Below are 101,333 nucleotides of genomic sequence, written 5' to 3' on the forward strand. Positions count from 1 at the left end.
GCGCGACCACCGCGACGGGGACCTCGCCCCACGTGTCGTCCTTGCGGCCGATCACCGCGACCTCACGGATCCGCGGGTGGCCGGCGATCACGTTCTCGACCTCGGCGCAGTAGATGTTCTCGCCGCCGGAGATGATCATGTCCTTCTTGCGGTCCACGACGTAGACGAAACCCTCGTCGTCCATCCGGACCAGGTCACCGGAGTGGAACCAGCCGCCGTCGAAGGCTTCCGCGGTCTCGGCGGGTTTGTTCCAGTACCCGGACATGGTGGTGGGTCCGCGGTAGACGATCTCGCCCACCTCGCCGGGGCCGACCGGCTCCCCGAACGCGTCGACCACACGGGCCTGCAGGGTGGGGATGACCTTGCCGACCGAACCGAGCTTGCGGATCGCGTCGTCGCCGTCGAGCGCGCAGGTGATGGGACTCATCTCGGTCTGGCCGAACACGGCGCAGTTGAGGGCATCCGGGAACGTCTCGGCCATGGCGCGCAGGATCGTGTCCGTCGACGGGGCCGCACCCCACGAGATGTTGCGCAGCACCAGCGTCCGCGGGCGGGCCTTCTGCTCGGCGCAGACGGCCTGCCACTGCACGGGCACGAGGAAGACGCTGGTGATCTGCTCCGCCTCGAGGGTGTCGAGGAGGGCGGACGGGTCGAAGGCCTGCAGCGGATGGACCACCGTGACGCCGCCGAGCTGGAGACTCGGGGCGATCGAACCGAGCGCCGCGATGTGGAACATCGGGGCCGCGCACAGTGCGCGCCCCTCCTCGTCGAAGAGCCGGAAGACCCGGATGCAGGTCAGGGACTGGGCGGTGAGGTTCTCGTAGGAGAGCATCGCGCCCTTGGGCCGACCCGTGGTGCCCGAGGTGTACATGATGAGGGCGGTGGAGTCCTCGGGGACGTCGACCGGTGGATGTGTCTCACCCTCCTCTGCGAGCGCGTCGGCGTAGGTGGTCTGGTCTGCTGTGCCGGATTCGCCGCCGATGACGATGTGGTCGCCCGGCTCCTCACCCTGGGCACGGATCGCCCCGACCAGCGGGGCGAGCAGCGCATCGGTGATGACGACCTTCGGCGCGCAGTCGCTCACAAGGTAGGCCAGCTCGGCCGGGGTGAGGCGGAAGTTCACCGGCACCGCGATGGCACCAAGCTCGTTGATGCCGAGCACCGCCTCGACGAACTCGGGGTTGTTGAGGGTGATGAGCATGACGCGGTCGCCGCTGGCGACCCCGCGACGGGCCAGCGCGTCGGCGAAGAGCCCGCTGCGCTCGTGCAGCTGCGACCAGGTGGTGGTCTGGCCCAGGTAGCGCAGCGCCTCGCCGTCGGGGTTCATCTCGGCGTGGGTGGCCACCCACGTGTTCCAGTGGTTGCGGCGGGCGGCGTGGAGATCGGCGACTGGGTCCATGGTGGCGGTGGTCATGATTCGGCCTTTCGTGTGGAGCGGTGAGGGAGAACCAGGTCAGGAGAAGTCGGGGCGTCTCTTCTCGAGGATCGAGGCGACCCCCTCGGCGAAGTCGTCGGACACCAGGAGTTCGCACTGCCCCTCGTGCTCGCGGGCCAGCGCCGCGTCCAGCTCGGCGAGCGTGGCGCCGGTGACGGCCCGCTTGGTCAGTTCCAGTGCGCGGCGCGGGCCCCTGGCCAGACGGCGGGCCAGCTTGCCCGCGGCGGCACGCAGGTCCGCGGAGGGCAGGACCTCGAGGGCCAACCCCACATCCCGGGCCTCCTCGGCCGAGACGGCGTCCCCGCGCAGCAGCATCCGGGAGGCGACCGACCGGCCGACCGCCGCGGGGAGGAGCACACTGGCCCCACCGTCCGGCATGAGACCGATGTTGGTGAACGCGAAGAGCAGATAGGCGTCGTCGGACATGAGCATCAGATCGGAGGCCAGAGCCAGCGAGACCCCCACCCCGGCCGCAGGCCCGTTGACCGCGGCGATCACCGGGACCGGGGCGGTCAGCACGGCCCGGACCAGTTCGGCGGCACTGGTCATCGTGACCTCGGGGCTGGGCGCCTCGTCCGAACCGGCCCCGTCCCTGATCGCCTGCAGGTCCGCCCCGGTGGTGAACGCCCCACCCTCGCCGGCGAGGACGATGACCCTCGTGTCGGGGTCCAGGCTCTGCTCGGTGATGATCTCCACCAGTGCACACACGGTCGAGTGGTCCAGAGCGTTCATCCGGTCGGGCCGGTTGATGATGATCGTCGCGACTCCCAGGTCGTCGCGGTCGACCATGACCGCGTCCCGGCCCGTGGCGGTCATCGGACCGCCTCCGAGGCCGCGAGCATGCCGGCGAGCCGGACGGAGATGATCGACTCGGCCTCCGCCATCATGCGGTCGACCAATTCGGCCGCGGTGGGCACGTCGTCGATCAGTCCCTGGCACTGACCCGCCGACCAGATGCCGGCGTCCAGGTCGCCGTCCTCGAAGACCTTGCGGCCCCGGGCTCCGGCGACGAGGTGCTGGATGTCGGAGAACTCGCAGCCCTCCGCCTCCTTGGCCACCACTTCCGCCGAGACGGCGTTCGCCGCGACCCGCGCGGTGTTGTGCAGCGTGCGGAAGATCAACGTCGTATCGAGCTCCGAGTTGGCCACGATCTGCTGCTTGACCGCCTCGTCGACCGGGGACTCGGCGGTGCACATGAAGCGGGTGCCCATGTTGGCCCCGTCGGCGCCCAGCGCCAGCGCGGCCACCAGACCGCGGGCGTCCGCGATGCCGCCGGAGGCCAGGATCGGGATGGACAGCTTTGCGGCCGCGGCGGGGATGAGCACCAGTCCCGGCACGTCGTCCTCACCCGGGTGCCCGGCACACTCGAAGCCGTCGATCGACACGGCGTCCACGCCGAGCTTCTCGGCCTTGATCGCGTGGCGCACCGATGTGCACTTGTGGATCACCTTGACGCCGGCGGCGTGGAACACCGGCAGGTGGTCCTTGGGGTTGGACCCGGCGGTCTCGACGATCTTCACGCCTGACTCGACGATCGCCTGCCGGTACTCCGCGTACGGCGGCGGGGTGATGGCGGGCAGGATCGTGAGGTTGACCCCGAACGGCTGGTCGGTGAGTTCCCGGCACCGGGCGATCTCCTTGACCAGGTCCTCGGGGGTGGGCTGGGTGAGCCCGGTGATGATGCCCAGTGCCCCGGCCTCCGACACGGCGGCCGCGAGCTCGGCACGCCCGACCCACATCATGCCGCCCTGGACGATGGGGTGGCGTACCCCGAACTCCTCGGTGAACCTGGTACGGATCATGGCTGGACCTCCTCGTAGGTGCCCCCGGCCGCCGCCTTCTCACGAAGCGAGGCGGGTGGGGTGAAGCGTTCTCCGTAGTTGGCCGCCAGCTCGTCGGCGCGGGCGACGAAGCCCGTCAGCCCGCCCGGGTACTGGTCCATGTAGCGGGCGACACCACCGGTCCACCCCGGGAAACCGATGCCGAGGATCGACCCGACGTTGGCGTCGGTGGTGGTCTCCAGGACACCCTCGTCGAGGCACTTGACGGTCTCGAGCGCCTCGGCGAAGAGCATGCGGTCGATCGCGTCCTGCAGCGGGATCTCGGTGGTGCCGCCGAAGGCCTCCGCCAGTCCCGGCCACAGGCCGACACGCTTCCCGGCGGCGTCGTACTCGTAGAAGCCGGCGCCGGTGGAGCGGCCCTTGCGGTCGTACTGGTCGATCATCGTGTCGAGCACGGCGTTGCCCGGGTGATCGGGCAGGTCGCGGCCCTCCGCCCTGGCTGCCTCGCGCGTCTCGTCGCGGATCTTGCGGGGCAGGGTCAGCGTGAGCTCGTCCATGAGCGCGAGCACCGACGCCGGGTAGCCCGCCTGCGCCGAGGCCTGCTCGACGGTGGGCGCGGGGACGCCCTCGGCGAGCAGCGCCATCCCCTCACTGGTGAAGGTGCCGATGACCCGGGAGGTGAAGAACCCGCGGGAGTCGTTGACGACGATGGGGGTCTTGCCGATCTGAGCGACCAGGGCCAGGGCCCGCCCGAGGGCGTCCTCCGAGGTGCTGGCGCCCTTGATGATCTCGACCAGCGGCATCTTGTCGACGGGCGAGAAGAAGTGCAGGCCGATGAAGTCGGCCGGCCGGTCCACGCCCTCGGCGAGCATGGTGATGGGCAGGGTCGAGGTGTTGGAGCACAGCAGCGCGTCCGGGGCGATGTGCGGCGCGATCTCCGCGAACACCGTCTCCTTGACCTTGGGGTCCTCGAACACGGCCTCGATCACGGCCTGCGCGCCGGAGGCAGCCGAGGCGTCGGTGGTGGGGGTGATGCGCGACAGGAGGGCATCCCCTTTGGCCTGCGCCCTGTCCCGGGCCTCGCCCTCGGCCGCACGGGAGACGGTCTTGGCGACCAGCTTCTCCGAGTACCCCTTCCCGCGCTCGGCGGCGGCCTGGTCGATGTCCTTGAGGACCACCTCCATACCGGCCTTGGCGCACACGTAGGCGATCGCCGCGCCCATCATGCCGGCGCCCAGGACCACGACCTTCGCGATGGGCTCGCGGTCGGCCGAACCGTGGGCCCTGGCCAGACCGTTGGCCTTCTGCAGGTCAAAGAAGAACGCGCGGATCATGTTCTTGGCGGTCTGACCGGTGGCCAGCCCTGCGAAGTAGCGGGCCTCGACCTTCTCGGCAGCGGCGAAGTCCAGGCCCGCGCCCTCCACGGCCGCGGACATGATCGCGACGGGGGCCGGGTATGGCGCGCCCTTGAGCTGCTTGCGCAGCATGGCGGGGAAGGCCGGGAGGGTGGCGCCGAGCGCCGGGCTCTGCGGGGTACCGCCGGGCATGCGGTAGCCCTTCCGGTCCCACGGCTGGGTCGCCGCCTCCGGGTTGTCCGCGTTGGCCGCGATCCACGCCTTCGCGGCGGGCAGCAGATCATCCGGACCCGCGACAAGCTCGTCGACGAGTCCGAGCTCGAGCGCCTTGCCGGGTCGCAGCCGCTTGCCCTCGAGCAGCACCTCCGTGAGCGCGGTGGCGACCCCGAGCATGCGCACGGTGCGGACCACCCCGCCGCCGCCGGGGAGCAGGCCGAGGCTGACCTCGGGCAGTCCGAGCTGGACAGCGGGTGAGTCCACCACGATGCGGTGGTGGGTGGCCAGGGCGATCTCGAGTCCGCCGCCCAGCGCGGCGCCGCCGATCGCCGCGACCACCGGCGTGCCCAGCGTCTCGAGCCGCCGCAGCGTCCCCTTCACGCGCTCGACGGTCTCGACGGCCAGGTCCGCGCCGTCGGAGGGGATGGAGAGGATGTCGCCGAGGTCGCCGCCGGCGAAGAAGGTCTTCTTGGCGGACATGAGGACGACGCCGGTGATGTCGTTCTTTTCCTTCTCGAGCCGGTCGACGGCTCGCTCCATGGATGCGAGGTAGTCGGCGTTCATGGTGTTGGCGCTCTGGTTGGGGTCGTCCATGGTCAGGACGACGACGCCGTCGGCATCGCTCTCGTAGGTGATGGTGTTGGTGAATTCGCTGCTCATTGGTGGTCTTCTCGTCTTTCGCAGGGTCCGGCCGGGCGCTCTACAGGCGTTCGATGATGGTGGCGATGCCCATGCCGGCACCCACGCAGAGGGTCGCGAGGGCGTAGCGGGCGTCGCCGCGTTCCAGCTCGTCCAGGGCGGTGCCGAGGATCATGGCGCCGGTGGCGCCAAGCGGATGGCCCATGGCGATCGCGCCGCCGTTGACGTTGATCTTCTCCATGGGGACCCCGAGGTCCTTGGCGAACTTCATCGGGACGGCGGCGAACGCCTCGTTCACCTCGAACAGGTCGATGTCGTCGATCGTGAGCCCGGCCTTCGCCAACGCCTTTCGGGCGGCCGGGGTGGGACCGGTGAGCATGATCGTGGGTTCCGAACCGACGACGGCCGCGGAGACGATGCGGGCGCGGGCCTTCAGACCGTTGCGCTCACCGGCCTCGGCGTTGCCGACGAGCATCGCGGTGGCCCCGTCGACGATCCCGGAGGAGTTCCCGGCGTGGTGGACGTGGTCGATCTTCTCCACGGAGTGGTACTTCTGCAGCGCAACGGCGTCGAATCCGGCCTGGTCGCCGAGCGCCGCGAAGGACGGGCGCAGGGCCGCGAGGTCGTCGGCGGAGGTACCCCGCCGGATGTGCTCGTCATGGTCGAGTACGACCCGACCGGCGGAGTCGACCACCGGGATGACCGAGCCCGCGAAACGACCGTCGTCCCAGGACGCGGAGGCGAGTTCCTGCGACCGTGCGGCGAACTCGTCGACGTCCCCGCGGGAGAATCCCTCCATCGTGGCGATGAGGTCCGCGCCGATGCCCTGGGGCACGAACGAGGTCGTGTAGTTCACGCGCGGGTTCTGCGCCCATGCGCCGCCGTCGGAGCCCATCGGCACGCGCGACATCGACTCGACGCCTCCGGCGACGACGAGGTCCTCCCAGCCCGCGCGGACCTTCTGCGCGGCGAGGTTGACGGCCTCGAGCCCGGAGGCACAGAAGCGGTTCTGCTGCACCCCGGCCACCGTCTCGGGCAGACCCGCGGCGATGGCCGCGATGCGGGGCAGCACGGCCCCCTGCTCGCCGACGGGGCCGACGATGCCCATGACGACGTCCTCGATCTGTGCGGGATCGAGGCTGTTATTGCGCTCGACCAGCGCGCGGAGGACGCCGACGGCGAGGTCGATCGGGGCGACGCTGTACAGCGATCCGCTGGACTTCCCCTTACCGCGGGGCGTGCGCACCGCGTCGTAGATATAGGCCTCGGGCACTGACATGGGTGGGTTGTCCCTTCCGTCCCGGGCCGGTCCGTGACGACGGACTCGAGACGCTCACGTGGATTCGATCACATATATCTGTGAATTCGGGTTTACTATGGCCACTGTATCCGCTGTTGTCAAGATCACACCCCGATCCGCCCTCACGAGATCCGAGAAGTCATGACGTCGTCGCCAGCACTCCCCACGTGGTTCCCGGACGCCCCTCCCCCGGGGTCACGACGTGCGGAGATCGCGCTGGTCGCGGCCGAGGAGTTCACGCGGCGCGGCTACCACGCGACCCGTGTGGAGCACATCGCGGACCGACTCGCCGTGACCCCCGGTGCGCTGTACCGGTACGTCCCGGGCAAGTACGCGATGTTCCGCGACGCGGTCGCCACGCTCGTCGCGGAACTCGACGCCGCCACGTCCGGTTCCGACGACCTCGACCACCTGGTCGCGTCGGCCACCCGGGCGACGCTGACCCACCGTTCCCGCGCTGCGCTGTACCGCTGGCAGATCCGCTATCTCACACCGGAGGACCGGGCGGCGGTCGTGGCGGCCGACATCCGGATCCGACAGCGGTTCTCCGACGCGATTCGCGGCGACGGCTCGCCGTCGATATCCGGGTCCGGTACCGCAGCCGGAGCCGGTTCCGGAGCCCGGGCCGGGGCCGGGTCCGATTCCGGAGCCCGGGCCGGGACCCGAGGCGCGGCGGGCGCCATCCTCGCCAGCATCGCCTCGCTCGGCCACCACCGCATCGAGGTCACCGACGAGGGGGCGGTGGCCCTGATGCGGTCGATCGCGGCGGACCTGGCCGCATGCACCCCGGGGGTCCGGTCGATACCGCCTCCCCAGGCGGAGGACCCGTCATCACCCGGCTCCACCGCGTCCGACTCCACTGCGCCGAGCTCACCCGCGCCGGGCTCTACCGCACCCGGGTCCGCCGCGCCGGGCTCACCCGGGTCCAGTGCGCCGGGCTCCACCGCGCCCGGCCGGCTCCGTGGCGGGGCCGCCACCCGGGAGGGTGCGATCACCGCCGCGATAGCCCGCTTCCACTCCTCCGGCTACGACGAGGTGACGATGGAGGCGATCGGCGCCGATGTGGGCGTCGCCGCGTCCGCGTTGTACCGGCACTTCCCCGGGAAGTCCGCGTTGCTCACCGCTGCCGTCGATCGGACCGCGACCCTGGTCTCCGAGCTGCTCGACCGCCACGCCGCCCTCCACGGCTCCGAGGACGACCCCGCCGAGGCGCTGGTCGACCTGCTCGACCAGTACGTCTCCATCTCCTTCTCCCACGGACCCGAGCTCATGCTCTACCACTCGGAACTCGGCACCCTGGGCCCCGACGACAGACGGCGGATCCGCCGGTCTCAACTGCGGCAGCTCGAGCGGTGGGCCGGACTGGTCCGCGCGGCGTCGCCGGCGGGGACGGCCGTGGACGACGCGACGGCTCGGATCCGGGTCCACGCCGCGCTCGCGGTGGTGCTGGACGGCGGGCAGGGCTCCGCCTTCCACCCCTCGGCGGCGGCGAGGTTCGGCGACCTCGCCCGGACGGTGCTCCTGCCCCCGGATCGCCTGACCGCCCTCCCGGGTCGGTCCAGCTAGGCCAGGGGTTCGACGGCTCCACGCGAGTAGCGGGCGATCTGCCGACGGATCCGTCGGTAGCCGCGGCGTTCGAGCGCGCTGCGCACCGTCGGGGACACCGCGGCCGCTGAATGGGTCACGAGGTTCACCGGGATCAGCAGTGCGGGGTACCACGGCAGCGCGGGCCGTTGACCGAGCTCGCGCATCCCCGCCGGGCCGTTGAGGTAGGTCGCGATGCTGCGGTGCCTGGCCACGTCGAATCGGCGGCGCGCCGTGGCCAACCGTGGGAAGTCGGTCAGACCGTAGGACTCCAGAAGGGCCTGCGCCAGCACCGCCGAATTGGCGTCGGGGGGTGGGGAGGTGCGTAGGAAGTGGTACATGTCGCGCAGGGCCCGCCTCGGGTGGTCGTGGAGGAAGTCGCCGTCCACCCCCATCACGTGGCCCATCCACCGCCACAGGTACATGACGGCCCGCCCGTCCGCGGGCGGGTGCGGGATCCCCAGCACCGAGGTGCCCAGGAGGAACGTCGCCGAGAACAACCCGTTGGTGGCCGCCATGTCCGCCTGGTTGATCGGTAGTCCCTTCGCCCGGACGTCCCAGCCCCCGGCGAGCATCGCCCGGTTGACCCGCGCGTGCATGAGCCGCACATGGACGGTCATCTCCCAGCCCGCGCTACCCGGTCGCCAGCCGCCGGGGGCGGCGACCGCGTGCCACCAGGCCATGGTCTCGGCGACGCGGGTGGACGTCCCCTCCCCGGTCAGACGGCCGGTCGAGGTGAGGACCTCTGTGGTGGCCGCGGGCCGGTAGCCGCCGAGCAGAGCGAGATCGCCGAGCACGTCCTGCCCGGTGAGCCCGGCACGAAGGCACACCCGAGCGCCGTGGTCGGCGAGGTCGGGGTCCACCCACTCGGGGATCTCGGCGACGGACCGGACGAAGTCGACCACCTCGGCCGGCTCCCCAGGGGGCGGGGGCTCACCTGCCACCGCCGCCCCCAGCGCCTCCCGGACCCGCGCCATCGAGGTCCCGCCCCTCTCGATCGCCCCCAGCACCGCGTCGGCAGGAGGGTCGCCGGACATCAACGCCTCGGAGATGCGCACGCGCTCGGCGGGCGTGGGGCCCGAGCGCACGTCCGCGAACGGCCGCAGCAGGCGTGCCGCCCGTCGCCCCCACCTCTCGTCGGCCGCGAAGCGGGCGGGCGCACCCGGAGGTCGGGGCGGGGCGGCGGCGGTCATGCCAGGGCCTCTCCTCGATCCGCTGCGTCAGCCGAAACCGATACAGCGGCCTCTCCCGATCCCTCCGCGCCCTGATGCGTCACCGGGCAGCCACCCAGCCGGTCGCGCGGCTGGATGGGGCAGGCCCCCAGGTCGGCGGGACGGTACCCGGTCGGGTAACCCGGGTAGGTCCGGTTCTCGGTTGCACTGGACCCGAGTGCCCGTCGACGAACCGGGAGCCACCGTACGACGGCGGACCTGGCCCGCAATGCCGCGTGCGCGGCCTTGCGCCTCGACGACGGCTGCCACGGGAAGCCGAAGGCCCGGGTCATGTCGTCGTCCACGAGCGACAGGACCACCTTGCGGACCGCGGGGCGGACCGCCTCCGGATACCAGGAACACATGAGATCGAGCGTGTACGTGCCGATGAGCTCGTTGTTCCGGTCGTAGCGGAAGGTGCGGGCCTCGTAGTCGTCACGCCACCTGCGGAACTCCCCGATGTCCTCCGGGATGCCGGTGATCTTCATCCGCTGCCCCACCCCGCGGTAGAAGTGGAACGCAGCCAGTCGCTCGTTGGGGTGCAGTCGCCGCCACCCGATCGCGTCGATCCACTCGAGCGGCTCATAGATGAACGTCGACAAGACGTACAGCATGTCGTCGTTGGTGATGTCGTACCGCGCGTGCTGGCGGTTGATCACCCGCAGCGCCTCCTTGCCCCGCGGCGAGTCGTACCCGTGCTCGACCAGTTCCACCATCAGCAGCGCGGTGTCGTCGTACCGCTTCTGGGGGGCGTCGCGGAACTGCCCGGCCTCCGCCAGGACCGCCGACACAGACGGGACACAGTACGTGCGGTACAGCGCCAGCTCGAGTGCCCGCTGGTAGTCCCACGGGAACTCGTAGGAGGTGGTGATGCGGTGGATCTCCTCCGCGTCGGCCACCGGGTCGAGGGTGGAGATGAGGTCCCGCCAGTACCACCGCCCGGGCTTGAGCGGGAGCGTGGCCGTGAGCGGGTGGTCGACGGCGGCGTCCGCCACCAGCTCGGACGGGATCGGTCCAAAGACCCCGGGTACGGTGTGCTGCCCGGCGGCCGCGGACCTCGTCGTCGTCGTGTCCCGGATCTCTTCCGGCGTACTCCTCCTTGAGGCGGTGGCGGTCATCTCAGCTCACAGCTTTCCCTGGACGTTGGCCAGCATCCACTTGACCACCTTGATGTCCCTCGGCTTGCGGGTCATGGTCATGAGGTTGAGCGGGGCGGTGAACTTCTGGGCCGTGATGGCCTTGGGCCGGGCGAACTCGCGGAGCCCGTCGGCACCGTGGATGCGGCCGAAGCCGGAGTCGCCCGAACCACCGAACGGGAGCGACGGGATCCCGGCGAAGGCGAGGAACGCGTTGACCGACACCATGCCCACGTCGAGCTTCTCCGCGAGCTCAAGACCCCGCTTGCGGTTCTTGGTGAAGATCGCCCCACCGAGGCCGTAGCGGCTGGCGTTGGCCTTCTCGACCGCCTCCTCCAGGTCCACGACGGAGTTGATGACCACGGTCGGTCCGAAGGTCTCCTCGGTGATCGCCGTGGAGTCCTCGGGGACATCGACCAGGACGACGGGCTCGACGATCCTGTCCCCCACCGATCCCTCGCCCCCGATGACGGCCTTGCCGCCCCGGGCCAGCGCGTCCTGCACGTGCCGGCGGACGATGTCGATCTGGGCCGGCAGCGTCATGGGTCCGTAGCTGGAGGTCACGGCGGTGCCCGGGGTCAGCGCCCGGACCTTGGCCGTGAACTTGTGGACGAAGGCGTCCCGGACGTCCTGGTGGACGTAGATCCGTTCGACGCCCGCACAGGTCTGGCCCGCGTTGCCCATGGCGCCGAAGACCGCCTGGTCGGCCGCCGCGTCGAGGTCGGCGTCGGCGTCCACCAGGAACGCGTCCTTGCCGCCGCCCTCGATGACGACGGGGGTCAGCGTCTCCGCGCAGGCGGCCATGACCTTGCGTCCCGTGGCGGCCGAACCGGTGAAGGCCAGCTTGTCGACGCCGGCCTTGCACAGCGCGGCGCCGGTCGAACCGTCACCTGTGATGGTCTGGAAGAGCGGATGCGAGGCTCCGAGGGAATCCCACACCTCGGCGAGCCAGACGCCGACACCGGGCGTGAGCTCACTGGGCTTGAAGACGACCGCGTTGCCGGCGGCCATGGCGTAGGAGAGGGTGCCCATCGGCGTGAAGGCCGGGTAGTTCCAGGGCCCGATCGCGCCGACGACGCCGTACGGCTGGTACTCGACGTAGGCCGCCTGGTTGCTCATCAGCAGTCCGGCGGACACGGAGCGGCGGCGCAGCACCTTGTCCGCGTTCTTGGCGGCCCACTCCAGGTGGCTCACCGTGAGCATGACCTCGAGGGTCGCGTCCTCGTCCGGCTTCCCGGTCTCCGCCGAGATGAGGGAGGCCAGCTCCTCGGCGCGGGAGGCGATGGCCCGCTTGTACTCGAGCAGCCACTCCCGGCGGCCGCGTGGTCCCTGGTTGGACCACCAGCGGGCGGCGGCCCGGGCACGTTCGACCGCGAGCGCCACCTCCTCGGGACCGGCGATCGGGTACTCCGCCAGGACGGTGCCGTCGCGGGGGTCCAGGCTCGCGAGGGTGGGGCCGGTCTTTCTGGGCTCGGTCGTCGTCATCCGGAGTCCTTCCGTTTTAGATCACATATATTTGATGTACCGTACGGTGATACGGGCCACAGTAGTCCACCCTGCCCGCTACCGTCACCCCCTGACAGAAAACCGAGGCCAGACGTGTTCGACATCCTCACCGAAGAGCAGCGAGACTTCGCCAAATCCATCGATGATTTCTGCGCGCGCGAGGTCGGCAGCGTCGAGAAGAGAAGTGAACTCACCACCGAGGGGGGCACCCACTCTCCCGAGATCTACTCCAAGATGGCCGAGCTCGGCTGGCTGGGCCTGACCATCCCCGAGGAGTACGGCGGCGCCGACGCCGGCGCCGTGGAGCTCTGCCTCCTGCTCGAGCACTCCCTGCGCGGCCTCGCCCCGATCGGCGGCATCGGCCCCACCCTCATCACCGCCGCGGCCTACCAGAAGTTCGGCACCGAGGAGCAGCGCAAGCGAGCCCTCGAGCTGGTCGTGGCCGGCGGCACGCTGTCCATCTCCATGTCCGAACCCGGCGCCGGGTCCGACGTCGCGGCGCTGCGCTGCAAGGCCGTCCGCGACGGCGACGACTGGGTGATCACCGGCCAGAAGACCTGGTGCTCCAACGCCCACTTCGCCGACCGCATCCTGCTGGTGGCGCGGACCGACTCCTCGGGCGCCAAGCACGAGGGCATCACGATGTTCGACGTGCCCGCCGACGCCCCGGGCCTGCAGATGCGCGGCATCGAGACCATGGGTGGCAAGGAGGTCAACGACCTCTACTTCACCGACGTGCGCCTGCCCGCGGAGTCCGTGATCGGCGAGGTCGGTGGTGGCTGGAAGCAGCTCATGACCGGGCTCAACATCGAGCGGCTCATCCTGGCCGCCATGCAGCTCGGCGTGGCCCAGCGGGCCTTCGACGACTGCCTGACGTTCGTCCGCGAGCGCGAGCAGTTCGGCCGGCCCGTCGGCTCCTTCCAGGTGATCCGCCACCGCATGGCCGACCTGGCCACCGAGATCGAGGCCACCCGCCTGCTGGTCTACGCCGTGGCCAAGAAGGTCGACGAGTCCGATCCGGCGGCCCTGTTCCCGCGCGAGGCCTCCATGGCCAAGCTCAAGGCCAGCGAGCTGAGCAAGCGCGTCACGCTCGAATGCATGCAGTCGATGGGCGGCTACGGCTACGCCACCGAGTACGGGATGGAGCGCCTGGTCCGCCAGGCCGTGGTGTCCACCATCTACGGCGGCACCAACGAGATCCAGCGCGACATCATCGGGAAGACGTACGGGCTGTGAGCGCCGCAGGCCCGGCCGACGCTCCGAGCCCCGCCGCCGTCACCGAGCTCGAGGCACTGCGCGCGCTCGACACGGTGCCGTCCGAGCGGGTGTCGGCGCTCTGGGATTCGCTGGAACCCGCCCGCGTCGACGACATCGCCGGAACCCGCTGGCGCGGAACCGGACTGGACACCGGGCACCCGATGTTCGGAATGCTCGGGCAGATGCGCTGGTGGGGGAAGGACTTCACCAACCCCCGCAAGGTGGACCCGATCCTGGTCACCGACGACTCGGGGGCGGTCGTACCGGACACCTCCGCCACCGGCGGAGGCGGGGCATCGCTCTGGGAGGTCTCGTTCCGCGGCCGCCCGTGCGCGTCCATGGTCTACGACCGGCTGCCGGTGATCGACCACTTCGCCGTCGTCGACCCCGACACCCTCCTGGCCGTGATGAACGGTCGCGGCACCGTCCAGGAGGGCGAGCACTTCTGGTTTGTCCTCGAACGAGAGCGGTAGCGGGAGCCGGGGCGCGCCCGGGCACGAGGGACGGGCATTGCGCCCGGGTATGCGACCTGGGCGCGCCCGGGAGCGCGACCCGGGTGCGCGGGACGGCGATACGGACAACACTGGACGCATGACCCAGAACACCGAACGCCCGGTCCGCATCGCCGTCCAACTCCAGCCCCAGCACGCACCCGACTACGGCCTCCTGCGCGACGCCGTCCGGCGGTCCGAGGACGCGGGCGTGGACGTGGTCTTCAACTGGGACCACTTCTTCCCGCTGTACGGCGACCCCGACGGCGCCCACTTCGAGTGTTGGACCATGCTCGCGGCCTGGGCCGAGCAGACCGAGCGCGTGGAGATCGGCGCCCTGGTCACCTGCAACACCTACCGCAACCCCGACCTGTTGGCCGACATGGCCCGCACCGTCGACCACATCTCGGGCGGCCGCCTGATCCTGGGCCTGGGCAGCGGCTGGTTCGAGCGGGACTACGTCGAGTACGGATACGACTTTGGCACCAAGGGCTCGCGACTCGACGACCTCGGGGACTCCCTCGAGCGGATCGAGCAACGATTCGCCAAGCTCACCCCGCCCCCGACGCGGGACATCCCCGTGTTGCTGGGCGGCGGTGGCGAGAAGAAGACCCTGCGCCACGTGGCCCGCCACGCGGACATCTGGCACTCGTTCGTGGACGTGGAGACCTACCGCCACAAGTCCGCGGTGCTGGCGCGGCACTGCGCTGATGTGGGGCGCGATCCCGCCCAGATCGAGCGCTCCACCGAGATCGGCGGCGCCAGCTCGCCCGAGGAAGCGAAGCGACTCGCGGAGGACCTGCACGCCGAGGGCGTCACGTTGTTCACGGTGGGCCTCAACGGCCCGGACTACCCCCTGGACCTGGTGGAGTCGCTGGTGGCCTGGCGCGACGGGCGCTGACGGCCCGGCGCCGTGGTCAGCCGCGGTTGACGGCGCGGTCGGCCCGGCGCCACACGCGGAAGGTGTATCCGGACGCCGCGAGCATCAACACCAGCACCAACGAGGCGAGGATCGACGGCCGCCCGGCGACGATCAGCCCCACGGCGTTGACCAGCGCGAGCACGGTGAAGAATCCGACGAACCCGCCGAGGACCTCCAGGCGCTGCCGGGTCCCGAGCGCGTCCCCGCCGCGTTGAGCCACGTCCGGGTCAGCTCTTCAGGCCGCCGGCGGTGAGGCCGGAGATGATCCGCCGCTGGAAGATCAGCACCATGATCACGAGCGGGACGGTGACGAGCGCACCCGCCGCCATGATCGCCGCGTGCGGTGGGATGTAGGGGTTGACCCCCGAGAACCGGGCGATCGCCACGGTGACCGGCTCGGTCGAGGAGTTGGACAGCTGCTGCGACAGCAGGAATTCGTTCCACGTGATGATGAACGCCAGGATCGCGGTGGTGAACAACGCCGGGGCGGCGAGCGGCAGGATGATCTTGATGAACGCCTGACCGCGGGTGGCGCCGTCGACGCGCGCGGCCTCCTCCAACTCCCACGGTAGGTCGTTGAAGAACGAGGTCAGGGTGTAGATGGTCAGCGGCAGCGCGAACGAGATGTTGGGGATGATGAGCGCCTGATAGGTGCCGATCCAGCCGATGTCGGTGAACAACTGGAACAGTGGCGTGACCAGGGCGACGCCGGGGAACATCGACGCGGCCAGGATGACGCCGGTGACGAGGAACTTCCCGCGGAAGTCCACCCTGGCGAGCGCGTAGGCGGTGAACACGCCGAAGAGCAGCGCCAGCCCGGTGGTGATCGAACTGATGATCACCGAGTTGATGATCGCACCGAAGAAGTTGTTGCCCGCGTCCGTCGCCAACGCCTCACGGAAGTTGTCGAGGGTGAGGTGCGAGGGCACGGGACTGGAAGAGAACACGAACCGGTTGTCGCGGAACGCGGTGACGAGCATCCAGTAGAACGGTGCGAGCCCCCAGATCAGGATGAGCACGGCACCGATGTAGGTGCCGATCCTCGGGCCGAGCGGTGGGCGGGGCGGACGGAGATCGTCGTTGTTGTCCGGATCGTGCGAACCGGGGCGCGACGACGACGAGGTGGTCAGCGGCGTGGTGGTGGGCCGCGTGGTGGTGGGCCGCGTGGTGGTGGGCCGCGTGGTGGTGGGCCGCGTGGTGCTCGACCGCTTCTTGGGCGAGCTGGACGGTTCAGGCGCTCGGTGACTCACCGGATCTCCTCCTTCTTCCCGGTGCGGTCATCGACGACGTTGGCGCCGAGGAACTTCACCATGACAAACGCGACGGCGAAGATCAGCAGGAACACCAGTGTCGATATGGCGGACGCACTGTTGAAATTGCCCATCCGCATCTCGTTGACCACCAGCATCGACACGGTCGCGGTGGGCGAACCGGAGTTGGCGGAGACGAGGATCACGGGCAGGTCGTACATGCGCAGCGCGTCGAGGGTCCGGAACAGGATCGCCACCATCAACGCGGGCCGGACCAGCGGCAGGGTGATCCTGGTGAACTGTTGCCACCGTGAGGCACCGTCGACTCGCGCCGCCTCGTAGACGTCGCCGGGGATCATCTGCAGCCCGGCCAGGATGAGCAGCGCCATGAAGGGCGCGGTCTTCCACACGTCCGCCACGATGATGGCCATACGGGCGTAGAAGGGGTCGGTGGTCCAGGCGATGTCGGTGCCCAGCATGGTGTTGGCGATCCCGTTGGGGGCGAAGATGAACGCCCACAACTTGGCGGTGACCGCGGTGGGGATCGCCCACGGGACGAGGACCGCCGCCCGCAGGAGTGAGCGTCCCCAGATGCTCTTGCCCATCACCACGGCCATGGCAAAGCCGAGCACGGTTTCGAGCGAGACGGTGGTGACGGTGAAGAACAGGGTGTTTCCCATGGCGGGCCAGAAGTCCACCGCCGAGACACCGGGCGGGCAGGGAATGGTGCCGTCGCCGCCCCTCGCCGGGCACGCCTGGGTGAGCCAGTAGAGGTAGTGCTGGAAGCCGGCGAAGCCGCCTTCGGAGAACATGCCGGTGGCCGGGTCGAGGCCGCGGTCGGCCCTGAAGGACAGGTACACCGCGCGGACGACCGGATAGCCGATCACCACCGCGAGGATGACGAGCGCGGGGCCCACCATCCACGCCGGACGCCAGTCGAACCTCTTCTCGACCAATGGCGCCGGGGACTTCTCACTCGTCGTCATCGCTGCAGCTCCCCATCGGATCGCACCTGCCCTCACCACGACGGCCGACGGGCCCCGGGAATGCTACCCGGGGCCCATTAGCGCGGTGTCTTCAAACCTGCTGTCCAGGCTCTGGCGTCACTGAGCCGCCTGGTCGATCGCGGCGCTCATGTCGGTGAGAGCCTGCTCGACATTCTTCTCACCACGCAGCGCGGCGAACGTGTTGTCCTGGATCGCCTTGGACACGGCCGGGTAGTACGGCGTGACCGGGCGCGGCTCGGCGTTCTCGAGCGCCGCCTTGAGCGCCGGCATGTACGGGAACTCCTGCTGCAGCGCCTCGTCGTCGTAGATCGAGGACAGTACGGGCGGGAACGACTGCTCGGCGAAGCCCATCTGGACGTCCTCGGAGATGACGAACTCGAGGAACGCCTGGGCCGTCGCCTTGTTCTCGGAGAACACGTTGATCGCGTTGTTGTAGCCGCCGAGCGTGGACCGTCCGGCGCCGTCCTGGCCGACGATCGGTGCGACCTCGAAACGACCCTGCACCTGGGAGGTGGGATCGGACTGGCCCGACTCGTACATGTACGGCCAGTTGTAGGAGTACATGGTCTCACCGGCGAGGAAGGCCTGCGCGGTCTCCTCCTCCGTGAAGGCGTCGGTCTGCGGCGGGATCACGCCGTTCTGATAGGCGTCGACCAGGGCGGTGAGGCCCGCGCGCGCCTGATCCGTGTCGAGCTCGGGCGTCTGGCCGTCCTCACCCACGACCTGACCGCCCCAGCTGTGGATGAACTGGGTGGCGGCGACGGTGAGGCCTTCGTACAGGCTGAGCTGCGTCTGCAGGCAGTCCACGTCGGCTCCCTCGGCCGCCTCGCAGGAGCCGACCAGTGCCTCCCAGTTGGCGGGCGCCTCCGGCTGGAGATCCGTGCGGTAGTACAGCAGCTGGGCGTTGGTGTTCTGCGGGATCCCGTAGAGCGTGCCGTTATAGGTCGCCGAGTCGACCGCGGCCTCGATCAGGCCGGAGGTGTCGACCTCGGTATCGCCCTCGATCGGCTGCAGCCAACCATTGGCCGCGAAGTACGCGGTGTCCGTCACGTCGAGCGCGAACACGTCGTACTCGCCGCTCTCGGTCTGGAGGGACTGCGTGAGCGTGTCCCGCTGTCCGTCCTGCTCGGCGGGGAGCTCGCGGAGGGTGACCTCCTGGTCGGGGTTCTCCGCGTTCCACTGGTCGATGACGGGACGGAGCTTGTCCGTGTCGTTGCTGCCCATCGCGAACGTGATCGGACCGACGCCCGAGGCGCCGGCATCCGCCTGCTCGTCGGATTCGTCACCGCCACCACTGGTACAGCCCGCGGATACCACCGCGACGATGGATGCGGCCGCCGCCGCCTTGAGGAACCTGCCGTGAACGGCCATGCGCTCTCTCCTACTGTCGTGTCTCGCCTACCGCCGACGTGTGCCGACGATCGGATGATCCCGGGTTACTGTGACGCGGGTCTCTCTGAGGTCCCGCTGAGCGTAACCCACACCGGGCCTGTGGCGTCGCACCACGAATGGTCTGATCGCCCACTCCCGGCCGTCCCGCCGCCAGTTCAGGCCGCGAGACTTGGATCACACGCGACACTCTAGCAACAACAGTTGTTGCGGCAGTCCGCCGCGCCCGTCGGCCGTCCTCCTCACCGCAGTCGCAGACCGGACTCCACGTCGAAGAAGCGGACCTCACCGTCGAGCGCGGCCAGGAACATGGTCTCGCCCTTGCGCGGGTGGTCACCCGACTCGGCGCGATAGACCACTGGGTCTCCGTCTCCGGTGGAGCAGTGGAGGTAGCTGTCGGCCCCCAGCTCCTCGACGAGGTCCACGGTCACCTGCAGCCCGTGACCGTCCTCGGCGATCCGTAGGTGTTCCGGCCGCACGCCCACCGTGACCATCGCCCCGGTGCCGGGGGGGACCTCCTCACCGAACCCCTCCAGGTCGACCCTGCCGTCGGCCACGGGCGCGTCGAACAGGTTCATCGAGGGCGACCCGATGAAACCGGCGACGAAGGCGTTGACCGGGTTGTGATAGAGCTCGCGCGGGGTGTCGACCTGCTGCAGGATGCCGTCCTTGAGCACCGCCACCCGGTCTCCCATGGTCATGGCCTCCACCTGGTCGTGGGTCACGTAGATCATGGTGGTGCGCAGGTCACGCTGCAATTTGGCGATCTGGGCGCGGGTGGCCACCCGGAGCTTGGCGTCCAGGTTCGACAGCGGTTCGTCCATCAGGAACACCTGGGGACTGCGCACGATCGCCCGGCCCATGGCGACCCGCTGGCGCTGACCACCGGAGAGCTCCTTGGGCTTGCGGTCGAGGTAGTCCGAGAGGTCGAGCATCTCCGCCGCGCGGTCCACCCGCTCCGCGATCTCCTTCTTGGACGCCTTGGCCAGCTTGAGCGCGAAGCCCATGTTCTCGCGCACCGTGTAGTGCGGGTAGAGAGCGTAGTTCTGGAACACCATCGCGATGTCCCGGTCCTTGGGCTCGGTCGCGGTGACGTCCTTGTCGCCGATGAGGATGCGCCCGGCCGACACGTCCTCCAGTCCCGCGAGCGCGCGGAGAGTGGTGGACTTGCCGCAGCCCGACGGCCCGACCAGGACGAGGAACTCGCCGTCGGCGATCTCCAGATCGAGTCGGTCCACGCTGCGCCGTGCGGCACCCGGGTAGATGATGGACACGTTCTCGAAGGTCACCGAAGCCATGCGAGATCTTTCCCTTCACCGGCAGGAACGTGCCGGACGATCCGAGATAGAGGGCGAACACGACGACTGTAGCGCCACCGCGCCGGAGTTCACCGGCACTGTGCCCACAGTTCATCCGCGCGTGTCCTCACCACGCCCGTGTCGTAGTCCGCGCTCCCTAGGGTCACAGCGTCCTCGTGCGCCCGTGCGGGGCGCACACGTCTTCAGGGAGAACCGTTGTCAGTCCGTCGTCTGCTTCCGATCGCCACCCCCGGCATCTCCAACCGTCAGCATCTGACATGTCTGTACAAGTGCGGTGACCAGTGCGCGGCACCGGTCCCCAACGGCAGCGGCAATCCGTACTTCGGGGACGTCGCCACCGAGATCAGCCGCCGCGGAGCGCTCAAGGCCGCCGGTGTGGTCGCCCTCGCCGTGGGGGCCACCCAGGTCCTGCCCGCGACCGTCGCCGCGCAGGGGTCGCTCGGCGCCGGCGCTCTCGGATCGACGGGCGGGGGGACGCTCGACACCGGCTTCATCCCGGTCGCGCCCAACACCGCTGACGCCGTGGTCGTTCCGGCCGGGTACTCGAGCCACGTGGTGATCCGCTGGGGCGACCCGGTGATCCCCGGCGCACCCGCCTTCGACTTCGAGAACCAGACCGCCGCCGCGCAGTCCCTGCAGTACGGCTACAACTGCGACCTCGCGGTGTTGTACCCCATGGACGACCGGGACAACCGGTTCCTCCTGATCGTCAACCACGAGTACACCACCGAGCCCACGATGTTCCGCGGGTACGACTCCGCCGCTCCCACCCGCGAGCAGGTGGAGACCGCGTGGGCCGCTCACGGGATGACCGTGGTCGAGCTCACCAGCCGCGCAGGCGACGGTGGTCTCGATCCCGTGATGGGCTCCTACAACCGCCGCATCACCGCGACGACGCCGTTCGAGCTCCGTGGCCCAGCCGTCGGCCCGCTCACCCGCACCACCGCCGACCCGACCGGGACCCGCGTGCTGGGAACGCTCAACAACTGCGCCGGCGGCCACACCCCCTGGGGGACCGTGCTCTCCGGCGAGGAGAACTTCAACCAGTACTTCGGCACCACCGGCTCCGTCACCGACCCGGCCCGGGTGGAGGCCCTCCGTCGCTACGGCGTGTCGGTCCGGGAGTCCGGACGCAAGTGGGAGCGCTTCGACTCCCGCTTCGACCTGGCCGCCGAGCCCAACGAGGTCAACCGCTTCGGCTACATCGTCGAGGTCGACCCCTGGAACCCGGACTCCACGCCGGTCAAGCACTCGGCGCTCGGCCGGTTCAAGCACGAGGGCGGTACCGTCCACGTGACCGCCGACGGAACCGTCGTCATCTATTCGGGCGACGACGAGCGGTTCGACTACATGTACAAGTTCGTCTCCAGCCGGAAGATGGTGCCCGGTCGGGACGCGGCGGCACGCGCCCAGAACATGAGGATCCTCGACGAGGGCACCCTCTACGTGGCCACCTTCACCGGCAACTCCCCCGAGTCCGAGATCGACGGGACGGGCACGCTGCCCTCGGACGGCGCATTCGACGGAACCGGCGGCTGGATCCCGCTCATGACCGTCGACTCCGCCGGCAACGCCGTCTCCCACGTCACCGGCATGACCGCGGAGCAGGTCGCCGTGTACACCCGCATGGCAGGCGACGCGGTCGGGGCCACCAAGATGGACCGCCCGGAGGACGTCGAGCCCAGCCCCACGACCGGCAAGGTCTACATGGCGCTGACCAACAACACCGCCCGCACCGTCGGTCAGGTCGACGAGGCCAACCCCAGGCACAACAACAAGCACGGGCAGGTCGTGGAGATCACCGACGACCACGCCGGCACGACCTTCGGCTGGAACCTGCTCCTGGTGTGCGGGGACCCGGCCGCCGCCGACACCTACTTCGGCGGCTTCGACAAGTCCAAGGTCAGCCCCATCTCGTGCCCGGACAACGTGGCCTTCGACCCCGCCGGCGGGCTGTGGGTGTCCACCGACGGCAACGCGCTCGGGTTCAACGACGGTCTGTACTCGGTGGCCACCGAGGGCCCGAACCGGGGTGAGACCAAGCTCTTCCTCACCGTGCCTATCGGTGCCGAGACGTGTGGCCCGCTCCTCTTCGCCGACCGCGCCATCGTGAACGTCCAGCACCCGGGCGAGAAGGACGGCGCGTCCATCGAGAACCCCGCCTCCCACTGGCCGGACGGCGGGACGTCGCAGCCGCGTCCGTCGACGGTGGTGGCGTGGCGGGACGGGTTCACCGGCGGGACCGGGTCGCTGTCCGGGGGTTCGCTCCCGATGGGGTCCCTGGGTTCCTGACCGTTCGTGTGCGGGGCCGGGGATCCGTCCGGGCCGTCAGACCCGGATCCCCTGCCCCGCATACGCCAACCCGCGCTCGACGGTCGCGGCGATCGAGGCGGCGACGCCTTCCGGATCGTCCGACATCGGGACATGCCCGTCGGCCGTGATCTCCACCCGGGCCTGCGGGAAGAGCCTCGAGGCCAGCTTGACCTGACGGACCGGCAGCACCAGGTCGAACCGACCCCACCGGATGGTGATCGGCAGTTCCTCGTCGACCGGGGCGGAGAAGAGGAAGGTGCCGCGGTCCGCCCGGTCCAGCACCGTGTTGCTGACGATCGCCTCACCGTCGATCGCCGCCGCCTCGGCCGGGTACCGCCACGGCCGCGCGCAGAACACGCCCATCATCACCGCGCGGCCCGCCGCCCTCTCCGTCAGCACGGGGATGTGCCGGCCCAGCTTGCCGGCCACGCGACGGAGACCGTGGAACACGGTCATGGTGTAGCGCCACTCGGCGTACGAACGGAAGAACCCGGCCGGCGAGAGCGCGGTGACACTGGCCGCCAGTCCGCGGGCCCCCAACTCCAGCGCCAGGAAACCGCCGAGCGAGTTCCCGACGATATGGGCCCGCTCCCCGTCCGGCACGACCGCCTCGAGGAGGTCGACCAGCTGGCCGACCATGTAGTCCAGCACATCGCCGGCGTCGGGGAGATCCGCCGACTCCCCGTGCCCGGGCAGGTCCACCACCACCACGCGGAACCGGTCCGCGAGCAGTGGTACGACCGCGTCCCATGCGTGGGCTCGGTGACAGACGCCGTGGAGGAGGACGACGGTGGGGCCGGAACCGGTGATCTGGTGATACAAATCCATGCCGAGAGTATCCCCCACGGCCCGGGATGACGCCCCACGACCGTCAAAGAACGTGCTTACATCTCCCATGCGACTGTGGGGGCCGCACTGTTCAGGGGGGCATGGGATGGACACTGTGGGGAGCGGGCTGGCGACGAGCGGGCTGGCGACGGAGTTCCGTCCCATCCTGCTCCGGCTGGACCTGCTGGTCCGGCGACAGAACACCCAGTACGCCCTCAGCCGCGCGCAGACCTCGATCCTCTACACCCTCGCCTGCCACGGGCGGTTGCGGATGAGCGACCTGGCCCGGTTGGAGAACGTCCGGGTCCCCACGACGAGCAATTCGGTGACAGTCGTGGAGAGCATGGGTTACGTGGAACGCGTGCGGGACGAATCCGATGGCAGGGGTGTCTGCGTGGAACTCACCGACCTCGGGCGGGCGCGGATCGACCAGGTGCTCGAGGAGCGCGACCAGGACTTCGCCGACCACCTGTCGCGCCTGTCCCCGGAACACCGGGAGTCGCTGTCGGCCGCGGTCCCCGCCCTCAACGCGCTGCTGGACGCCTTCGACGGGCCCGGCGTCCAGCCTCAACGGACATGAGCCTCCCGCTGAACCGGCCCGGCGTCTAGCCTCAGCGGGCATGAGCACAGTCATGATCACCGGCGCCTCCCGCGGAATCGGCGCGGCCACGGCCCGGACACTCGAGGCGGGTCACGATCTGATCCTGGTGGGTCGCGACGCCGACGCGCTGGCGTCCGTGGCCCGTTCCTGCGGGTCCGCCCGGGTCGTGACCGCGGATCTGACGACGGCAGACGGGGTCTCGCTGGTCGCCGACGGGATCGCCACCCTCGACGGGCTCATCCACTGTGCCGGGGTCGCCGAGCTCGGCCGGATCGACGAGTCGGAGGCCTCCGAGTGGCGCCGCGCGTTCGAGATCAACCTGCTCGCGGTGGTCGAGCTCACCCGGGTGTTGCTCCCGGCGCTCCGCGCGGCCCGCGGCCACCTCGTCGTCATCAACTCCGGCGCGGGGACCACCGCCAAGCCGGGCTGGGGTTCCTACAGTGCCTCCAAGTTCGCGCTCCGCGCCGTGACCGACACGCTCCGTGGCGAGGAACCGGCGCTGCGCGTCACCTCGATCCATCCGGGCCGGGTGGACACCGACATGCAGCGGGCGATCGTCGCCGCCGAGGGCGGGACCTACGACCCGTCGGCCCACCTCAGCCCGGATTCCGTGGCCACCGCGGTGCGTCACGCGCTCGACTCGACCCCCGACGCACACCCGACCGAGGTGGTTCTGAGACCTCGGCGCCATTGAGATCCCCTCGACCCGGTGGGCACCTGCGCGATCCCACCGCCGGACCGGTGCGCATGTCGTAACGTCCAGCACCATGACCGGCCCGGACACACCAATTCGCATCACCGTGATCGGTGCGGGCGTGGTCGGGTGCTACCTGGGCGGACGGCTCGCCCGGCATGCCGACGTGACCCTGGTCGGGCGTCCTCACGTACTCGACCCGATCCGCGCGGTCGGGCTCACCGTGGAGTCCGGGCAGGGTGTGGAGGACCGCCTCCACGTGCCGGCCGACGCGCTCACCCTGGCCGGGTCACCGGAGTCCGTCCGACGCTCGGACGTGGTCCTGGTGTGTACGAAGGCGGGCTCCACGGCCGCGGCCACCGCCGAGTTCGTCCCGTTCCTGCGGCCCGGATCCCTGGTGGTGGGCCTGCAGAACGGACTGCACTCGGCCGACCTGATCCGCGAGGGTGTGGACCACACACCGGTGATCGCCGGGGTCATCCCCTTCAACGTCGCCCGGACCGGCCCCGCCACCTACCGCCGGACCAGCACCGGCGAGATCCGGATCGCGGAACATCCCCTGGCCGGCCCCCTTGTCCGTGTGATGGAGGAGGCCGACCTCCCGGTGCGTGCGACTGACGACATCCAGGCGGTGCTGCACGGCAAGGTCCTGCTGAACCTCAACAACGCCGTCCAGGCACTGTCCGGTCTGCCGCTGCGCTCCGAACTCCTCGACCGGGACCTGAGGAGATGCGTCGCGCTCTGCCAGGCCGAGGGCAACCGGGTCTTCACCGCCGCCGGAGTTGTCTCACGGGTGCCCATCGCGGTGCCCGCAGGCCTGCTGCCGTACGTCATGCGGCTACCCACGCCGGTGTTCCGCAGGCTCGCCAGGGCGGTCATGCGGGTGGACGCCGACGGGACGTCGTCGATGAACGACGACCTGGTCCGCGGTCGGCCGACCGAGATCGACGTCCTCCAGGGTGAGGTGGTGCGGATGGGCCGGTATCTCGGAGTCGAGACGCCGGCCTGCGCGCACATGGTCGAGTTGGTGCACGAAGCCGAACGGGCCGGGCCCGACCGCCGCCAGTGGACCGGCAGGGCACTGCTCGCTGAACTGCAGAGAGCGCGGGGGCGGGCACGAAGGCTCGCTAGGCGGCAGGCTTGAGAGTGTGGTCGGCCCCGGACCGGCAGCGCTAGGGAGTGTTGTGGGCCCCCGGACCGGCAGCGCTAGGGAGTGTGGTCGGCCCCTGAAGCGGCACCGATAGGAACTGCGGCCGGCCCCGCGGGGCGGCACGTCAGGATGACGTGCGCCGCACAAGCTCGGCGTGGCGATCCGCCGGAGTGCGGCGCGGACAGCTGACGCACTTGTCCCCGTCGGTCGCCACGTAGATCAGACAGCAGGAACCACGGCGCACGAACCGCCGGGTGAGCCCGGACGCTGTCACATCGGAGTAGCGCACCGGCAGCAGCGGGGGACGGGAGACGGCCCGGGCCAGGTCGCAGCCCCGCCCGGGGTCCCCGACAGCGCGGCCCGCCTCCAGCGCCCGGTTGGCGATCGAGTCGGAGGCGATCGCCCACAGCGCGCGCGGTGCCGCGCCCGAGACCTCCGCGAGTGAGGCGATCACCGCCTCGTGGGCCTCACGCAGTTCCTCCGAGAACGCGGTCGCCGACGTCGACAACCGGTCCGAACGCGCGGCCCGGAGATACCCGTTGGCCTGCAGGGACACGGTGAGCCGCTCCGGCCGGGGATCGGGTGCGACGCCCGCGGAGAGCAGCATCGTCAGTGGCGCGGCGACCAGGGTGGAGCTGGCCGAGTACCACCAGAGCGTGGCGTTGACCCGCGGATCATCGTGTGACCAGCGGCGGCCGGTGTCGGCGACGCGCGCCGCGAGCCACCGGGGATCGGTGAGCAGGGTCCCGGGGAGAACCTCGGGGCCGTGCTCGATGGTCCGGGCGAACTCGCCGAGCGGTGCCGCGATGTCCGCGTACGCGGTAGCGGTAGCGGTAGCGGCGGTGGTGGTGGCGGTAGCGGCGGTGGTGGTGGCGGTAGCGGCGGTGGTGGCGGCAGCGGGAGCGGCAGCGGGAGCGGCAGCGGCGTTGGGCTCAGCCATCGGCGAGCCCCCAGACGTCCAGGGTCCGGCCGCCGGCCGGCCCCGGTCGCACCTGCCCACGGACCCCGAACACCCCGGCGAGGAGCGCGGGATCGAGCACCTCCTCGGGCGCACCGGTCGCCACCACGCGGCCCCCACTCAGCACCACCATGGCGTCGCAGTACTCGGTGGCCATCCGCAGGTCGTGAAGCGTCAGCAGAACCGCCAGCCCACCCGCCGCCAGTTCCCGCAGCAGTATCAGAACGGACAGTTGCTGGTGCAGGTCGAGGTGATTGGTGGGCTCGTCCAACAGGAGCACCTCGGGCTGCTGGGCCAGTGCCCGGGCGATCGACACCCGCTGCCGTTCGCCCCCCGACAGGGCCAGGACGTCGCGCTCCGCCAGCCCGGCCAACCCCACGCGGTCGAGCACGGTGTCCACCACGTCGGCGTCGTCGGTCCCGAACGACTCGAATAGCCCGCGCTTGACCGTCCGACCCAGGCGCACCGACTCACGGACCGTGATGCCGCCCAGCGAGACCGGCTCCTGCGTACTCACGCCCACCGTGCGCGCCAGGGTCCGGCGGCGAAGGGAGGTGATGTCGTCGCCGTCCAGGCGGACCATCCCGGTCGTGGTGGGCAATGCCCGGTAACAGGTCCGCAGCAGCGTGGTCTTGCCGCTGCCGTTGGGGCCCACCAGCGCGGTGACCCGGCCGGGCGCGATGGTCAGGTCCACCCCGTCGAGGATCCGGCGTCCCCCCAGGGCGGCGGAGACGTCGGACGCGGTCAGCGTGGTCATCGCGCGGCCCTTCCGTAGCGCCGCCACAACATGATCAGGAAAACCGGACCGCCCACGACGCCAGTGACCACACCCACCGGGAGCTCGGCACCGTCGCTCACGGACCGGGCCGCGATGTCCGCCAGCACCAGGGCGACCGCACCGAGCACGGCGGCCGTCGGGAGCAGTCGCGCCGAGGTGCGGCCCGTGACGTACCCGGCGAGATGCGGGATGAGCAGACCGATGAACCCGATGGTCCCGGACACGGCCACCGCCCCCGCGGTGAGCATCGACACCAGCAGCAGCATGAGAAGTCGGAACCGCGGGACGTTCATGCCCATCGCCGTGGCGCCGTCGTCACCGGTGAGGAGTAGATCCAGATGTCGGCTGGACAGCAGCACGAGGATCCCGGCGACGGTGAGGATCGTGACCGGGGCGAGCAACATGGTCCACCCGGCGTCACCGAACCCGCCGGCGAGCCAGCGCATCACGGTGCCCAGTTGGTGGTCGTCGCCCAGCACGAGCAGCGTGAACGTGTTGAGCGCCGAGAACACCATCGTCAGGGCCGCCCCCACCAGCACGATCGCCGTGGTGTCGTGCGCGCGTCTCGCCACCAGGATCACCCCGGCGAGTGGCAGGAGTGCGCCGAGGAAGGCGGCCATCGGGAGGGTGAAGACTCCCGACACCCCGGCACCCACGCCCAGCACGGTCAGGACCACCACGCCGAATCCCGCCCCGGACGACACTCCCAGCAGGTACGGGTCGGCCAGCGGGTTGCGCGTGACCGCCTGCGCCACGCCCCCCGCCACCGCGAGGGATGCACCCACCGCGGCCGCCATCAGCGCGCGCGGCAGCCGGGACTCGATCACGATCGCCTCGCGAGCCTCGGACCACCACGGGGTGAACGACCCCGGGGCCAGGCGGTGGGCGACGATCGCCCAGACATCCCCGAGCGGGATGGAGACCGACCCCAGTGAGACCCCCAGCGCCACCGAGAGGGCGAGCAGCCCCAGCAGCGGGGCGAGGACCAGCCCCAGCGGGCGCCTGTCGCGGCGCGGCACCGAGCGGCGGGACAGCGAGTGGCGGGACCGTGACGGGGGGCGGGACGCTGCCGGGGGGCGGTTCGGATCCGGCACCCCCGTGCCGCGTGCGCCACGGCCACCGTCGTGGACGACCGTCGCCATGTCAGCGCCCGAAGGCGTCGGGGTAGAGCTCGCGGGCGATCGTCTCGACCGAGGTCGCCATCCGGGAACTCTCGAAGAAGTCGGCGAGGGGGACCACCACGATTCGGTCGGAGCGGATCGCCGGCGTGGTGGACATGATGGGCTGTTCGCGCAGGTAGGCGATCTTGTCCTCCGCGCTGGTGGCCCCGTAGTCGAGCACTACGATCGCCTCCGGCCGGCGCTCACCGAGGATCTCCCACGTGGTTGCGAGGTACGGGCGGTCGCCCTCGGTGAAGATGTTGTCCGCCCCCGCGTACTCGCCGATCAGCTGGCCGATGCCGACGCCTCCGATCGTCGTCGGCTCGGCCTCTCCTCCGTCGTAGAAGAAGGTGGGGGTACCCGTGACGCCGGCCTCGTCGAGCGTCGCCCGGACCGCCTCCACCCGGTCGACGATGCTGTCGGTGAGCTCCTGCGCGCCCTCCTCGACGCCGAGGACCCGGCCCAGCTGCGAGAAGTCGGTCTCGAGCATGGAGAAGTCCGGGAACCCGTCGCCGCAGTACTCGGAGAACAGGAAGGTGTCGATGCCCGCGGCTTCCAGGGCGTCTCGGCTACGGCCCTCCTTCTCGTCGAACGCGCTGCGCATGCCGGCCACCACCAGATCCGGTTCCAGATCGACGATCTGCTCCCAGGTGGGATACTCCTCGGCCAGCCCGGGTATCGCCTCGAGCTCCTCGGCGACCTCCGGGAGGACGTCCTCACGGTCGTCGTATCCCCGGCCGACGATCCGGTCTCCCGCACCCATCTGGATGAGGGTCTCCGTGACGTGGGCGTTCATCGTGATGATGCGCTCGGGCGGGGCGTCGAACGTGGACTCCCGCCCACAGTTGGTGATGGTCACGGGATCGGAGAACGCCTGCTCGGAGGCGGTGCTCTCCTGCGCCTCGCCGCGGGAGCACCCCGCGACGGCGGCCCCCGCGACGAGGAGTGCGGCGAGCGCGATGGTGGACCTGGACTGGCGACGGAACATGATCAGACCTCGGATCGTGTCGTGTGCCCACGAACACACGAGACCCGCAGGAGGGCAGTCGCAAGAGTCCGGCCGCCGACCGTGCAGGACTCCGGATCGCAGACCGCGGCGATGGGCAGAGTCGCGAACCTCCGGGCAGGTAATCGGGCTCGTCGTCACCGAGGTGACGGCATACCGTTGCGGGTCAGCGCCGGATTCTCACCGGTCTTCCCCTGCATATCCGGAAATCAGCAAGTCGTGGTGTCAGTATGCACATCCGTCGCGGAGACCGTGGCGGCACCTCCCGAGAACACCGGCGCACGGGGTAACACCCTCGTGGTGGCGGGGCGCAGCGCGCGGTGCGAAGCGGGCCTGCGTCTACTCGTCGTACCCCAGGGAGAACGCCGCCTCGAGGTCGTGCTTGGACAGCGCGCGGAACGCGATGTGCGTCTCGGTGTTCACCACACCCGGCACCTTGTTCAGGCGGTCGGAGACGATATCGGCCACCTCCTCGTTGCGGCGGGCCCGCACCAGCACGATGAGGTCGATGGTGCCGGTGACCGAGTACACCTCGGAGACCCCGTCGATCTCGGCGATCGCCTCGGCGACCTCGGGGATGCGCGCCGTCTCGGCGTGGACGAAGACGATGGCGGTGATCATGGAATCCAAGGCTAGTCCAGCAGGCGTAGCCCGCGCCTTCGTCCGGGATGCGCGGCCCGGCTCGATCGAGCGCGTTCTGTGGATTCCCGCCGCGTTCTCGGCGACTCCCTCTCGACCGATGCGTCCCAGAACGCGCCGGATCGGGCGTCCGGACGCGCACCGGCCCAGAACGCGCCGGACCGGGAATGAGAACGCGCACCGGCCCCGAATGCAGCCGGATCGGGCGGCCCCGGTTCAGCTCATGTTCTCCGGGGTCCAGTACGCGCGCATCGAGGCGATCTTGCCCTGCTCGTCGTGGGTCATCAGGTCCCACACGTTGATGGTGGCCTTGGAGTCGGCGTCGAAGTGGGTGGTGATCTCGAAGTTGAACAGCAGGTCGTCACCGCACACCCGCGCCTCGATCACCTCGCCGTCGATCTTCATCGCCACCACGGACGAGTAGAACTCGCGGATGGCCGCCTTGCCCTCGTGGACGGTCCCGTTGCCGACCGGGTCCTCGACCGTGGCGTTCTCGGCGTAGAGGTCCAGGATCGCCTCGAGGTCGCCGGCGACCAGCGCGGCGATGTAGGAGTCTGCGGTGGCACGGATCTGCTCGGGGGAGGCACTCACGGCGATGGCCCTTTCGGTATGACGACGAGACGGTTCAGAGCCTAGAACGTGTTCTCGTCCCGTGGGTTCGTACTCCGCAAACCACGCTTCGATCTTGTGACTTGCGCCACATTCATCCCGGGCCTACGCTCCCTTCACCAGTGATAGGACGTCCGACCGGCCCGGGAGCGGGGTACGCCATGTCCACAAAGAACGTCTCGGCCAGGGGCTCAGACGAGGAGGAGTCGTTCCACACCGGCCGGGTGGTGATCATCTCCCTGGTGGCGGCGCTCGGCGGGTTCCTGTTCGGCTTCGACACCGCGGTCATCAACGGCGCCGTGGACGCCGTCCAGGAGAGCTTCGGGATGAGCGCCGGCCTCACCGGGTTCGTCGTCTCCTCGGCTCTGCTCGGTTGCATCGCCGGCGCCTACCTCGCCGGTCGTCTCGCAGACCGTTGGGGGCGCACCCGCGTCATGGTCCTGGCGTCGGCGCTGTTCACCCTCAGCGCGGTCGGGTCCGGGTTCGCCTTCGGCCCCTGGGACCTGATCCTGTGGCGCGTGATCGGCGGCCTGGGCGTCGGAGCGGCGTCCGTCATCGCACCGGCGTACATCGCGGAAGTCGCGCCTCCCTCGATCCGCGGCCGTCTCGGTTCGCTCCAGCAGCTCGCGATCGTCTCCGGCATCTTCGTGGCCCTGCTCTCCGACGCCTGGCTGGCGGCCGTGGCCGGTGGCGCGATCGAGGAGCTGTGGCTGGGCATCCAGGCCTGGCGCTGGATGTTCCTCACCGAGGTGGTCCCCGCCATCACCTATGGCGTGCTGGCGCTCATGATCCCGGAGTCCCCTCGATATCTGCTGGCCAAGGGGTTGGTAGGCGAGGCGAGGGACGTCCTGCGCACCATCCAGTCCAGCGGCGTCGACAACCGGATCAAGGAGATCCGGGCGACCGTCCGCGAGGACAGAAAGCGGTCGTGGCAGGACATGCTCGCCCCGAGCGGCAGGAACCTCTTGCCGATCGTGTGGATCGGCATCGTGCTGTCGGTCTTCCAGCAGGCCGTGGGCATCAACGTGATCTTCTACTACTCCACTTCCCTCTGGCAGTCCGTCGGCTTTACCGAGGAGGACGCGCTCACCCAGACCGTCATCACCTCGGTCACCAACATCGTGGTGACGATCGTGGCCATCGCGCTCATCGACAAGATCGGCCGCCGCAGGCTGCTCATCACCGGATCGGTGGGCATGACCGTCTCGCTCGCCGTGATGTCCCTGATGTTCAGCACCGCCACCATGGGGGCCGGTGTCGATGGCGAACTCTCTCCCCAGCTCGGCGACACCCAGGGTCTGGTCGCGCTGATCGCGGCCAACGGGTTCGTCGTGTTCTTCGGCATGTCGTGGGGCCCAGCCGTGTGGGTCCTGCTGGGCGAGATGTTCAACAACCGCATCCGCACGGCGGCTCTCGGCCTGGCCGCGGCCGCCCAGTGGCTGGCGAACTTCGCCATCTCCACCGCTTTCCCGCCGATGGCCGAGTTCAGTCTGACGTTCACCTACGGCTTCTACGCCGTGTCGGCCGTGCTGTCGTTGCTGTTCGTGGCGAAGTTCGTCCCCGAGACCACCGGTCGTTCGCTCGAGGACATGGAGTAGCCCAGCGCCCACGCCCCTCCCGGGCCGCCCGCGGCCCAGCCGGCTCACCGCCCGGCTGGCTCACCGCCCGCCGCCCGCGGACTGGTCAAATCACAGCCCAACTGGCTCACCGCCCGGCCCACGGGTTGTCAGCGGTGACGGGCGCGGTGGCGGCGAACGGAGTCCCTGCTGCCACAACGCGGGGAGCAGTACCGCTGAGTGCCGTTGCGAGACACGTCCACGATGGCATTCGTGCACGGGGTTGCCGCGCATCGACCAACCCGTGTCATCCCGCGGGTCGTGAGGTGCAAGGCGGTCCCGACGCTGAATACAGCGTGCAGGACGCGGGGCAGGTCATCGTCGGCGTCGCGGTAGTGCAGGTGCCAGCCCTCCCCATCGTGGTCGGTCAGGCGCGGAAACGCCGAGGCCGCGGCCATCTGGGCGTTGAGGACTGCCGCACGCGCGTCGGGCGTGGGCGCATCGACCACCTGAAGCCATGCATCGATGGCTTCGCGGCACCGCTCGTGATCGCCTGGCTTCTCAGGGAAGGGCATGGTCATCCCGAACTCTCGAGTGCGGGCGACCACGCCGTCGCGCTCGTCGGGCCAGTTGTTGGCCAGTGATGCCGCGAGCAGGACGGCGTACTCGCCGTAGGGGTTGAGATGCATAAGGTCATTACATCAGGATCGAAGTCATGACACTCGTCGATACGTTGTGGCCCGTCTCCCTGGGCGCTGCCGGTGCGATGGCTCTGGCGTCGCTGGCGATGGTCCTCACCCCGGGGCCGAACATGGTGTACCTGACCTCGCGCAGCATCAGCCAGGGGCGGCGCGCCGGCCTGGTGTCGTTGGCCGGGACCGGCGTGGGGTTCGGCATCTACATGCTCGTGGCCAACCTCGGGCTCGCAGTCGTGTTCATCGCCGTGCCGTGGTTGTTCATCGGCCTCAAGACCGGAGGCGTGGTCTACCTCGCGTACTTGGCATGGCAGGCGCTGCGCCCTGGTGGACATGGCGTCTTCGAGGTGCAGTCCCTGCCGCGCGACAGCGACGTCCGCCTGTTCCGGATGGGATTGCTCACGAACCTGCTCAACCCCAAGACCGCGATCATGTACTTGACTCTGATCCCACAGTTCATCGATCCGCAACGCGGCCACCAGGTGGCACAGGGACTCACACTGGGGTCGGTTCAGATCGCGGTGAGTCTGATCGTCAACGCCACCATCGTCCTGGCGGCCGGAATGATCGCTACAGCCTTGGCACGACGCCCCGGCTGGGCCACATGGCAGCGGCGGATAACTGGAACGCTGCTGGGCTCCGTGGCGCTTCTGCTCGCGCGAGATGTCCCGTCGAGGGTTCACGCATGAACGGCCGCGGTCACCCGAACCACCACGTCGATGGCGAACTGTGGAGCCGCTCCCGGTGCACCCCTTACGGTGGGGCCCCACCGACCTCGGGCGAGCTGCCTGTCCGGAGGCTGAAGAGTTCGGCGACCTCGGTGCGAGCCGAGGTGGTCCGCCGCGCCGGTCAGGCTGCGCCGGTCAGGCCGCGCCGGTCAGGCTGCGCCGGTCAGGCCGCGTCGATCAGGCCGCGTCGTCGGGGCTCCGCACCGGACAGAACAGGTCGGTGCGCAGGGTGGCGGGATCGATGTCCGGGGAGGGTTCCGTCACGTACGACTCCCAGAACGGTATCGCCGGAGCACGCCCCAGAGAACTGATCTCCTCCATGAATCTTCCCCACGCCTCGCCCAGTCCGTCGTAGGAACCCAGGTAGCTCGTCACGGCGACCTCGCCGGCCGGCAGCTCGGACGGCACCACGAGCAGCCCGTCGACCTCCTCCGGCTCCCCCTGGATCTGCTCGAGCAGCGGCGTGGACAGCGGGAAGCCGATCTCCAGGTCCGCCTCCGCATCAGGACCGTCGGCTATCCGGGTGTAGAGCGCCATCGCGGGAGCAGCCGGCGTTATTCCCGAGGCGAACAGCGCGGGGAACGCCTTTCCGAACGCCGAGTCGAAGAACCCCTCGATCGTGGCCATGGGTACGGCCGTCGCCCGGACGACAGCAGTGGGTACTGCGGGAACCGTGAACACACGGACACCCTCGACAGGCTCCGGACCGAGGTCCGGGTAACCGGGGGGCGGACCCTGCGGCTGGTCCCGGGGCGGGACCGGGGACGACGACGACATGATGAGTCCTCCTCGAGCGGCGATGCTGGTGCACATTGTGCTCCTGTCTCCGGCGCCCGGGAAGGGCTTCCGGTCAGCCATGGTGTCGGGGTGGATTGGCAGGGCGGGGCGGGTTGACGGGGCGGGGTGGGTTGACGGGGGTCACGACGGATGCGACCGCGGAACCGGACGGGGACACTGGCAGGTATGTCGACATTCCGCCTCCGCACCCCGGACCGCACCATCGATCTAGGCGAGTTCGACAACGCCCAGGAGGCGCTCGAGCACGCCGTCGCGCTCCAGCCCGACGCCCGGCCGGTCGACGGCGACCTCGAGGTCAGGGTGGGAGACGGGTGGCATCCGGTGGCCACAGAGGGGGACATGCCGTGACCTCCGCCGCCCCGGGGTCGGTCACCCAGTGCGCCACCTGCGGGGTCGAGCGTGCCGAGCCGTTGCCCGAGGTGTGCCCGATCTGCGCCGATGACCGCCAGTATGTCCCCGCGGGCGGCCAGCGGTGGACCCACCCGGAGGCGTCGGCGGCGCACGGCGCGCGCATCGAGTTCCTCGAACGCGAGGCGGACGTGATCAATCTGGTCCACCGGGAGTGTCCCGGGATCGGGCAGAAGCCGGCGCTCATCCGCACCGACCACGGGAACGTCTTGGTCGAGGCGCCCAACCACATCAGCGAGGAGGCCGTCGCGGCGGTGCGCGGGTGGGGTGGAATCTCCGCCCTCATCGCCTCCCACCCGCACATGTACGGGGTCCAGTCGCTGTGGTCCGCCGCGTTCGACGACGCCCCGGTCTACGTCTCCGCACCGGACGAGCACTGGCTCGGTCTGCGGCCCCGCAACACCGTGGTCTGGGGCGGCGGTCACCAGGGCGAGGAGATCGAGATCGTGCCCGGGGTCCGTGCCTCGCAGCCCGGCGGCCACTTCCCCGGCAGCGCGGTGGTGCACTGGACCGCGCGCGACGGCCGGGGTGTGCTGTTCACGGGCGACACCATCGGCACCGTCGCCGATCCGCGCTGGGTCACGTTCATGCGCTCGTTCCCCAACTGGATGCCCCTGTCCGGGGCGGTGGTCCGGCGCATCGCCGACCACGTCGCGCGGTACGAGGTGGACCGGATCTACGCGAACTTCGGCGGCTGCGTCCCGCACGACGCCGGCGCAGCCGTCCACCGGTCGGCCGAGCGGTACGCCAGGTGGGTCGACGGCGAGTACGACGATCTCACCTGAGAGCTCGGTGCGGACTCTCCGCCGTCTGCGCCTGTGATCGGCGCGAGCGCTCCGACGCCCAGCCCAACGACGGCTCCCGGGGACTGCGGTACCGGCATTGACGGGCGACTACCCTGATCGGACCGGTAGACCTCGTTCGAACCATGCTGGTCGGACTCGGCCTCGACCGCTACGGCGCACGACGGACCGATGAGGTCGGATACGACAGGACCCGCACCCGCAGGTCCGGAGGGTCATGAGGTGGGCACCCATGGACGAGTACAGGACTATTCAGATCGCGGGACGCCACGTCGACTTTGTCGCGCTCTCCTGGGGTCCCGACAGCGCTCCCCTCGCGGTCCTGGTACACGGGTACCCCGATTCGCCTCATTCGTGGCGGGGGGTAGCCCCGGGTCTCGTCGATGCGGGCTACCGGGTGGTCGCCCCGTTCACCCGGGGTTATGCGCCTTCTAGCGTTCCCACCGACGGGTCGTACCACATCGGCAGCCTGGCCCATGATGCGATCGAACTGCACGCGTTGCTCGGCGGTGACGACCGAGCGGTCCTCATCGGTCACGACTGGGGTGCGATCGCCGCGCACGCCGTGGCCGGGCTCGTCGACCAGCCCTACCGGCGCGTCGTGACCATGGCCGTACCACCAGCAGCCGCGTTCACCTCTCGGGACGGGGGGGCCCGCGCCTACATCTCCAGACTTGTCAGGCAGGCGCGGTTGAGTTGGTACTTCGCATTCCAACAGCTACCCGTACTCGCGGAAAGGTCACTGCCCAGGTTGGTGCCCCACCTGTGGCGCCGGTGGTCTCCCGGCTACGAGGCCGGCTCCCACCTCGACGCCGCGTGGAGTGCGATCGAGACCCGGCGCACCGAGGTTCTCCGCTACTACCGCCACGCTGCGCGTCCATGGACGGTCCCCCCGGAACACGCCGCCGCCCAACGAGCGGTGCTGTGCCCCACCACCGTTCCGATGCTCTACCTCCACGGAAGCGACGACGGGTGTGCGCTCGCGGAGTGGACCGCGCTCGCGGCGTCGACCCTTCCGGCCGGAAGCAGGGCGGAGTCCGTGCGGGACGCCGGTCACTTCCTGCAAGTGGAACAACCCGACCTGGTCACACGGCTCATCGTGGACTTCTTCGACGCCCGGTGACGGGGTTGTCGACCGTCACGAGAGGATGGCCCACTCCTCAGACCCACCAGGTCTCGGCCTGAGCGACTTTGGCGGAGGCGGTCGACGGTCGGCGAGCCGGTCACCAGTGGGTTCGGGGCCGGCGCGGCTAACATTTCGGCGTGGAGTTCCACCTGGCGGGCCTGGGCGTGAGCCTCGCCGTGCTCGCCCCCGGTCTACTGCTGTGGTGTTTCCCGCCGCGGGAACCCTTTCCGACAGCGGTGGCGCCGGCGCCCGCGCGATGGGCCGAACGAGCGGGACAGGCGCTGTGCCTGACACTGCCGGCGGTGACCGCCTCGGGGGCGTTCACCTGGTCGTGGAGTGTGCCGATGGCCGGTGGCCTGCTGCTCTACTACGCGTTGTGGGTCCGATATCTGAAGACCGGTCGACGGGTGGCCGCCCTGTACTGGTGGCGGGGCATCCCGGTCCCGATGGCGATCCTGCCAGTGGTGGTGTTTCTCTCCGCCGCGGGCTGGCTGGGCAGTCCTTGGATCGCGGTGGCCGCACTGGTGCTCGCCGCGGGGCATATCCCGGTGTCCTGGGTGATCGCGCGCACGATGAGGGAATCGGCGTGAGTGAGGCAGCGTGAGGGGGGCGATGTGAGAGAAACAGGCGCGGCTCTGTGGTGGTTGCCGGTCGGAGCCGGTGGCCACGTGGCGATTCACACCAGCCGCTGGTGGGAGGCGTATGGCGCGCGTCGCGAACACCGCCCCAGCCGGCCGCTGTTCCATGCCGCGCTGGAGGTCTTCACCGACCACGGCCGCCATGTCATCGAGATGGCGCCGGCCTGGGGGCCGCTCAGTGGATCAAGCGGGGTCGTGGCGACCGGTCCGGTAGGCCTGCCCTGGCTAGGGCGGTCCCGCCTGTTCCGCTACGAGGTCCGCTGCCTGCCCGAGGGCGAGATCCCCGATCGCGCGTGGGCGCCCGCACCGCCCACCCTGATCGCGCTTTCCGCGGCCGAGGCCGACGCGGTGGTGGGCCGGGTCGCGACGATCCCGCGCCATACCTGGGGGCGGGACGCGGTGGGCGTCGGCGAGATGTGGAATTCAAACTCGCTGGTCTCCTGGCTACTCCAGACGACCGGGATCGACGCGGCCGCGTTGTGCCCTCCGGACCACGGCTTGGCACCCGGGTGGGCTGCCGGCATCGCGGCCGCGCGGCCCGCGGGATCGGGGTCCGCGCAGGAACCCCACGTCGACTGAATGCCCGCGCGGTACCGGGGGCCGACGAGCGCGAGGTGTCCGGAGGTCAGTCGTCCGCGGTCAGGCTCCCGCCGTCTCGGCCTCAGCGAACCCCCATAGCCGTTCGGCGATCTCCGGATCCGAGGCCTCGGCGGTCCTTCCGATGAGCGTGGGAATCCCCCTGAGGTTCCGCAGCCCGTCCGGCCCGGTGTAGCTGCACGGCGGTAGCGGCCGGGTGGCGGCGAACATCGTGGTGAGCGCCGCCTGCGAGGCAGGCTGGGCGAACACCGAGCAGACGCGGGTGATCACCGTGTCGACCACGGCGTTCCCGCTTGCGTTGGTAATCCCGGTCGCCGCCCACCCGGGGTGCGTGAGCTGCACGTCGACCCCCGCCACCGCGGCCTCGGCCCGTCCGTCCCGCAACCGCTGGTCCAGCGCGAGCCCCCACAGCATGTCGCCGAGTTTGGACTGGGCGTAGGCCGCCGCGGGGGTCCACCGATGTCGGCGGAAGTGGGGGTCGTCGAAATCGAAGGTCGCGGCCTTGTGCGCGTTGGACCCGACGATCACCACGCGGCGGCGCACACCCGAGAGAACGAGGTTCGTGAAGAGGAACGGTCCGAGCACGTTGACGCCGAGCAGCATCTCGACTCCGTCGGCGGTCTCGCGGCGTCGCGGCGTGATGGCACCGGCGTTGTTGACCAGTACGTCGATAGGCTCGGCCTCCCCGCCACGCAGCTCGTCGGCGGCGCGTCGCACACTCTCGAGCGAGGCCAGGTCCAGCTCGACGACCCGCGACGGGCCCGGGAGCGCGTCCGCGACCTCTCGCCCCCGGGCGGTGTCGCGCACCGCGAGGACGACCCGGGCTCCGCGGTCCGAGGCGGAGCGGGCGGTCTCCAGACCGACGCCGCTGGTCGCCCCCGTGATGAGCCACGTCTGGCCGGTTAGGTCCGGGGTCCCGATGCTCTTGAGTGCCACGGGCACAGGCTACTGAAGCCGTGAAGTGCTGAGCCATCCCCTCAGCACCCCTACCATGCTCGAGCGAGTGCTCGACCGCTGCTGCGCGACAAGTTCCTCAATCCGCGCCCAAGGAACAACCTTCCGAATTGCCCCACACTGCGACGTGAAGTTGGGCCCCGCTGCGTCCGCCGCAGCAACGGCCCGGTCAACCGTTGCTGAGTCCTCACCGAGCGCCTCGGCCATCCAGATGAGTGCTGGCGCGCATCGAAGGCTGTTGTATGCAGATTTCGCGTCACGACCGCGGGACTTCCTGCCGTACGCGCCGGGACCTTCCATCTCGGACATCCACCGAACCATGTGTTCACGCTGGTCGCGATAGCTGGTCCTCGGGTCCGAAGATCCTTGACGATGTCTCTGCTCGTACGCAGTAGTGATTGGCGGCCCCGGCTGCAAGGTCGCTAGCACTCTGGCGAACTGAGGTCCTCTCATGGGGCGAATCTATCCCTCAACAGCCCACGTGGGACTTGATCGAGCTGCGCCCAGGTGTGACGTAGTGGAATCGTGGCGGCGCTTGGGCACGTCCACCGAATCGGCATAGGCCACTCTGACTACCATGACCCGCGTGATCACCGGTGAACTCAAGAGCAAGATCGACGGAGTCTGGACCGCCTTCTGGTCGGGCGGCATCAGCAACCCACTCGAGGTGATCGAGCAGATCACGTACCTGCTCTTCATCCGACGACTCGACGATCTGCAGACGCTGCAGGAGAACAAGGCTCGGCGACTGGGCGAGCCACTCACCGACCCGACGTTCAAGCCGGGCCAGGACCAGCTCCGCTGGTCGCGCTTCAAGAACGCGGAGCCGGGAGCGATGTTCAGGATCGTCGACGACGAGGTGTTCCCGTTCTTGAGGCAACTCGGAGGCGAGGAGTCCACTTACGCCGATCACATGAAGGATGCCCGCTTCACCGTGCCCACCCCGGCGCTGCTGAGCAAAGTCGTCGACATGCTCGACGGCGTGCCCATGCACGACCGCGATACCAATGGCGATCTCTACGAGTACATGCTCGGCAAACTCGCCTCGGCCGGCCAGAACGGCCAGTTCAGGACCCCGCGCCACATCATCCAGCTAATGGTGTCCATGACGGACCCCGAGCCGCGCGACGAGATCTGCGATCCCGCCTGCGGCACTGCTGGCTTTCTGGTGTCCGCGGCCGAGCATATGCGCGAGCACCATCCGACCGTTCTCACTGACGCTGTCCAGCGAAAGCACTTCGCGACGTCAATGTTCCACGGGTACGACTTCGACTCCACCATGCTGCGCATCGGCAGCATGAACATGCTCATGCACGGCGTCGAGTCGCCGGACATTCGCTATCGCGACTCACTTTCCGAAGTGGCGGCGGACACCGAGGGGCGCTACACCCTCATCCTCGCCAACCCGCCGTTCGCGGGAAGTCTGGACTACGAATCTACGTCCAAGGCGCTGCTCAAGGACGTCAAGACCAAGAAGACGGAGCTACTCTTCCTGGCCCTGTTCTTGCGGCTGCTCAAACCGGGCGGTCGCGCGGCAGTAATCGTCCCCGACGGTGTCCTGTTCGGCTCGACCACTGCCCACAAGGCGCTTCGCAAGAGACTGGTCGAGGAGCAGAAGCTCGACGCGGTGGTCAAACTCCCCTCGGGCGTGTTCAAGCCGTACGCCGGGGTGTCCACCGCCATCTTGTTCTTCACCAAGACTGACTCCGGCGGCACCGATGACGTCTGGTTCTACGACATCCGCGCTGACGGCTTCTCCCTCGACGACAAGCGCAATCCTATCGAAGCCAATGACCTGCCGGATGTGCTCGCCCGCTGGCAGAACCGCGACGCCGAGGCCGCCCGTGCCCGAACCGAGCAGTCCTTTCTGGTGCCCAAGGCCGAAATCGTGGCCGAGGGATACGACCTGTCGATCAACCGCTACAAGGAGCTCATCTTCGAGGAGGTCGAGACCCGCGACCCGCTGGATATCATCGCCGAGCTCGAAGACCTCGAGGGTGAGATCCAGCAGGGACTCGCGGAGTTGAAAGCGATGTTGTCGTGAGCAGGTGGCCGATGGTGGCGCTCGGCGAACTAATCAGCCCCTCAGGCCGGCGAGCAGGTTCCAATGTGGAGGCTCCCGTCTATTCCGTTACGAAGCATGCGGGATTCGTCCCCAGTCTCGAGTACTTTAGAAAACAGGTTTTCAGCAGGGACATTTCGAAATATAAAGTCGTTGAACACGGCGAGTTCGCATATGCAACTATTCACCTCGACGAAGGATCGATCGGAATAGCGCCCGAACAAGCTCTCATAAGCCCCATGTACACAATTTTCAAAGTTAGACAGGAGAAAATAGACTCTCACTACTTGTTGCGCTATCTAAAAAGCCCACGCGCGCTTCAAACTTACCCGCAGCTTGGACAAGGCGCCGTCCACCGCAGAAAATCCATTGCCCTATCCTCGCTCGGCAAGCTGCTCGTTCCCGTCCCTCCGCTTGACGAGCAGCGACGTATTGCCAAGACCCTTGATCGCAGTGCAGGTATTAGGAGTTCGCGAAAACGCTCATTCGAACTAGCGCGTGAACTGCAAACCGCGTCTTTCATTGACCTTTTTGGCAGCCCCGCCACCTGGATAGACCGGTGGCCGATGGGCACGATTGGCGACATCACGGAATCGACTCAGTACGGCACCTCTGAGAAATCTGGGCCAGATGGGACGACTCCCGTTCTCCGAATGGGAAACATCACTACTGACGGCCGATTGGACACCAGCGATCTGAAGTATATGAATTTATCCGAAGCCGATCGAGAGAAATTCACGACTAGACGCGGCGACATCCTATTCAACCGAACTAACAGCCCTGACCTTGTCGGGAAAACTGCGGCAGTCCGGAACGACGAACATTTTGCCTTCGCCGGGTACTTGATAAGGCTCCGGCTAGTAGATGAGTTCGAGCCCGACTTCGTATCCGGATACCTGAATAGCGCATATGGAAAAGTGCTGCTGCGGTCGATGTGCAAGTCGATTGTGGGTCAGGCCAACATCAACGCTAAAGAGCTACGGCGTATACCGATCGCGCTCCCGCCGGCCGCAGTCCAGCGTGAGTACCGCGACGTCGTTTCGCAGGTGGAGCGCCACGCTGCGCTGCTGGCCACCAGCGATAGCGCTGTGAACGCTACGCTCGCATCTCTTCAAACCCGCGCATTCCGAGGCGAACTCTGATGCCCGTCGAAATGGGGATCTGGCGGATCGACGGCAGGGCTCCGCGACGGCTCAGTGCGAGCCAGTTGCCCACCGAGTCCATGTTGGAAGAGTTCTTGGAGCAAGACCCGACGCTCCTGGGTGAACGCCTCCTCGTCGTCGGACGTCAGATTCGAACGCCGTACGGGAAATACATCGACCTCTTGGCCATGGACATCGAGGGCAACCTGCACGTCCTAGAGCTCAAACGGGACAAGACACCCCGCGACGTGGTGGCGCAGGTCCTCGACTACGGCTCGTGGGTCTCGACGTTGGACCGCGAGACCGTAATCGAACTCGCCAATACGCAGCTGGACGCTGCGTTCGAGACCGCGTTCGAAGAGGTCTTCGGCGTCTCCGCTCCCGACGAGATCAACGGATCGATCAATCTCGTCGTGGTGGCGACCGACATCGATTCGTCGTCGGAGCGGATCGTCACCTACCTCCGGGAGTTCGGCGTACCGGTCAACGTCGTCTTCTTTACCCACCTCGAGGATGAAGGACGTCGCTACCTAGCGCGATCGTGGCTGGCCGGCGACGACGAGGGAGCGCACCGATCGGTGTCGGGACCCCGGGGCGCGAAGGGCAAGAAGGCGGAGTGGAACGGGATCGACTGGTTTGTCTCCTTCGGCGAGGAGGGCAGTAGATCCTGGGAGGACGGCCGCCGGTACGGATTCGTCTCCGCTGGCGGCGGGCGCTGGTACTCCGACTCACTCCATAACCTGCCAGTAGGCGCCCGTGTCAACGTCCACATCCCCAAGCGCGGATACGTGGCCGTCGGCACCGTGCTGCGGGAGGCGACACGGTTCGATGACGCAATGGTCGAGGTTGACGGGCAGTGGGTGCGGCTGCGGGATCAGGAGTTGAACGCCCCGTACCGGCATTCGCCCGAGGGCGTGAATGAGAACGGCAACGATAGCGACGACGACGAGTACGTCGTCCCCGTGAAGTGGACAAATGCCGTTCCGCAGTCCGATGCACTCTGGGTCAAGGGGATGTTCGCCAACCAGAACAGTGCCTGCAAGCTGCGGCAGGAGTTCACCCTGGACCGGCTCGGCGAGCACTTCGCGCTGGACCAGATCGAGGAGACACTATGACCGTCGATCCCACCTGGGACCAGTACATGGCCCCCGCGCTGCCGGTGCTCCTGGACGGTGAGGTCCACCGCGCCCGCGACATCTGCACTTCCGCTGCCGATCTGCTCGGCGTCAGCGCAGAGAAGCGACTGGAGACAATCCCCTCCGGCCAGCAGCGGTACCGCAACCGTGCTAATTGGGCTCTGTCGTACCTCTACCGCGCCGGTGCCGCTGAACGGCCAGTACGTGGGCACTACCGCATTACGGATGCGGGACGGAAGCTGTGCGCTGACCATCCGGACGGAATCAAGGAGAAGGATCTCGCGTCGCTTGATGGCCCAGTTCCAAACCCTCCGGTGGTCGACCCTCCCGACGAGCCAACGGAGTTGGACCCGGTGGAGCAGGTGTCGCTCGGAGTCGAACGCCTGCATTCTGCTGTCGCGACCGACCTGCTCAATCGGCTCCACGCGAACGAGCCCGTCTTCTTCGAACAAGCGGTCCTCGACCTCATCATGGCAATGGGATACGGCGGCGCCGAAGGAACGGCCAGCCGCACCCAACTCTCCAACGATGGCGGGATCGACGGAATCGTCGACCAGGATGCCCTCGGGTTAAGCCGCATCTACGTACAGGCCAAGCGCTTCGCCCTCGACGCGACCATCCACCGGCCCACGATCCAGGCCTTCGTCGGAGCCCTCCACGGAAATCAAGCCAACCAGGGCGTCTTCATCACCACAGCGCGCTTCAGCAGCGGCGCCCGGGCCTACGCCGACTCCGTCCCGACGCGAGTCGTGCTCATCGACGGCCCGCGGCTGGCCTCGCTGATGATCCGCTACAGCGTGGGTGTGCAGGTCAACCAGACCGTCCACATCGTCGAGGTGGACGAGGACTTCTTCGAGTGATCCGCTGAAAGCTGGCCACACGACAAGCCTTGCGAAAGATTCGAAACCGGCTTACGCTTCTTGCAGATCCAAGGAGAAGCGATGACCACACTGCTCGAGCCCAAGACCTACCCTCCCAGCGAGAACGCCGGCGTCGCGGAGATCGACGACCTGCTTCACTCCGGCGATACACCGACATTCGCCCTGGTCAACGGCTCTCACTCTGTCGCGCTACCGGCCGAGATCAACGCCATCCTCACTCAGGTCGTCGCCGCGATGCGGGCCGGCAAGGCGATCACCGTGACCCCGCAGTCCCAGAGCCTCACCACCCAGCAGGCGGCCGACCTGCTGGGAATGAGTCGTCCGACACTGGTCAAGTTGATCGACGCAGGTGAGATACCGTGCACTCGAACCAGCAACCGGCGGATGCTGCTGCTCGATGACGTACTCGAGTATCGCCGCAAACGCCGCGACCGTCAGCTCGCTGCGATCGCGGCCACGCAAGCTGACCTAGTCGAGGACCTCGAGCCCGAAGAAATGCTCGGCATACTCGCCGAAGCACGGGCGGCGCGACGGAAGCGAATCGACCGAGGTTGAACACGGGATCGAGGACGGCTGCCACAATGTGACATGTGCTTGCAGCCGTACTCGACACCTGTGTGTTGTTCAACGGCCTAACCCGAGACTTATTGCTGTCATTGGTCGCCTTCGACTCATACCGTCTGGTCCTGACCGAGGCCAATATCGAGGAGATCGAGGACGTAGAGACTCGCAAACTCATGAAGCAGGGGCACGACCGCGAACTGGCCGAGAGAAGGGCAGCGTTCCTCGCCTCGCAACTCAGGGAAAACTTCGAGGTCGTCTGCCGGTCCCGCTCCACTCTCGTCGCCCCTGTCGGTCTGCCTGATCCCGACGACGAGCACCTCGTGGCCGCAGCCGTCGCAGGAGGAGCCGAGGTCATAGTCACCGCGAACTTCAAAGACCTTCCTGACCATCTCCTGCCCTCTGGAGTACGTACCCAGGATGCGCCGTCATTCCTTCACGACATGATCTGCGCCGACCCCGGCAAGGCTGCATCGGCTCTGCTCGCGATGAGCGAACGTCGCCGCACACCACCACAGTCCGAACTCGACATCCTCGGTCTATTAGTACTGAAGGGGCAGTTGCGCCCGTCCACAGCCGAAATTGTTCGGTCAGCCCTGTCCCGCATGAGAGAAGACCATAGATGACCTCCAACTTCGACTTTGTCCCCGCCGAGTGGGGCAGCGTCCGCGCCGACGCGATCCAGGCGGAGTCGAATGGTCGGACCGACCCCCGCGTGAGTGTGTTCTACGCCCGTCGCGTGCTGGAGCAGGTCGTCGTCCTGATCTTCGATCTCGAGCGGCTCCCGCTGCCATACAACTCCGACCTCAGTGGACGGCTCGGCGATCCCGGGTTCATCGCCTCCGTGGGCCCGGAGATCGTCTCGAAAGCGACCATCATCCGCAAGGCCGGAAACCGCGCGGTCCACGACAAGAAGGAGATCCAGGAAACGTCCGCCCTCGAGATACTGCGGCAGCTCCACGACCTGCTCAAATGGGCCGCCTACAGCTATTCGTCCACGCCTGATGACGTGCCCACCTCGTCGTCGTACGATCCTTTGCTCATTCCGGCACCCGCCGCCACGGGCGGCCAACCCCCACTCACCGCGGCGGAACTCGCCCAGCTCAACAACGTCCTAGAGGCCAAGGACGCCGCGCTCGCGGCGGAGAAGGCCACCAGTTCCGCGCTGCAGGCGCAGATCGACGAGCTAATCGCCAAGGTCCAGCAGGCTCAGAAGACCAAGGACGCCCCCGAGCCGACCTTCGACGTGAGTGAGGCCGAGACCCGGCGCCAGTTCATCGACGCGGACCTGCGCGAGGCCGGGTGGGACCTGACCGACGCGCGGGACCGCGAGTTCCCCGTCACCGGGATGCCCAACGACACCGGGCAGGGATTCGTCGACTACGTGCTCTGGGGAGAGGACGGCTTGCCCCTGGCACTGGTCGAGGCCAAGAGATCGCTCGCCGACGCCACGATCGGCCAGCAACAGGCCAAGCTCTACGCGGACTGTCTGGGAGCGAAGTTCGGCCGTCGCCCCGTCATCTTCTTCACCAACGGGTTCGAGCGCTGGCTCTGGGACGACGCGATGTACCCGGCGCGCCGCGTCAGCGGCTTTTTGACCCGGGGCGAGCTGGAGCTCACCGTGCAGCGCCGGCATTCACGAGCGCCGCTCGAGGCGACGCCCGTCGACAAGACCATCGTGGAGCGGCATTACCAGCAGCATGCAATCCGCTCGGTCGACGACGTCTTCACGCGAGGGCAGCGTGAGGCGCTCCTAGTCATGGCCACCGGATCCGGCAAGACCCGCGTCGCAATCGCATTGGTGGACCAGCTCATGAAGGCCGGCTGGGTCAAGCGCGTGCTCTTCCTGGCCGACCGCGTGGCCCTGGTCAACCAGGCCGTGTCCGCGTTCAAGGCGCACCTACCGTCGGCCACCACCGTCAACTTGGTCACGGAGAAGAATCAGGAGGGGCGCGTCTACGTCTCCACGTATCCCACGATGATGGGGCTGATCAACCAGACCGACGACGGCCGCCGCACCTTCGGCCCCGGGCACTTCGACCTCGTGGTTATAGACGAGGCCCACCGGTCGGTGTATCAGAAGTACGGGGCGATCTTCGAGTGGTTTGACTCATTGCTCGTGGGCCTCACCGCCACGCCCAAGGACGAGGTCGACCGCAACACCTACAGCCTGTTCCACCTCGAGGACGGCGTCCCGACCGACGCGTACAGCCTCGACGACGCCGTGGCCGAGGGCTACCTGGTGCCGCCCGTGGGAGTGTCCGTGCCGACCCGGTTCCTGCGCGAGGGCATCCACTACGACCAGCTGTCGGAGGCCGAGAAAGACGAGTGGGACCTCCAGGACTGGGGTGACGACGAAGCGCCCACCGACATCGACCCCGAGGAACTCAACCGCTGGCTCTTCAACGCCGACACCGTGGACAAGGTGCTGGCAACCCTCATGGAGAACGGCCACAAGGTGGCTGGTGGCGACCGACTGGGCAAGACGATCATCTTTGCCAAGAACTACGCCCACGCCAAGTTCATCTGGGAGCGCTTCGACCTGGCCTACCCGGAATACAAGGGCGAGTTCGCCAAAATCATCACCTACAAGTCCGAGTATGCGCAGAGCCTCATCGACGACTTCTCCGAGACGGACAAATTCCCGCATATCGCGATAAGTGTTGACATGCTCGACACGGGGATCGACGTCCCCGAGGTGGTCAACCTCGTGTTCTTCAAGATGGTCCGGTCGGCGTCCAAGTTCTGGCAGATGATCGGAAGGGGGACACGCCTGGCGCCGGATCTCTACGGACCCGGGGAGGACAAGAAGAACTTCTATGTTTTCGATTTCTGCATGAACCTCGAATACTTCAACCAACCCGGTGCCGGCAGCGAGGGTTCGGTGCAGAAGTCTCTCGGTCAGCGACTGTTCGAGGCGCGGCTCGGACTAGTCTCCGCCCTGGACCAGTCTGCCCCGGGCCAGGGGGGCAGCCCGGTCGACCCCGAGCTCCGCGATGCCACCGCCCGGCACCTCCACGAGATCGTCGCCGGCATGAACCTCGACAACTTCTTGGTCCGGCCCAAGCGCGAGTGGGTCCTGAAGTACCAGGACTGGGCGCGTTGGGACCGCCTCACCCCCCAGCGCGCGGGAGAGGTCGCCGAGCACCTCGCGGGCGTGCCCTCGACCGTGAAGGACGACGACGAACAAGCCAAGCGGTTCGATCTACTGCTCCTCCGGACCCAGCTGGCGGTCCTCGAAGGCGATCACGTGACCGCCGAGAGGACGCGGGGGCAGATCCAGGAGATCGCCGGAAGTCTCCTGTCCCAGACCGCCATCCCGGCGGTCGCCGCGCAGCAGCAGCTCCTCGCTGAAGTCTCGGAGGACGAATGGTGGCAGGACGTGACGCTGTCCATGCTCGAGCTGGCGCGACTCCGGATCCGCGGGCTCGTGCGCTTCCTGGAGAAGTCGGCGCGCGCTGTCGTCTACACCAACTTCAAGGACGAGCTTGGCGAGGGATCAATAGTTGAGCTGCCCGGGATGGCAGTCGGCACCAACTGGGAGCGCTTCAAGGCCAAGTCCCGGGCGTACCTCCTTGAGCACGAGGACCATATCGCCCTACAGAAGTTGCGACGAAACAAGCAGCTCACCGCGGCCGACCTGGCGTCGCTAGAAGAGATGCTGGCCAACTCCGGCGCGGGCGGCCCCGAGGACGTCGCTCGGGCTCGGGAGGAGGCCAACGGCCTGGGCCTCTTCGTCCGCTCCCTCGTGGGGCTCGACCGCCAAGCGGCCACAGAGGCGTTCTCTGAGTTTCTGTCCGACTCCACGCACTCCGCCACGGAAATCCGGTTCATCCAGCTCATCGTGGAGGAACTCACCGCGAACGGGGTGGTCCCCGCTGCCCGACTCTACGAATCACCGTTCACCGACCACTCACCTACCGGGCCGGACGTGCTGTTTCCCGGGGCCGCCGGCGACCGCATCTTCGTGATCCTCGACGAAGTGCGGGGCCGAGCGCTGCCTGACATGGGAGTCGCATAGCGGCCGGTATCAATGCTCTTCCGGTTTATCCTCCGCTCATGCGCTTTCCCGCCACCTGCTCCCGCCGTCCGCTGGCCTCGGCGGTCGCCGCCCTCGTCGTCGTCGTAACGGGGGTCGTCTCCTCCGCAATCCTCGTACCGGCCACGGCGTCAGCCCAGCCCGCGCCACGGTGGTCCGGACTGGACACCCGCCACTGGGACCGGCCGGTCCCGGCGCCAGGCGTTCCGGCGACCTCCGTTCCACTGGATCCCTCACTCTCACTGCCGGAGGCCGGGCGGGCGGTGCGCTCGGCATACGGGACGATCGATCAACACGGGCGCTCCGCGATCGCCACCTCGGCTGTGTTCCTGCCGCACGGCACTCCCCCGCCGGGCGGGTGGCCCGTGGTGGCCTGGGCGCACGGGACCACCGGGCTGGGAGACGACTGCGCGCCGTCGACTCAGCCGCGCTCCGAACGGGACAGCGAGTACCTGGGCCACTGGCTGCGCCAGGGGTATGCCGTGGTGGCGGCGGACTACGTTGGCCTCGGCACGCCGGGCCTGCTCAGCTACCTGAACGGGCAGGTCGCCGCACGCGGGATCATCGACGCTGTCAGTGCCGCACGGGCCGACGGGCTCCCGCTCTCCCCGACATGGGCGTTGGTGGGCCAGTCGCAGGGCGCGGGGGCTGCTCTGGTCACCGCCACGCGGGCAACCGAACTGGGCGCCCCCGCGGGGCTGGACTACCGCGGAGTCGTGGCCACCGGTGCCCCCGCCAACCTCGAGCACCTCTTCCAGTGGGGCGGACCGGGCTTCCCGCCGGTGTCGCTCCCCACCGGCCTCAACCTCTACGCCTTCTACATCCTCGCGGGACTCCGAGACCAGCACCCCGAGTTCGAGCTAGACCGGTTCCTCACCGCGCGAGGCCGCGAGATGGTCGATACCGCCGAACACCTCTGCTACGACGACATGCGCGAGGCGGTGGGCGACTTCCAGATCTCCCAGGCGCTGACCAGGCCGGTCAAGGACATCCCGGACGTCTACGGTCACCTGGCCCGATACATGGGCACCCCGGCAGCCGGTTACGACCGACCCGTCTTCCTGGGGCAGGGCCTGCTCGACCTGGACGTGCCCGCTCCCTCCGCTCTCTCGCTCGCCGCGCAGATGACCCTGAACAAGCAACCGCTCGAACTGCACGTCTATCCGGACAGGGACCACAGCGGAACGGTCTACGCGGCGACGCCGGACGCCACGGCGTTCCTGGACCGGGTGATGGGCTGAGAGGAACACCCACAGTTGGACACACCGTCAACATTCGGGGGGACATCGCACGCGGCAGCAGCCGGTCGAAGCCATATCAACGATGTGACGGAACCCACAATCGTTACCGACTTGTCACCTGAGATTTTTCCCGTATCGTTCTCGCCATCGCCGCGCGGGGATGTTCTGGGACTCCCCGCGCGGCTGACTTAATTTCGCGGCCGGCCGCATTTCCGCCGACGTCGCAAGATCTAGAACGTGTTCTAGTATCGTGGCTCCCATGAGCGCCCTCGACTTCGAGTCCACCAGCAAGACCATCACCGCCGGCCGCTTCGAGCTGCATTTCCACGAGGCGGGAGAGCAGAGCGTCACCGAGCCGGAGAACGCGGTCCCCGTCCTCTTCCTGCACGGCTCCGGCCCCGGCGTCACCGCGTGGTCCAACTTCTCCGGCAACTTCCCCGTCTTCGCCGAGCAGTTCCACACCATCCTGTTGGATATGCCGGGCTTCGGCAAGAGCTCCGACCTCGAGTGGGAGAAGGCCTACCCGCTGATCGCCGCCGAGGCGATCGACGCGTTCTGCGAGGCCAAGGGCATCGAGAAGGTCGACATCATCGGCAACTCGATGGGCGGCAACGTCGCCTGCGAGACCGCCCTGGCCTACCCGGGCCGCGTCCGCAAGATGGCGCTCATGGGACCCGGCGGCCTGGCGGCCCCGCTGTTCACCCCCGAGCCGAGCGAGGGCTCGCGGCGCCTGTTCGATTTCCTCGCCAAGCCCTCCGACGAGTCCATGGCCGCCTGGGTCGACACGATGGTGGGCAACAAGAAGGTCGTCTCCGACGAGCTGATCCGCGCGCGGACCGAGGCCGCCACCGCGCCGGGCGCCGTCGAGCGGATGTACGCCATCTTCGGCTCCATCCTCAAGCCCGAGAACGCCTACACGCCGCTCTACGCCCGGGCCTCCCAGATCCGCCAGGAGACGCTGCTGATCTGGGGTCGCGACGACCGCATGCTCCCCTACGAGCAGGCGCACTTCGCGTTCCGGCAGCTCCCCCGTGCCGAACTGCACGCCTTCTCGCGCTGTGGCCACTGGGCGATGATCGAACAGAAGGACAAGTTCGAGCGCCTGGTGATCGACTTCCTGCTCAACTGAGGCGAGTGGGCTCCGCTAGCCTCGGCCCATGAGCGAGACGCCCCAGCCCCACCAGGACAAGCCCGACCGGGTCACGCCAGACCACCCCGAGCCCGACCAGCACGGGTCCGACCAGCACGGGTCTGAGGCGCCCGGGTCCGTGGCGCCCGCGTCCGTGGACCCGCGCACCGGCGAGGACCTGTCCTGGAAGAGCACCCCGGTCGCGATAGTGCTGCTCGACCGCCCCGCACCCGGTCACCGCGAGGTCAGCGAACTGCTCGCCGAGATCTTCGAGGGCTCCTACGAGGTCGACCCGGGCACGGACGACGACCCCGCGACCGGCGTGTACATCGAGGACGCCACGGTCGTCGTCACCCCGCTCGACGGGCCCGTGGCCGACGGTGAGGCGTCCCGATACACCGAGAACCTGGCCATCTGGAACGGCGGGGAAGGCGTCGTAGACACGCATCGGTCTCAGATCGTCGTGGCCGCCTTCCGGCTCGGCCCGGTGGGGGACGACGGCGAGCCGGGCGAACCCGAGTACCTGGACCCCCGGCTCGACACGCTCCGGTGCGAACTCGCGGTGACCACGGTGACCGCCGCGTTGACCGCCCTGCCCGGTGCGATCGCCGTGAGCGTCGGCGGCGCAGCGACCACCCTGCCGGCCGGCCCCTACCGCGATCTCGTCACCGGTAACCCGCTCCCGGTACCGGCGCTCGTGGGGGTCCGGGCGGGCATGCAGTCCGAGACCACCTCGTGCGTCTACACCAGTGGGCTCGGGCGCTTCGGACGCCTGGACCTGGAGCGGCTCGATGTCGCCGGGCCGCCTGGCGCCGCCTTCGGGCAGATGTGCGACCTCGTCGCGTACTCGCTGGGTTCGGGCACCGTGTTTCAGCCCGGTCAGGCCCTCGAGGTGGGTGGGCCGCAACCGCTGCTCACCAGCGTCGAGACGTCCCCGTTCACCGGCCAGCAGGTCCTACGCCTCACGCCCGGCTGAGCCCGACCCCCGTCACGGTCGCCGGCGGGTGGTCCGCTCCACCACCAGCCGCGTGGTGGCGGCCAGCTGGAACGGCCGGACGACGGGCTCGATCCGGCTGGTCAGCCGTTCCTTCTTGAGCTTGGCGATCACGCTGCGCACCAGTTCGGGCAGGGGTGTGCCCGAATGGTCGACCAGTGGGTAGACACGGACCTCCGGGGCCACCCGCGCCATCTCGACGATCGCGTCGACGTGGTCTTCCGGGCTCATCCGGTCCGCGTAGGTGAACAGCAGGTGGGAGCACAGGACCAGGTCCGCCGAGTCGGAGGCCAGCGGCAGATCCGGCAGGGCCCCGGCGACGTAGCGACCGGGGGCGGCGTCGAGATCGGCGAGCATCAGCTCGGCCGCGGTCCGGCGGACTGATTCGTGACCGACCACTCCGCCCCGGACGTCCCAGTCGTAGTCGAGATCTCGAGCATGCGAGTGGGCGATCGACCTGTCCAGGTCCGCGAGCACACGGGTGCGCAGGTCGTAGCCGCCGAGCGCGTACTGCGGGTCCACCGCGATCGCGTCTCCGCCGTTGGCGCAGATCTCCGCGACGGCGCTCGCCGCCCCACCCGGGCAGTCGACGATCCGGCCGCCGAGATCCGCGTCATCAAGGTCGAACATGTCGGTGTACTCGCCCAGCGAGCGAGCGCTCACCAGGACGTCCGACTCCGTCAGCGGGAGGTGGATGGTGCGGGGACTTGCGGTCACCTGGACGTTCTCCTCGATCAGGGTGGGCTCGGTCTGTCTGAGCCGCAGGGGTCTTCGATGCCGACCCGTGGTCCGGTGTGGACCGTCCTTCCGACGAATGATCGGCCCACCCATTCCCGATGGGCCCGTGCCATGCGTACTACGCCAGAGCGGCGTGGGCGGCGCGGATCCACTCGGGGTCGCGTCGCCAACACATGAGCACGTCGTTCTGCACGGCGCCACCGTAACAGCGCCCTCCGACACCGGCCACCGATTCACTCCCCGTGAATCGAACCCGCAGTTCCTGTGTGCTGAGTGACCCAGATCCTGACCACCAAGTGACCTGGACCACCCACAGAACGGACACACGTTATAGTTTTGTCAAGCACGGTAAGCAGGCAGAGTCGTTCCCGCAGCATCGAAAACCACTGGAGAACACGTGAGATCACCGTTATCCGACCGGGCCACCACCCGCGGCCTGCCCACCCTCGCCGGGGCTCTCGCGTTGGGTCTGGTCGTGGCCCTGGCACCGGCTCTCACGACCGGCGCGGCTCCGGAGGCCGCCGCGCAGGGTTCATCCGACCAGGGTTCATCGGCACAGGGTTCACCGGCACAGGGTTCATCCGACCAGGGTGCGTCCGCGAATGGTTCGTCCAACGCGCCGGACCGGACCGCGTTCTACACCCCACCGGCGGAGTTGCCCGCGGACCCCGGAACAGTGATCCGCAGCGAGCCCATGACCATCACGCCGAGCGTGCCGGACCTCGTCGCCGGCGGAGCGCTGCCCGCCGACGCACAGCGGATCATGTACCGCTCTACGGGCGCGGCGGGCGGACCCGTCGCCGTCACCGGCACCTACCTGCAGCCCAAGTCCCCCTGGGCCGGCCCGGGCCCGCGACCGCTCGCCGTGGTCACACCCGGCACGCAGGGCCAGGGCGACCAGTGCGCGCCCTCCAAGTCCATGGAGGTCGGGCTCAGCACCCAGACGACCCCGCTCTCGATGGCGGCGGGGTACTCGCTGATCGACGCGTACGCGATGCTCGCCGAGGGCTTCGCCGTCGTCGTCACCGACTACGAGGGGCTGGGCACGCCCGGGCACCACCCCTACGTCAACCGTGACTCCCAGGGCCGCTCGGCCCTGGACGCCGCACGCGCCGCGGTCCGGCTGGCCGGCACCGACCTCGCCCCCGACTCCCCCACCGTGGTGAGCGGGTACTCCCAGGGTGGCGGCGCGGCCGCCGCCGCCGGCGAGATGCAGCCGGAGTACGCGCCGGACCTCAACCTGGTGGGCATCGCCGCGGGCGCCCCACCGTCGGACATGCTCGGCACCCTCGACCGCGTCGACGGCGGCGTGCTCACCGGTGCCGTCGGGTACGCGATCAACGGGATCCTGCAGGTCCACCCCGAGCTGCGAGCTGCGTTCGACCGCCAGCTCAACGACGAGGGCCGGCGCATGCTCGAGGTGACCTCGACCCAGTGCGTCGCCGAGACCGCGTTCGCCTACGGCCTGCGCCGCACCAACGAGTTCACCGTGCACGGCAACTCACTGGCCGACGCCGCCCGGTCCGAACCCGAGATCCTGCGGGTCCTTGAGAGCTACAACCTCGGCGCGGTGGCCCCCACGGTCCCCTCGCTGGTCCTGATCGGCCGCAACGACGACGTGGTCCCGCACTACACCGCGGTGGACCTGGTCCGCGACTGGTGCGCCCAGGGCACCACCGTCGAGCTGCGCACCGCGGAGCTACCCGCTCTCGCCCCGGGCCTGGTGATCGACCACGCCCTGCCGATGCTGTCCGAGGTCTCCACCAACGCCCGCTACCTCATGGACCGCGTGCACGACCGACCCGCGCCGAACTCCTGCGGCACGGTCTGACACCGGTCGACGGAGGGGCCCGCCGGGTGGCGGGCCCCTCCGTCGTCCGTCAGGGCAGATTGTGGTGGAACGCCTGCTGCTGGGACAGTCGGGCGATCCGCCAGCCCTCGCCGGTCCGGACGAACTCGAGCAGGTACCAGAGCCCGTAGAAGAACACCTGCTGGTCCTTCTCCTCCACAGGTTTCAGCGCCATCGGGTTGAAGCACATGCAGCGCCCGGTCGCGGCGTCGCCGTCCAGCGTCACCTCGAGGTTGCCCATGAGGTGCTGGGTGGCCGCGAAGATCGGCAGCATCTCGGCCAACCACGCCCGCACGGCCGGATAGTCGTCCGCCGGGCCGCCCGAGGCCTCGAAACTGACCCGCGCGTCCGGGGTGAACACCCGGTCCAGCCCGTCGAAGTCCTTCGAATCGATGCAGGTCGCGTACCTGGTCATCAGGTCCTGCAGATCCCAGCGATCGGATAGTTCGACCAGTGTTCGCGTCATGGCTCCTAGGCTAACGTTGCCGGTATGGAGTACGAGGTGGAAAGCCGAGCCCGCGACGCGATCGAGCAGTTGAAGTACCGGTACTGGCGGGCCTGCGACGCCAAGGACCCGGAGGGGTTCCGGTCGTGCTTCGTCACCGCCGGTGGCGTGCTGGACTTCGGCCCCCTCGGGCGTACCGACCCGGACACGATGGTCGGCATCTTCCGCCAGATCGCGTTGGCGACGGCCTCCGACGGTGGCCCCCGGATCCTCGACATGCACCACGGCTTCATGCCCTCTATCTCCGTCGAGGACCCGGCCGACAGTGGCGCGCCGCAGTTCGCGACCGGCACCTGGACCCTGCAGTTCCGTCAGGTGGACCGCGAGAAGGGGACCGAGACCGTCTCCACGGGCGAGTACACGGATCGCTACGTGACGCAGGACGGCCACTGGGTGATGGCCGAGTGCCTGTTCACCCCGGGTTGGTCGGTCACGCGAACGCTCGACGACGCGACCGTGACGCACCCCGAGTTCGCCACCGTCCACCGCGACGACGCGGCTGCCGCGACCGCCGGGGCCGACTCGTGATCGCGCGCGTCGCCCTGGTCACCGGTGGGAGTCGCGGCGTGGGCAGGGGTGTGGCCACCGCGCTCGCCGAAGCGGGCTGGACGGTCTACGTCACCGGACGCTCGGCCGGGAGACTGCAGGCCACGCTCGACGCGGCGGCGGGAGCGCCCGGCGAGGTGCGCCCGCTCGAGTGTGATCACGCCGACGACGAGCAGATCGTCGCCACGGTCGCCCGCGTCGCCACCGAGGCAGGGCGTCTGGACCTGCTGGTCAACAACGTGTGGACCAACCCCAAGGGCTTCATGGGCTTCAACGGGAAGTTCTGGGAGCGGCCCGCCGGTGACTGGGACGCGCTCATGGGGATCGGGCTGCGCGCGCACTACGTCGCCAGCTGTGAGGCCGCCAAGGTGATGGTCCCGCAGGGGTCGGGCCTCATGGTCAACATCTCGTCCTTCGGGTCGCGCTCGCCGTTCCACACCGTGCTCTACGGGATGAGCAAGACCGCCCTGGACAAGATGGCCTCGGACATGGCCCACGAGCTCGCGGGCACCGGGGTGTCCACCCTGTCGCTGTGGCTCGGCCTCATCCGCACCGAGCTCATCCTGTCGTTGGGGATGGACGACTTCAACGGCTTCCCCCTGGATCGAGCCGAGGACCCGACCTTCGTCGGCCGCGTGATCGCGGCCCTGGCCGAGGACCCGGCGCTGCCGGAGCTGAGCGGGTCCACGGTCATCACCGCCGAGTACGGCCGCGAGCACGGGGTGACGAACGACGACGGCGCGGTGCCGCTGTCGCACCGCGGCGCCTTCGGCGGGGGTCCGCTCTTCCCACCCGTGACCGACGAGCAGCTGGGGATCACAACGGTCGACGAGGTGGCCGCGGCCGGTGGCCACAACGGGTTCGTGGGGCAGTAGCCGTGTCTCCGCAGGGGATCGGGGAGTTCGACGACCCGCTGGAGCGCCTCGAACGCAATGAGCGCCAAGCCAGCCAGGCGATCCGCTACGTCCTGCTCTCCGCCTCGGCGGTCGTCGCCTTTGCGGTGGTTCTGGTCGCTCTGGGCGGCGGTATCGGTGAGGAGTGCACGGAACCCGGCGGCACGTGTCTGACCGCCGACCGGGTCGAGGTGGTGCTCCTGCCGCTGCTGCTGTCGGTGGGCCTGTCCGTGACGGCGGGCGTCAAGACGTACCGGCGGTGGAAGCAGCACATCCGGTGGCGGCCGTGGCTGTTCGCCAGCTACGCCATGTGGATGATCACCACCACCTACCTGATCGGCTCGTCCTCGGCGGTGTTCGTGCAGGTGGGCTGACCGGGGTCGCGCTGGCGGAGTGGTCCCGACACGCATCGCACGTCGGGGAGGAAGCCGAGTCAGGGGACGACGTTGACCATCTTGCCGGGCACCACGATGACCTTCTTGGGCGTCGCGCCGCCGAGGTTGGCCTGCACCTTCTCGTCGGCCAGGGCAGCGGCCTCCACATCCGCCGGCGAGGCGTCCGCGGGGACGGTGATGCGCGAGCGCACCTTGCCCTTGATCTGCACCGGGTACTCCACGGAGTCCTCGACCAGGTAGGACTCGTCGTGCTCGGGGAACGGGCCGTGGGCCAGCGACCCGGTGTGCCCGAGCCGGGACCACAGTTCCTCCGCCAGGTGCGGGGCGACCGGTGCCACCATGAGCACCAGCGGCTCGACCACCGAGCGCGGCGCTCCCGGCCCCTCCGTCGGGTAGGCCTTGGTCAGGAAGTTCACGTACTCGATGAGCTTGGCGATCGCGGTGTTGTCGCGCAGTCCCGCGTAGTCGTCGCGGACACCGGCGATCGCCTTGTGCAGCGCCTTGAGCACCTCCTGAGGCGGCTCCTCGCCGGTCACCCGGGCCTGCCCGGTGGACTCCTCGATCACCACGCGCCACAACCGCTGCAGGAAGCGGTGCGCCCCCACCACGTCCTTGGTGGCCCAGGGCCGTGAGGTGTCGAGCGGACCCATGGACATCTCGTACACGCGCAGGGTGTCGGCGCCGTACTCGTCGCAGATCTCGTCCGGCGAGACGGAGTTCTTGAGCGACTTGCCCATCTTCCCGTACTCCTGGAACACCTCGGGCGCGTCAGGGGATCCGTTCAGATAGAACTTTCCGTCCCGCTCCTCTACATCCGCAGCGGGCACGTAGACACCACGCGAATCGGTGTAGGCGAACGCCTGGATGTAGCCCTGGTTGAACAGGCGCCGGTACGGCTCTTCGCTGGTCACGTGGCCGAGGTCGAAGAGGACCTTGTGCCAGAATCGCGAGTAGAGCAGGTGCAGCACGGCGTGTTCGACTCCACCGACGTAGAGGTCCACCCCACCGGGGTCGCCCTCGCCGTGGATCTCGGGCCGCGGTCCGGTCCAGTAGCGCTCGTTCTCCAACGCGCACATCTCGTCGGAGTTCGTGGGGTCGATGTAGCGCAACTGATACCAGCTGGAGCCGGCCCAGTTGGGCATCACGTTGGCGTCGCGGGTGAATGTGCGGGTGCCCAGTCCGTCGCCGAGATCAAGCTCGACGGTCATCCACTCGGTGGCCTTGGCCAACGGCGGGGAGGGCATCGAGTCGGCGTCGTCGGGGTCGAACGAGACGGGCTTGTAGTCCTCGACCTCGGGCAACTCCACCGGCAACATCTCGTCGGGCAGCGCGTGCGGGACGCCGTCGGAGTCGTAGACCACCGGGAACGGCTCGCCCCAGTAGCGCTGGCGGGCGAAGAGCCAGTCCCGCAGCTTGTACTGGACGGTCCCCTCGCCGGTGCCCTCGCCCTCGAGCCAGGCGATGGTCGCGGCCTTGGCCTCGTCGACGCCCATGCCGTCGAGCGACAGCCCGCGCTCGTTGACCGAGTTCACGGCTACGCCGTCTCCCGCGTAGGACTCGGCCTGCACGTCCAGCTCGCGCCCGTCGGCCGGGGCCACGACCTGCACGATCGGCAGGCCGAAGGCGGTGGCGAACTCGTGGTCGCGGGAGTCGTGGGCGGGCACGGCCATGATCGCGCCGGTGCCGTAGCCCATGAGTACGTAGTCGGCCACGAACACCGGTACCTGCGCGCCGTTGACCGGGTTGACGGCGTAGGCGCCGGTGAAGACGCCGGTCTTGTCCTTGTTCTCCTGGCGCTCCAGATCGGACTTGGTGGCGGCCCGGCGCCGGTACTCCTGCACGGCCTCGGCCGGCGAGGAGTGCCCGCCGGTCCAGCGCTCGTCCAGCTCGGCGGCAGCGCCGCCCGCAGCATCACCCTCTCGGTCTCCCCCACCGCCGACCGCCCCGGCCTCCGGCCAGAACGGCCCGGCCAGCTCGTCGACGAGCGGGTGCTCCGGAGAGAGCACCATGTAGGTGGCGCCGAACAGGGTGTCGGGGCGGGTGGTGAACACCTCGATGGACCGGTCCGCCACGGCGAAGCGCACGCGCGCGCCCTGTGAGCGTCCGATCCAGTTGCGCTGCATCGACTTGACCTTGTCGGTCCAGTCCAGCCGGTCCAGGTCGTCGACCAGCCGGTCGGAGTACGCGGTGATGCGCATCATCCACTGGGAGAGGTTCTTGCGGAAGACGGGGAAGTTGCCCCGCTCGGAGCGCCCCTCGGCGGTGACCTCCTCGTTGGCCAGCACGGTGCCCAGCCCGGGGCACCAGTTGACGGTCGAGTCCGACAGGTACACCAGGCGGTGCGCGTCGAGGACCTTCTCCTGCTCCCCCGCGGTCAGATCGGCCCAGGATCGGCCGGCGAACTCACCCGGAAGCGAGCGGGAGCCGTCCGCGAACTGCTCGCGCAGTTCGGAGATGGGGCGGGCCCGACCGGTGCGCCTGGCGTTCTCGCGGTGGTCGGTGGTGCGGGCGGGGGCGTCGGGGTCGTACCAGGAACCGTGGATCTGCAGGAAGATCCACTGCGTCCAGCGGTAGAAGTCGGTGTCGGTGGTGGCGAACACGCGGCGGCGGTCGTGGCCCAGGCCCAGGCGACCGAGCTGGCGCTCCATGTTGGCGATGTTGGCCTCGGTGGTCACGCGCGGGTGCTGGCCGGTCTGCACCGCGTACTGCTCGGCGGGCAGGCCGAACGCGTCGTAGCCCAGCGTGTGCAGGACGTTGGCGCCGAGCATGCGGTTGTAGCGGGCGAAGACGTCGGTGGCGATGTACCCGAGCGGGTGGCCGACGTGGAGGCCGGCGCCCGAGGGATACGGGAACATGTCCTGCACGAAGAGCTTGTCCTCCGGCAGCGGCGCACCGTCCTCGGCCGCGAGCGGGCCGACGGGGTTGGGGGCCTCGAAAGTTCCGCGCTCGGACCACTCCCGCCGCCAGCGGTCCTCGATCTGGCCGGCGAGGGCGGCGCCGTACCGGTGGGCCGGGCCGGCCTGCTCGGTCTGCGCCCCGGTGTCCGACTGCGCACCGCTGCTGGACTGCGCGCCGGTGTCGAGATGCGCTCCGGCGTCGAAGTGCCCTGCGGTGACGGTCTCGTCGCTGCTGCTCACGGTTGTCTGCTCTCCCTGGTCCTCGCCGGTGCCCACACGCAGGCTTCGGACAAGCCTAAACCCTGGACGGGATCGGGCCACGTCAGCGTGTGGGCACCGTGGGCGTTCAGGCCGGGTGATCAGGCCGCGTGTTCGGTCCGGGCGATCGGTCCGGGCGATCAGGCCCGGGCGATCAGGCCCGGGCGATCAGGCCCGGGCGGCGCGACGCCCGGCGATCAGCGCGTCGAGACTGTATCGCCCGGCGCCGATCAGCCCGAAGACCGTCGCGGCCAGGGCGATGACGGCGACGAGCTCCCAGCCACCGTTGGTGGCGAAGATCCCGGCGCCCTGGTGGACGAAGAAGTAGGCGCCGACCATGACCACGACGACGAGGGCCGCGACCACCGGCGTGAGCAGCCCCAGGATCAGCAGGATCCCACCGATCAGCTCGACACCGCCCGCGAACACCGCGGCCGCCTGGGCTGCCGGGACACCGACGGAGTCGAAGAACTCGCCGGTGGCTCCTGCGCCGTTGGTGACGAGCTTCTCCCAGCCGTGGGCGATCAGGACGACACCGAGCAGCGCGCGGGTGAGGAGCAGTCCGATGTCGCGGACGACCCGCGGGACGGGCACGAGGCGGGTCTCGCTCTCGGTGGCGCGGTGGGCGGGGGTGGTTGCCGTGGTGGTCACGTCAGTGGTCCTCTCGAATTACCCATCCCTGTGGATGATGCGTCACACACTTCTACCGCCGCCCTAGGTGTCGTGTCAACTAAGACGGTAGGGTGGGGTCATGGCTGAAAAGGTGACCAGTAACCACGTGCGATGGCTGACCGACGAGGAGAAGGCGCTCTGGCGCGACTACCTCGCGATCCAGGGTCGCCTGCACCTGGAGATCCAGCGTGATCTCAAGGCCACATCGAGCCTGACGGAGCCCGAGTTCGAGGTGCTCGCGATCCTCAGCGAGGCCGACGGACCACTACGGATGACGGCGCTGTCCGACGTCCTGCAATGGGAACGCAGCCGGCTCTCCCACCAGGTCACCCGGATGGTCAAACGCGGACTGGTCCAGCGGACCAGTTGCCCCACCGACGGCCGGGGCGCGTTCGTCTCCGTCACCGAGGAGGGGATGCGCGAGATCGAGAAGGCCGCACCCGATCACGTCGCCACCGTGCGCCGGGAGTTCCTGGACCGGCTCAGCGAGCAGGACAAGCGCGAACTCGCCCGACTCCTCGCGCTGGTCGAAGGTTCGGCAGGTGCTGGTCCGGCGGGCACCGGTTCGGCGGGGATTGTCTCCGCGGGCGATGGTTGCGCGGGGGATGAGGCGAATCGGAATTACCCCGCCGCGGGCGTACCCTCAGGGGCGTGAACGCAGTGCTCGTGGTGGTCGTGGTGCTCCTGGTGGGCTTGGCTCTGGTGGTCGGGGTCACCGGCCTGCTCGGGTTGCTCGGCCGACTGCCGGGCAACGGCGTCCTGGGTGTCCGCACCCCGGAGACCCGTCGCTCCCCCGAGGCCTGGACGCTGGCCAACCGGGCCGCCGGACCCGCGTTCCTCGGCTCGAGCCTCATGCTCCTGCTCGGTGCGCTGGGCGTGGGGCTGATCGGCGGCTGGGTCGGTGGGCTCGTCGTCGTCGTCGCTCTTCTCGGTTCGCTCGCCCTGCTCAGCGTTGCCGGCCTCGCCGGATCCCGCGCCGCGGCCGTCTGGGAGGCCGCGCAGGACGAGGATCAGGGTGGCTGCGGCTGCGGCTCCGAGGGCGGCTGTGGCGGCCACTCCGCCGGCGACCCCTCCGAGGCGCCCGGCGGGGACTCCTGTTCGGGCTCCCCCACCGACTCCGCGGATCCGGCCGCCGACTGCGGCGTGACCGGCGGCTGCGGATCGTGCGCCCTGCAGGGAATGTGCGAATCGGAGAACACCGCCACCCGGTGAGGGGCTGCGTGAGGGCTCGCGTGGGGGCCCGTGCGGGGGCCCGTGTCCCGGCCCGACCGGTGGCCGGCTCCCACCGTGCTGCCTACGGTCAGAGGTTCACCCGACCCACACCGTGAAGGAGCTCGCCATGGCCCAGAAGTCCACGACAGAGTCCAACCAGGACGTCGTCGACATCCTCACCGCCGACCATCGCGAGATGATCGGGCTCATCGAGATGATCGAGGAGACCTCCGACCCCAAGGAGCGCCGCGCGCTGGCCGACTCCGTGATCGCCGAGGTGATGCGCCACTCCGTGGCCGAGGAGCTGTTCGTCTACCCCGAGTACGAGCGCAGCATCCCGGACGGCAAGGACGAGGTGGAGCACGACAAGGAGGAGCACCAGGAGATCGAAGAGGTGATGAAGGAGCTCGAGGGCCTGGACTCCGAGAGCGCCGAGTTCATCGCCACCGTGAAGCGCTTCAAGGAACTCCTCGACCACCATGCGGACGACGAGGAGTCCGACCAGTTCCCCAAGATGCGTGAGCACCTCACCGCCGACACCCTGGTCGACATGGGCCGGAAGGTCGAGGCGGCCAAGAAGATCGCCCCCACCCGTCCGCACCCCGGCTCCCCGCACTCCGAGCTGTTCCACATGACCCTCGGCCCCGGCGTCGGAATGGTCGACCGCCTCCGCGACGCGCTCAGCGGCCGCATCAAGAACACCTGACGGTTCGGGTCGGCGTCGACGGCCGAGCCGCTGGGTGTGTTGGACAGCAGGGTGTGTCGGATAGCTAGGTCAGAACCCGGATCACGACGGCCGCGAGCCCGCACGCGGCCATGACCAGCACCATCACGACCAGACCCACGTTGTACAGCGTCTGGGTCTGCTGGACCTGACCGGCCCGGACGAAGCGCCCCACCCGTCGTTCGTGGTTGCGCTGCACCCTGAGCAGCGCCAGGAGCGGGATCACCAACAGCATCGAGAAGACCGCCGCCCACAGCCACGAGGTCTCGGCGACGAGCTTGGCCACCAGGATGATGTTGACGGTCACCACGGCCCAGGTCCGGGCCCACGACAGGCTCGTGCGCTCGGACTGCAGCCCGGCGTCGGGCGGCGTCGCCTCGGGACGCACCCCGATCCGGCGCCGCGGGGCGCTCATGCGAAGGTGCCGCCGAGGATCGCGACCACGAGCAGAACCGCACCGATCGCGATGCCCAGCACCAGCAGGATCGATGCCTGCGGAACCGGTAGCGGCTCGTTGTGGCGCATGGAGGCCTCGATCCGGATCCAGCGTCGGAACGACACGGTCGCGAGCAGTGCCGCCATCACGAGGAGTAGGCACGCCAGCGGGGTGCGGATGATCTCCGGAATCTCGTCGCCGGCAAAGGCCTCCATCGCCACCGCGCCGGCCATCAGTCCCAGGCTCGTCCGGATCCACGCCAGGAAGGTCCGCTCGTTCGCGAGCGTGAACCGTGGGTCCGGTTCCTCACCGTCCCGCAGCGACTTGGGCCGCCACCCCTGTCCGACTTGCTCCGTCATCCCCCGAGCCTATCGGCCGCCCCTCTGGGCCTCGTGCGGACCTCCCGCGGACCAGGGTGATCAAATGGGTCGATGAACTTCCTGCGTCGCCTCCGGGTCGAGCCGTTCATCCTGGCGATCCTGGCCGCTGTCGTGGTGGCGGCGGTGCTGCCGGCCACCGGGGACGCGGCGACCGCGCTGGGCTGGGTCACGACCGTGGGGATCGCCGTCCTGTTCTTCCTCTACGGCGCGCGGTTGGAACCCCGTGAACTGCTGGCCGGCGTGAAGCACTGGCGGCTGCACTCGGTGGTGCTGACCGCGACCTTCCTGCTGTTCCCGGCGCTCGGGCTACTGGGGCGATGGGCCCTCACCCCTGTTCTGGGCGAACCGTTGGCCGCCGGCTTCCTGTTCCTCACGCTGGTGCCGTCGACCGTGCAGTCGTCCATCACCTTCGTGGCCATCGCCCGCGGCCACGTGAGTGCGGCCGTGGTCTCGGCGTCCGTGTCGAACCTGCTCGGGGTGGTCATCACTCCCCTGCTCGTCTTCGCGCTGATGACCACGAACGGATCGGTGGTCATCACGTGGGACTCGGTCGGGAAGATCGCCCTGCAGCTACTCCTGCCGTTCGTCCTGGGTCAGCTGCTGCGCCGGTGGGTTCTGCCGATCACCAGGAAGATCAAGCGACTGGCGTTGTTCGACAAGTCCGTGATCGTCCTGATCGTCTACGCCGCGTTCTCCGAGGGCGTGGCCGACGGTATCTGGTCGATGGTCGGGCCGGCCCAGCTGGCGTGGCTGATCGGCGCATGCTGCGTCCTGCTCGCGGTGGTGCTGGGACTCACCGAGCTGATCGCCCGCGCGCTGGGATTCGAGGAACGCGACAAGCGGGTCGTGCAATTCTGCGGATCAAAGAAGTCGCTGGCCACAGGGCTGCCGATGGCCGCCGTCCTGTTCATCGGCCAACCCGTGGGACTCCTGGTGCTCCCCCTGATGCTGTTCCACCAGATCCAGCTGATCGTGTGCGCGTGGTTGGCCGGCCGGTACGGGCGGGCGGAGGGTGCGCCGCGGGTGGAGTGAGGCGCACGGCGGCGCCCATCAGCCATGCCTGCTGTCTCACGGGTTGCCGGTGCAGGACTCCCCGATCCCGACTGCGAGCTCTGCCGGGGGTTCTTTGGGCGCGAAGGGATCGCACTTGGTCATAAACCCTGTTTGCATAGGGTTGGCGCTCCGACTCCAACACAAGCACAGTCGACTTGATGCGTTTGGGGGCACTCTAACCGCACCAATGCAGGCAGAACCGGATAGAAACAGCCCCTAACGGGGGGTAGCACTCCGCAGCATCAGAAAGCTATGCTTTCTGCACCTGCCAACCCGTCGAAACAGTACCGAAACGAGAGCGGTGATGGACTCGACTACCGCGCGTTGGAAGATCCGCACTGCTCTCCATTCGCAGAATTTCCGGGCGGTTGATTTAGCGACGTTAGTCTCACCTTCGACAATAGATTTCGCTTCGGTCCCCCGCCAATTGACCGAAGCGATAAATGGAGCCTTGCGGACGTCTACCAACTGGGGCGGCATTCAAGACCAGTTATCCATCTTGCGTGACCAATTAGACTCTCAAGGAAGATATATCTGGGATGTGTACGTTGGCGCTAGCCATCAAACACTGAAGCTGGTGGTCGTAGTCGGTTTTGGAGGGCCGGTTCACGACACCCACTTTAAGACCAGATTTGATGCAACGTGGGTTGTTATGCAATCGCTTGAAGCGCATATTCGGCAGTTCAAACTCGATCCACAGCTGATGGCGCTTCTCGATACAGCGCGTAAACCTCTACTCGCCCAAGCATCACCTCCAGTGAAAGCCGCCCTTGATCTTTCATGGACTTTGCTCAACTCCAGTCGCGCCAGTGGTGGTCCATCAAGCGTCTTGTTTGCCGCATGCGGGCATGGTTTGTCGCCAGACCTCGGAACCAAGTTGAGGCAATTGTCTTACAGTAGGGCGAGAACTGGCTTAGGCGCGCAACCAATGCTCCAAGGCATCGCATGGGATTTCTCGCAGCCCAAGTTCTCAGACGACCAACTCTACTTCGGCATACTAAATACGTTCAGTTCTGCTGACTTTAAGGCAACAATGCGCCTAAGCTGAAGGGTCTATAACGCGATGGGGCCGTCGACCAACTCATACTTGCCGCTGGAAAGTAATCTGAACGAACGGCCCGAACTTGGATCGTAGATCCTCGAAGGTCGCTCAAAATTAGTTATCGGTTCGCGTGTTGCCGCGTCAAATACCCGAGAAATGACCCACACTGCACCGTCAACGGCGAGTTCAATAGCGACCCTTCCAATAATGACAGTAATTTGGCTCCGCCTTGACATTTCAAGCACCCCCCTGATTTGCGCAGAATCATCTGCGTGCCCGGTTCTGAGCTTACTGGTCACATTGTCGAGAGCGGAAGTCTTTGCTTATTTTTGGGTCCCCAACGTGGGTCGGCTCGGATCGGAGCCGCTCAATAATTGCGGTGGGGCGCAGTTTGCACGCCTCATGCGCGATCAGTGTTGGGCGATGAAACGACAAATCCCCGCGGCCACCTCCGCGGGGCGTTCCTCAGGCGCGAAGTGACCGCAGTCGTCGATCACGTGGAGGGCACTGCCCGGGATCGCCCGGCGCAGCCGGTGGGCGTGGTCGATGACCTGCCAGGTGTCGTCCGCACCCCAGATCAGTTGGACCGGGACCTGCCCCAGGGTGTGCAGCCTGTCGCTGATCTCCATGGTGTGCGCGGGGTCGTAGTGCGCCACCTGGTGCTGGAACAGGCTCGGCTGGCCGATCGGTCCGCTGATGAGGTCCACATACACCCGCAGCGCCTCGGGGTCGAAGTTCGCCGGCTCACTGTGGGTCGACAGCAGCCACTCCCGGAAGTGCTCCCGGTGCTCGTCGTCGGGCCTCTTGGCCAGCACTTCCAGGCCGTCGGCCATCTGCTGCCGGGTCCGCTCGGAGGGGTAGGTATCAAAGCTCACCACGTCGATCAGCGTCAGCGTGCGCAGGCGCTCTATCGAGCGCACCCCGAATCGCTGGGCGACGCCGCCGCCGATGTCGTGTGCCACCAGGTGGAACGAGTCCAGTCCCCACAGGTCGAGCAACCCGTCCAGGATCGCGACGTTGCCGGTGATCGACGTGTCCACGGCCGTGTCCCACGGCCGCTCCGACAGGCCGTACCCCAGCAGGTCGAACACGTGCGCCCGGTACCCGGCGTCGACGAGCCGTGGTACGACGTTCCGCCAGATGTACGACGACGAGGGGGTGCCGTGCACCAGCACTACAGGCTCTCCGGCCCCGTGAACGCCATAGGCGATGCGGTAGCCGTCGATGAGGGCGTGGCGATCGACGACGTGCGTCATCCCGGGGCTCCTTCACGGTTGTTCCCGGTCACGAGAGGCGTACCCGCCTCTTGCTCAGACTGCGAGGTCCGCGACGAGCCGCTCGGCCAGTTCCGCGGACGACTGCGGGTTCTGGCCGGTGTAGACGTTCCGGTCCACCACGACGTACGAGCCCCACGGCTCGGCGGCCGACGAGTAGTCCGCGCCGAGTTCGACGAGCTTGTCCTCGAGGAGCCAGGGGGCGTTGGCGGCCAGACCGACCTGCTCTTCCTCGACGTTGGAGAACCCGGTCATGCGGTATCCGGCGAACGGTGACGAGGTCGGGTCCTCGGACGCGGCCAGGACAGCGGCCGGGGCGTGGCAGAGCAGAGCGACGGGCTTCCCGGCGCTCACCCGCTCGGAGAGGATCGTCCCGGAGGTCCGGTCCACGGCGAGGTCCTCGAGCGGACCGTGGCCGCCGGGGTAGAAGACCAGGTCGAAGGCCGAGTGGTCCACGGTCGCGAGGTCGACCGGCGAGTCCAGGACGGGCGCAAGCTCGTCGAGCGAGGCCTTGACCTTCTCGAGGGCCTGCGGATCCCCGGCCCCCTCACCGAGGCTGGCCTGATCCACCGTGGGGGCGCGGCCACCGGGCGTGGCCACCGTGACGGCCCATCCGGCCCCGGTGAAGACTTCGTAGGGGGTCACGAACTCCTCGGCCCAGAATCCGGTGGGGTGCGCGGAGCCGTCCTTGAGGGTCCAGTGGTCGGCGGCGGACATGATCATGAGAACGCTTGTCATGGCACAACCCTACGGAGGTCCTGCTGAAGCGGGACTGAGCGACTTTCGGGTGTTCCGGGTCACAATTCGTGTTTCATAAAGAAATATTCTTTAGTGCTCCCGGTCGACTCTCGAGTGGCCATCCCGGGCCCTACCTGCGAGAACCTATTCGTCTCGATGTTGACGATGTATCAGCAGGTCAGAACCCTCTGTTCTCGGCTGGCTGATTAGCCCGGGAAGCAATTGAGAGCCGCTCATCGTTTGCTTAACCTCTGGTGCGCATTGATTGCGACCAACTGGAACCCGACCATCCCCACACACGGAGTCACCATGGACCTCTACTTCGGAAGCATCTCAAGCCCACTCTGGGTAATGGCCAACGCAGCACTAGCCGGGGTCATCAACATGATTCCGGGAGCGCAAGCGGCGTCGACCGATCTCTACCGCACTCAGCACGCACTGGGTGTCGAGGCTGGCCTCCCCGCGTACCAGCTGGACATCCTCAAGAACAATGCCATGGCCTACGGCTGGTGGTGAGATGAAGGCCCGCTGGCGGCGAACCGGGGCGTTCTGGCTCGCGGGCGGTGCGTTTTCCCTCACTGGCATCTCATGCGGAGTGATAGTTGGAGTCCTGACTCACGCTCCCGCAAAAGCCGACAGCTCGACGGTCGCTAGCGGCGAGTTCGCACAGGGTGGCCTCAACTCGCAGCGACCCCCAGCGGAACCACTGGGGACAGCGGCGGTCACGTCGGTCACGACGTCGCTTGCAGCGATGCCCGCTACTCCCCCAGATGTGAGGCCACCCGGCGCTGAGCCGCCTGATTCACCCAGTGTGCCCGTTCCCCCGTTGGCGCCTGTACCAGCGGTTCAGCTTCCTGCTCCGCAACCCCCGGCTCGAACGGTTCCGCCGGTACTACCTGCGCCTGCACCAATCCCGGCCCCCACTGTGGCGCCCTCGTCCGCGCCCCCAGCTCGAGTTGAGCTCCCACTGATTCCGCTCAAGCCCCAAGAACCAGTTCGACCTGGACAACTCCAAGTCGGTTGACCACAGGCCACACCTGAAGAATGGAGACAAAACAATGGGAATCATCGAAGGTCTCGCTTTCATCGGCGCAGTCCTCCTAGGTCCGGCGGCGGCCGCCGCTGCGGCAATCGGCTTGACGCCGCCCTTGGTCGGAGGAATCGCAGTGGGAGCCGGAACCGCCGCAGTAGTAGGCGGAGCCGGAGCCGCTGCTTCTGTGTCAAACCCGTTTGTGATGGATGGTGTTGAGAACGCCGCGTTCAAAGGCCACAACGATCTCGTCGCAGGATCAGCCAACTTACTCAATGGTCTCCAGCTCCCCGGCATACCGGAGTTCCACGTCAACTGAACTTCGGCCGCTCCTCATTGCTAGTTTTTGCTAGCTCATTCAGCCGCACCCCTGCACTAGCCCGATACCAGTTGGGCCGGTGCAGGGTTCCGGTGCTTGAATGGCGCGATGACCAGCGTGACCTACCTGCAGCAGACCGATGCCTCATGGCTGCGCCCGGCTCGCCGCGCGGACCTGACGATCTCCCGGGTCTTCCCCGCCGAGCCATCCTTCAACTCCCGGATGTACCGCGACATCGGCGGCGACTGGAAGTGGTCCGACCGTCTCGAGTGGTCGGAGGGGGAATGGGCTTCCTACTGCGCGGACCCCTGCGTCACCACGTTCCGTGCGACCCGCGGTGGCGAGGTCGCCGGGTTCGCCGAACTCCGCATGAGCCCCTGCGGGGACGACCCGGGCTCAGACCCCGGGGACCCGGCGGACGGGGTCGATGTCGAGATCGTCTACTTCGGTCTGCTCCCCCGCTTCGCCGGCCTGGGCATCGGCGGTTGGTTCCTCTCCGAAACCGCCCGGATCGCCTGGCAGGTCCCGGGATGCCGCAGGGTCTGGCTGCACACGTGCGAGGACGACTCCCCCGCCGCGATCCCCAACTACCTGTCCCGCGGGTTCGTCGAGTACGCCCGGGAGGACACCGGTTGCGCGGCCTGCACCGCCTGACTCACTGCTCTGCTTGACTCACTGCGCTGTCTGAGTCACTGCTCTGCCAGCCGGGTCAGCGCGCGCCCACCCATCCGGGAGACCAATCTCTCGGAGATGGTGCCGAAGGTCTGCAGCTCGTCGTCGTCGAGCCCCTCGAACAACCACTCCGCCAGCGCGACGCGCGCCGACACGACCTCCTCCACGATCCGACGCGACTCGTCGGTGAGGTTGACCAAACGAACCCGCCGGTCGTCCGGCGGCATGGTCCGGACCACGTGGCCACTGGCCACCAGACCGTCGACGAGGGCGGTGACCTGGCGCGGGGAGCAGTCGAGGAACGTCGCCAGTTCCACCTGCCTGCACTCGCCCTCGAGACCCAGGACGAACAGCAGCTCCAGTCGCGGCACGGTGAGGCCGTAGTTCGCCGCGGCGCGGGCGATCGACCCCGACATCTCCTCGGCCAGCATCAAGGCGCGGTCGAGAATCTCACTCACGGATAGTGCCACGTGTATATAGTTACCACTATTCACCTTTCCCACACCTGCCGACCCCGGCGGGGGACGAGGCGCAGGAGACACCGTGAACGTGACCATTCCGGCAGGATTCGACTTCACCGACCCGGACCTGTTCGAGAAACGACTCCCGCACGACGAGTGGCGCCAACTGCGCCAGTCCGAGCCGATCCGCCGCGTCGACAAGCGCCCCGGGTCCGATGGCTTCGATGACGACCACTACTGGCTGGTCACCAAGCACGCCGACGTCAAGGAGATCTCGCGCGTGACGGGCGAGACCTTCTCCGCCGGCGAGAACACCATGATCCCGCGCTTCGCCGAGGGAACCGAGCGGTCGATCATCGAGGCCCAGCGCGAGATGCTCGTCAACGAGGACGGCGAGATCCACAAGAAGCACCGGCGGATCATCTCCCGCGGGTTCACCCCGCGCGGCGTGGCCGGTATGCGCGATGAGCTCGCCGACCGGGCGCGCAAGATCGTGACGGAGGCCGCGGAGAACAACGCCGACGACTTCGTCACCGCCGTGGCCTCAGAACTCCCGCTGCAGGCGATCGCCGATCTGCTCGGAGTCCCCCAGGAGGATCGGCACAAAATCTTCGAATGGTCCAACACCATGACCAGCTACGACGCGAAGGGCGGAATGGATGCCGCCGCTATCGCGTCCATGGAACTCATCGGATACGCGAACGCCATGGCCGAGGACCGGGCGGCCAACCCGCGGGACGACATCGTCACCAAGCTCGTCGAGGCCGACATCGACGGTGAGCACCTCTCGCCCGAGGAGTTCGGCTGGTTCGTCACCCTGCTGTCCGTGGCCGGGAACGAGACCACCCGCAACGCCACCACGCACGGCATGGTGGCCATGCTGGAGAACCCGGACCAGTGGGAGCTGTTCAAGGCCGAACGCCCCGACACCGCAATCGACGAGATCCTGCGGTGGGCCTCGCCCATCACCCAGTTCCAGCGCACCGCCATGGAGGACGTCGAGATCGGCGGCGTGACCATCCGCAAGGGCGAACGCGCGCTGCTCTGCTACGGCTCGGCGAACTTCGACGAGGAGGTCTTCGAGGACCCGTTCACCTTCAACATCCTCCGCGACCCGAACCCGCACGTGACGTTCGGCGGGCAGGGTCCGCACTACTGCGTCGGCGCCAACCTGGCCAGGATGCAGCTCGAACTGATCTTCAACGCCGTCGCCGATCATCTGCCCGACCTGACCTCGCTCGGCGACCCCACGCGTCTGCGGTCCGGATGGCTCAACGGCCTCACCGAGTGGAAGGTCGACCTGGGCACCTGTCCCGTGGCCCGCTAGGAACGCCGACGCGGGGCTCAGCGGGGGCGGTCAGCGTCCGGGCGGTCAGCGTCCGGGCGGTCAGCGTCCGGGCGGTCGGCGTCCGGGCGGTCGACCGCGGGATAGTCAGCCGCGGGATGGTCAACCCAACCAGGCCTGCAGCAGCATGAAGGTCGCGGTACCCAGCACGATGCTCGCCGCCGCCCGACGAAACGCCAGGTGCACAGCCAGAGTGAGAGTCAGCGCGGCGGCGGCGGGCAGCCAGGAGCCGAGGTCTGCGGTGGTGTCTCGCAGGGTGTAGACCACCAGCACCACCATCACGCCCGCCGGCATGGTCAGCCCCAGGTAGCGGACCACCTCGGAGTCTCGAAGCCTCGACAGCGCGACGAACGGCGCCGCCCGGAGAGCAACGGTGACCACCAACATCACTCCGAGTCCGGCGAGGAGATATGAGGTGTCGGGGACGGGGGCGGTCACCGAGCCGCTCCGGCTCCGCGCCGCGTCCACGCGAACCGCGCGAGCAGGGCCACGACGAACGCCCCCAGTCCCACCAGGAGCATCTGCTCCGGCACGAACCAGGCGGCCGCCAGCCCGCAGAGCAGGGCGATCACCGGGGCCGGCAGGTCCCCGCTCGCCCGCCACGCATCGACGGCGAGGACCGCGAACAGCGCGGTGAGCGCGAACTGCAGGCCGCCCAGACCCTCGGGCAGAGCTGCCCCGACCAGCGCGCCGACGATGCCGGGGACCACCCACAACGTCTGACAGGTGAGGGAGATGGTCAGCGTCCGCGGCCCCGTCATGTCCGCGCGCCGCTTGGTGGCGGTGATCGCGTAGGCCTCGTCGGTGAGTGCGTATACCGCGTACAACCGCCCTGCGCGCGACCGGATGGTCTCGAGCGGAAAGCTCAGTCCGTAGAAGACGTGGCGGAAGTTCACCAGAAAGGTAGCGGCCGCGATTGAGTACAGGGGAGTGACGGCCATGAGCAGGCCGATGGCGAGGAACTCCATCGACCCCGCATAGATGAGGACGGAGAACACCGGCGCCCACCACCAGTCGAAGCCCGCCTGCGTGAGCAGTACCCCGAAAGCCAGACCCAGCGGGATCAGCCCGAGTCCCACCGTCGAGCAGTCCGCCAGACCCTTGCGGATCTCGGTGGAGGTGGAGGTCGACGGCACCCGATGGAGTCTAACCACCGCCTCCTCGCCGCCCCTCGACCTCGGCGCAGCGGTGGCCCACACTGGGGGTATGCCCCCGACGGAACCCGGGGAAGGGCCCGGCGGGGAGCTCGGCCAGGAGTCCGGGATCACCTTCCTCCGGCGCACTCCCGCGTTGCCCGGAGTCGCTGCCGTCTACGGCTATGCAGGAGTAGAGGCGGGGTCCCGGTCCCGTCGACCTCCGCACCGGGGGGTCCCGTCCACGCTGCTCACCGTTGTCGTGGCCGTCGACGCCCCACTCCTGTGTTCGGCGACGCTCGAGGAGTGGGCCGACCACCGTGGGGAGACTCACGCCGTCTGTCTGGGTGGGTTCCATCTCCAGCCCGTCTATCTGCAGCGACCCGATGCGCAGGAGGGTGTTCAGGTTGCGGTGCACCCACTCGCGGCCAGAAGACTCCTCGGCCTGCCCGCCTCCGCGCTCACCGAGCTCACCCAGGAGGGAGGCGGCGTTCTCGGCCCGTCGATGCGCCGGCTGCACGAGCGCGTCGTCTCCAGCCCCCCGGCCGAGCGACCGCTGCTGGTGGAGGAGGCGTTGAGCGCTCTGGCCTCACGACACGAACGACGACAGGGCCCGAGGCGTGAGGTCGTGGGCGCCTGGCGACTGCTCGAACGCTCGGGAGGACGGATGCGGGTCACTGACACGGCGTCCGCAGTCGGGCTGACTTCCAGGCACCTCTCGTCACTCATGAAGGCGGAGTTGGGAATCGGGACCAAAGAGCTCGCCGACCTCATGCGCTTCGAGTCCGCGCACTCGGAGCTGGTGGAGAGAGCCCGACGGGGCGCCGCCCCGCGGCTCGCCGATCTCGCGCACACCCACGGGTACGCCGACCACGCCCACCTGGACCGGGCGTACCGCAGGTTCGCGGGGACCTCGCCCACCGAGTGGCTCGCGGAAGAGTTCCGAAACATCCAAGCCGGGGGACACGCACCCGCGCGAGACTCGTCTCCATGAGCACTCACCAGCCCGGATCCACGCCCGCCCCGACCGTCTGGCACTGCCTGCAGTGCACTGACGCCCGCGCCGTGATCGACTGGCTCGTCGAGGCCCTGGGCTTCGTCGAGACCGTCTCGCACACCGAGGGCGGCACGATCGTCCACGCCGAACTGCTCTGGCCCGAGGGCGGCGGCGTCATGCTCGGCGACCACCAGCGCGATCCCGACGACCCACACGCCACGCCGGTGGGCACCGGCCTCGCCTACGTGGTGACGGCGGATTCCGACGTGGTCTACGAGCGGGCACGCGTAGCAGGGGCCGAGATCGTCATGGAGATGCGCGACACCGACTACGGCGACCACGGTTTCTCGGTGCGAGACCCCGAGGGCAACGTGTGGTCCGTGGGGCAGTACCGAGGCGAGCCCCTGCCGCACGCGATCACCTGAGGCGGCGGGATCACCGGGTCCGGTCGGTGCGCGGAACGATCGGTACCGCGAGCGCCGCCACCACCGCCGCCCCGGCGAAGACCGGCCCGTAACCCCATCGGTCGATTCCCGCCGCGAACACCGGGGTGATCGCCGAGAGTGCCAGGAACTGCGAGGTGTTCTGGACGCCGAGCGCGCGCCCGCTCCAGTGGGGCCCGGCGTGTTCGGCGACCGCGGTGAAGGCGAGGCCGTTGTCCGCGACGGACAGGACCGTCGCGATCACCGCAAGGGCCACCGCGATGGCTCCGGGAGCACCGAAGGCCTCTGCGGCCGCCAGGGCGACCAGTCCTCCGGACACCGACATGGCCACTGCGCGAAGTGGTGTCATCCTCGAGCCCACGCGGTCGGAGATCACGCCTACGACGATCCGCCCGACCGCGCCGAGGAGTTGAGCGACCGTCACCACCACGCCCGCCGAGACGGGGGACCAGCCGTGGCCGAGGACCAACCACGCGAGCATGAACGACTGCATGAGCGCCTGGGGGAGGACCAACAGCACCGAGACACCGTGGATCCGGTGTAGGTAGCGGGAGGCCCGGTACGGCGAGCTGGCGAGTGTGGTGGACGCCGGGTCGTGGCGGTCCGGTCGCGGAGGGTCGGTGACGACGACGAGCGCGGCCACCGCCGAGACGGCGGCCATGGCCAGAGGAACCGCCAGCGCTGCACGCAGACCCTGCGAGGCCGCCAGGGCCGGCATCGCCATCGCCGCGACCGCCGCACCGAGGGGTTGCGACATCTGCCGGACGCCCATCGCCATCCCCCGCCGTTGCGCGGGGAACCACCCCACCACCAGTCGACCGCTCGCCGAGGCCGCCGAGGCGGAGGTCGCGCCCGCGAGCAGGAAGAACGCCGCTAGCAGGGGCAGTGACGGGGTGAACAGTGCGCCTGCCAGCGCTGCCGAGGTGAGGACGGACCCGCTCACCAGGACGACCCGCTCCCCGGTGCGGTCGACGAGCCAGCCCCACGCCACGAGGGTGAGGGCGGTCCCCACGGCAGGCATCGCCACCAGAACACCCGCCATGGTGAGCGAGAGACCGGCCTCCGTGTGGAGAAAGGGCAGCAAAAAGGCCACGCCGGCCACGAACGCCGAGGCGGAGGACGCGGCAAGCGTTCCGACGCCGAGGATCGCCCACTGCCGTGGTGTCACTCGAGACTCGTCTGCGCTCCCTGCTCTCACCAGCGCGAGACTACCCACGTTCCTACTATATGACTACTGCGTCTCATCATATGGGATCACGGTCGCTCGGTGATCGATATGTGTTGCTGGGCGAGCAGGCGCAACGCCGCGAGAACGGGCTCGACGAGCACGGTTCCGAGCACCACCTGCCGCACCGCTGACGCCGGCTCCGGTGGGACCGAGGCCACATCGATGGTGGCGATCTGCTCGACGGCGTCGGCATAGGCGTCAAGACGGTCCTCGTCCAGGCCGAGACCGGCGCCCTCACAGGCATTCCACGCCGCGGCGAGTCGATCGAGGGCGACGTCCCGCGGGTCGACCTGCCACCCACGGGCGGCGATCCAGGCGCGCGTCCGCTCATCACCCCGGGAGGGGCCCTGTCCCGCGCGATCCCGCGCTCCCGACAACGCGTGCTGGGCGGTGGCCATCACGTCCAGCCGGCCGAGACCCGGGCCCTCGATCGCCTCCACCACTCGACCCACCGCTGCCAGGTCCAGGCCACCCACCTCGGACAGCGCCCTGACCAACCGGACCCGCTCGACGTGCTCTTCGCCGTACTCGGCCTGGGTGCGGGTCACCGAACGCCCAGGCTGGAGCAGTCCCCGTCGCAGATAGAACTTCAGGGTCGTCACGGTCGTCCCCGTGACCTCGGCGAGTTCCGAGATCCTCACGCATCACCTCTCGAATTGCTCCTTGACCACTAGAGAGTATCAGTATCCAATAGTAGATACCCGCAGTATCCAACAACCGTCGGCAGGACACCCCGACAGCATCCAGAGGAGTCGACATGCCCACGAGCACGCCCACCGATCCGGCCCGAAAACGTTCCATGCCCGCCACCCACGCCCGCGACGGCGGCCTCGTCGTCTTTCACATCGGCATGACCATCCATCGCCCCTTCCGACCCGACCTGTGGCTACCCGTGTTCCGCGCGATGCCCACGATGCTCGCCGAACTGGGGCGCAACCACGCGGCGGCCGACAGAGGAGAAGCCGAGGACCTGGGATTCCTCGGGGCTCAGACCCTGTTCGGCGCGAGGGGCCCCTGGGTCGTCCAGTACTGGAACTCGGTCGATCAGCTCTACGCGTACGCCCGGGACACCGGCCGAGCGCACATGCCCGCGTGGCGGGACTTCAACGCCAAGGCCCGGAAGAACCCCGGCGCCGTCGGGATCTGGCACGAGACCTATGTCGTGGAGGAGGGGGGCGTCGAGACCTTCTACGGCAACGGCGCCCGCGCGGGGCTCGCCACGGCGACCGGAACCATCCCACTCGGCCGGCGGGGCACCACCGCGCGCGAGCGGTTGAGTAGGCGGACACCGTCACCATCCGACGGCTGACCGGTCAGTTCACGTCCCCGTCGTGGACGTAGGTGGCATAGAGGGGGAGCGGCATCTCCTGCCGGCGGAGCACCGTTCCCCAGATGTCCACGTGCGAGGGCGCCAGCAGATCGCTCGGCAGGCTGGGGGCCACGTACCAGTCGCCGCGATCCAGTTCTCCCTGCAACTGCCCGGGTGCCCACCCGGTGTAACCCACGAACACGCGCATGCCCTCGACATTGTCCCGGAGCAGGTCGGGATCGCTGTCGAGGTCCACCACGTGGACCCGACCCTCGATCTGCTGCAGCCCGGAGTGCGTGTACCCGTCGACTCCCGACCCGAGCACCACCAGCGCGATCCCGGTGTCCGGCTTGACCGGGCCCCCGATATGGAAGACCGACGGCGCTGCACACATCTCCGCCCAGCCGGGGAGGATCGTCTCGACCGGAGTCTCGCTCCGGCGGGTGATCACCACGCCGAGCGAACCGGAGTGGTCGTGCTCGATCACATAGATGATGGCGCGCTGGAAATTCGGGTCCGGCATGTCGGGCGCCGCGATGAGCAGCGAACCGGCGACGGGATCCCGCTTGTCCATCGCGTCGTAGAGGCGGTCGCCGAAGAGGCCGCCGCCACTCAGATCGTCCGGTCCCGTGTCCATGTCCCCATGATGCCCCCGCCACGGCGGACCCACATCACGGTCCCCTCGATCGGGTCTCGCTACGGTGGCTCATGTGACCTTCCTGTCCGCCGAACCGGCCGACCCGACCCGCGGACGCCTCACCTCCGCGTTGCGCGAGTCCGACGGCCTCGGTCGACTGTCCACCGCGCGTCTGGCGGCACTGCTCAGCGAGGGGATCCACCAGGCCGCGCTCGCCGGGATCGTGCTGTTCAGCCCGGAGGCCGCCACGACCCCGGCGGCCATCGTGGGCGGATTCGCCGTGATGCTGTTGCCGTACTCGATCGTCGGCCCGTTCGCCGCCGCCGCCCTGGACCGTTGGGACAGGCGCGTCGTGATCGCGGTGGCCGCGCTGGTCAGGACGGTGGCGATCATCGCCACGATCGTGTTGATCGCTGCCGGCGCCGTGCGTTCGGGGGCGGGCCTGGCCGTCCTGTTCGGGTTGTCCCTGGTCGCGATCGGACTCGGTCGGCTCATCAACACCGGAATGACCGCGGCCATGCCCCGGGTGGTGCCCGACCGCATCCTCGCGGCCACCAACTCGGTCCTGGTCACGGTGGGATCGGTGGTGACGGCGGTCGGTGCCGTCGCGGCGTTCGCGGTGCTGGCGGTGCTCGGCGCCGGAGACGCCGCCGTCTCGTGGACACTCGTGCCCGCCGCGGTCACCGCCGTCCTGGGGGTGTGGGCCATCCTCGCCCTTCCCCCACGACACCTCGGGCCCGACGACGACGAGGTCGACACCGATCCCGGAACGGGCGTGACCCGGGATGCCGTGAGGCTGTTCGCCGGGGGTCTGGCCGAGGGCGTGCGGGCCGCCCGCTCCACGGCCCTGGTCTGGGTCGCGCTGGCCGGTGTCACCCTGGGCCGGGCCGCGTTCGGCATCACCACCATGCTCGCGGTCCTGCTGCTGCGCGACGTGGAGTCCGACGGGGGAGCCGGCCCGGTGGTGGCCGGGATGGGCGGGTTCGGCCTGCTCTCCGCCGCCGTCGCCGCCGGGATGGGCCTTGCCGCCGTGGTCACCCCGTGGGCCATCGCGCGCACCCGCCGGATCCTGGTCGTGGCGGCCGGCGCCGCGGTGTCCGCGGCAGCCCAGTTGGCGGTGGGCCCGACCCTCGACCCCACCGCGTTGGTCGCGGGCGCCCTCGCGCTGGGGCTGGGGGCGCAGGTGGTCAAGCTGGTCGCCGACAACGCCATGCAGACCGATGTCCCCGACGCCCGCCGCGGTGGAGTGTTCGCCCTGCAGGACGCCCTGTTCAACTCAGCGTTCGTCGTGGGGATGGTCGCAGTGCTGCCGTTCGTCCCCGCCGACGGCCGGTCCGTCCCGCTGATGCTCGTCCCGGTGGTCTTGTATGCCGCCGCAGCCGTGATCGCGGTGTCTGTGAGCCTGCGATCAGGACCCGAATCCCAGCGATCCGGCGGCCACTGAACCGCCACCGACTGACCCGGCCCCGACAGACCCACCGCCGACAGACCCCGCACCCACCGAACCGGTTCCAACGGAACCCACCCCAGAACCCACTCCAGCAGAGCCAACACCAGCAGAGCCAACACCAGCGGAGCCCGCTCCGACCGAACCTCCGCCGACAGATCCGGCACCCACCGAACCTGCACCGATCGAACCTGCGCCCACCGAACCTGCACCGACCGAACCGGCGGCCGCAGACCCGGCCGCCGCGGATCCCACGCCCAGCGCGCTGGCGTCGATGGCGCCCACGTCGAGCGACCCGTGGGGGAGCGCCACGTCGAGGTGGCCGTCACCGTTCGCGTCCGCGACGGACAGCAGCCCGCTCCCCGTGTCCACTGTGAGCGAACCGTCGACCTCCACGACCGGGGGCGCGGGCTCGGGGGCCGTCCCGCCCTGCACGGGACCCGGCGGCCCGGGCTCGGGCTCGGGCTCGGGAGCCGGAACATGGTCGACGGGCGCGGGAGCCGGTGACGGTGCGGGCGCCGGTTCGACGACCGGGGGAGCCGTCCACCTCGCCCATTCCGACTCCAGCGAACCGTGATCGAGGGTCCCGACGGCATCCGCGAGCAGAGCACCCCAGTCCGGGAGCTCACCGAGCGACCCCGCCCCGGCCGTCACCGCGCCGTCCACGAGCGCACCCGCGCCCGCGGCACCTGCCAGCAACGACCCCGCCGCCAGGGAACCCCCACCGACAGAACCGCCTCCAACCGAGCCCCCACCCACGGAGCCACCACCGACGGAACCACCAGCAACAGAGCCCCCGCCGACAGAACCCGCGCCGAGCGAACCCGCGCCCACGGAGCCGGCCGCCAGAGCACCGGCCCCACCTGCGAAGACATTCCACACGCCGCGTCCGTCCCCGTCCGAGTAGACCTCCTGGACCGCGGTACCCACGTCGGTCACCACGCGGTCGGCGACCCCGTCGAGGTCCGAGTCCCACAGTGCGTCGTCGGCGTGCCCGTCGCCGTCGAAGTCCAGCCACAGCGCGTCCGCGGCACCGGTTCCCAGGGTGAGTTCGGGCGCACCCTGCCATTGCGTCGGCTCACCGACGCCGTCTCCGAAGAAGTAGTCCATGCCCGCAATGGTGTCGCGGACGCCACGGCCCGGACCAGTCCCGGTGAGCGATCTGTGGACAACGGATCCGCTCTCCACAGATCCGCGAGAAGCCCTTGACGGGCCCGCTCAGCGGGAACGGCTGCGGACGAGAAGCACCGGCTTCTCCGGGTCCCCGTCCAGGTCAGACCTGCCGAGCCGTGCGGCGCGGACTCCCACCATGACGAGGAAGACGAGCGCCCACAGCAGGTAGGCGTCTCCCACCAGGTGCTCGATCGGCCCCCATCCGAGCTCGCGGCCCTGGTCGTGGGGGAACCACCACTGCGGTGTGGTCAGGAAGATCACGATGCCGGTGCCGGCCATGATGAGCCAGCCCCGCTCGTCGTCGTCGCCCCTCCCGGAGGCACGTGCCGCCCACACCAACGTGAGCACGACGGCCGGCACCGCCCACACCCAATGGTGTCCCCAGGACACCGGCGAGCAGAACAGCGCGACAAATCCCACCGTGACCGCGGCGGCGACCTCGTGACCGAAGCGCAACAGCCGCCACGCCACCCAGGCGATACCCAGCCCCACCAGAGCAGACACCACAAACCACACCACCGATGCCGCCGTGTCCTCGAAGCCGAGGCGGTGGACGAGCCCGTTGACCGACTGATTGGACGAGAAGGACAACTCACCGATACGGGCGGGATCCCGGATGGCGAACGTCCAGTAGCGGGCGGAATCACTCGGGGCCAGCACATGCCCGATCCCGGTGAAAGCCAGCGCGGCGACGACCGCCGTGCCGAGTCCCCGCCAGTCGCGACGCAGCGCGAAGTACAGCAGGAACACCGCCGGGGTGAGCTTAATCGCCATCGCCAACCCGGTGAGCGTCCCACCCCACCAGCGTCCACGGCCGCGGATCACGTCCACCAGCACCAGGGCCATCAGGAACACGTTGACCTGCCCGAAGCCGAGCGTCTCACGCACCGGGCCGAACCACAGCGCCACGGCCATCACCGCGAGCGTGATCCACCACAGCTCGCCGGCCGGGCGGTCGCACGTGCGCGTGAGGACCAGCTGCACCACGTACGCCAGGACCGCGATGGTGGCCACCGTGACGATCGTGGACGCCACCGCCAACGGCACCAGCGTGAACAGCGAGAAGATCTGCGCGGACAGCGGGGGATAGGTGAAGGGCAGGCTGTCACCCCGCATGAGCTGGGGGAGCTGGCCGTAGATCTCTCCCCCGTCGCGGAAGACCTGCCCGCCGACCCGGTAGACGTCCAGATCGATGCGGTACGGGGGGATCTGCTGCAGGCCCGGGAGACCGACCGTGTGGAGCACCGTGCCGACCAGAGCCAGCACGGCGGCGACGATCCGGCCGGCGGTCGAGGCGAGGTAGCGGTCGACCGCGTGGCCGATCACGCCGGATCGCCGTTCTGCGGTCGGTCGTTCTGCTGGTGGTCGTTCTGCGGACCGCCATTCTGCTCGGCCCACCATCGGACGAGTTCGGCCTCGGCCTCGTCGCGGTCCAGCGGGCCGCGGTCCAGGCGCAGCTCCTTGAGGAACGCCCAGGCGCGACCGACGTCGGGACCCGGCGCCAGACCCAGCAACGTCATGATCTCGTTGCCGTCGAGATCCGGCCGGACCCGCGCCAGGTCCTCCTTCTCCTCGATCTCGGCGATGCGGTGCTCCAGCGAGTCGTAGCTGGCCTGGAGTTTGGCCGCGCGGCGCTTGTTCCGGGTCGTGCAGTCCGCCCGGACCAAGCGGTGGAGACGAGGGAGCAGGTCGCCCGCGTCAGAGACGTACCGGCGCACGGCCGAATCGGACCACTGCCCCTCGCCGTAGCCGTGGAAGCGCAGGTGGAGGAACACCAGACCCGAGACGTCCTCGATCATCTGCTTCGAGTACTTGAGCGCACGCATCCGCTTGCGCACCATCTTGGCGCCCACCACCTCGTGGTGGTGGAACGTCACACCGCCGCCGGGTTTGGCCGCGCGCGTGGCCGGCTTGCCCACGTCGTGCAACAGTGCCGCCCAGCGGAGAACCAGATCCGGCCCCGCCGGTTCGAGGTCGATGGCCTGCTTGAGCACGGTGAGCGAATGCCAGTACACGTCCTTGTGCTGCAGGTGCTCGTCGCGCTCCAGCTTCATGCCCGGGACCTCGGGCAGCACGCGGTCGGCCAGTCCGGCCTCGCACAGCATGTTGATGCCGTCGATCGGGTAGTCGCCCAGGATGGTCTTGTCGAGCTCGGCGCGGACCCGCTCGACCGTGATCCTGTCGATCTCGGCGGTCATCTCCGTCATGGCCCGGAACACCCGCGGCGCGAGGGAGAAGCCCAGCTGGGAGACGAACCGGCAGGCCCGCAGCATGCGCAGCGGGTCGTCGGCGAACGACTGCTCCGGTGCGGCCGGGGTGTCCAGGAGCCCCACCAGCAGCGCGTCCATACCGTCGAGCGGGTCGCAGAACTCATGACGTCCGTCGGGGTGCAGCCGCACCGCCATGGCGTTGACCGTGAAATCGCGGCGGATCAGGTCGCCCTCGAGGGTGTCGCCGAAGACCACCTCGGGGTTGCGGGACACCCCGTCGTAGGAGTCCGCCCGGTACGTGGTGACCTCGATCTGCTGCTCGATCCCGGCGGCGTCGTACGTGACGGCCGACAGGGTGCCGAACTCGATCCCGGTGTCCCACACCGTGTCCGCGTAGTTCTCCAGGATTCCGCGGACCGTGTCGGGTCGGGCGTCGGTGGTGAAGTCCAGGTCCGTACCGAGCCGGCCGAGGAGGGCGTCGCGCACGCTGCCACCCACCAGGTAGAGCTCGTGGCCGGCGTCGCCGAATGCCGCCGCGAGCGGGGCCAGCAGGTCCGCGTGGTCGTTGAGCGTGGTCTGGGCGCCCGCCAGGAGACGCACCCGCCGCGCCTCGAACTCGGCCGGGTCGGGCGGGGTACCCGGCCCGTCCTGCAGTCCCGAGAACACCGCAGCGTCGTGTCGGTCCGATGAGGCGCGCGGGTCTGGGTGCGGATTTCGGGCTGTCACAGCGGAGACCTTACCGAGTCGGTCCCGCCTCCTTGGACCACAGCGGCTCCACGGCCTCGACCTCAGGTGGACCGGTCAACAGGTCACCCGACTCCTCCAGGTACGCCAGGTACGCGGGGTTGCCCAGGAATGCCTGGGCCGCGGAGGCGTCGCGGTACTGCTGGAACACCACCAGGACATCGGGGTCGGCGTGGGACGCGCAGAACATGTACGCCCGGTGCCCGTCGTTCGCCTGCACCGCCTCCGGCATGTGTCTGCGCCACACCTCGACCAGCTCGTCCCGCCGCCCCGGCTTGGCCCGGTGACGGAGGACCAGGGCGTGGCCTGCGGATCCTGAGCTCATGCTGTGGACTCTAGCCGTGGCCCGCCCGCCACCACATGCCCTGAGCGTATCCGCGGGCGGCACGCCGACGATTTACGGAACACGCAACACCGGCCGGTAGCATCAATGGGTGTCCGAAGCCGAACGCCCCGTCGAACCGCGCGCTAACCCGCCGCGGCGGCGTCGCGCGCGCCGGCCCGCCGGATCCGGGGCCCATACTTCCAATCCCGCTGGTCAGAGTAGCGAGCGGGGCACCGGGCAGAGCTCTGACGGGCAGCGGGCCGCGCAGGGGCAGAAGAAGACCCAGGGCGGCAAGAGCCAGCACTCCGGCAAGTCCGGCCAACCGGGCAAATCCGGTCAGTCCGGTCAACCGACGCAGTCCGGTCACCCGGGTCAGTCCGGTCCGTCCGCGCAGTCCGGGGACGGCCAGGCCCGCCAGGGTCGCCGCCGCCGCCGTGGCGGCCGGGGCAGACGAGGCGGCCAGGGCAGGGCTCCCGAGGCCCAGCGGAAGGACCCGGGTTCGGACGACGGGGCTCCCACACAGTCCACACAGACGGTCAGGTCGGGTGACGGCACGGCCGGCGCCACCTCGGCCCGCCAGTCCCCGCGCCATCCACGCAACCAGAACCGGCCCAGGTCCGGGCCCGGCCAGTCCGCGACCGCCAACACCACCCGCGCCGCCTCACCGGCCAAGTCCGGGGCGAAGAACCCCGCCAAGTCCGGCTCCAAGCCGGGCGGGAAGCCCGGCGCGAAGGGCACCGGCACCAAGAACCCCCGGGGTGGTCGGGGGGGAGGGCGGCACCCGCGGAACGGTCAGCGCCTGCGGACGGTGCTCGAGACCTCCGCGGGCGGCCTGGTCGTGCGTGGGCTGGAGCAGGCGGCCGCCGCGGGATCGGAACCCGATCTGTCCCGTCTGGAGGTCGCGCTGATCGGTCGCCTCGACCGGCGTAACCGCATGCTGTGGTCGATGCCCAAGGGCCATATCGAACCGGGCGAGACCGTGGAGGAGACCGCCCGCCGCGAGGTGCTCGAGGAGACGGGCGTCGACGGGACGGTGCTCGCCCCGCTCGGCACCATCGACTACTGGTTCGTCGCCGAGGGCCGCAGGATCCACAAGACCGTCCACCACCACCTCATCCGGTACGACCACGGCGACCTGTGCGACGAGGACCCGGAGATCACCGAGGTCGCGTGGGTGGCCTTCGACCATCTCCCCAGGCGGCTCGCCTATCCGGACGAACGGAGGCTGGTGGAGGCCGCCCGGTCACTCCTGCCCGACCTCGCGCGCGCCGAACTGGCGGGGGAGTCCCCCGTGCCGCAGAGCTCACAGGTGGTCGACCCGTCCCGGCGCTCGGGCGGCCCCGAACCGGTCCGGCGATCCGCTGACGGGGCGCGGGAGAGCGGTCCCCGACGGGAACCCGCGCGCGGGGACGCACCGCGCGGGGACGATCCGGAGGAGTCACGGCCGTGAACCGGCGGCCGGGTGGGCGGCTCGTCCGGGCGGTCGTCCCGGTGGCGCTGTGCGCGGCACTGGCATCGGCCCCGGTGTGGGGTGTCCAGCCGGTCCGCGCCGTCACCCCGGAGCAGGCGATCGACGCGGGTTACATCCCGAACCCGGCACCCGCCCTCGCCCGGATCACCATCGACGAGATCACGCCCCGGGTCCTCGACGGGGCAGGGGCCGGGGGACAGCTGGCCGTCGGCACCGAGGCGGGGGTCCCCACCGTCACCGTGTCGGGCACGATCAGCAACGTCGGCGACGTGTCACTGGAATCGGTGGACGTCCGTCTCCAGCGTGGCCCCCGCGCAGCCGACGCGGAGTCGGTGCGCGAGCCACTGGTGTGGTCGGAGCCCTCCTTCCCCGTCCAGGGGGAGTTCCTCAGGGCGGCGGAGACCCTCGCCCCCGGGGAGTCGGTGCCCTACCGGGTCTCGATGCCCGCGCGGGAGGTACCCGGCAACCCGGGCCCGGACCTGCAGCTCACCGAGCCGGGCGTCTACCCGCTACTGGTCAACGTCAACGGCACCCCGGAGGGCGGGTCGCCGGCGCGTCTCGACGACGCCCGCACCCTGCTCCCCGTCCTGGAGGCACCACCTCCCGCGCCGCTCCCGGGCGTCGACGACGACGAGGTGGGCGCCAGCACGTCGGCGGGCGTGCCGGGCCCGACACCCGTACCGCTGACCATGCTCTGGCCCCTGGCCGCCGCGCCCTCACGAATCGCCCTCGTACCCGGCGAGGCCGGCCCCGAACCGGTGGTGGCACTGACCGACAGATCGCTGCTCGGCGACCTCTCGGAGGAGGGACGACTCACCGGTCTGGTCCGGGCTGCGTCCGCCGCCTTCGACGGACCCGGGGGTGAGGAGCTGCGCCGGGCGACGTGCATCGCGGTGGATCCCGATCTCCTCGGAACGGTGGCCGAGCTCGCGGACGGTCGGCCGGTCGTGATCGACGACGGGAGCGGTGCCCGCGATCCGGGTGACGGGGATCGGGCCGACGACGGGGCAACACCGACACCCGTCGACGAGGCCGTGGTCGCGGACGCCTCCCGATGGTTGGACCAGCTCCGCGCTCTGGCCGAGGGTTCCTGCGTGGTGACCCTGCCGGCCGCGCAGGCCGATCTCGACACGGTGTCCACCATCGGTGACACCACCCTGACCTCGGCGGCGCTCGATCGCTCCGACTCGGTGGAGCGGATCCTCGACGTGGCCCCGGTCCCCGATGTGCTCGTCCCCGCCTCGGGCACGCTGGCGCCCGCGACCGCGCAGGCGCTGGCCGGTTCCGGGGACACGGCGATCGTCGCCACCCCGTCCACCCGCACCGACACCGGAGTGGTCCCGACGAGCGGGATGGTCGGGCTCGCCGGCACGGACGGCGGGCGGGCGCTCACCTACTCGGCCACGGTGGGGACCGCCCTCGCCGCGACCGGTGAGTTCCCGGAGAACCCCCGCTACTCGGACCCGGACACCCGGTATTGGCTCGCCGCCGATTCCCCGGTCGCGCGCCTCCAGGACGCCCGGGCGGCCCTGCTGGCCCCGGTGATCGACGCCGCCGACGCCGCGGCCACTGCCGCAGCCACCGCCCCGACCGGTGCGCAGCAGCCGGGTCCGGCCCGGAGCGACACCTCCGACACCGCTGACACCACCGACACCGTCGCCGAGCAGGGGGTCCTCGCGGTTCCGCCGCAGGTCTGGGGCGTCGATGAGGAGGCCGCGGGCTCGTTGCTCGAGACGCTCGGTGACCAGCTCTCCGCCGGCCGCATGCGGGCGGTTCCACTCACGGAGTTGCTGACCGGGCCCGTCACGGTTCCCGAGGGGAGCCTGGCAGACGATCCCACCGGTGCGGTCGACCCCGGGACGGCCGACCCGTTCGCGGACGACCCCGGGGGGGACACCGTCCGTCGACTGACGGGGGCACTCCGGGGGACCGGCACCCTCCGGTCTCTGGTGGACACCTCCGACCCGACCTCAGCGGGGGCGGCCGCACACCTCGACCCGTTGGTGGGTGACGCCCTGCGGGTGCTCTCGGTAACTGGTCGACGGGCCGGCGGTGACGGTCTCACCCTCGAATCCGGGACCGGTGCGGCCGCCCGGGAGCGCAGCGCCACCCGGCTGGCGCGACTCGGGGAGACGGTGTCCGCGTCGCTCGCGCGCGTCGACCTCCTGACCCCGGGGAGCGTGTTCACCATGGCCAGTCCCAACAGCCCCCTCATGCTGGTGATCCGCAACGCCCTACCGTTCCCGGTGCGCGTCGACGTGACGGTCACCGCACCCGAGGACATCACGGTCGATCCGGTCGGCCTCATCCAGATCCCGGCCGCCGGTTCCCGAACCCTCCAGGTCCCCACACAGTCCGACTCCGAGGGCGGGGTCCGTCACACCGTGACCTTCGCTCTCCACGGACCGGACGGGACCCGACTGTCCGCCCCGGTCGAACTCTCGGTCCAGTCCGGTGGGTATCCCGTCGCGCAGGGCTTCGCGATCGCGGCGGCCGCCCTCGCCCTCATCCTGGGAGGTCGCCGGTACCTGCGCTACCGTCGGGGCATCCTCGACCCCGCGGACGAAGGGCACCGACCTTGAACGACGAGCAGGGTTCCCCCGAACCCGAGCTGCGTAGACCGGATCCCGGGTTGCGGGGCCGCCGGCGCGAACCCGGGAGCTGCGTGTCGCCACGCCCCGTCTCGCCGCCGCCGGTCGCCGACTCGTTCGCGCCCGACTCGCTACCCGTCGACCCGGTGGTCCCGATCCGTCCGGGCCCGGTGACCCGGGGAGGGGGGACCGGCACCACCACCCGCGATTCCTCCGACGCCTCGGTGATGCGGTCGACGGGGTCGATGGCCGTGGCCAACCTCGCCAGCCGGATCACCGGTTTCGTCCGGATGATCCTCATCCTCACCATTCTCGGCCCCGCCGTGGCCTCGGCGTTCAACACCGCCAACACGCTGCCCAACATGATCACCGAGCTCGTCCTGGGTTCGGTACTCACCGCCATGTTCATGCCCCTGCTGGCCAGGGCCGCGCAGGAGGACCCGGACGGGGGGGTGTCGTTCATCCGACGCCTGCTCACGGCGACCGCGCTGTTGGCGCTGGTCGCGACGGTGGTGGCCGTGGCTTGTGCGCCCCTTCTCACCGAGCTCAACCTCGGGGACGGGGAGGTCAACACGGACCTGGCCACGGCCTTCGCCTTCCTGCTGCTGCCGCAGATCTTCTTCTACGGCGTCTTCTCGGTCATGCTCGCCGTGCTCAACTACAACGGGATCTTCCGGCCCGGGGCGTGGGCCCCGGTGTGGAACAACCTGGTGGCCATCGCAACCCTCGCGCTGTTCGCCGTGGTCGGGAGCGGCATCGACCCGGCGGCTCCGGTCAACCTGCTCAGCGCCCCGATCCTGTTGCTCGGCGTGGGCACGACCCTCGGTGTGGTGGTCCAGGCCGCGGTCCTCCTGCCCGCGCTGCGCCGCGCCGGCGTGGTCCTGCGCCCCCAGTGGGGCCTGGACCCCCGGATCCGTCAGTTCGGGGGCAACGCCCTCGCCGGGCTGGCCTACGTGTTCATCTCACAGGTCGGTCTGGTCATGACCAACCGCATCGGATCCGCCGCGGACGAGGCGGCCATCGCCATCTACGGCACGTACTGGCTGCTTCTCCAGGTGCCCTACGGGATCATCGGGGTCACGCTGCTGACGGCCATCAATCCGCGGTTGGCCGACAACGGCGTCGCCGGGCGGACGGACGCGGTCGTGCGGGACATCTCGCTGGGCACCCGACTGTCCCTGTTCGGCCTGCTTCCGATCATCGCCTTCATGACCGCGTTCGGCCCGACGATCGCGACCGGACTGTTCCGCTACGGCAACTTCGACGCCCAGAACGCCGACATCCTCGGTCTCACCCTGGCCTTCGGTGCGTTCACCCTGATCCCGTACGCGGTGGTCCTGCTCCAGCAGCGGGTGTTCTACGCGCGCGAGGACTACTGGACCCCGACCATCATGATCCTCGCGATCACCGTCGTCCGCGTGGTCCTGTCGCTCCTCGTCCCGCTGGTCGCGGACGAACGATCGCACGTCGTGATCGGTCTCGCGCTGGCCAACGGGATCGGCTGGGTCGTGGGCGCGGTGGCCGGGTACATCCTGCTGCGCCGCAGGCTCGGTTCCCTGCGCGGACGCGAGACCGCGAAGTCGGCGGTCTGGACTCTCGGCGCCTCGGTCGTCGGAGCGCTCGTCGCCCTCGCCGTGGACAACGTCCTGCCCCTGGACGTGCTGACCGACGCAGTCGGCAGCATCGGCTACGTGTTCCGGGCCGGGCTCGCCGCGGTCATCACCCTCGTCGTCACCGGGGTGATCCTGTCGCGGTCACGCCTGCCGGAGCTGGACGCTGTCGCGCCCGTCATCCGCGGCCTCGTGGGACGTCTGAGGCGATAGTCGTGTCCCGGGACGGGGGGTCCGTACACTCAGGAGATCAGGGGCGGTCCGGCCGGCTGGACGACCGCGTCATCGAGCGTCATCGAGGAGGTCGACGGGTGGGCGATGGCAACGGAGCTCCGGCACAGGGCACCCCGTGGACGCCTCCGCGACTGACCGTCGGAGGACTGGTCTCGGGCGGGCGGTACGAACTCCTCGAACCACACGGCGGCGTCGCCGGGCAGGCCTTCTGGCGGGCCCGGGACAAGCGTCTCGGTCGCGAGGTCGCCCTGACCTTCGTGGACCCGCTACCCGGTGAACAACCCCCCGGATCCGCGACCGGTGTCCTCGACCGCACCGTGGCACTGACCCGTGTGTACGCCGACGGCCTCGCCCGCGTCCTGGACGTCATCCGCGGCCGCGCAGGCGGCATCGTGGTGAGCGAATGGGTCCCCGGGCGCAGCCTCGCCGCGGCCGTCGGTGACCCCGATCCCGACTCGGCCGTGGCCGCGATGTGGGGTCTCGCCGACGCCGCCGCCCGCGCGGCCGACCACGGCCTGATCCTGGGGTTGGATTCCCCGGACCGGATCCGCGTCACCGAGGACGGGCGCGCCCTGTTGGCGTTCCCCGGAGTCGGAGGAGACGCCGACACCCGAAGTGACGTCCGCGGACTCGGGGTGGTCCTCTACACCCTGCTCACGGGAAAGTGGCCCGGACCGCTACCCGAGGGGTCGGACCTCCACGAGCCGCTGGACGGACGCCCCGAGGGCGCCCCGGTGGACGACGACGAGGCCCCACTCGACCCGACCGTCATCGGGACCGGGGTCCCACCCGACTCCGCCGTGCTCGCCATGCGGTCGCTCGACGGGACGTCGGTGAGCTCGGCCGCCACGGTCCGGGCGATGATCGACGAGCGGGTCGGCGGACCGGTCCACGCGTCCTCCCGCTCCGGTTCCTCCACAGCACGGTCCTCCACAGCACAATTCCCTGCCGCCCAGTTCTCCACAGCCCAGTTCTCCACAGCGCCGTTCTCCACAGCGCCGTCCCCCGCTCACCCGGGGTCCACGCCCGGTCTCCACCGCGACGGGCGGGAGCCCGTGACGCCGCCGGCGTCACACACCGAACCGCACGCGGCGTCGTCCGACCAGCCGTACACCCGGACGGACGAGCAGCCGGACGAGCAGACCCTGAGGCGACGCTGGCAGATCATGGCCGGGACCAGCGCCGCGGCGGTGGTGGTGATCGCGCTGTTGTCCGCCTGGCTGCTCGGCGCACTCGCCGGCGGCGGCGACGAGACCCCGTTGTCACAACAACTCGACGCGATCGAGCGCGCCGCCCAGGCCAGCCGCTCCGCAGCGACCCCCGAGCCCGAGGCGGCCGAGACCGAGCCCACCCGAGAGGCACCGTCCACGCCCGTCACGGTCTCGGACGTCACCTCCTGGCAGCCCACCGGGTCGCCGGGCGTGGCCGAGAACTCCTCGAGCGCACCCGATGTCGTCGACGGGGACCGGTCGACCTCGTGGTCCACCGACACCTACCGCAACCAGTTCGGCGACAGCGGCGCCGCCTACAAACCCGGTGTGGGCCTGATGTTCTCCCTCGACGGCGAGCAGGAGGCCCGCCAGGTCGTGGTCTACTCGGACGACGACGGCGTGGAGTTCGAGGTCCGGGCCGCAGACAGTGCCTCGCCGGATTCGCTCGACGACACCACACTGCTCGGCGAGGGGACCATCCGCGACGGCTCGGGGACCGCGACCATCGACGACCCCGAGGACTCGCGCTACCTGATCATCTGGATCACCCGCCTGGGCGCCTCGGGGCCCGAGGCGTACGACGCGTCGATCACCGAGGTCGAGCTCACCCGGTGATCCCGCCTGGCGTCGGTGTCGGTGTCGGCGTCCTCGGTGTCAGCGTCAACGTCAATGTCGACCAGGGGCCGCCGGTCCGCGCCACGAGGTGACAGCCCCACGGCGGAGCGGGCCGCGTTAACGTCACGGCCGTGAACACCAGTGCCGTCGACGACCGCGACACGGTCATGGGACGCTCCCCGCTCACGTCCGGGTCCCCCCTCACCGCCGGGTCCCCGCTCACGGACGTCGAACTACTCGACGCGCACATCGCCGGCGACCAGGACGCGTTCTCCGCCCTCGTCCGACGCCACTACGACTATCTGTGGCGACTGGCGATCCGCACCTCCTTCAACCGCGACGACGCCGCCGAGGCGCTGCAGGACGCGCTCATCTCGGCGTACCGGAAGGCCGACACCTTCCGCCACGCCTGCCCCGTTCAGGGTTGGCTCTACCGCATCGTGGTCAACGCCTGCCTGGACAAGATGCGGGCCCAGCGCCTGCGCACCCATTCGGAACTCACTCCCAGACTGCACGAGGAGATCTCGCTGCGGGATCACTTCCATCAGGACCCCGCCTACGCCATCATCGTCGCCGAGGCCCTGGCGGAACTGCCCACCGACCAACGCGACGCGGTCGTCGTCGTGGACATGCTGCGCTGCACGGTCGCCGAAGCGTGCCACCTGCTCAACACCCGACCCGGCACCATCAAGAGCCGGTGCTCGCGCGGCCGCGCGAAGCTCAGCGTGCTCCTCGAGGGAGTCACCCTCACCGACTGAGGGAACGACGCGGGGAACAACGCGGACCCGCCGGGTGTTGTCGCCTTAGTAGATCCACAGATCTTTCCGGTCCACATGAACCCACCCGCCAAGGAGCCCGAAGAACCCATGAGCGACACCCTCCACGACGTCATCATCGTCGGATCCGGCCCGGCCGGTTACACGGCCGCCATCTACTCTGCTCGGGCCGAGCTCAAGCCGGTGGTGTTCGAGGGTTCCCAGTTCGGCGGAGCGCTCATGACCACCACAGAGGTCGAGAACTTCCCGGGATTCGCCGAGGGCATGATGGGCCCGGACCTGATGATGCAGATGCGGGAGCAGGCCGAGCGCTTCGGTGCGGACCTCCGCATGGAGGACGTCAGCTCGATGGACCTGGCCGGCGAGGTCAAGATCGTCCGGGTGGGGGAGGAGGAGCACCGCGCCCGCGCGGTGATCCTCGCCATGGGCGCGGCAGCGCGCTATCTCGGCGTCCCCGGAGAGCAGGAGTACCTCGGCCGTGGCGTGAGTTCCTGTGCGACGTGCGACGGATTCTTCTTCCGCGACAAGCCGATCGTCGTGGTGGGCGGCGGTGACTCCGCCATGGAGGAGGCCACCTTCCTCACCAAGTTCGGCTCCTCGGTCACCATCGTGCACCGACGCGAGGAGTTCCGCGCCTCCAAGATCATGCTCGAGCGGGCCAAGGAGAACGAGAAGATCTCGTTCGTCCTCAACACCACGGTCGACCAGGTGCTCTCGGGAGCCAGCGGCTCCGTCGAGCGCCTGAGCCTGCGCAATACGGTCACGGGCGAGACCAGCGAGCTCGAGACCGCCGCGATGTTCGTCGCGATCGGCCACGATCCCCGCTCCGAGCTGGTGCGGGACCAGGTGGAGGTCGACGAGGACGGGTACGTGCTCACCGGTCAGACCACCGCGACCTCGATCCCGGGCGTCTTCGCCTGCGGAGATCTGGTGGACCACCGATACCGGCAGGCCATCACCGCGGCCGGATCCGGTTGCGCCGCCTCGATCGACGCCGAGCGCTGGCTCGCCGAACAGGTCTGACACCCGCCGAACACGCCCGACACCGGACGCTCACCCCCTCTCCCCGAAAGGACCACCCACAATGGCCGTGAACACCCCCAACATCATCGATGTGACCGAGGACGACTTCGCCGAGACCGTCCTCGCGGCCAGCGGCTCCAAGCCCGTCCTGGTGGACTTCTGGGCCACGTGGTGCCGCCCGTGCACCATGATGGCGCCCGTCCTGGACGAGCTCGCCGGGGCGGAGTCCGACAAACTCACCGTTGCCAAGGTCGACGTGGAGGCCAACCAGGAGCTCGCCGCCGAGTACCAGATCACCGCCATCCCGGCGCTGCTGCTGTTCTCTGAGGGCAAGCCGGTCAAGCGCATCACGGGTGCCAAGTCCAAGGCCGCTCTGCGTACCGAGCTAGACGACGTTCTCTAGACCCCCCGCCCCACTCGGGTGCGCTCCGGGCACGTCCGCGCCGGAGGCGGTAAGTTCATCCGGGTACCCAGTCGAGTGGAGCGGAGGAGAACCATGGCGTGGCGACGCGGTGACCGTGGACCCGAGGTGGCCTCGATCCGGGCCACCCTCGCGGGCATGGGCCTGCTACACAACATCGATTCCGTCGGGGTCACCGAACCCCAGACCGGGTCCGTTCTGGCTCGTACCGATGCGGTCTTCGACGCCGACCTGGAGACCGCCGTCCTGGCCTTCCAGCAGGCCCGTGGACTGATCTCGGACGGCATCGTGGGTCCCTCGACCCAGGCCGCACTACACGACGCCACCCACGTCCTCGGGACCCGCGATCTCAGCTACATCGTCTCCCGGCCGATGGCCGGGGACGATGTAGCCCAGTTCCAGCGTCGGCTCGGGGAACTCGGCTTCTACGCGGGTCTGGTGGACGGCACCTTCGGTCCCCTCACCCACGTCGCCGCGACCGACTTCCAGAGTGACTGCGGGCTGCCCGCGGACGGCGTGGTGGGCGCCGAGACCCTGGACACGCTCAACCGGTTCTCGACCCTGTTCAAGGGCGGGGACGTCTCCTCCCTCGTGGAGCGGGAGCGCGCACGGACCTCCGGCCCGATGCTCGCCGGGAAGCGGATCGTCCTGGACCCCGGTCCCAGCGGTTCGGAGAACCCGATCCGCATGGACACCCCGCTCGGGACCATTACCGACGCCGAGTTGTTGTGGGACATCACCCGGCGTCTGTCCGAGCGGATGAACCAGGCGGGTGTCGAGGTCTTCCTCTCCCGGCCGGAGGCCATGATCCCCACCGACCCGGAGCGCGCGGAGATCGCCAACGCGTTCAACGCCGATCTCATGATCTCGCTTCGTCTGGACCGGCATCCCAACCCGGTCGGCAACGGCATCGCCACGTTCTACTTCGGCAATTCCCTGGGTGCGGAGTCGATGCTCGGAGAGGCGCTGTCGGGGTTCATCCAGCGCGAGATCATCAGCCGTACCGACCTCCGCGACTGTCGTACCCACGGACGGAGTTGGCCACTCCTCCGGATGACCCGTATGCCGTCCATCCAGATCGTCCTGGGTTACGCCTACAATCCCCGTGATGTGCAGATCCTCGGGGACCGGACCGCGCAGGACACGATCATCGATTCCATCCTCGTGGGGGTGAAGCGTCTCTACCTCTTGGACGAGGACGATCATCCCACCGGTTCGATGTCGGTCAACGAGCTGATCGACTACGAACAGCGTCAGCGGGACTGACTCCCTGCGCTGGGGGTGTCAACCGTGCTGCGGGCCGACGCCCCGGACAACACTCCCAGCTTTCGGGTCGCGAATCCCCGCTCCGCGAAGAGCTGATCGAGCGCCCTCTCCACGTCTGCCTTCCAGAGGTGTTCACTCTCGATATCGAGTCGCAGACGCGGGTGAGTCTCGTGCTCGGCCACCACGGTGAAGCCGTGTTCGATGAGGAAGCCGGTCGTCGCGATGCACGAGTCCGATCCGCACGTGTCACGTGACATTACTTCCCCGGTATGCCCGGACGTCACCCCGAACGCCTCGATAGCCTTGATACCGCGCCTGCGGAGATCCAGCACCACGGCGTCGAGCAAGGACGTGAGCGCTCCGGCGGGCGCGCCGTGCTCGATGCTCATCCCGGCGAGCAGGATGGCGTCCGATCCCACCGGAGATGTCGGGAAGCACGCGGCACGAGGAACCATCCCGGGGGGCGCGTAGAACGCCGCGCCCGTCGAGCGGTCCCCGTATCTGGCGATCTGACCACACACGCCCCATTCCAGGGACACATGGGAGATCCAGGCCTCTTTCTCGAACTCGGGATCTCCCGGCGCAGCCTGCCCGGCCTGACCGTCGGTCTGCCAGTACACGCACTTTCGAGCCCGGGGCCCGAGCTGGTCCACGGCGAAGAGGTCGAGCGGGCGGATCGAGATCATCGTGACGTTCCGGGCGACCCGCCCTCGAGCAGTGTCAGAACCCGCTGCAGGTCTTCCGTGTCGCCCACGTCGATGGTGATCCGACCCTTGCGGCGTCCCATCGTCACGGACACCGAGGTGTCGAATCGATCGGACAACCGTCCCGCGACAGCATCGAGCTCCGGATTCCGTTGACGCCCCTTCGGGGCAGGGGAGGGCTTGGGGGTCGAACCCGCGCCGTCCCGGTTCGCCAGGGTGACGATCTCCTCCGTAGCCCGGACCGACAGACCTTCCGCCACGATCCGGGCGGCGAGCTCGTCCTGCGCGGGCGCCCCGGCCTCGAGTCCCAGAAGCGCCCGGGCATGACCAGCGGACAACACGCCGGCGGCCACCCGCCGTTGGACCGCGGTCGGCAATTGGAGCAGTCGGATGCTGTTGGTGATAGCCGGACGTGATCGACCGATGCGCGCGGCCAGTTCGGACTGCGTCACGTCGAACTCCTCGAGAAGCTGCTGGTACGCCGCCGCCTCTTCGAGTGGATTGAGTTGGACTCGATGGATGTTCTCGAGGAGCGCATCCCGCAGGAGATCCTGGTCCTCGGTCTGACGCACGATCGCCGGGACCGCCGTGAGCTCGGCCCGCTGGCTCGCACGCCAGCGCCGCTCGCCCATGATGAGCTGATACCGGCCATCGGCGATCTCACGAACCACGATCGGTTGGAGGAGGCCGAACTCTTTGACCGAGTGCGCCAGTTCGGCGAGCGCCTCTTCGTCGAAGTGCGTCCGCGGCTGCTTGGGGTTCGGCTCGATTGCCGAGGGGGGGATCTCACGGTAGACCGCGCCGGGATCGACTAGTTCGTCGGTTTCACGTGAAACATCTGCGTGATGCGCACCCGCATCATTCGCAGCCGCATCTTTCACACCTCTCTCGTTCACGCCTCTGTCGTTCACACCAGTGTGACCCTGAACCCGACCGGAATCGCCGGGGGATCCGGTGCCTCCGACCGACGCACTTCCACCGGCGGATCGTGGACGTGGGGGAGTGGTTCTGGGCCCGCCGCCACGTGGACCCAAGATCACGTCCGCGGCATCACTACCCAGGCGTGGTCCCTCATCCGGCCCCGTCGGGATGAGCGCCGCGAGGCCTCGCCCGAGCCCGCCCTTGCGTTGCTGACTCATCGATTCTCCTCCGCGCCGGATGCTGCGCTGCCGGACCCGGCTATCGCCGCGAGCCGGTCTGCCCGGCTATTGAGTTCCTTGGCCGCGTCCAGGTAGGCGAGCGCGCCTCGAGATCCAGCATCGTATTGCAGGATCGTCATGCCGTACCCGGGCGCCTCTGAGACCTTCACACTTCGCGGGATGACCGTACGGAGCACGGTGTCACCAAAGTGAGTGCGGACCTCGCCGGCGACCTGCTCGGCGAGCTTGGTCCGACCGTCGTACATCGTCAGCATGATGGTGGAGATCTCCAGTGACGTGTTGAGATGCTGCTGGATCAGCTCGACGTTCCGAAGCAGCTGTCCGACGCCCTCGAGGGCGTAGTACTCGCACTGGATGGGGATCAACACTTCGCTGGCGGCAACCATCGCATTCACGGTGAGCAGTCCCAGTGAGGGAGGGCAGTCGATCAGAACGTAGTCGATGCCCAGCGACACCAGGTCGTCGCTGTTGATGACCTCAGCGAGCCGGTGCTCTCGATGCTCGAGACCGACCAACTCGATCTCTGAACCTGCAAGATCGATTGTCGCTGGGATACAGAACAGGCGCTCGGCATGAGGGCTGCTCTGCATCAGGTCCTCGACCGCGTGTTCCCACATCAGGAGCTCGTAACTCGACGGAGTACCCTCGCGATGGTCGACCCCCAGAGCGGTGCTCGCATTGCCCTGGGGGTCCATGTCGATCACCAGGACGCCCAGACCGCCGAGCGCCAGGGCCGCTGCCAGGTTGACCGTCGAAGTGGTCTTACCCACCCCGCCCTTCTGGTTGGCGATGGTGATGATTCGGGGATGCGAGGGCCTGGGCAAAGCGGGCGCGCCACCATGGAGTACCTCGTTCGCCTGCCGTGCGGCGGCGAAGATCGGGGTCTCGTCTTCGGACATCCGTCACCTTTCAACTACCTGTTGGAGCAACCCGGTGCATCGTCCTCGATGCCTCCGGCGTCAGTGTTTCACGTGAAACCGACATCGCCGGGTGCGATCCCGACAGACATCAACGATGCCGGGGGCCGCCTGCGCGAGAGCGTGAGCCACGGGTACCCACTCTAGTCGCGAGAGTCGCGATAACCAGCCTCGTCTCCTCCGCATCCGGGGCGGACACGATCTGCACGCATACGTCCTCGAAACCCAGCCTGCGGAGAGCCCGCGCATCCCGGTCAACCTCATCGGCTGCGGAGGCGCCCTTGAGCGCGATCATCCGGCCGCCTGGTCTGAGCAGGGGAGCCGACCAACCGGCGAGCTTGGACAGCGGCGCGACTGCGCGGGATGTCACGACGTCAGCGCCACCGGCTTTCGCGATGACATCCTTCTCCTCTGCTCGGCCTCGGATCACCCGGATATCGAGTTCGAGCGCATCGACCACCTCCTGCAGGAAGGTCGCGCGACGGAGAAGCGGTTCGACCAGAGTCACCGCGAGATCAGGACGAGCCAGAGCCAACGGGACGCCCGGCAGTCCCGCGCCGCTGCCGATGTCCACCACCGTCTCACCATCAGCGAACTCGCCGGCCGCTGCAGCACTGTTGAGAACGTGTCGATCCCAGAGCCGCGGACGCTCGCGTGGGCCCATCAACCCTCGCTCCAGACCAGCGGTCGCAAGGGTCTCCACGTATCTGATCGCGAGGTCCAGGCGATCGCCGAAGACGGACCCCGCGCCACTCGGTGGTACCGGGGTCGCCTCTTCCGGTGACGCAACTTCCGTGTCTGCTACGCGGTGCTCCGGGACCGACTGATCGGCAGCGTCACGTGTCGTTTTGTTTCGCGTGTCCTCGTCCATCTCTCCAACAACCCTTTCCGGGACATACCGTCTCTTGTTTCACGTGAAACATCGGTCGAATCACACCGCTGTAAGTCATGTCGCCAGCGCGACACCTCGATCACACAACCTCGATCACACAACGCAGGGGCGCGAGCTCCATGCCCGCGCCCCTGCACATCTCGCTCGCCTGAAACGGACCGGGTCCGTCAGTCCGGAAGAACGACGACCCTCCGATTGGGCTCGACTCCGGTCGAATCCGAGGACACTCCCTCGATCTCCGCTATCGCGTCGTGGATGACTTTCCGCTCGAAGGGGGTCATCGGCTCCAGCTCCTCGGACTCACCCGACTCGAGAACTCGCTGGGCCGCAACTCTTCCGGCTTCGGTCAACGCCTCACGCTTGGCAGCACGCCACCCCGAGATGTCCAGCATCAGCCGACTACGTTCGCCGAGCTCCTGCTGGACAGCCAACCGGGTCAGCTCCTGGACGGCGTCCAGAACCGCCCCGTCGGAGCCCACCAGACGATCCAGATCCTCACTGCCATCGATGCTCACGATCGCGCGATCGCCCTCAACGTCCAGATCGATATCTCCGTCGAAGTCCAGAATGTCCAAGAGCTGCTCGAGATAGTCTCCGGCCACCTCGCCCTCCTCGACAAGACGCTCCTCCGACACCTCGATGTTCTTCTTCGACATGGATCTGCCTCCGTCATCACCGCCGACCGCCGCGCCCGTGTGGGCCGACGAATACTTCCCCCAAGTATGGGACAAGGTCCCCGATGCCGGAGCATCGGGGACCTTGTCGGTGGTCTCACTGACCAGCGGTCAGCGCTTCCGTTTCTTCTTCTTGCTCTTACTGCTGCCGCCACCGCTCTTCTGAGCCGGCCGCGTGCGTTGACCACCGGGCTGCTGAGGTCTCTGACCCGGCCGGGGTGCGGACCCCGGCGAAGGCGTCGGGACGACCCCCGGCGCGACGACCGCCTCGTCGTCGTCGAGATCCGACGGGCCACCCGCGACCGAATCTTCGGATGCCACCGCGGTACCCGTCGCGACGCCCCGGACCTTCTTCGGCTTGACCGGCTTCACACCGACCTTCGGCGCCAGGGACTTCTGCTCCTCGCGTCGCTTCAGGGCGGCGACGTCGTCCTCCTTGGCCATCTTCTCGAACAGGTAGTACTGCTGGCCGAGGGTCCACAGGTTGTTGGTGACCATGTAGACGAGGATCGCCATGGGCCAGAACGCGCCGGTCACCAGGATACCGATGGGGAAGGCCCACAGCATCAACTGGTTCATGATCTTGGCCTGCGGGTTGGCCGCCGCTTCGGGGGACTGGCGCGACAGCGAGATCCGCGCGTTGAGGTGAGTGGTGACCGCCGAGACGATCATCAGCGGGATGGCGACCAGGATGATGTTCCAGCGCTCGAAGTCCAGCGCGGCACCGGGATCGACGAAGGCCTGGAACTGGTCGATGGGCTGGGAGATGAACGAGGAGAGGGGAGCGCCGAACAACCGGGCGTCGAGGAAGCTCTGCACCTCGTCCGCGTTGAACACGTAGTTGCCGGTGTTCCGCGTCTCCTCCGCCGTCATCCCGAGCGCGCCGAAGTTGTTGCCCATGCGGTTGAACGACCGGAGCACATGGAACAGACCCAGGAAGACCGGGATCTGGATGAACATCGGCAGACAGCCGAGGACCGGGTTGAACCCCTCCGACTTCTGGAGCTTGCGGGTCTCGGTAGCGAGTTTCTCGCGATCGTTCTTGTACCGCTTCTGCAGCTCCTTCATCCGCGGCTGCATCTCTTGCATCTTGCGGGAGAAGCGGATCTGTTTGGCCGCCGGCCAGAACAGCAGGATACGAAGGGTCACCACCAGGAAGATCACGGACAGCGCCCAGATGGCCCCACTGGAGTCGGGCGAGTCCACCCAGGGCAGGAAGCCGCCGAGGAACGCGAAGATCTTGTGCCAGAACCAGAGGATCCCGGAGATCGGGTAATAGACCAGAGGGTCGGTGATGAACGACATCGGTGGTTGAGTCCTAGCTTCGTTCGGAATTGTCGGGATGCTCGTGCGGATGATCCGCGGAGTAGTCGGGGGCGCGGGGCTCGGGGACCGGATCCCAGCCGCCGGGTGTCCAGGGGCCACACCTCAGTAGCCGCCACACGGAGAGCCAGGTCCCGTACCAGGCGCCGTGCACGCGAACGGCCTCGACAGCGTAGCTACTGCAGGTGGGTTCGAAGCGGCAACTCGGTGGGGTCAGTGGTGAGATGCCCTTCTGGTAGAAGTCGAGCATCCACAGAAGGATCCGGGCCACCGGGCCGTGACGGCCCTCGCTCATGACCGTGCCTCGCGGGCGCGCGCCACGGCAGTGGCCAGACCGGTCCTCATGTCGTGCACCAGATCCGCGTGAGCGGCCGACGCCGATGCCGGGTTGGCCCTCACCACCACGAGTAGGTCGGGGTCGAGTTCCGCCACCAGCCCGGACGCGATGTGACGAAGCCGCCGGCTGACGCGGTGGCGAGTCACCGAATCACCGACGGCTTTGCTGACGACCAGGCCGAAACGAGGACCGCCCACGCGGATCTCCGAAGAGTCCACGTGGGCGTGTACGACCATCGTCCGGCGGCCCTTCCTGGCACCCTTCCGGACCACCTCCGCGAAATCAGCGGAACGGTGGAGCCGGTGGGTCCTGGGAAGCACTCGCCACCCCGGCCCGGGTCAGGCCGTCAACGAAGCGCGGCCCTTGCGGCGACGTGCGCCGACGATGCCGCGGCCGGCGCGCGTGCGCATCCGCAGACGGAAGCCGTGCACCTTGGCACGACGACGGTTGTTCGGCTGGAAAGTCCGCTTGCCCTTGGCCATGATTGGCTCCTCACGTGAAGTAGGCGCCGCTCGTGCGCCCGGTCGAGTTCCTGTGTCGTCGAAACACCACTGACGGGCGGTACCACGACGCGCCGCGCACCTCACGGGCGCGCGACAGACTGCTCAAGATTACGCGCACGGAGCCCCCGCCACCAAACCGTGTAATCACATTCGCACCACGGGCACCACCGCGCAGGCCACAGCAACACGCCGGGATCGCGGATGCTTGACATCCGCCCTCCAGTTGATCTTGAGGGTTGCCCACTAGTTCACGGTGTTGTTACGGTCTTTCATCATCGAGCCCCACCCGGGCAGCCTAACGTAATCACGACGCAGCACATCCACCCTTATTGATTGAAGACCGGGCCCGTCACGACGGGAGCGGTCTACCTTCCACAGCTGTGGACAACCATGTGGATACCTCAGTAGACCTGGGTCGGAGCCTGTGGATAGAGTGTGGTGCCCGGCCCCGGCCGGACGCCATGGCCGCCCGGAACCGCTTCACGTCGACGAGAGGAG

Annotated in this window: 100 protein-coding genes and 1 riboswitch (1 of these 101 cut by a window edge); of the genes, 50 read left to right on the forward strand and 50 right to left on the reverse strand. The window is 68.8% G+C overall.

Annotated features, from left to right (window positions below; genetic code table 11):
* The 5 genes in view from fadD5 to A6048_RS17535 are tightly spaced (at most 40 nt apart) and all read right to left on the reverse strand, a layout consistent with a single transcriptional unit that may run on beyond the window.
* Positions 1–1,414 carry the 5' portion of a fatty-acid--CoA ligase FadD5 gene (gene fadD5, locus A6048_RS17515; RefSeq protein ID WP_107747092.1) on the reverse strand. The gene continues 182 nt to the left of window position 1, outside the view, so only the first 1,414 of its 1,596 coding nucleotides appear in the window; it begins with the start codon at positions 1,412–1,414; the stop codon falls past the left edge of the window.
* Between the two features lie 39 nt (positions 1,415–1,453).
* Entirely contained in the window at positions 1,454–2,251 is a 798-nt protein-coding gene (locus tag A6048_RS17520) for an enoyl-CoA hydratase (RefSeq protein WP_107747093.1), read from the reverse strand.
* Entirely contained in the window at positions 2,248–3,237 is a 990-nt protein-coding gene (locus A6048_RS17525) for an NAD(P)H-dependent flavin oxidoreductase (RefSeq protein WP_107747094.1), read from the reverse strand. The genes A6048_RS17520 and A6048_RS17525 overlap by 4 nt, the downstream gene beginning before the upstream one ends.
* Positions 3,234–5,447: a 3-hydroxyacyl-CoA dehydrogenase NAD-binding domain-containing protein gene (locus A6048_RS17530; protein ID WP_107747095.1), complete on the reverse strand. Its 2,214-nt coding sequence runs from the start codon at positions 5,445–5,447 to the stop codon at positions 3,234–3,236. The genes A6048_RS17525 and A6048_RS17530 overlap by 4 nt, the downstream gene beginning before the upstream one ends.
* Before the next feature lie 40 nt (positions 5,448–5,487).
* Positions 5,488–6,705 carry an acetyl-CoA C-acetyltransferase gene (locus A6048_RS17535; RefSeq protein ID WP_107747096.1) on the reverse strand — a complete coding sequence of 406 codons (1,218 nt, stop codon included), beginning with the start codon at positions 6,703–6,705 and terminating at the stop codon, positions 5,488–5,490.
* 162 nt (positions 6,706–6,867) lie between these two features.
* Between A6048_RS17535 and A6048_RS17540 the strand changes: the two genes are divergently transcribed.
* A complete protein-coding gene (locus tag A6048_RS17540) occupies positions 6,868–8,292 on the forward strand; it encodes a TetR/AcrR family transcriptional regulator (protein WP_107747097.1) in 1,425 nt (474 codons plus the stop codon).
* Here the strand turns inward: A6048_RS17540 and A6048_RS17545 are convergent.
* The 3 genes from A6048_RS17545 to A6048_RS17555 are packed head-to-tail and all read right to left on the reverse strand — an operon-like array spanning position 8,289 to position 12,142.
* Positions 8,289–9,503, reverse strand: coding sequence for an oxygenase MpaB family protein (locus tag A6048_RS17545; protein WP_107747098.1), 1,215 nt, complete (start codon positions 9,501–9,503; stop codon positions 8,289–8,291). The genes A6048_RS17540 and A6048_RS17545 overlap by 4 nt on opposite strands.
* Positions 9,500–10,639 carry an oxygenase MpaB family protein gene (locus tag A6048_RS17550; RefSeq protein ID WP_107747099.1) on the reverse strand — a complete coding sequence of 380 codons (1,140 nt, stop codon included), beginning with the start codon at positions 10,637–10,639 and terminating at the stop codon, positions 9,500–9,502. The genes A6048_RS17545 and A6048_RS17550 overlap by 4 nt, the downstream gene beginning before the upstream one ends.
* A gap of 6 nt (positions 10,640–10,645) precedes the next feature.
* Positions 10,646–12,142 carry an aldehyde dehydrogenase family protein gene (locus A6048_RS17555; protein ID WP_107747100.1) on the reverse strand — a complete coding sequence of 499 codons (1,497 nt, stop codon included), beginning with the start codon at positions 12,140–12,142 and terminating at the stop codon, positions 10,646–10,648.
* Positions 12,143–12,256: 114 nt separating this feature from the next.
* Between A6048_RS17555 and A6048_RS17560 the strand changes: the two genes are divergently transcribed.
* The 3 genes from A6048_RS17560 to A6048_RS17570 all read left to right on the forward strand — a co-directional run bounded on the left by A6048_RS17560 (position 12,257) and on the right by A6048_RS17570 (position 14,812).
* Positions 12,257–13,399, forward strand: a complete 1,143-nt coding sequence (locus tag A6048_RS17560) for an acyl-CoA dehydrogenase family protein (RefSeq protein WP_107747101.1) — start codon at positions 12,257–12,259, stop codon at positions 13,397–13,399.
* A complete protein-coding gene (locus A6048_RS17565; RefSeq protein ID WP_235027629.1) occupies positions 13,396–13,893 on the forward strand; it encodes a DUF4334 domain-containing protein in 498 nt (165 codons plus the stop codon). Before A6048_RS17560 ends, A6048_RS17565 begins: the two co-directional genes overlap by 4 nt.
* 118 nt (positions 13,894–14,011) lie before the next feature.
* Positions 14,012–14,812 (forward strand): LLM class F420-dependent oxidoreductase, encoded by an 801-nt coding sequence (locus tag A6048_RS17570; protein WP_107747102.1) that lies wholly within the window; start codon positions 14,012–14,014, stop codon positions 14,810–14,812.
* 16 nt (positions 14,813–14,828) lie between these two features.
* Here A6048_RS17570 and A6048_RS17575 read toward each other — a convergent pair whose 3' ends face one another.
* The 5 genes from A6048_RS17575 to A6048_RS17600 form a co-directional block, all read right to left on the reverse strand.
* Positions 14,829–15,053, reverse strand: coding sequence for a hypothetical protein (locus A6048_RS17575; protein ID WP_107747103.1), 225 nt, complete (start codon positions 15,051–15,053; stop codon positions 14,829–14,831).
* 7 nt (positions 15,054–15,060) lie between these two features.
* The gene (locus A6048_RS17580) at positions 15,061–15,873 is read right to left on the reverse strand and encodes a carbohydrate ABC transporter permease (RefSeq protein WP_107747268.1); all 813 of its coding nucleotides are present in this window, start codon (positions 15,871–15,873) and stop codon (positions 15,061–15,063) included.
* Between the two features lie 206 nt (positions 15,874–16,079).
* The gene (locus tag A6048_RS17590; protein ID WP_107747104.1) at positions 16,080–17,069 is read right to left on the reverse strand and encodes a carbohydrate ABC transporter permease; all 990 of its coding nucleotides are present in this window, start codon (positions 17,067–17,069) and stop codon (positions 16,080–16,082) included.
* Between the two features lie 117 nt (positions 17,070–17,186).
* Positions 17,187–18,461, reverse strand: coding sequence for an ABC transporter substrate-binding protein (locus tag A6048_RS17595; protein WP_107747105.1), 1,275 nt, complete (start codon positions 18,459–18,461; stop codon positions 17,187–17,189).
* A 260-nt stretch (positions 18,462–18,721) separates the two neighbouring features.
* Positions 18,722–19,777, reverse strand: coding sequence for an ABC transporter ATP-binding protein (locus tag A6048_RS17600; RefSeq protein ID WP_107747106.1), 1,056 nt, complete (start codon positions 19,775–19,777; stop codon positions 18,722–18,724).
* 216 nt (positions 19,778–19,993) lie between these two features.
* On the opposite strand from A6048_RS17600, the gene A6048_RS17605 reads away from it, so the two are divergent.
* Positions 19,994–22,090 (forward strand): PhoX family protein, encoded by a 2,097-nt coding sequence (locus tag A6048_RS17605; RefSeq protein WP_107747107.1) that lies wholly within the window; start codon positions 19,994–19,996, stop codon positions 22,088–22,090.
* Positions 22,091–22,126: 36 nt separating this feature from the next.
* Here A6048_RS17605 and A6048_RS17610 read toward each other — a convergent pair whose 3' ends face one another.
* Positions 22,127–22,939: an alpha/beta fold hydrolase gene (locus A6048_RS17610; protein WP_107747108.1), complete on the reverse strand. Its 813-nt coding sequence runs from the start codon at positions 22,937–22,939 to the stop codon at positions 22,127–22,129.
* A 106-nt stretch (positions 22,940–23,045) separates the two neighbouring features.
* On the opposite strand from A6048_RS17610, the gene A6048_RS17615 reads away from it, so the two are divergent.
* The 3 genes from A6048_RS17615 (at position 23,046) to A6048_RS17625 (ending at position 25,378) form a co-directional block, all read left to right on the forward strand.
* Positions 23,046–23,519: a MarR family transcriptional regulator gene (locus tag A6048_RS17615; RefSeq protein ID WP_107747109.1), complete on the forward strand. Its 474-nt coding sequence runs from the start codon at positions 23,046–23,048 to the stop codon at positions 23,517–23,519.
* Between the two features lie 40 nt (positions 23,520–23,559).
* Positions 23,560–24,234, forward strand: coding sequence for an SDR family oxidoreductase (locus tag A6048_RS17620; RefSeq protein WP_107747110.1), 675 nt, complete (start codon positions 23,560–23,562; stop codon positions 24,232–24,234).
* A gap of 73 nt (positions 24,235–24,307) precedes the next feature.
* The gene (locus A6048_RS17625) at positions 24,308–25,378 is read left to right on the forward strand and encodes a 2-dehydropantoate 2-reductase (RefSeq protein ID WP_107747111.1); all 1,071 of its coding nucleotides are present in this window, start codon (positions 24,308–24,310) and stop codon (positions 25,376–25,378) included.
* 130 nt (positions 25,379–25,508) lie between these two features.
* Here A6048_RS17625 and A6048_RS17630 read toward each other — a convergent pair whose 3' ends face one another.
* From A6048_RS17630 to A6048_RS17655, 6 genes are all read right to left on the reverse strand, one after another.
* Positions 25,509–26,324 carry a (2Fe-2S)-binding protein gene (locus A6048_RS17630; RefSeq protein ID WP_244911030.1) on the reverse strand — a complete coding sequence of 272 codons (816 nt, stop codon included), beginning with the start codon at positions 26,322–26,324 and terminating at the stop codon, positions 25,509–25,511.
* The gene (locus A6048_RS17635) at positions 26,317–27,099 is read right to left on the reverse strand and encodes an ABC transporter ATP-binding protein (RefSeq protein WP_107747269.1); all 783 of its coding nucleotides are present in this window, start codon (positions 27,097–27,099) and stop codon (positions 26,317–26,319) included. Before A6048_RS17635 ends, A6048_RS17630 begins: the two co-directional genes overlap by 8 nt.
* Complete coding sequence (locus tag A6048_RS17640; RefSeq protein ID WP_107747112.1) at positions 27,096–28,262, reverse strand: FecCD family ABC transporter permease; 1,167 nt, start codon at positions 28,260–28,262, stop codon at positions 27,096–27,098. Before A6048_RS17640 ends, A6048_RS17635 begins: the two co-directional genes overlap by 4 nt.
* 1 nt (position 28,263) lies before the next feature.
* Complete coding sequence (locus A6048_RS17645; protein ID WP_107747271.1) at positions 28,264–29,268, reverse strand: ABC transporter substrate-binding protein; 1,005 nt, start codon at positions 29,266–29,268, stop codon at positions 28,264–28,266.
* Between the two features lie 129 nt (positions 29,269–29,397).
* A riboswitch (adenosylcobalamin-variant (AdoCbl-variant) riboswitch) is annotated at positions 29,398–29,494 on the reverse strand.
* Between the two features lie 131 nt (positions 29,495–29,625).
* Positions 29,626–29,907: an Lrp/AsnC family transcriptional regulator gene (locus A6048_RS17650; RefSeq protein ID WP_107747113.1), complete on the reverse strand. Its 282-nt coding sequence runs from the start codon at positions 29,905–29,907 to the stop codon at positions 29,626–29,628.
* A gap of 234 nt (positions 29,908–30,141) precedes the next feature.
* The gene (locus tag A6048_RS17655; RefSeq protein ID WP_107747114.1) at positions 30,142–30,516 is read right to left on the reverse strand and encodes an SgcJ/EcaC family oxidoreductase; all 375 of its coding nucleotides are present in this window, start codon (positions 30,514–30,516) and stop codon (positions 30,142–30,144) included.
* A 179-nt stretch (positions 30,517–30,695) separates the two neighbouring features.
* On the opposite strand from A6048_RS17655, the gene A6048_RS17660 reads away from it, so the two are divergent.
* On the forward strand, positions 30,696–32,132 hold the full coding sequence (locus A6048_RS17660; protein WP_108835184.1) for a sugar porter family MFS transporter: 1,437 nt from the start codon (positions 30,696–30,698) through the stop codon (positions 32,130–32,132).
* Positions 32,133–32,260: 128 nt separating this feature from the next.
* Here the strand turns inward: A6048_RS17660 and A6048_RS17665 are convergent, their stop codons facing one another.
* Positions 32,261–32,779 carry a CGNR zinc finger domain-containing protein gene (locus A6048_RS17665; protein WP_107747116.1) on the reverse strand — a complete coding sequence of 173 codons (519 nt, stop codon included), beginning with the start codon at positions 32,777–32,779 and terminating at the stop codon, positions 32,261–32,263.
* A gap of 26 nt (positions 32,780–32,805) precedes the next feature.
* On the opposite strand from A6048_RS17665, the gene A6048_RS17670 reads away from it, so the two are divergent.
* Complete coding sequence (locus tag A6048_RS17670; protein ID WP_235027309.1) at positions 32,806–33,474, forward strand: LysE family translocator; 669 nt, start codon at positions 32,806–32,808, stop codon at positions 33,472–33,474.
* A 216-nt stretch (positions 33,475–33,690) separates the two neighbouring features.
* Here A6048_RS17670 and A6048_RS17675 read toward each other — a convergent pair whose 3' ends face one another.
* Positions 33,691–34,290 carry a GyrI-like domain-containing protein gene (locus tag A6048_RS17675; protein WP_108835189.1) on the reverse strand — a complete coding sequence of 200 codons (600 nt, stop codon included), beginning with the start codon at positions 34,288–34,290 and terminating at the stop codon, positions 33,691–33,693.
* A gap of 186 nt (positions 34,291–34,476) precedes the next feature.
* On the opposite strand from A6048_RS17675, the gene A6048_RS17680 reads away from it, so the two are divergent.
* From A6048_RS17680 to A6048_RS17700, 5 genes are all read left to right on the forward strand, one after another.
* Complete coding sequence (locus A6048_RS17680) at positions 34,477–34,659, forward strand: hypothetical protein (RefSeq protein ID WP_107747117.1); 183 nt, start codon at positions 34,477–34,479, stop codon at positions 34,657–34,659.
* Complete coding sequence (locus tag A6048_RS17685; RefSeq protein ID WP_107747118.1) at positions 34,656–35,504, forward strand: MBL fold metallo-hydrolase; 849 nt, start codon at positions 34,656–34,658, stop codon at positions 35,502–35,504. The genes A6048_RS17680 and A6048_RS17685 overlap by 4 nt, the downstream gene beginning before the upstream one ends.
* A 250-nt stretch (positions 35,505–35,754) precedes the next feature.
* Entirely contained in the window at positions 35,755–36,645 is an 891-nt protein-coding gene (locus A6048_RS17690) for an alpha/beta fold hydrolase (protein WP_107747119.1), read from the forward strand.
* Between the two features lie 140 nt (positions 36,646–36,785).
* A complete protein-coding gene (locus tag A6048_RS17695) occupies positions 36,786–37,238 on the forward strand; it encodes a hypothetical protein (protein WP_107747120.1) in 453 nt (150 codons plus the stop codon).
* Positions 37,239–37,316: 78 nt separating this feature from the next.
* Entirely contained in the window at positions 37,317–37,865 is a 549-nt protein-coding gene (locus tag A6048_RS17700; RefSeq protein WP_107747121.1) for a hypothetical protein, read from the forward strand.
* Positions 37,866–37,925: 60 nt separating this feature from the next.
* Here A6048_RS17700 and A6048_RS17705 read toward each other — a convergent pair whose 3' ends face one another.
* Positions 37,926–38,819 (reverse strand): SDR family NAD(P)-dependent oxidoreductase, encoded by an 894-nt coding sequence (locus tag A6048_RS17705; protein ID WP_107747274.1) that lies wholly within the window; start codon positions 38,817–38,819, stop codon positions 37,926–37,928.
* A 604-nt stretch (positions 38,820–39,423) separates the two neighbouring features.
* On the opposite strand from A6048_RS17705, the gene A6048_RS17710 reads away from it, so the two are divergent.
* From A6048_RS17710 to A6048_RS17755, 10 genes are all read left to right on the forward strand, one after another.
* Positions 39,424–40,881: a type I restriction-modification system subunit M gene (locus A6048_RS17710; RefSeq protein ID WP_107747275.1), complete on the forward strand. Its 1,458-nt coding sequence runs from the start codon at positions 39,424–39,426 to the stop codon at positions 40,879–40,881.
* Between the two features lie 65 nt (positions 40,882–40,946).
* Positions 40,947–42,041: a restriction endonuclease subunit S gene (locus A6048_RS17715; protein WP_159110198.1), complete on the forward strand. Its 1,095-nt coding sequence runs from the start codon at positions 40,947–40,949 to the stop codon at positions 42,039–42,041.
* A complete protein-coding gene (locus A6048_RS17720; RefSeq protein WP_107747123.1) occupies positions 42,041–43,156 on the forward strand; it encodes an endonuclease NucS domain-containing protein in 1,116 nt (371 codons plus the stop codon). The genes A6048_RS17715 and A6048_RS17720 overlap by 1 nt, the downstream gene beginning before the upstream one ends.
* A complete protein-coding gene (locus A6048_RS17725) occupies positions 43,153–44,037 on the forward strand; it encodes a restriction endonuclease (RefSeq protein ID WP_107747124.1) in 885 nt (294 codons plus the stop codon). Before A6048_RS17720 ends, A6048_RS17725 begins: the two co-directional genes overlap by 4 nt.
* Positions 44,038–44,118: 81 nt before the next feature.
* Entirely contained in the window at positions 44,119–44,613 is a 495-nt protein-coding gene (locus A6048_RS17730; protein WP_107747125.1) for a helix-turn-helix domain-containing protein, read from the forward strand.
* A 35-nt stretch (positions 44,614–44,648) separates the two neighbouring features.
* Positions 44,649–45,245 (forward strand): PIN domain-containing protein, encoded by a 597-nt coding sequence (locus A6048_RS17735; protein ID WP_107747126.1) that lies wholly within the window; start codon positions 44,649–44,651, stop codon positions 45,243–45,245.
* Complete coding sequence (locus A6048_RS17740) at positions 45,242–48,640, forward strand: DEAD/DEAH box helicase family protein (protein WP_107747127.1); 3,399 nt, start codon at positions 45,242–45,244, stop codon at positions 48,638–48,640. Before A6048_RS17735 ends, A6048_RS17740 begins: the two co-directional genes overlap by 4 nt.
* A gap of 38 nt (positions 48,641–48,678) precedes the next feature.
* A complete protein-coding gene (locus A6048_RS17745; RefSeq protein ID WP_107747128.1) occupies positions 48,679–49,899 on the forward strand; it encodes an alpha/beta hydrolase family protein in 1,221 nt (406 codons plus the stop codon).
* 259 nt (positions 49,900–50,158) lie between these two features.
* On the forward strand, positions 50,159–51,028 hold the full coding sequence (locus tag A6048_RS17750) for an alpha/beta fold hydrolase (protein WP_107747129.1): 870 nt from the start codon (positions 50,159–50,161) through the stop codon (positions 51,026–51,028).
* Between the two features lie 28 nt (positions 51,029–51,056).
* Positions 51,057–52,004 carry a hypothetical protein gene (locus A6048_RS17755; protein ID WP_235027310.1) on the forward strand — a complete coding sequence of 316 codons (948 nt, stop codon included), beginning with the start codon at positions 51,057–51,059 and terminating at the stop codon, positions 52,002–52,004.
* A gap of 12 nt (positions 52,005–52,016) precedes the next feature.
* Here A6048_RS17755 and A6048_RS17760 read toward each other — a convergent pair whose 3' ends face one another.
* A complete protein-coding gene (locus A6048_RS17760) occupies positions 52,017–52,739 on the reverse strand; it encodes a class I SAM-dependent methyltransferase (protein ID WP_107747130.1) in 723 nt (240 codons plus the stop codon).
* Between the two features lie 418 nt (positions 52,740–53,157).
* Here A6048_RS17760 and A6048_RS17765 point away from each other — a divergent pair, with 418 nt between their 5' ends.
* A complete protein-coding gene (locus A6048_RS17765; protein WP_107747131.1) occupies positions 53,158–54,591 on the forward strand; it encodes a lipase family protein in 1,434 nt (477 codons plus the stop codon).
* A gap of 49 nt (positions 54,592–54,640) precedes the next feature.
* Here A6048_RS17765 and A6048_RS17770 read toward each other — a convergent pair whose 3' ends face one another.
* The gene (locus A6048_RS17770; protein WP_107747132.1) at positions 54,641–55,075 is read right to left on the reverse strand and encodes a nuclear transport factor 2 family protein; all 435 of its coding nucleotides are present in this window, start codon (positions 55,073–55,075) and stop codon (positions 54,641–54,643) included.
* Between the two features lie 24 nt (positions 55,076–55,099).
* Here A6048_RS17770 and A6048_RS17775 point away from each other — a divergent pair, with 24 nt between their 5' ends.
* The 3 genes from A6048_RS17775 to A6048_RS17785 are packed head-to-tail and all read left to right on the forward strand — an operon-like array spanning position 55,100 to position 56,927.
* Entirely contained in the window at positions 55,100–55,642 is a 543-nt protein-coding gene (locus A6048_RS17775; protein WP_107747133.1) for a nuclear transport factor 2 family protein, read from the forward strand.
* Positions 55,642–56,535, forward strand: coding sequence for an SDR family NAD(P)-dependent oxidoreductase (locus A6048_RS17780; protein ID WP_107747277.1), 894 nt, complete (start codon positions 55,642–55,644; stop codon positions 56,533–56,535). The genes A6048_RS17775 and A6048_RS17780 overlap by 1 nt, the downstream gene beginning before the upstream one ends.
* Positions 56,536–56,537: 2 nt before the next feature.
* The gene (locus A6048_RS17785) at positions 56,538–56,927 is read left to right on the forward strand and encodes a hypothetical protein (RefSeq protein WP_107747134.1); all 390 of its coding nucleotides are present in this window, start codon (positions 56,538–56,540) and stop codon (positions 56,925–56,927) included.
* Positions 56,928–56,986: 59 nt separating this feature from the next.
* On the opposite strand, the gene A6048_RS17790 is transcribed toward A6048_RS17785, so the two are convergent.
* Together A6048_RS17790 and A6048_RS17795 are read right to left on the reverse strand one after the other, a co-directional pair.
* Positions 56,987–60,085 (reverse strand): leucine--tRNA ligase, encoded by a 3,099-nt coding sequence (locus A6048_RS17790; protein WP_200837300.1) that lies wholly within the window; start codon positions 60,083–60,085, stop codon positions 56,987–56,989.
* 186 nt (positions 60,086–60,271) lie between these two features.
* The gene (locus tag A6048_RS17795; RefSeq protein ID WP_107747136.1) at positions 60,272–60,754 is read right to left on the reverse strand and encodes a DoxX family protein; all 483 of its coding nucleotides are present in this window, start codon (positions 60,752–60,754) and stop codon (positions 60,272–60,274) included.
* A gap of 100 nt (positions 60,755–60,854) precedes the next feature.
* On the opposite strand from A6048_RS17795, the gene A6048_RS17800 reads away from it, so the two are divergent.
* The 3 genes from A6048_RS17800 (at position 60,855) to A6048_RS17810 (ending at position 62,693) form a co-directional block, all read left to right on the forward strand.
* Entirely contained in the window at positions 60,855–61,430 is a 576-nt protein-coding gene (locus A6048_RS17800; protein ID WP_107747137.1) for a MarR family winged helix-turn-helix transcriptional regulator, read from the forward strand.
* Positions 61,427–61,987, forward strand: coding sequence for an SdpI family protein (locus A6048_RS17805; RefSeq protein ID WP_107747138.1), 561 nt, complete (start codon positions 61,427–61,429; stop codon positions 61,985–61,987). Before A6048_RS17800 ends, A6048_RS17805 begins: the two co-directional genes overlap by 4 nt.
* A 127-nt stretch (positions 61,988–62,114) precedes the next feature.
* Complete coding sequence (locus A6048_RS17810; RefSeq protein ID WP_107747139.1) at positions 62,115–62,693, forward strand: hemerythrin domain-containing protein; 579 nt, start codon at positions 62,115–62,117, stop codon at positions 62,691–62,693.
* A 64-nt stretch (positions 62,694–62,757) separates the two neighbouring features.
* Here the strand turns inward: A6048_RS17810 and A6048_RS17815 are convergent, their stop codons facing one another.
* Positions 62,758–63,126 (reverse strand): DUF202 domain-containing protein, encoded by a 369-nt coding sequence (locus A6048_RS17815; RefSeq protein WP_107747140.1) that lies wholly within the window; start codon positions 63,124–63,126, stop codon positions 62,758–62,760.
* Positions 63,123–63,506: a YidH family protein gene (locus tag A6048_RS17820; RefSeq protein WP_107747141.1), complete on the reverse strand. Its 384-nt coding sequence runs from the start codon at positions 63,504–63,506 to the stop codon at positions 63,123–63,125. Before A6048_RS17820 ends, A6048_RS17815 begins: the two co-directional genes overlap by 4 nt.
* Before the next feature lie 72 nt (positions 63,507–63,578).
* Between A6048_RS17820 and A6048_RS17825 the strand changes: the two genes are divergently transcribed.
* Together A6048_RS17825 and A6048_RS18350 are read left to right on the forward strand one after the other, a co-directional pair.
* Complete coding sequence (locus tag A6048_RS17825; RefSeq protein ID WP_107747142.1) at positions 63,579–64,559, forward strand: bile acid:sodium symporter family protein; 981 nt, start codon at positions 63,579–63,581, stop codon at positions 64,557–64,559.
* Between the two features lie 325 nt (positions 64,560–64,884).
* Positions 64,885–65,628, forward strand: a complete 744-nt coding sequence (locus A6048_RS18350; RefSeq protein WP_146166349.1) for a hypothetical protein — start codon at positions 64,885–64,887, stop codon at positions 65,626–65,628.
* A gap of 404 nt (positions 65,629–66,032) precedes the next feature.
* Here the strand turns inward: A6048_RS18350 and A6048_RS17830 are convergent, their stop codons facing one another.
* Positions 66,033–66,878 carry an alpha/beta fold hydrolase gene (locus tag A6048_RS17830; protein WP_107747143.1) on the reverse strand — a complete coding sequence of 282 codons (846 nt, stop codon included), beginning with the start codon at positions 66,876–66,878 and terminating at the stop codon, positions 66,033–66,035.
* Between the two features lie 54 nt (positions 66,879–66,932).
* Positions 66,933–67,634: a type 1 glutamine amidotransferase domain-containing protein gene (locus A6048_RS17835; protein ID WP_107747144.1), complete on the reverse strand. Its 702-nt coding sequence runs from the start codon at positions 67,632–67,634 to the stop codon at positions 66,933–66,935.
* A 309-nt stretch (positions 67,635–67,943) separates the two neighbouring features.
* Between A6048_RS17835 and A6048_RS18355 the strand changes: the two genes are divergently transcribed.
* From A6048_RS18355 to A6048_RS17840, 3 genes are all read left to right on the forward strand, one after another.
* Positions 67,944–68,150, forward strand: coding sequence for a hypothetical protein (locus tag A6048_RS18355; protein ID WP_107747145.1), 207 nt, complete (start codon positions 67,944–67,946; stop codon positions 68,148–68,150).
* A 542-nt stretch (positions 68,151–68,692) separates the two neighbouring features.
* Positions 68,693–68,983, forward strand: coding sequence for a hypothetical protein (locus tag A6048_RS18360; protein ID WP_146166350.1), 291 nt, complete (start codon positions 68,693–68,695; stop codon positions 68,981–68,983).
* Between the two features lie 108 nt (positions 68,984–69,091).
* A complete protein-coding gene (locus A6048_RS17840; RefSeq protein WP_107747146.1) occupies positions 69,092–69,637 on the forward strand; it encodes a GNAT family N-acetyltransferase in 546 nt (181 codons plus the stop codon).
* Between the two features lie 35 nt (positions 69,638–69,672).
* Here A6048_RS17840 and A6048_RS17845 read toward each other — a convergent pair whose 3' ends face one another.
* Entirely contained in the window at positions 69,673–70,113 is a 441-nt protein-coding gene (locus A6048_RS17845; protein ID WP_235027311.1) for a MarR family winged helix-turn-helix transcriptional regulator, read from the reverse strand.
* Between the two features lie 85 nt (positions 70,114–70,198).
* On the opposite strand from A6048_RS17845, the gene A6048_RS17850 reads away from it, so the two are divergent.
* Positions 70,199–71,443 carry a cytochrome P450 gene (locus tag A6048_RS17850; RefSeq protein ID WP_107747147.1) on the forward strand — a complete coding sequence of 415 codons (1,245 nt, stop codon included), beginning with the start codon at positions 70,199–70,201 and terminating at the stop codon, positions 71,441–71,443.
* Between the two features lie 120 nt (positions 71,444–71,563).
* Here A6048_RS17850 and A6048_RS17855 read toward each other — a convergent pair whose 3' ends face one another.
* Both A6048_RS17855 and A6048_RS17860 read right to left on the reverse strand, forming a co-directional pair.
* Positions 71,564–71,899: a branched-chain amino acid transporter permease gene (locus tag A6048_RS17855; protein WP_372450586.1), complete on the reverse strand. Its 336-nt coding sequence runs from the start codon at positions 71,897–71,899 to the stop codon at positions 71,564–71,566.
* The gene (locus A6048_RS17860; protein WP_107747148.1) at positions 71,896–72,597 is read right to left on the reverse strand and encodes an AzlC family ABC transporter permease; all 702 of its coding nucleotides are present in this window, start codon (positions 72,595–72,597) and stop codon (positions 71,896–71,898) included. The genes A6048_RS17855 and A6048_RS17860 overlap by 4 nt, the downstream gene beginning before the upstream one ends.
* A 70-nt stretch (positions 72,598–72,667) precedes the next feature.
* Between A6048_RS17860 and A6048_RS17865 the strand changes: the two genes are divergently transcribed.
* Entirely contained in the window at positions 72,668–73,588 is a 921-nt protein-coding gene (locus A6048_RS17865; RefSeq protein ID WP_146166351.1) for a helix-turn-helix domain-containing protein, read from the forward strand.
* Positions 73,585–74,016: a VOC family protein gene (locus A6048_RS17870; RefSeq protein ID WP_107747150.1), complete on the forward strand. Its 432-nt coding sequence runs from the start codon at positions 73,585–73,587 to the stop codon at positions 74,014–74,016. The genes A6048_RS17865 and A6048_RS17870 overlap by 4 nt, the downstream gene beginning before the upstream one ends.
* A gap of 10 nt (positions 74,017–74,026) precedes the next feature.
* On the opposite strand, the gene A6048_RS17875 is transcribed toward A6048_RS17870, so the two are convergent.
* Positions 74,027–75,202 (reverse strand): MFS transporter, encoded by a 1,176-nt coding sequence (locus tag A6048_RS17875; protein ID WP_107747151.1) that lies wholly within the window; start codon positions 75,200–75,202, stop codon positions 74,027–74,029.
* Positions 75,203–75,288: 86 nt separating this feature from the next.
* Positions 75,289–75,903, reverse strand: coding sequence for a MerR family transcriptional regulator (locus A6048_RS17880; protein WP_107747152.1), 615 nt, complete (start codon positions 75,901–75,903; stop codon positions 75,289–75,291).
* A 116-nt stretch (positions 75,904–76,019) separates the two neighbouring features.
* On the opposite strand from A6048_RS17880, the gene A6048_RS17885 reads away from it, so the two are divergent.
* Complete coding sequence (locus tag A6048_RS17885) at positions 76,020–76,571, forward strand: DUF4188 domain-containing protein (RefSeq protein ID WP_235027312.1); 552 nt, start codon at positions 76,020–76,022, stop codon at positions 76,569–76,571.
* A gap of 4 nt (positions 76,572–76,575) precedes the next feature.
* Here the strand turns inward: A6048_RS17885 and A6048_RS17890 are convergent, their stop codons facing one another.
* A complete protein-coding gene (locus A6048_RS17890) occupies positions 76,576–77,208 on the reverse strand; it encodes a YqgE/AlgH family protein (RefSeq protein WP_107747153.1) in 633 nt (210 codons plus the stop codon).
* Positions 77,209–77,281: 73 nt separating this feature from the next.
* Between A6048_RS17890 and A6048_RS17895 the strand changes: the two genes are divergently transcribed.
* A complete protein-coding gene (locus A6048_RS17895) occupies positions 77,282–78,652 on the forward strand; it encodes an MFS transporter (RefSeq protein WP_107747154.1) in 1,371 nt (456 codons plus the stop codon).
* Here the strand turns inward: A6048_RS17895 and A6048_RS18365 are convergent.
* The 4 genes from A6048_RS18365 to A6048_RS17920 form a co-directional block, all read right to left on the reverse strand.
* Entirely contained in the window at positions 78,617–79,765 is a 1,149-nt protein-coding gene (locus tag A6048_RS18365; RefSeq protein WP_162533933.1) for a hypothetical protein, read from the reverse strand. The two genes, A6048_RS17895 and A6048_RS18365, sit on opposite strands and share 36 nt — an antisense overlap.
* A 108-nt stretch (positions 79,766–79,873) precedes the next feature.
* Complete coding sequence (locus A6048_RS17910; RefSeq protein WP_107747155.1) at positions 79,874–81,154, reverse strand: glycosyltransferase 87 family protein; 1,281 nt, start codon at positions 81,152–81,154, stop codon at positions 79,874–79,876.
* Positions 81,151–82,704, reverse strand: coding sequence for a CCA tRNA nucleotidyltransferase (locus A6048_RS17915; protein ID WP_107747156.1), 1,554 nt, complete (start codon positions 82,702–82,704; stop codon positions 81,151–81,153). Before A6048_RS17915 ends, A6048_RS17910 begins: the two co-directional genes overlap by 4 nt.
* A gap of 70 nt (positions 82,705–82,774) precedes the next feature.
* The gene (locus A6048_RS17920; RefSeq protein ID WP_107747157.1) at positions 82,775–83,107 is read right to left on the reverse strand and encodes a putative quinol monooxygenase; all 333 of its coding nucleotides are present in this window, start codon (positions 83,105–83,107) and stop codon (positions 82,775–82,777) included.
* Positions 83,108–83,216: 109 nt separating this feature from the next.
* Between A6048_RS17920 and A6048_RS18845 the strand changes: the two genes are divergently transcribed.
* The 8 genes from A6048_RS18845 (at position 83,217) to A6048_RS17960 (ending at position 94,325) form a co-directional block, all read left to right on the forward strand.
* Positions 83,217–84,557: an NUDIX hydrolase gene (locus tag A6048_RS18845; protein ID WP_107747158.1), complete on the forward strand. Its 1,341-nt coding sequence runs from the start codon at positions 83,217–83,219 to the stop codon at positions 84,555–84,557.
* Positions 84,554–87,160, forward strand: a complete 2,607-nt coding sequence (locus tag A6048_RS17930; protein WP_107747159.1) for a hypothetical protein — start codon at positions 84,554–84,556, stop codon at positions 87,158–87,160. The genes A6048_RS18845 and A6048_RS17930 overlap by 4 nt, the downstream gene beginning before the upstream one ends.
* A gap of 83 nt (positions 87,161–87,243) precedes the next feature.
* On the forward strand, positions 87,244–88,992 hold the full coding sequence (gene murJ / locus A6048_RS17935) for a murein biosynthesis integral membrane protein MurJ (protein ID WP_235027425.1): 1,749 nt from the start codon (positions 87,244–87,246) through the stop codon (positions 88,990–88,992).
* A 98-nt stretch (positions 88,993–89,090) separates the two neighbouring features.
* Complete coding sequence (locus A6048_RS17940) at positions 89,091–90,839, forward strand: protein kinase family protein (RefSeq protein WP_107747161.1); 1,749 nt, start codon at positions 89,091–89,093, stop codon at positions 90,837–90,839.
* Positions 90,840–90,970: 131 nt separating this feature from the next.
* Complete coding sequence (gene sigM, locus A6048_RS17945; RefSeq protein WP_327495226.1) at positions 90,971–91,597, forward strand: RNA polymerase sigma factor SigM; 627 nt, start codon at positions 90,971–90,973, stop codon at positions 91,595–91,597.
* Between the two features lie 108 nt (positions 91,598–91,705).
* Positions 91,706–92,638, forward strand: a complete 933-nt coding sequence (gene trxB, locus A6048_RS17950) for a thioredoxin-disulfide reductase (RefSeq protein WP_107747162.1) — start codon at positions 91,706–91,708, stop codon at positions 92,636–92,638.
* A gap of 61 nt (positions 92,639–92,699) precedes the next feature.
* Positions 92,700–93,041, forward strand: coding sequence for a thioredoxin (trxA, locus tag A6048_RS17955; RefSeq protein ID WP_107747163.1), 342 nt, complete (start codon positions 92,700–92,702; stop codon positions 93,039–93,041).
* Positions 93,042–93,134: 93 nt separating this feature from the next.
* Positions 93,135–94,325, forward strand: a complete 1,191-nt coding sequence (locus tag A6048_RS17960) for an N-acetylmuramoyl-L-alanine amidase (RefSeq protein WP_107747164.1) — start codon at positions 93,135–93,137, stop codon at positions 94,323–94,325.
* On the opposite strand, the gene A6048_RS17965 is transcribed toward A6048_RS17960, so the two are convergent.
* From A6048_RS17965 to rpmH, 9 genes are all read right to left on the reverse strand, one after another.
* Positions 94,313–95,011, reverse strand: a complete 699-nt coding sequence (locus A6048_RS17965) for a hypothetical protein (protein WP_107747165.1) — start codon at positions 95,009–95,011, stop codon at positions 94,313–94,315. The two genes, A6048_RS17960 and A6048_RS17965, sit on opposite strands and share 13 nt — an antisense overlap.
* Positions 95,008–96,168, reverse strand: a complete 1,161-nt coding sequence (locus A6048_RS17970) for a ParB/RepB/Spo0J family partition protein (protein ID WP_107747166.1) — start codon at positions 96,166–96,168, stop codon at positions 95,008–95,010. The genes A6048_RS17965 and A6048_RS17970 overlap by 4 nt, the downstream gene beginning before the upstream one ends.
* The gene (locus A6048_RS17975) at positions 96,165–97,088 is read right to left on the reverse strand and encodes a ParA family protein (protein ID WP_107747167.1); all 924 of its coding nucleotides are present in this window, start codon (positions 97,086–97,088) and stop codon (positions 96,165–96,167) included. Before A6048_RS17975 ends, A6048_RS17970 begins: the two co-directional genes overlap by 4 nt.
* Before the next feature lie 109 nt (positions 97,089–97,197).
* The gene (gene rsmG, locus A6048_RS17980; protein ID WP_107747168.1) at positions 97,198–97,977 is read right to left on the reverse strand and encodes a 16S rRNA (guanine(527)-N(7))-methyltransferase RsmG; all 780 of its coding nucleotides are present in this window, start codon (positions 97,975–97,977) and stop codon (positions 97,198–97,200) included.
* Between the two features lie 188 nt (positions 97,978–98,165).
* On the reverse strand, positions 98,166–98,654 hold the full coding sequence (locus tag A6048_RS17985; protein ID WP_107747169.1) for a Jag family protein: 489 nt from the start codon (positions 98,652–98,654) through the stop codon (positions 98,166–98,168).
* Between the two features lie 129 nt (positions 98,655–98,783).
* Positions 98,784–99,977 (reverse strand): membrane protein insertase YidC, encoded by a 1,194-nt coding sequence (yidC, locus tag A6048_RS17990; protein WP_107747170.1) that lies wholly within the window; start codon positions 99,975–99,977, stop codon positions 98,784–98,786.
* A 13-nt stretch (positions 99,978–99,990) separates the two neighbouring features.
* Entirely contained in the window at positions 99,991–100,290 is a 300-nt protein-coding gene (gene yidD / locus A6048_RS17995) for a membrane protein insertion efficiency factor YidD (RefSeq protein WP_107747171.1), read from the reverse strand.
* Positions 100,287–100,652, reverse strand: a complete 366-nt coding sequence (rnpA, locus tag A6048_RS18000; protein ID WP_107747172.1) for a ribonuclease P protein component — start codon at positions 100,650–100,652, stop codon at positions 100,287–100,289. Before rnpA ends, yidD begins: the two co-directional genes overlap by 4 nt.
* Positions 100,653–100,670: 18 nt before the next feature.
* A complete protein-coding gene (rpmH, locus tag A6048_RS18005; protein ID WP_007629603.1) occupies positions 100,671–100,814 on the reverse strand; it encodes a 50S ribosomal protein L34 in 144 nt (47 codons plus the stop codon).
* Between the last annotated feature and the right edge of the window lie 519 nt (positions 100,815–101,333).

It is taken from the genome of Dietzia psychralcaliphila, from assembly GCF_003096095.1.
Lineage (GTDB): Bacteria > Actinomycetota > Actinomycetes > Mycobacteriales > Mycobacteriaceae > Dietzia > Dietzia psychralcaliphila.

Coding starts and splice junctions, on each gene's coding strand:
- A6048_RS17520 (WP_107747093.1), bottom strand. CDS start 2,251: ATGACCGCCACGGGCCGGGACGCGGTCATGGTCGACCGCGACGACCTG.
- A6048_RS17525 (WP_107747094.1), bottom strand. CDS start 3,237: ATGATCCGTACCAGGTTCACCGAGGAGTTCGGGGTACGCCACCCCATC.
- A6048_RS17530 (WP_107747095.1), bottom strand. CDS start 5,447: ATGAGCAGCGAATTCACCAACACCATCACCTACGAGAGCGATGCCGAC.
- A6048_RS17535 (WP_107747096.1), bottom strand. CDS start 6,705: ATGTCAGTGCCCGAGGCCTATATCTACGACGCGGTGCGCACGCCCCGC.
- A6048_RS17540 (WP_107747097.1), top strand. CDS start 6,868: ATGACGTCGTCGCCAGCACTCCCCACGTGGTTCCCGGACGCCCCTCCC.
- A6048_RS17545 (WP_107747098.1), bottom strand. CDS start 9,503: ATGACCGCCGCCGCCCCGCCCCGACCTCCGGGTGCGCCCGCCCGCTTC.
- A6048_RS17550 (WP_107747099.1), bottom strand. CDS start 10,639: ATGACCGCCACCGCCTCAAGGAGGAGTACGCCGGAAGAGATCCGGGAC.
- A6048_RS17555 (WP_107747100.1), bottom strand. CDS start 12,142: ATGACGACGACCGAGCCCAGAAAGACCGGCCCCACCCTCGCGAGCCTG.
- A6048_RS17570 (WP_107747102.1), top strand. CDS start 14,012: ATGACCCAGAACACCGAACGCCCGGTCCGCATCGCCGTCCAACTCCAG.
- A6048_RS17590 (WP_107747104.1), bottom strand. CDS start 17,069: ATGACGACGAGTGAGAAGTCCCCGGCGCCATTGGTCGAGAAGAGGTTC.
- A6048_RS17595 (WP_107747105.1), bottom strand. CDS start 18,461: ATGGCCGTTCACGGCAGGTTCCTCAAGGCGGCGGCGGCCGCATCCATC.
- A6048_RS17600 (WP_107747106.1), bottom strand. CDS start 19,777: ATGGCTTCGGTGACCTTCGAGAACGTGTCCATCATCTACCCGGGTGCC.
- A6048_RS17610 (WP_107747108.1), bottom strand. CDS start 22,939: ATGGATTTGTATCACCAGATCACCGGTTCCGGCCCCACCGTCGTCCTC.
- A6048_RS17615 (WP_107747109.1), top strand. CDS start 23,046: ATGGACACTGTGGGGAGCGGGCTGGCGACGAGCGGGCTGGCGACGGAG.
- A6048_RS17620 (WP_107747110.1), top strand. CDS start 23,560: ATGAGCACAGTCATGATCACCGGCGCCTCCCGCGGAATCGGCGCGGCC.
- A6048_RS17625 (WP_107747111.1), top strand. CDS start 24,308: ATGACCGGCCCGGACACACCAATTCGCATCACCGTGATCGGTGCGGGC.
- A6048_RS17630 (WP_244911030.1), bottom strand. CDS start 26,324: ATGGCTGAGCCCAACGCCGCTGCCGCTCCCGCTGCCGCTCCCGCTGCC.
- A6048_RS17635 (WP_107747269.1), bottom strand. CDS start 27,099: ATGACCACGCTGACCGCGTCCGACGTCTCCGCCGCCCTGGGGGGACGC.
- A6048_RS17640 (WP_107747112.1), bottom strand. CDS start 28,262: ATGGCGACGGTCGTCCACGACGGTGGCCGTGGCGCACGCGGCACGGGG.
- A6048_RS17645 (WP_107747271.1), bottom strand. CDS start 29,268: ATGTTCCGTCGCCAGTCCAGGTCCACCATCGCGCTCGCCGCACTCCTC.
- A6048_RS17650 (WP_107747113.1), bottom strand. CDS start 29,907: ATGATCACCGCCATCGTCTTCGTCCACGCCGAGACGGCGCGCATCCCC.
- A6048_RS17660 (WP_108835184.1), top strand. CDS start 30,696: ATGTCCACAAAGAACGTCTCGGCCAGGGGCTCAGACGAGGAGGAGTCG.
- A6048_RS17665 (WP_107747116.1), bottom strand. CDS start 32,779: ATGCATCTCAACCCCTACGGCGAGTACGCCGTCCTGCTCGCGGCATCA.
- A6048_RS17670 (WP_235027309.1), top strand. CDS start 32,806: ATGACACTCGTCGATACGTTGTGGCCCGTCTCCCTGGGCGCTGCCGGT.
- A6048_RS17675 (WP_108835189.1), bottom strand. CDS start 34,290: ATGTCGTCGTCGTCCCCGGTCCCGCCCCGGGACCAGCCGCAGGGTCCG.
- A6048_RS17680 (WP_107747117.1), top strand. CDS start 34,477: ATGTCGACATTCCGCCTCCGCACCCCGGACCGCACCATCGATCTAGGC.
- A6048_RS17690 (WP_107747119.1), top strand. CDS start 35,755: ATGGACGAGTACAGGACTATTCAGATCGCGGGACGCCACGTCGACTTT.
- A6048_RS17720 (WP_107747123.1), top strand. CDS start 42,041: ATGCCCGTCGAAATGGGGATCTGGCGGATCGACGGCAGGGCTCCGCGA.
- A6048_RS17725 (WP_107747124.1), top strand. CDS start 43,153: ATGACCGTCGATCCCACCTGGGACCAGTACATGGCCCCCGCGCTGCCG.
- A6048_RS17730 (WP_107747125.1), top strand. CDS start 44,119: ATGACCACACTGCTCGAGCCCAAGACCTACCCTCCCAGCGAGAACGCC.
- A6048_RS17740 (WP_107747127.1), top strand. CDS start 45,242: ATGACCTCCAACTTCGACTTTGTCCCCGCCGAGTGGGGCAGCGTCCGC.
- A6048_RS17745 (WP_107747128.1), top strand. CDS start 48,679: ATGCGCTTTCCCGCCACCTGCTCCCGCCGTCCGCTGGCCTCGGCGGTC.
- A6048_RS17750 (WP_107747129.1), top strand. CDS start 50,159: ATGAGCGCCCTCGACTTCGAGTCCACCAGCAAGACCATCACCGCCGGC.
- A6048_RS17755 (WP_235027310.1), top strand. CDS start 51,057: ATGAGCGAGACGCCCCAGCCCCACCAGGACAAGCCCGACCGGGTCACG.
- A6048_RS17770 (WP_107747132.1), bottom strand. CDS start 55,075: ATGACGCGAACACTGGTCGAACTATCCGATCGCTGGGATCTGCAGGAC.
- A6048_RS17775 (WP_107747133.1), top strand. CDS start 55,100: ATGGAGTACGAGGTGGAAAGCCGAGCCCGCGACGCGATCGAGCAGTTG.
- A6048_RS17800 (WP_107747137.1), top strand. CDS start 60,855: ATGGCTGAAAAGGTGACCAGTAACCACGTGCGATGGCTGACCGACGAG.
- A6048_RS17810 (WP_107747139.1), top strand. CDS start 62,115: ATGGCCCAGAAGTCCACGACAGAGTCCAACCAGGACGTCGTCGACATC.
- A6048_RS17815 (WP_107747140.1), bottom strand. CDS start 63,126: ATGAGCGCCCCGCGGCGCCGGATCGGGGTGCGTCCCGAGGCGACGCCG.
- A6048_RS17820 (WP_107747141.1), bottom strand. CDS start 63,506: ATGACGGAGCAAGTCGGACAGGGGTGGCGGCCCAAGTCGCTGCGGGAC.
- A6048_RS17825 (WP_107747142.1), top strand. CDS start 63,579: ATGAACTTCCTGCGTCGCCTCCGGGTCGAGCCGTTCATCCTGGCGATC.
- A6048_RS18350 (WP_146166349.1), top strand. CDS start 64,885: ATGGACTCGACTACCGCGCGTTGGAAGATCCGCACTGCTCTCCATTCG.
- A6048_RS17830 (WP_107747143.1), bottom strand. CDS start 66,878: ATGACGCACGTCGTCGATCGCCACGCCCTCATCGACGGCTACCGCATC.
- A6048_RS17835 (WP_107747144.1), bottom strand. CDS start 67,634: ATGACAAGCGTTCTCATGATCATGTCCGCCGCCGACCACTGGACCCTC.
- A6048_RS18355 (WP_107747145.1), top strand. CDS start 67,944: ATGGACCTCTACTTCGGAAGCATCTCAAGCCCACTCTGGGTAATGGCC.
- A6048_RS18360 (WP_146166350.1), top strand. CDS start 68,693: ATGGGAATCATCGAAGGTCTCGCTTTCATCGGCGCAGTCCTCCTAGGT.
- A6048_RS17840 (WP_107747146.1), top strand. CDS start 69,092: ATGACCAGCGTGACCTACCTGCAGCAGACCGATGCCTCATGGCTGCGC.
- A6048_RS17865 (WP_146166351.1), top strand. CDS start 72,668: ATGCCCCCGACGGAACCCGGGGAAGGGCCCGGCGGGGAGCTCGGCCAG.
- A6048_RS17870 (WP_107747150.1), top strand. CDS start 73,585: ATGAGCACTCACCAGCCCGGATCCACGCCCGCCCCGACCGTCTGGCAC.
- A6048_RS17885 (WP_235027312.1), top strand. CDS start 76,020: ATGCCCACGAGCACGCCCACCGATCCGGCCCGAAAACGTTCCATGCCC.
- A6048_RS17890 (WP_107747153.1), bottom strand. CDS start 77,208: ATGGACACGGGACCGGACGATCTGAGTGGCGGCGGCCTCTTCGGCGAC.
- A6048_RS18365 (WP_162533933.1), bottom strand. CDS start 79,765: ATGGACTACTTCTTCGGAGACGGCGTCGGTGAGCCGACGCAATGGCAG.
- A6048_RS17920 (WP_107747157.1), bottom strand. CDS start 83,107: ATGAGCTCAGGATCCGCAGGCCACGCCCTGGTCCTCCGTCACCGGGCC.
- trxB (WP_107747162.1), top strand. CDS start 91,706: ATGAGCGACACCCTCCACGACGTCATCATCGTCGGATCCGGCCCGGCC.
- trxA (WP_107747163.1), top strand. CDS start 92,700: ATGGCCGTGAACACCCCCAACATCATCGATGTGACCGAGGACGACTTC.
- A6048_RS17960 (WP_107747164.1), top strand. CDS start 93,135: ATGGCGTGGCGACGCGGTGACCGTGGACCCGAGGTGGCCTCGATCCGG.
- A6048_RS17965 (WP_107747165.1), bottom strand. CDS start 95,011: ATGATCTCGATCCGCCCGCTCGACCTCTTCGCCGTGGACCAGCTCGGG.
- A6048_RS17970 (WP_107747166.1), bottom strand. CDS start 96,168: ATGAGTCAGCAACGCAAGGGCGGGCTCGGGCGAGGCCTCGCGGCGCTC.
- A6048_RS17975 (WP_107747167.1), bottom strand. CDS start 97,088: ATGTCCGAAGACGAGACCCCGATCTTCGCCGCCGCACGGCAGGCGAAC.
- rsmG (WP_107747168.1), bottom strand. CDS start 97,977: ATGGACGAGGACACGCGAAACAAAACGACACGTGACGCTGCCGATCAG.
- A6048_RS17985 (WP_107747169.1), bottom strand. CDS start 98,654: ATGTCGAAGAAGAACATCGAGGTGTCGGAGGAGCGTCTTGTCGAGGAG.
- yidC (WP_107747170.1), bottom strand. CDS start 99,977: ATGTCGTTCATCACCGACCCTCTGGTCTATTACCCGATCTCCGGGATC.
- yidD (WP_107747171.1), bottom strand. CDS start 100,290: ATGAGCGAGGGCCGTCACGGCCCGGTGGCCCGGATCCTTCTGTGGATG.
- rpmH (WP_007629603.1), bottom strand. CDS start 100,814: ATGGCCAAGGGCAAGCGGACTTTCCAGCCGAACAACCGTCGTCGTGCC.